We start from the raw sequence: 115343 nt of genomic DNA, 5'->3' as shown, positions 1-115343 counted from the left end.
TCACCGTGAGCTGTCGCGTGACGACGGCCTGCGGGACGGCCAGGCGGCCCAGGAAGATCTCGTGGGCGGTGTCCGGGGTCAACTCGAAGCGCAGCACGGGCCGGCCGGTGGCGCGTTCGTGCGCGCCGTGCGCGTCCAGGAATACCTCGTATTCCGTTCCGGGAGTGATGATCTGCAACGACAGCTGCTGCTCCCGCAGGGTCTGCGCGAGTTCGGGCTCGGCGACCGCGGCCGCGAACGCCCTGCGCAGTGTCGCGGCGGCCTCGGTGCGGGTCTCGTAGTGCGTCTGCTGGTTTTGCTGGAGATCGGCCGCCTGGCTGTTCGTCACGGCGACACCGCCTTTCGTTCCATCCGATATGTTTTTCCCGAGCCCGGCACGATCCGCGCGGATCATCTCCGCGGCGCGCTCGGCGAGCATGACGGTGGGCGCGTGCGTGTGCACACGCGGAATCGCGGGCAGCACCGAGGCATCCACGACCCGCAGGCCGTCGATGCCGTCCACCCGGAAGCGCGGATCCACGACCGCGTCGTCACCGACGCCCATCCGGCAGGTGCCGACCGGGTGGTACAGCGTCTCGGCGTGCAGCCGAATCATCTTCTCCACCACCGCATCCGACTCGTCCAGCGCGCCCGGGGTGAGCGGATCGCCGAGCACCTGCGCGAGCGCGGGCTGCCGCAGCACCCGCTGCGCCAAGCGCACACCGCGCATCAGCACCGCCAGGTCCGCGGCCCCGGCGTCGGACAGGTAGGCCGGGTCGATCCGCGGATGCGCGGCGGGGTCGGCCGAGATCAGCCGGATCCGTCCGGTGCTGTGCGGCTGCAACAGCACCACACCGAGCGTGATCCCGTGTCCCGGAGCCACCTCCCGGCCCGCCACGAACGGCAGCAGCATCCACACCAGTTCGAGATCCGGGGCGGGCAGATCGTCGGTGCTGCGCACGAAGGCCAGCGCCTCGGCGATATTCGAGGTCAACCTGCCGCGGCGTTCGCGCAGATACTGATCCAGCTCCGCGCGCCCGGACTCCACACCGGGTGAGACGGGTTCGCGAGCGGCGAAGGCCAGCGGCACGTACAGGTGATCGGCCAGCGCCTCGCCCACCGCGGGCAGGTGGTGTCGCAGCGCGATATCGTTCTGCCGCAGGTGATCTCGATCACCGATGCCGGAGAGCATGAGCAACTGCGGGCTGCCGATCGCGCCCGCGGCCAGGATCACCTCGCCGGTGACCCGCACCCGACCCGGCCCGCGGTCGGTGTCGTATTCGACGCCGACCGCCCGCCCGCCCTCGATCACCACCCGACGCACCGAGGCGTCGGTGATCACCCGCAGATTCGGCCGCTTCGCCGCGCGGGAGAGGTATCCGTCGGCGGCGCTGTAGCGCCGCCCGTTGCGCTGGGTGGTCCGCACCTGCGCGACGCCCTCGGGCTCGAGTACCCGATCCGGGTCGGCCGGGGCGATACCGGCCTCGGCGCAGGCTGCCAGGAAGCGCGCGGTCGCCGGGCTCGGATCGCGCAGCTCCTCGATCCGCAGCGGCCCGCCCGAGCCGAAATCGCCTGTACCGCAATCACAATCCTCGGCGCGACGCAGATAGGGCAGCACCTCCCGCGCGCCCCAGCCGGACAGACCACCGGCCGCCCAACCGTCGTAGTCGGCGCGGTGCCCACGGGTCCAGATCTGCGCGTTGAGCGAGGAGGAGCCGCCCAGCACCTTGCCGCGCGGCCAGCGCAGCACCCGCCCGCCCAGACCGGGCTGCGGCGTGGTGCCGTAATCCCAGTCCAGCGCGGTGCCGAACAACCGGGGATAGGCCGCCGGAATACTCACCTCGGCGCGCTGGGCCGGGCCGCCCGCCTCCAGCAGCACGACCCGGGCGTCACCGTCGGCGCTGAGCCGGTCGGCCAGCACACAGCCCGCCGAACCGGCCCCGACGATCACATAGTCCGCGGACTCGCTCACTTGGTCTCCAGCGCATCCCGGGCGCCGGCCGCGAGCGCCTTGACGACCTCGGCGGCGAGCGCGGCCTGACCCTCCATCGAGAAATGCACGCCGTCGTCGCTCATCACGGTGGGGCGCAGGCGAACCGGGTGCTCCCACATCTCCACCAGCAGCGCGTGGTGCCGGGCCGCGACGGTCCGGATCCGCTCGTTGAACGCCGCGATCCGATCCCGGAACGGCGCGAGTTCGGGCTGCCGGTCGAACACGTTCGCCACGGTGAACGCGAAGATGTCCGCCCCCTGCTCGCGCAGCGCGGCGTACAGGGTGTCGAGTTCGGCCTCGATGGCGTCGTAATCGGGTTCGGCGACCCACAGATCGTTACCGCCACAGGCGATATTGACCAGATCGGGCCCGAACTCGAGCACCCGCGGCAGCTGCTCGCGCCGCACCTGCTCGCTCTTCACCCCGAGTACACCGGTGTTCAGGTACTCCAGATCCGGTGTGCCCGAACGCAATGCGTCGGCCACCCGCTCGGGCCACGGGGTGTCGGCGTATCCGGCGCTGGGTCCGCCGACGCCCTTGGCGAAGCTGTCCCCGATCACCGCGAACCGCCGCCACGGCGAGTCGCGCAGCAATTCGGCCGCAGCCTTGGGAGCCAGGCACAGCGGGTCCGCGGCCTCGGTCGCCGTGCCCGCACCGTTCACGCTATCGGTCATGACCGCCTCCTCAGATCGCGTCCGAGGCCACCGCGACGCGCGCGATGACGAATTCCTCGATGTCCCCGATGGTTTTGATATCCGCCGCCTGCTCGGTGTCGCGCACCAGTTGCAGGTCGAACTCCTTCTCGAGCCGCAGCGACAGCTCGATCACCGCGAGCGAGTCGTAGCCGAGATCCTCGACCAGCCGCGCGTCGGCCGTCACCTCGTCCGGCGCGCCGAACGGGCTCATCTGCCCGACGATTCGGCGCACCGAGGTGCGAATCGTGGTGCTATCCATGGTGTTTCCCCTTTCGAGTGGTTGTCCTCGACGACCGGTCAGGCCACCGCGCGAATCGGATGCGGGCTGTCCCAGCGCTGTTCGTAGGCGTCCAGGGCCGCCTCGATCGCCGCGTCCCACGCCCGCGCGGCCCGTTCGGTCAGATCCGGCAGCCCGATCAGGCGCAACTGCTTGAGCAACCGGCTGCGGGCGATCGCGACGCCGCCGCTCAGGTGCGCGGCGCGAATGCGTGCCGCCAGCCCGATGGCCGGAACCGGGTTGAACCGGCTGGGCCCGATCAGGACGGTGGCGGCAGCGCCGAGCGATTCGAAATGCGCGTCCGCGATGATGTCGCGGTGGCCGTTCGCGACGCCGTTCGCCGCGGCCCACAGCCCGTACGACACGTGCCGGGACTCGTCACGGGTGACGTTGGTCAGGCCCTCGTCCAGGGCGGGCAGCGCCAGCCGCTTGGCCAGCAGGCGGGTGGTGCGCAGCGCCGTGGCCGCGAGCACGCCCTCGGTGATCAGGTGGTAGTAGATCAGCGCGCGGAACCAGGAGTCGGTGTCCGCGTTGTCCTTTCGCACCGCGCCGGTCGCCGCGGTCAGCACCGGGGTGAACACCTGCGCGTAGTCGGCGGACGCGTCGGCGTCCAGGGTGTCGAAATCGCTGCCGCCGACTCCGCAGGCGCTTTCCAGATAGGTTTGGAAGAACCGGACGTGCCGGGCCTCGTCGGCGAGCTGGGTGCACAGGAAGATACGGTCGTCCTCGCTCGGCGGGGCATCGATCAACGCGCCCAGGGTGTGCGTCACGGTGACCTCGCCCACCTCGAGTTCGGACAGCGCGCCGAGCATCTGCTCGCGCGAGAAGTCCGAGAGCTCTTGCCATTTCGTGGCATCGCGGGCAGGGTCCACCGCGGCGACCGCCCACTGCTGGCGCTCCCAGCGCCGGTACAGGCTCGCGGAGTCCGCGATCCGGACGGGAGTCTCCGGCTCGATATCGGTGACGTCGAGCACCTGGTCATTCGATGCGAGAGTCGTCGTCATGGTCAGCTGGCCCGTTCTGTCGTCGGTGTCGTGGTCTGCTTGCCCGCGACGACCTCACCCGGGAACTCGCCGTCGCCGATCTGCTGCCAGAGCACGCGGCGGCGGGGTTTACCGCTGGAGGTTCGCGGCACCGCGCCGCGCTCGGCGCGCAGGATGATGGTCTCGACCGAGGCGTCCAGGCGGGTGCGCAGCAGTGTGGAAACCGCTGGGAGCCAAGCACTGTCGTCGGATTCGACGACGACCACCGCGCGGTCGCGGCCGTCGCGGCTGCCCAGGGCGACCGCGCAGCGTCCGGCGCGCACCCCCTCGATCTGCACCAGCGCGGCCTCGAGGTCCTCGGCGTGCACCTTGCGGCCACGCACCTTGAGGCTGTCGCCGAGACGCCCGATGACGTACAGCTCACCGTCGAGCAGGAAGCCCGCGTCCCCGGTGCGCAGCCCCTCGGGGGTGAAGGTCGAGGATCCGGTGGTGGCACCCCGATAGCCCTGTGCCACAGAGGTTCCCGTGACGCGGATCTCGCCGTACCGGCCGTCCGCGACCGGATTCCCGTCGTCGTCGATGATCTCGACGTGCATCCCGGTCACCGGCTTCCCGCAGGAGGACAGCCAGTCGGCCGGACTGTCCGGCCGGTCGACACCGAGTCGCCCGTAGTCCAGGACGGTGACCGGTTCGCCGGTGCGCGGCCCGTTCTCGATGCACACGATCGAGGCGGTGGCACCGGGCGCGACACCGCTGACGGCCAGCGTCGACTCCGCCATGCCGTAGCACGGACTGAAGGTCGAGGCGCGAAATCCGTAGGGCGCGAGTCGTTCCGAGAATTTCGCGACGATGGCCGCGTCCACCCGCTCGGCGCCGCTCATCGCCACCCGCCAGGTGGAGAAGTCCGTCCCGGCCAGCTCCTCCTCGCGCACCCGCCCCGCGGCATAGGCGTAGCCGAAGTTCGGTGCGGCGGTGATCGTGACACCCTCTCGCCCATGGCATTCCAGCCAGCGCACGGGTGCGGCGATGAAGTCGTAAGGGGTCATCAGCCACAGATCCGCCTGGGCGACAACCGAACTCAGGAAGGTGCCGATCAGGCCCATGTCGTGGTACAGCGGCAGCCACGAGGAGCAGGAGTCCTCCGGGGTGACGCCCAGCCAGTCCAGATTCGCCCGGACGTTCGCGATCAGATTGTCCGCGCTCACGCAGACGCCCTTGGGTGTGCCGCTCGATCCGGAGGTGAACTGCAACAGAGCCAGTTCCGCTGTCCTGCGGTCATTTTCGGGATCGGGTAGTTCGGCGCGTGCGGGCAGTACCAGCGGTGCGGGCGCCTGTGCCTTGACCGCCGCCGCCTCCGCGACGCCCGCGAGCCGGGTGTCGGCCAGGACCGCGGCGGGCTCGGCCGCGCGCAGGATCGCCGCGGCGTGGTCGGTGAACGAATCGTGGCTGGCGAAGGTCAGCGGCGAGGCGATCGGCGCCGGGGTCAGGCCCGCGTGCAGGGTGCCCAGGAACGCGCCGGTGAACGCCTGCGAATCCTCGACCAGCAGCGATACCACGCCCTCGTGAACACCCTGTCCGCGAAGATGATTCGCGATCCGGCGGGCATGATCGCCGATCTCCCGGTAGGTGGTGAATTCCCACGATCCGTTGCGGTGGAAGTGGATCCCGCGTGTCTCGCTGGGATCGTCCATCCAGTCCATTACGTTCGCCATCGCGCTCCCTCGTCGGCGGGCCGTCACAGGTATTACGCGCGAACCCCGCCACCCCCTCGCGGCGATCGAAAATATTTCCGGCGCGACGCGAACGCCCGCTCGACAGGGCGCCCGACGCCGCGAAGAGCAGCACGGCGGCAGACCCCGGTGCGAGGTCTGCCGCCGTATTCCCGTGCGGAACAACCGATTACCCGATGTCAGCGGCCCGCGGTCGGGGCGGTGCTGTTCACCTGAACGGGTGCGTCGCCCGTCATCGGCGTGGCCTGCGCCTGCGCGGCGGCCTGAGCGGCCTGCGCGGCGAGGAACTGCTCGATCTGCTGCTGCCGCTCCGCGATCGCGGCCATGTCCGGCTTACGGAACAGCAGCAGCGCGGGCACCACCGCCGCCAGCACGAACAACCCGGCCAGCAGGAACACGTCCAGATACGCCTGCGGCTCCCACAGCTTGTGCGCCGCGAAGACCGCCGCCATCGCGGCCACGCCGATCGCGCCGCCGAACTGCCGGGCCATCGTGTTCAACCCGGTGCCGCTGCCGAACTTCAACGGGTGCACCGAGATCGAGGCCGCCGTGGTCACGCTGGTCAGCGCCGCGCCGATGGCCAGACCGCCCAGCGTGCCGTACGGCAGCCAGATCGACCAGAAGGTGGCCTTGGCGGACAACGCCAGATACGCCCACACGCTCAGCCCGAAGTACAGCAGCAGGCTGATCACGATGACCGGCCGCTGCCGCTCCGGCGGAATGCTGCGCCCGATCACGATCGCCGCGATGGCCGAGGCGACCGCACCCGGCGTCACCGCCAGACCGGCGCTGAGGATCGAGTAGTGCCAGATCGTGGTCAGGAACAGCGGCCCGGACAGGAACCACACGAACAGTCCCGCGCCGAGCAGGAACGACACCGCGTTGGCGGAGGCGAACATCCGCGACCGCCACAGTTCGACCTCGATCGCGGGTGCGGAGTGCACCGTGGAACGCCACAGCGACAGTGCCATCAGCACCACGCCCGCGGCGATGCAACCCCAGGTCGACAGGCTGCGCCAGCCCCAGTCGCCACCCTCGGTCATGCCCAGGACGGTGAGCGCGATGCCGAGGGTGATCCCCACGGTGCCGACCAGATCCGGGCGACGACGGTCCTCCGAGGGCCGGTTCGGCAGCGCGCGCAGGCCACCGATCAGCACCGCCAGGCCGATCGGAATGTTCAGGATGAACACCGCGCGCCAGTTGATCTCGCTGACCAGCACGCCGCCCAGCGACGGACCGGCCGCGGCCGCGATGGATCCCGCCGCGCCCCAGATGCCGATCGCCTCGGCACGTTTCGCGGCGGGAGTCTCGGCCAGGACCAGGCCCAGCGCCGCCGGGATCATGCCCGCGGCGCCGATCCCCTGCACGGCGCGCGCCGCGATCAGATAGTCGATGCTCGAGGTCGGGGCCAGCGCACATGCCAGCGAGGCGATGGTGAACAGCAGCACCGCGCCGAGGAAGATCGCCTTGCGCCCGACGACGTCGGCGAATCGGCCCGCCGAGGTCAGCAGCGCGGCGAACAGCACCGCATAGCTGGTGACCACCCAGGTGAGCAGCTCTACCGACGCCTTGGGGAAGTCGGTGTGCAACGCGGGGAATGCCACGTTGACGACGGTGGTGTCCAGGAACGCCATGAACGTCGCGGCGGAGGTCAGCAGCAGCGTGATCCCCGCCGTCGCCTTCGAGGCGGTGGGCGGACTCGAGGATGTGGGTGCGGTCACGGGATATTCCTCCGGGTCGGGATGAATCGAAGCACCTGTGTTGTGAGGTCGACACGGACATACCATCAGTATGTCCATGCCCAAGCAAGTACATACCAACAGTCGGTAGCTGTCAACGGCAGCCGCCGAGCCGCACTACCGGTGCAGCAGATCCCCGATGATCGCGCCCTCCGGCAGCCCGAGCCGCTCGGCCAACCCCAGCGCCCGACGCAACGGCCGCGACGGACGCCCCAGCCCGGACACCGTCGCCGCGGCCCGGCCCCACGACAGCAGCGCCCGCACCTCCCCGACCGGATCGGCCGCCTCCCGATACCGCAGCGCCGCCGTGCGATAGCCGGCCACGGCCGCATCCCAGCGCCCGGCCGCGAGCAGCACATCCCCCTCGGTGATCAACACCTGCGCGTGCACCAGCCGCAGATCCCCACCCCGCAATGCCCGATACGCGCGCCGAATCGACTGTGCCGCATCGTCATACCGGCCGCCGCGGGAGTGCTGCGCCGCGCATTCGGCCTCCGCGCGCGCGATCCCCTGCCGGTAGCCGGTCCGCGCGGACACCTGCAACGCCTTGTCGAAACTCGACACCGCCGGACCGAAACGCCCGGCCCCGGCCTCGACCCGCCCCAGCAGCGTCAGGCAATCGGCCTCCAGCCGGGGATCGGACAGATGCGGTATGGCCAGCCGGGCTTCACGCGCCCGCGCGATCGCCTGCATCTGATCGCCCAACGCACTGGCGATCATCGCCCGGCAGGCCAGGCTCATCGCGACGCCCTCGGCGAAATCCAGTTCCCGGCTCAACCCCAGCGCCAGCGCCGACCACTCCCCCGCCTCCGGATAACGCCCCAGGTCACAGCATGCCAGCGCGACATACGCGGCGGCTCGGGCCTGCCCGAATTTGGATTTGCCGGCCTCGGTCAACTCGGCCGCGACCACATATCCGCGCAACGCCTCATCCAGCCGCCCGCGATCGTGCTCGATCCGTGCCAGCCGCCCGATCGCATTGGCCTGACCGGCCGGATCACCGAGCTCCCGATGGACGTCCAGGGACCAGCGCAGATAGCGGCTCGCGAGGCCGATCTCCCCCACCGACCACCACGACCGCCCGAGCGCGGCCAACGCCAGCCCCTCCCCACCCCGCCAGCCCACCGCGACGCTGACATCCCTTGCGCGCCCGGCGGATTCGAGTTCGGCGGCGCGATTGCCCTCGCGATACTCCGCATCGGCGGTGCCCAGCAGCATCGCGGCGTGCGCGCGCCGGTTACCGCTGCGTTCCGCGGCACTCGTGGCCGCGCGGATGGCCGCGGTCCAGTCCGCGCCGCCGGGATGCAACCGGATGTAGCCGCTCATCGCGTCGGCCAATTGCCATGCGCCGCGCTCGGATCCGGCCGCCGAACCGGCCTTGATCGCGGCGCAGATATTCGATCGTTCCTCGTCCAGCCAGGTCAGTCCCGCCCGGGACGCGCCCGGCAGCCCCGGTTCGGCGCCATCGGCCGGGCCCGCCCCGCGATGGATCTCCTCGCGCGCGATCAGATCCGCGTGACTGGCCCGTTCGACCGCTCTGCGATAGCACCACAGCAGCCGGGTCATCGCCGCGGCGCGCTCGGCGTGGGATTCGTGCGCGATCACCACCGTCGAGGCGTACCACTTGACCATATCGTGCAATTGGTAACGCCCCGAACCGGATTCGTAGAGCAGATTGGCCCGCACCAGCCCGACCAGACACCGCGCGGTGCCCGCGGCCGGATAGTCGGCCAGCGCGGCCACGGCCCAGTCGGCGAACTGGGTCGCGGGCATCAGACCCAACCAGCGGAAGATCCGGCGTTCCTCGGAAGTCAGTCTGCGATAGGACATTTCGAGAGCGAGGCTGATCATCGGATCGCCCGGCGCGGTGTCCACCATATCGGTGGCCAGCAGCGCCAGCGGATCGTCCGGTCGGCTGCGGGCGTATCCGGCCCCGACCCGGACGGTCAGCGGCAGCCCGCCGAGCCAGCGCACGAATCGCGCCGCCGCCTCCGGTTCGCGCCGGACCCGCTCGGCGCCCACGAAGATCGACAGCAGTTCCAGCGCGGCGGCCTCGTCCAGCGAACTGACGGTCACACTGCCCACCCGATATCGGGCCAGCAGTTCCGGCAGCCGCCCGCGCGAGGTGATCAGCATGGCCGAACCGCCGTCCTCCGGGGGCAGCAGGTCGTGCACCTGATCGGTATCGGCGATATCGTCCAGCACGATCAGCACGCGCCGGTTGACCAGCATGGTGCGATACATCGCGATCCGATTGCCCGGCAGCGGCGGCAGATCCGCGGCCACCACCCCCAGCGCCAGCAGCAGGCGGGCCACGATCTCGGACGGGTCGAGCGGATCCAGGGTCGGATGGTGACCACGCATGGTGACGAACAGCCGACCGTCCGGGAATCGATCCTGCCGCCGCCGCGCCCATTCGATTGCCAGCGCGGTCTTGCCCGATCCGGCGATTCCGCTGATCACGAAGACGTTCGAGGGTGAATCCCCGGCCGGGGGCGGCGCGCCGAGCACATCGAGTCGGTCGAGTTCGGTCGCGCGCCCGGCGAACGGGTCCGGGGCGGGCGGGAGCGGCAGTCGCACGCGGGTGCGGGCGGGCGGGGCCACGACGACCGCATCCGGCTCGGGTCCGAGATCGGTCTGTCGCAGTAGCAGTTCGCCCGCCTCGCGCAGGGCGGGGCCGGGGGTGGTCCGCAGGTCCCGGACCAGGCGGTGCGCCATCGCGGTGTAGAGCCGCACCGCGGCGGCCTGGTCGCCGACGGCACTGTAGGCGGTCATCATCCGCAGCGCCACCGCCTCGTCGTAGGGCAGGTCGACGGCCAGTTCCTCCAGGTCCCGGATGGCCGCGTCGTATCTGCCGAGTTCGGCGCTGACGTCGGCGAGGTCGAGTACCACGGTGCGGCGTTCGTTCGCCAGGCCGACCCGCATCGTCTCGATACCGAAACCGCGCATCCCGCTCAGTGCCGGGCCCTGCCATTCGGTCAGCGCGGCGCGCAGATGCTCGGCCCGGTCCGATGCGGCGCCGCCGCGCGCCCGCGCCGCGTTTCCCCGGAAGCGGTGCAGGTCAACGCATTCCGGCGGCAGCTCGAGCAGGTAGCCGCCCTCACGTGCGGTCAAACCGACTGCGCCGGAATCCATTTCGATCGTCGTCAATACCTTCCGGATGCCAACGGCGTACCCGGACAACAGATTACGCGCGCGGCGTGGTGGATTCCCGTCCCACAGCAGCTCGATCAGCCGATCACTGGAGACGACGGTATTCGCGCCGGCCGCCAGCACCGCGAGCATGCACCGGTGCCGGGGATGACCTATCGCGAGATCCCCGCCGCCGGAAGTGGCGCGAACCGGCCCCAGAATACGCACGTCGAGCATGTCCGAACCCACCGCCGATAGAACGAATCCCCTTGTGTCACAAATCATTCACCGATCGGACACCGAATCGACCGGTTCCCGACGGCAATGGCGGACCGGCCGATTTCCGATGATAGCCGCGCGCGACCCGGGTGCCAACGTGAAATAACACCGGACAAACGAAACATGCGATACACCAACATTATTGCGAATCCGCCGGGCCTGTGGCCGGACGGCGGCCCCGAATACCCGCAAGGGCCGAAGGTAACGAGAAAGCCGCACGAAATGTTTGCCCGGAACGTACCGGGCTGCCTATCGTGTTCACACAGCGATCGATCGTCCACATACCGAACAGGGGTTGTGATTCTCGGGCGGTAGGTTCCGGCCCGGGTGAGGAGAGCCATGAGTGAGCACACCGCGTCGCAGGAGATCGCGCCGTCGTCGGATTACGTGCAGTCGCTGGCGCGGGGGCTGGCGGTGATCCGGGCGTTCGACGGCGAACATCCGCGCCGCACACTCAGTGAGGTCGCCAAGCACACCGCGCTCACCCGCGCGACCGCGCGCCGGTTCCTGTTGACGCTGGCCGAACTCGGCTACGTCCGCACCGATGGCTCGCTGTTCTGGCTGACCCCGCGCGTCCTCGAACTCGGCTACAGCTACCTGTCCGGTCTGTCGCTGCCCGAACTGGCCGGACCGCATCTGGAAGCCCTGGCCGAACAGGTCCGCGAATCGTCCTCGGTGTCGATCCTGGACGACGGTGACGTGGTCTACATCGCACGAGTTCCGGTGCGGCGCATCATGACCGTTTCGATCAACGTCGGCACCCGCTTCCCCGCCTACGCGACGTCGATGGGCCGGGTGCTGCTGGCCGGACTGCCGCAATCCGCACTCGATTCCTACCTCGAACGCCTGCACCTGTCGACACTCACCGAGCGCACGGTGCCCACCGTGCGGCAGCTGCGCGACGAACTCGCCCGGGTGCGCCGGGCCGGATACAGTATCGTCGATCAGGAACTCGAACTCGGATTGCGTTCGCTGGCCGCCCCGATCCGCGACGAATCGGGCACAGTCGTTGCGGCGGTGAACATCTCCACCCAATCCGCGCGCTACACCGCCGCGCAGCTCGAGGCGGATCTCGTCCCGGCCGTGCGGGCCACCGCCGACGCGATCACCGCCGACCTGACCCGGACCCGATCCCCCGCGCCTTCCCGCACCTGACCCGTCGATACCGGGATCGGCCGCCGATCATCAAGCGCCCGAACGCAAATGCGCGGCCACCCGCACCGCGGAATTCACCTCGCCCTGTCCCCGATACTCCCCGACCCGCTGCACGATCTCGAAGAACAGATCCTCCCCGACGGTCTCGGTGAACAGCTGGAAATACTCCCCGCCGCCGTCGGCATCGTAGAGAATGCCGAATTCCCGTAACTGCCGCAGCATTTCGGCATCCAGGTCGAAACGGGTGGCCAGATCGTCGTAGTAGTTCGCGGAGATCGCCGGACGCCGGTGTCCGAGCCCGGCGAGTTCGGCCGCGGTGGCGAAGATATCGCCACAGGTGAACGCGACATGGCTGACGCCGCCGCGCCGGATCGTGCTCGAATGATCCGTCCCGGCCGGGCACCCGGGCACCATGTTCAACGAAATACGCAGTGGCGAAACGGATTTACCGCTGGTCATGGTCAACGACTGACTGCGCAACTGCCCGACCGAATCCGGAATGTCCACGCCCTCCCCCGGACGCATACCGAACACCGAACGCAGCCGCAGCATGATGCCGTCCCAGTCGTCGGGCCGCACCGCCAGGGCCACGTGATCGACGCCGGTCAGCAGCGGCGGGAGCGCGAGCGGGCGCGGCTCGGGCTCGAACGCCTCGCGCCAGGCGGCCCGGCTCGCCGGTCCACGCAGATCGATCGAGGTGGCCGCGGTCACCCGCAATCGCACCACGTCGGCGGCACGCTCCCCGAATCTGTTTGCCGCACCGGGCAATTCGACCTCGTGCGCGGGCACCTCCAGGGCCACCGCGCGGGCCTCCCAGGCGTCCGGGTCCGGGCATCGGATACCGATCTGGGACAGCACCGGCATTGGCGCGTCCAGGGCCGGTGCGGTCCACGCCGTGTCGGGGCTGGCGTCCACGGCGACGGTCAGCTCGCCGTGTCGCCACAGTTCCAGCTGATGTTCGCGATGTCGTCCGGCGTAACCGAATCCGATGCTGCCCAACATCGTTCGCAGTTCCCCGGCACGCTCGGGTCCGGCCGCCACCCGCAGCGAGACCACCCCGTCGATCGCGGGCCGGGGCGGCGGCACGAAAAGCCCTGTGCTGCCCGGTATCCGGGCCGCGACCTGTTCCTGGAGATGCCGCAGCGAGCGGTGCGCGTCGGCGGCGGTGCGGCCGGTCGCGGACGCGCGGAACACGTCGTTGAAGATCTCCAGCGACCAGGGTCCGGCATAGCCGGCGGCGTGCACGTGCGCACCGAACGCCGCCAGATCGAAGGTGCCCTGACCGGGGAACTTCCGATAGTGCCGACTCCACTGCAACACATCCATCGCCATGGCCGGGGCGTCGGCCAGTTGCAGGAAGAAGATCTTCTCCCCCGGGATGTCGCGGATCCCCGACGGATCGTCACCGCGCGAGAGGATGTGGAAGCTGTCCAGGCAGGTACCCAGCGCCGGATGACCCACCGCCGCAACGATATTCCACGCGTGCCGGTAGGTGTTCACATGCGTGCCCCAGGCCAGCGCCTCGTAGGCGACGCGGATGCCCCGGCGGTGTGCGCGTTCGGCGAGGCCGTGCAGTTGTGCGGCCAGCAGGTCGTCGTCCCGCACCGCACCCGGCAACGGCGACGAACAGACCAGGATGGTGTCGCACCCGAGCTGTTCCATCAGATCGAATTTGCGTTCCGCGCGAACGAGATTGCGCGCGTACTGATCCGCATCGGCCGAATCGAGATCCCGGAACGGCTGGTACAGATCGATGCTCAGACCCAGTTCGGCGGCGCGGGCGGCCAGCGCGGCCGGGGTGAACGCGGAGCCGATGAAATCGGGTTCGAAGATCTCGAAGCCGTCGAATCCGGCCGCGGCGATCGCGGTCAGCTTCTCCTCCAGCGTGCCGCTCAACGACACGGTGGCGATGCTCGTGCGTACGCTCATGCGCTCGACCCTTTCCGGAATCACTTCGCGGCCAACGCTTCCCGCGCCAGCAGCGTGTCCATGTAGGCCGCCATCCGCTCGACGTCCGGCGCGATTCCGGTGAAGATCTCGAACGCGGCGACGGCCTGATACAGCGTCATTCCCGTCCCGGTCAGCACGCGGGCCCCGGCCGCGCGGGCCGTGCGCACCAGTTCGGTCTCGACCGGGCGGTACACCACCTCGGCCACCCACAGATCCGGGCGCAACAGCTCGGCGGGCAAGGCCATGCCCGGATGTTCGGCCATCCCCATCGGCGTCGCGTGCACCAGGCCGTCGGCGTCGGCGAGTAGCCGCGCGAGGCGATCGGGCGAGCCGACCGATACCCGGCGGTCCGTGAAGTGTGTGCCCAGCGTTTCGACCAGCTGACCGGCCCGGACCGGGTCCGCGTCCACGATGGTGAGGTCCCGCGCGCCGCGATCCAGCGTGGCGTAGCCGACCGCGGCCCCCGCGCCGCCCGCCCCCAACTGCACCACCCGCTCGACCCGGACGTCGGGCAGGCCGCGGTCGAGCGAGCGCCGGAATCCGGACCAGTCGGTGTTGTGCCCGATCGCCCGATCACCGTCGAACAGCACGGTATTCACCGCACCCAGCCGCGACGCCTCCGGCGACAGCTCGTCGAGCAGCCCGATGATGCGCTGCTTGCACGGGTGCGTGATGTTCAACCCCCGATAGCCCTCGCCGCGCACCCGCTCGAACAGCGCGGGCAGATCCTCGACGCCCAGCCCGAGTTCGACCAGGTCCAGAATCCGATACCGGTAATCCAGCCCGTGGTGACGCCCCTCGGCCATGTGCAGCGACGGCGACAGCGATGCGCCGATCCCGGTTCCGATCAGCCCGCAGAGCAGCGACGACATCCACAACCCCTTATGTACGAAACGGTTAGTTAATTGGAGCGTACTACGTCGCACCGATTCGCGACAGTGCCCGACGGATCTCGGATCGACGCCGGATACAGTGACCGAATGTCGCCCGACCGCACGGATACCGAGCCCACCCCGAAGCGGCGGCGCAACAAGGACCTCACCCGCGAGGACATCCTCGACGTCGCCACCGCCGAATTCGCCGACAAGGGCTATTCCGGTGCGCGCGTGGACGATATCGCGCAGCGCACGCACACCACCAAACGGATGATCTACTACTACTTCACCGACAAGGAGACGCTCTACCAGGCCGTTCTCGAACGCTCGTACCGGTTGATCCGCGAGTTGGAGCAGACGCTCGACATCTCCGGACTCGAACCGATCGCCGCGATCCGCGCGGTCGCGGAGCTCACCTTCGACCATCACGAGCAGCATCCCGAGTTCATCCGGATGGTGGCGAACGAGAACATTCTGCGCGGCGAGCACATCCGGCGTTCACCGGCATTGACCGGACTCGGCGCGCCGGCGGTCGACCTGCTGACCCACATCCTGCGCCAGGGACAGGACGCGGGCCTGTTCCGCACCGATGTCGACGCCCTGGACATCCACATGCTGATCAGCAGTTACTGCGTCTTCCGCATCGCCAACCAGTACACCTTCCACGCCCTGTTCGATCGCGATCTGACCGCGCCCGACCTGCGCGAACACCTGCGCACGATGCTGGGCGACGTGGTCGTGAGCTTCCTGCTGACGCGGGCCGACTGACCCCTCCCCCGCAGCGACGCACCCGCTCCGAAGCGAACACAGAGGGCCCGCCTCTCGCCTTTATGAACTATTTGGTTAATACTATTGCGACACCGGCGTGACCCGGGTTACAGTTCTTACGCTCGCATGACGAACACATGTTTGCATCGCGAACACGGTCTGCCACCTCGCAGCAGGCCCGAGCCGGTCAGGCGCACCCAGCCGCGGCCACCCGGAGACGAGTCCGCACCGCGGCCGAACCGCACGAGCGCGTTGCACCGCAGCGCAATGACACTGCGGCACAACGTAAATGGATCAGGAGTTGGATATGCACGCCACCGTCGACGCGCAGCACCGGCCGCCCGCGCCGCGGGCCACCCGGGCCGCGATCGCCAGTTTCCTCGGCAGCACCCTCGAGTACTACGACTTCTACATCTATGCCTCGGCGGCGGCGCTGGTGTTCGGCAAGGTCTTCTTCCCGTCGACGAACCCGGCCACCGGAACGCTGCTGTCCCTGGCCAGTTTCGGCGTCGCGTACATCGCGCGCCCGATCGGCGCGGTGATCCTCGGCCACTTCGGCGACCGGGTCGGGCGCAAACGCATCATGCTGCTGACCGTGCTGTGCATGGGTTCCGCGACCACCCTCATCGGCTGCCTGCCCTCCTATCACACCGCCGGTGTGCTCGCGCCCGTCCTGCTGGTGATATTGCGTGTGCTGCAAGGCATTTCGGCGGCCGGAGAGCAGAGCGGCGCGGGCTCGCTGACCATGGAACACGCCCCCGCGGGCCGGCGCGCCTTCTTCGCCAGCTGGACGCTCACCGGCACCCAGGCCGGATTCATCCTCGCGACGGTGGTGTTCCTGGCCGTGGCGGATCTGCCCGACAGCCAGTTGCTGAGCTGGGGTTGGCGAATTCCGTTCTGGTGCAGCCTGGTCGTGGTGGTACTCGCCTACGTCGTGCGGCGGCGGCTCGAGGAGCCCGAGGTGTTCCAGGCCGAGCAGCGCAACGACGATATCGCGAAATACCCTGTGGCACTGCTGCTCCGGACCCAGTCCGCGGATCTGCTGCGGGTCGTGCTGTGTGCGTTCATCGCGGTGGTCAGCACCGTGTTCGCGGTCTTCGGCCTGGCCTTCGCCACCGGACACGCGGTCGGGGTCTCCAAGACCACCATGCTGCTGGTCGCGGTGTCGGCCAATATCCTCGCGCTGATCACGCAGCCGCTCTGGGCGATCCTCGCCGACCGGATCGGGCGGCGGCCGGTCTTCATCGGCGGCGTGCTCGGCAGCGGCGTGATGATCTTCGTCTACTTCACCGCGATCATGTCCGGCAGTACCGCGCTGATCTATCTGACGGCGCTGCTGCTGATCGGCGTCTGCTACAGCGCGCCGAATGCCGTGTGGCCCACCTTCTACGCCGAGATGTTCGCGACCCGGGTTCGGTTGTCCGGCATGGCGATCGGCACCCAGATCGGTTTCGCCCTGGCGGGTTTCGCGCCGACGATCGCGTGGACGCTCGTCGGGAACAGCCGCACGCACTGGCTTCCGGTCGCGATTCTGGTCGCCGTCGCCTGCGCCCTGTCCGCCGGTGCGGCGTTCACCGCCCGCGAAACCTACCGGACCCCGCTCACCGAACTCGGGGTGCCCACCGCCCGGGTCTGATCGGCGATGTCACCGCGGCAGCGGGCGGCGCCCGGTGACGGTGAGCAGAATATCCTTGGCGGACAAGGTGATCGGCGTCCCCGAGCCGAGTACGACCTCGGCATCGGAGGCGCGCAGTTGCCGTCCGGTCAGATCGGTGCCGAAGTAGGCGAAGGACTTCGGAGTCGAACCGTTCAGGACCATGGCGATGCGTTCCGGTGGTGCGGACGGCAGGCCCAGGGGTTCGGTGATGTCGAGGCCGTGGATGACGTCGTGGCTCAGCGCGCCCACCGCACCACCGCCCGGCGGACGCCACGGGTGCCGCACGTTGTCCCGCAGGGCGGCGAGCAGTTCGGGGTCCGAGAGCCGGGTGGTGTCACGGTGCGCGGCCCGGTCCGCATAGCGGTTGAAGGAGAACCGCGCGGCGATCAATCCGGTGAGGAACGACAGCGGTTTGGTCCGGTAGGGCATGGTCATATGCGCGACGACCTCGCGAATTCGCCACCCCTCGCACAGTGAGGGCACTGCCCATTGCGCCGGGGACAGTCCGGCGAGCAGCTCGGCGAGACGTTCGCGTTCGGCGATCGTGTGCTCGCGTTCGGGGGTGAGATCGTCGGTCATGTGCCGATTCCTTCCGGTCGGATAACGAGTGGTCATCACTGTTACGACCGGGACGACCGGAAATAATCGGTGCGCGATCAGATTCTCTCGGGCAGCCCGAATTCGGCGAACCGCGCGCCGCTGCCCAGGAAGGTGACCAGCTGCGCGACCCGGCCCTCGCGCGCGTGCACCGAAACCAGCGCGAAGGGCCGCGGCACGCCCTCGGCGTCGGGACGGTACTGGCCCACGCCGGTGCTGCCGTTCATCCGGACCGGCACCATCCGGTCCCCGGCGCACGCGTCGCTCGAGGCGAAGATCCGCACCACATCGTCGCGGCCGCTGATCCGCCAGGCGAACGGCGGCATCCCCGATTCGGCATCCGCGCGCAGTACGGCGGTCAGCGCCGCGACGTCGTGATTCTCGAAGGCCGCGATGTAGCGGCCGAGTAGATCGGCGTCGGCGGGGTCGAGATTGGGCCGGGATGCCGACGTGCGCGCGGTGGCCAGGGTGCCGCGGGCGCGTTGCAGCGCGCTGTTCGCCGCGGCGGTGCTGACGCCCAGCATGTCGGCGGTTTCGGCGGCGGTGAAGGCCAGCACGTCGCGCAGGACCAGTACCGCGCGTTGGCGCGGGGGTAGATGTTGCAGGGCGGCGATGAAGGCCAGGCGCACCGATTCGCGTTGTACGGCCAGTTCTGCGGGGTCCTCGGTATCGATGAGGCGACTGTCGGGCATCGGATCCAGCCACCGGTCCGGTAGTACGGCGTCCGGGTCGAAATCGCGCGCCGACGGGCCTTCCCAGATCAGCATGCGCCGCCGCGCCGAGCGCAACATGTCCAGGCAGACGTTGGTGGCGATGGCGTGCACCCAGGTCGACAGGCGGGCCCGGCTCGGATCGTAGGTGGCCGCGCGGGTGAAGGCGCGAATCAGCGTTTCCTGCACCGCGTCATCGGTGTCGGCGGCCGTACCGAGCAGCCGATAGCAGTAGCCGGTGAGCGGAATCCGCAATGCCTCGAGTGCCTCGGAATCCACCCCCACCTGCCCCGGTGATGCGCTCACCCGGCCATGCTACCCAGCCGTCGCGATTCCGCTGCGCGCGGAATCAGAGCGGATCTGTCGGTGTTCGTTCGTAGAGTGACAGGGACCGAATCGCCGAGCATACGCAGAGGGGGACCCATGGCCGAACAACTCACGATCATGGCCGTACACGCCCATCCCGACGACGAGGTGATCAGCACCGGCGGGGTCTTCGCGCGGTACACCGCCGAGGGTATCCGGACCGTCCTGGTGACCTGCACCAACGGCGAGCAGGGCGACGCCCCGGGCGGCATCAAACCCGGCGAGCCCGGTCACGACCCGAATGCCGTACGCGCACAACGCCTTTCCGAACTCCAGGAGTCCGCGGCGCTGCTGGGTATCGAACACGTCGAACTGCTCGGCTACCGCGATTCGGGTATGGACGGCTGGGACGGCAACAACGATCCCGAAGCCTTCACCAACATTCCGGTGGACCAGGCAGCCGCCCGCCTGGCCGACCTGATCCGCCACTACCGCCCCCAGGTCGTGCTCACCTACGACGAGAACGGCAACTACGGCCACCCCGACCACATCCAGGCCAACCGCATCGCCGTCGCCGCCACCACCGAAACCGGCATCCCCGCCAAGCTCTACTACACCGCCATCCCCCGCGAAGCCTCCTTCGAGGTCTTCGCCGAACTACGCGCCCGCGGCCTCACCGACCTCGAGCCACCGGCGGATTTCGGCACCCCTATGGACCGGATCACCGCCGTAATCGACGTCTCCGAACACGCCCAACGCAAGGTCAAGGCCCTGGAAGCCCACGCCAGCCAAAGCGACAGCGTCCCCTTCCTGCAAATGCCCACCGACCTGCAACAGCTGTTCTTCGGCACCGAAAGCTTCACCCGCCAACTCAACCGCACCCCCGACGCCCCCGACCACGAAACCGACCTCTTCGCCGGTCTGCGCTGAGCGTTACCCGACGCGAATGAAGCCCGGCCCGTGAGAGGCCGGGCTCTTTCCTGCTGCGTCAGTGGCATCGACGCTGAGATCTGTACGCCATCGAGCGGCCGCCTCCATGGGCCCGATCCTGGCCGAAGACGACCTCGAACGCCGGAACCTGTTGCGCGGAAAGAGCATTCCCGCCATTCCGGAACCCGGGCACACAGCTGCCCGGAATATCGCCCGAGGCATTCCGACGACGAGTGGACCTGTCTCCGAATTCGGTCCACCAAAGGTCATATGTGACTCGGGATTCCACGACAACCGGTCCGGCTTTCGTAGGGATCGGCATATCCCGCGACGCGCACAGCCATGCCGCAACGCCACGGAAACAACGTCGGCGGCAACCGTTTTCACGCCCGTCCGATTCGACCGAATCGCGCACCCTAGCTCGAATCGTGCACTGGCACAAGGAATGTCCCCGCACGGATGGAGGGGCCTACAGTAACCGCGGAGTGGGGGTTGGGATTCGGCACAAGGTGGGTGGGGTGGATGCCGAATCGGTCACAGAGATGTGGTGCGGATTCGTGGAAAACGGTGTCGGGGGCCGATACTCGGGGAGGTTCGCCCGAACCGAGTATTTCGATGCGAGGATTCGTTGTGAAAGCGTTACTGGCAGCGGCGGTTACCGCGACGCTGGTCGGTTGTACTTCCGTAGCGGCACAGTCGGCGCATGCCGATCCCGGACCGCAGATCAATCCCACCGCGCCGATGCCCGGCACCGCTGGGCCCACGCCGCTGCAACAGTGGATCGACAACACCGTGCCGGCGTTACCGCACAGCGGTGCGGATCAGCTCACGACGCTGTGGCGGGGTGTGCTGTCGCCGCCGACCGGGGATCCGATGTTCGACGCCTGGCCGGCCGATCTGACCGCCGCCAAGCCCGGTCAGATCCTGGCCGTCCGCGATGTCACCGCCACCACGGCCCCGCTCGTGGTGGTGCCCATCCAGCGCGCGGTGCTGCTGAAGTTCCGGACCACCTCGGCGACCGGGACGCCCTCGTTCGGCACCGCGACGCTGATCATCCCGGCGGCCAAGTGGAACGGACCGGGCACCCGGGGCGTGCAGGTGAACGCGCTGCCGATCAACTCGCTCGGCGCGCACTGCACCACGAGTTACACGATGGCGCACGGGGTATTCGACAAGCCGAACACCGATCTGGCGGTATTCCTGCCCACCGTGTGGTCCGCGCTCAACCAGGGTTACGCGGTCGTGCTGCCCGATCACGAGGGGCCGCGGATGGCGTACGCGGAGCCGAACATCGCCGGACATGTGATGCTCGATTCCATTCGCGCCGTACGTAATAACGCACCGGATGAATTCGGCTCGAGCCGTTTCACCGTCAACGGATATTCCGGTGGCGCGATCGCCGCCTACGCCGCCGCGATGCTGATGAACGAATACGCGCCCGACCTGAAGGATATTCTCGTCGGCGCGGCGGCGGGCGGTCTGGTCGCCGATTACCGCGACGTCGCGCACCGCTTCAACGGCAATATCGAATCCGGCATTCTGCTGTCGGTGGTGATGGCGATGACGCGCGAACACCCGGACATGTTGCAGTACATGAATCATCTCGCCCAGTGGGTGTCGACCTCACCGATCAAGGACATCTGCGGCGACGCGGACGGACCGCTCGGCGTGGTCGGCTTCCCGATCGATATCGCCGCGAACGTCGGCGACCCGCTGAACAGCCCGTACGCCGAGAAGATGTACGCGCAACTGGATCTGACCAACCGCAAATCCGCTGTGCCGCTGTACATCTACCACGGCGGACTGGACTGGTGGCTGCCGATCGAGGACGCCGCGAAGATGTATCAGCAGCAGTGCGCCAAGGGGGTGCCCGCGGTATTCCGCGACGTCCCCGGCGAACATCTGATCGGCTTCCTCACCGGATATCCCGGCCTGAACGACTGGCTCGCCGCCCGCCTGCACGGCGAGCCCGCACCCAACGAATGTCCGGCGCACTGACGCGTCCGTCGTTCCGTCACGCACAGCGAAATACTCCTGCCCACACGAACTTTCGGTGCGCGGGTGTACCGACGAATACCGATGTACAAGGGCGTACAACTATGCGGCACTCGGAAACAAGGATGCTGGTTTGAAAACCCTGATACTGACTGTGATCACTCTGCTCGCGGGTTGTACCGTCCTGACGGCACAACCCGCGTACGCGGACGACGGATCCGGTAAACCGCCGTTCTCGGCCGAGCCGGACAATGCGGCCTCGTCCCCGTTGCAGAAATGGATCGATCGCAACGTTCCGCAACCGCAACTTCCCGCCGCGCCGCAACAGGATCCGGGCACCGCGGAATCGGCGCTGTGGCAGTCGATCCTGCCCACGCCGACCGGGGATCCGACCTTCGACGCCTGGCCCACCGGCCTGGCCGGGCTGCGTCCGGGCCAGTCGATCCAGACCTGGGACATCACCGCGAACGCGGCCCCGCTGTTCACCGCCCCGCTCTCGCGCGCGGTCCTGCTGAAGTTCCGCACCACCTCCGCGAGCGGCGCGCCGTCGTTCGGCACCGCGACGCTGCTGGCGCCGACCGCGAAGTGGACCGGCCCCGGACCCCGCCCGGTGGACGTGAACACCATGCCGATCAACGCCCTCGGCGTGAAGTGCACGCCCGGCTACACGATCGCGCACGGCGTACGCACCAACAACGGCATCAACGTCTTCCTGCCGTGGGTTTCCGACGCGCTGAACAAGGGCCAGGCCGTGCTCATCCCCGATCACGAGGGCCCGTACATGGCGTACGCGGAGCCGACCGTCGCCGGACATGTGACTCTCGATTCCATTCGGGCCGTGCGCTCGCAGTACCCCGCGGAGTTCCGCGACAGCCGCTACGCGGTGACCGGCTACTCCGGCGGTGCGATCGCCTCCTACGCCACGGCCATGCTCGAACACGAGTACGCCCCGGACCTCAGCGGCTCTCTGGCGGGTGCGGCGATCGGCGGTCTGGTCACCGATTACGGCGCGGTGGCGCACGTGTTCAACGGGCACAGCGCCTCGGGCATCCTGCTGTCGGTGACGTTGGCGATGTCGCGGGAACATCCGGAGATGTTGCGGTACATGAACAATCTCGCCCAGTGGGCGGCGATCTCCCCGCTCAAGGACATCTGCGGGGAGGCCGACGGTCCGCTCGGCGCGGTCGGCATCCCGATCGACGTGGCGGCGAACATCGCGCATCCGCTGGAGAGCGGCATCGCCACCCGCATCGAACGCCTCACCGATCTGACCGACCGCAAATCCCTTGTCCCGCTGTACATCTACCACGGCGACAACGATTTCTGGATCCCGATCGCGGGCCCGCGCGAGATGTACCGCCGCCAGTGCGGACTGGGTGTGAGCGCCGAATTCCGTACGGTCCCGGGCGATCACGTCTCCGCGATGCTCAACGGGGTCGGCGGTGCCACCGGCTGGATCGACGCCCGGCTGCACGGTGACACCGCGCCGAACGAATGCCCCGCCGTGCGTTAGCCCGGCGCACCGCACGAGGGACCGACCACCGCGGTCGGTCCCTCGTGCGTATTCTGTTGTATGACAACATGATTCATCGACGCAGCGCTTGATCCAGCGCCATCAGCGTCTCCCGGAACGTCACGGTCTGCTCGAGCAACTCCTCGGGCACCGCCGCCCGCAGCCGCCGCACCCACAGCGCCCGCACGCTCTGCGTACTCTCGATCGCGAATTCGGTGGCCGTCAGCCGCACGTATCGCGCGTCCTCCGCGCTCTGTTCCTTGGTGATGAAGTCCCGGGATTCCAGCACCCGCACCGCGGCGCTGACATTGCTGCGCCGCAGCCCGGTGGCCGCGGCGATCTGGGTGGGCGTGGCGCCGGGGCTGCGCAGCACCTCCCGGAGCACCTCCACCTCGGTACCCGTGAGCGGAACGGCCTCGCGGATCTCGCGGATGTCCTGTCCACGCAGAGCCAGTTTGCGGGCGACATTGTTGATCGCGTCCATGACGTCCGCCAGCTGATCGTCGAAGACGAGTCGCTCCTCGAGCTCTTCTGCTTTTTCACTCACGCTTGACATGCTATCCAGCATAGTGCGTATGATTTCGTACACATATCCACTATGGGAGTGGCAGGGAGCACAGCGTGGTCAACCCGAGTACCGCAACGACAGTTACATCGACGCCGACCCGGGGCGGGCTCACTCTCGCCCTGGCGTGCCTGGGCGCGTTCGTTTCCTATCTGCCGCTCGTCGGCGTGTCGGCGGCGCTACCGATCCTGGGGGCCGGGCTGCACGCCTCGACCAGCCAACTTCAATGGATCACCGATACCTACATTCTGCCGACGGCGGTGCTGGTGCTGAGTTTCGGCACGCTCGGTGAGCGGTTCGGGCGCAAGAAGATCTACCTGGGCGCGATGGCACTGTCGTGTGTCGGCTGGGTCGTATGCCTCACCGCGAACAGCGTCCCGCAGATCTACGTGGGATCGGTGCTGTCCGGAATCGGTACGGCCGCAATGATTCCCACGACGCTGGCACTGGTCGGCCACACCCGCCCGGATCATCGCAGCCGCGCGACCGGCATCGCGCTGTGGACGGGTTCGCTCGGGCTGGGCCTGACGCTCGGACCGGTGTTCAGCGGACTCATCGCCGAACACGCCGCGTGGCGCTGGATCTTCCTGCCCGAACTCGTGCTCTGCGCCGCGACCCTGATCGTCGCGATCGTCGGATTGACCGAATCGCAGGTCGAGCGCACCCGTCACCTCGACATTCCCGGACAGCTGCTGGCGATCCTCGGGCTCACGGGTCTGGTGTTCGGCGTCATCCAGGGCGGCGCGTCCGGCTGGGGTACGCCGGCCGCGATCATCGCCTTCGTGGTGGCGGTGCTGGCGCTGCCCGCCTTCGTGGTGGTCGAATTGCGTTCCGCCAACCCGATGTTCGAGGTTCGGCTGTTCCGGTCGGCCGCGTTCTCCGGTGCGGCGCTGGTCATGACGATCACGTTGTTCGCGCAGGTCGGACTCGTCTTCACGCTGAGTGAGTATTTCGGCCTGGTGCGGCACGATTCGACGCTCTATATCGGGGTGCTGCTGATCGCGCTGAACGGTTTCGCGGTCGTGCTCGGCCCCGCCCTCGGCCGGATGATGTATCGGCTCACTCCCGGGCTGGTTCTGCTCGCGGGTCTGGTGATCGGTGGGGTCGCGGCACTGTGCATGACCTCCTTCCGCCCCGACACCAGCACCGGCGTCGCAGTACTGGTCATCGGGCTGCTCGGTCTGGGGATCGCGCTGGCGCTGGCCCCGATCACCACGATCGCCGTCAACAGCGTCCCGCCGCAGCGGGCCGGTACCGCGGGCGCGGCGAACAGCGCGCTGCGCCAGATCGGTAGCGCACTGGGCCCGGCGGTCTTCGGCGTCGTCCTGACCGATCGACTCCTGCACACCCTGCCCGGCCACCTCGCCGCCTCCGGCCTGGCCGCCCGCGATCAGGGCATGGTCACGGGCATCGTCTCCAAGGCCGGCATCCAAGCCGGCGCGTTCCTGCACCTGAAGGACGGCCACAGCACCGGCCTCGCCCACGCCGCCTACGGCCTGAGCTTCAGCGACGCCCTGCACACCTGCGCATTGATCGCCGGCATCGGCATGCTCCTGGCCGCGATCATCGCCCTGACCCTGATCGGCATCCGCAGAACCCGCATGTAGTTCCCGAGTGTGCAGCCCGGGTCCGGTCGTCCGGACCCGGGCTTCGCGCTGTCCCTGACCGGCCCGAATCGCGACTACCGGCGGATATCCGGATCACCGATGCCGACCGCCGGGTTCGATCAACACGATCCCATTGGAGGCCACCACAACGGTCTAATCGACTGTCGGCCAACGGAATTCACTATGGCGGCACTCCTCCGACTCGGATTCGTCGCAGGAGTGCCGCCCGCTGGGTGAATCCACGCCGTAGGTACTCACCGAGCCGATCGCCATCAGTTATCGGATCTCGGCATCGATCAGGCCGGACAGTTCGTCACGTTGCACGAGAACGGATTTCGTCTCAGATCCGGAGTCTCTCGACGCGGCAGCTACTCGAGCCTGCTCACGCTGCGGTATGCCGACCGACGTCGCGAAGTGCTGGTGCTGCACGCCGACCCCGAAACACCACGAGGTGGCACCGCTGTTGCGGTGCCACCTCGCTCACTATGCGGCCGAAGCCGGAAAGGTCAGCTGTGCGGGCCTGCGGCGCGCTGGGCCTGCATCCGGTTGTACTTGTCCACGGTGACGGCCACGCCGACCGGGATGCCGACGGCACCCGCGCCGAGCATGCCGCCGACTGCCGCGCCCATGGCGCCGCCGGCCATGCAGCCGCCGATCACGCCGGGGACGGTCAGCGCTGCGGCCGACATGACGGTGACCATGCTGCCCAGGGTCACCGCACCGACGGGGCAGCCGACGGCCGCACCGGCGAAACTGCCTGCCATACCGCCGATTCCGGCCGCGAGGCCGGTGTAGGCGCCGGCCTGCTGCCAGGCGGTGTGCACGTCGGCGAGCACGTTGCCGGTGGCGGCGGGCGGTGTGGGTGCGGCCGCCGGAACCGAGGCGGGCGCGGCCGGATCGCTCGCCGCGGTGTGCTGCGGCGTGCCGAGCAGCTGCTGCTGCGCGGTGTTCTGGACCGAGACCTGTGCGCCGTGCATCGCGACCGTCCCGACGGGGGTGGTCAGCATCGACGAGTTGTCCGTGGTCGAACCGGTGAACTGGACGCCCGGCGCGACCGCGACACCCACGGTGCCGGGATCCGCGGCGGTGGAGGTGTCGGCGTGTGCCGAGCCCGCGGCGAACGCGACGGCCACGGCTGTGAGTGCGGTGACCGTTGTCCCCGCGGTGGTGTATTTCATGGTGATCGAATCCTCACTTCATCGTGATGGAGGTGCGGCCGAAGCCGGGTTTCTACTGCGCGGCGGGCAGCGGGGCGGAGACGAATCCCTTGGCGTGCAACTGGTTGTACTGATCGGTGGCGGTGCCGACCAGCGGCGGAATGCCGGTGATCGCGCCGCCGACCAGGGTGCCCAGACCGCCGCCGGTGACGCCGCCGAGCAGGCAGCCGCCGACGACGCCGATCGGGGTGAGCGTCCCGGCCGTGGTCAGCACGGTCAGGGTGCCGCCGGTGATCGCGCCGACCGGACAGCCGACCGCGGCGCCGAGCGCACCGCCGAACAACTTGCCGTCGTTGGCACCGTTGTTGAAGGCGTTGCTGACCGCGCCGACCGCAGCGTCGATCGCCGCGCTACGGTCCTGTTCGGTTGGGGTGGAAGGGGTTTCGGCGGCGTTGACCACCGCCGACGGAGCCGCGGGTGCGGCGGCGGCGATGCCACCAGCGGCCGCGGTCGCGACCACCGCGAGGGCAGCCAACGTCCCGGCTCGGGTGAGAGTGTTCATGAGTTTCCTCGATCTCGTGTTTTCCTGTTGTTCCCGACCCGGTCCGGCCGGGAAATCTGCGCCGCTCGACCCGCGACCCGCCCGATCGGGTCACGTTCGAATGCGCCTGTTCGGCAACGGATCTCGGCGATGCAGCCGACGCCTGCCCGCTGCGCTCGGCGTCACGCCGAGTCTGTTGCCCACGATTCGGTGATGAATCGGGCCGCCAATGCCTCCGAACCGCGTGCCAGCAGTGCCACATCGGCCCCGACGAGAACGAAGGCCGCGCCTTCGGCCAGGTACGCATCGGCAACGGCGGGGTCGAATGCGTTGACCCCCACGGGAATTCCCTGAGCAATCACCGCTTCGAACGCACGCAGCACAGCCGCGACGACATCCGGATGGGCCTGCTGTCCGAGCAGCCCCATCGAGGCGGCCAGATCCGACGGCCCGACGAATACACCGTCGATGCCGTCGACCGCGGCGATATCCCCCGCGACCGCGACCGCGTCGATCGTCTCGACCTGAACGTACAGCGACACATGGGATTCCGCGTCGGTCAGATACCCCTCGACCCGGTTCCAGCGCGCCGAACGCGCCAGCGCCGACCCGACGCCGCGGCGGCCGCATGGTGGATACCGGGTCGCCTCGACGATCCGGCGAGCCTGTTCGGCGGAGGACACCATGGGTACCAACAGATTCTGCGCACCGAGATCGAGTACCTGTTCGATGTGCACCGGATCATCCGACGCGACCCGCACGACCGGCGTGATCGGATACACGGCGATCGACTGTAGTTGCGCCAGAACCGATTCCAGGCCGTTGGGCCCGTGTTCCATATCGATCAGCAGCCAGTCCAGACCGCTGCCCGCGCAGATCTCGGCGATCAGCGGGCTGCCCGAGCACACCCACATCCCCGCCAGGGGACGCGTGCGCGCGGCGAGAACGTCACGGAGAGTGGGGTTCAGCGGAAGCGGCACGAGATGGTTCCCATCGGTCCGTAGTCACACAGCACGGTGTCGTCGCGCCGAATCCACACCGGCCGGGTGAACGATCCGGCGAGGATGATCTCCCCCGCACCGATCTGCGCGTCGTGCTGATGCAGTTTGTCGGCCAGCCACGCGACGCCGGTCGCCGGATGGTTCAGCACCCCGGCCGCGACGCCGGTCTCCTCGATGGTCTCGTTGCGATACAGCAGCGCCGACACCCAGCGCAGGTCGACATCGCGCGGCGCGACCGGATTGCCGCCGAGCACGAGTCCGCCGTAGGCGGCGTTGTCGGCTATGGTGTCGACGATCGTGCGATCCTCGAGTTCGATGTGCGAATTGAGGATTTCCAGTGCGGGAGTGACGAATTCGGTTGCGCGCAGCACATCGAACACCGTGCAGTCCGGCCCGCGCAACGGCTCAGCCAGCACGAAGGCGAGTTCGACCTCGATGCGGACATTCGAGAAGTCGTCGAAGGGGACGACCGCGCCGTTCTCCCATACCGTGTCGTCGAAGATCACGCCGTAGTCGGGTTCGGTGATGCCGGTGGCGGCCTGCATCGCCCGCGAGGTCAGGCCGATCTTGCGGCCGACCAGGCGACGCCCGTCGGCGATATTGCGATCGCGCCAAACCCCTTGGATCGCATAGGAATCCTCGATGGTGGCGTCCGGATAGCGGGCGGTGATGCGCGGGACGGTGCCGCGGGCGCGTCCGGCCTCGGCCAGTTCGTCGGCGAGGGTGGTGATCGTCTCGGCAAGCAGCATCAGCGGTTCGGCTCCTCGGCGCGTGACTGCTCATACTTGTTGCGCCACTGCGCATTCAGCGGGAACAGTCCTTCGACGCGATGTCCGGCGGCGACCTGCGTGGCGATCCAGGCGTCCTCGTCCTCCTGGGCGAGCGCCTCGTCCACCACATCCTCGGCCATGGCCGGTGGCACCACGATCACACCGTCGTCATCGCCTACCACGATGTCCCCGGGTCGGATCGTGGTGCCGCCGCAAGCGATCGTCAGATCGCTGTCCCAGGGGACGTGCTTACGTCCCAGCACCGCCGGATGCGCACCGGCGGCATGCACCGGAATACCCACGGCCGCAACAGCTTCGATATCGCGCACACCACCGTCGGTGACGATTCCGGCCGCACCCGCGACGTGTGCGCGCAGCGCGAGCACATCACCGAGCGTGCCCGCCCCGGTCTCCCCGCGCGCCTCGATGACGATGATCTCGCCCGGACCGACCGCGTCGAACAGCCGCTTCTGCGCGTTGTACCCGCCGCCGTGGCTGGCGAACAGATCCTCCCGGTTGGGTACGAACCGCAGCGTTCTCGCCGTACCCACCATCTTCACGCCCGGTAGCAGGGGACGTACGCCCTCGATCGTCACATTGTTCAGCCCGCGCTTGCGCAGTTGCGCCGAAAGACCCGCGACGGGTGCGCGCATCAGCTTGTCCCGCAACGCTTTCGGCAGTGCGTTCGATGCCGGGCGCACCACGTCCGCGGCCTCGGTCGTCATCGGATCACCCCGTGGTTCACGGCGGGGAGGTGACAGTGAGCGTGTTGCCCGTCGTACATGACAACTTCCTTCGATAGTTCGGTCGAATTGATCGGATGGCGCGTCTCGAGCTCGAATCCCCTTCCCCCGCAGGCGAAGAGCCGTCAATGGATGCCGAGGTAATCCTCGAGAGTGTCCGGGTTCGCCGTCAGCAGCGGTTCGCGCACCGGTTCGTCCGGGAACTCGCTGGCCTCGAAGAACCAGCGCCGCGAGGCGGGCATCCCCCACAGTTGCGCACGTCGGGGATCGGTGACGTCCCAGCGGATCGGCGGGGTCTCCAGATCGATGAACTGGTAGTGCGTATTGAACAGCTCGACCCGGTGTTGGTCCGGATCACGCAGGTACAGGAACAGGGCGTTGCTGATTCCGTGCCGCCCCGGACCCCGGTCGATCTCATTGCCGAACCCCAGTGCCCCAACGACATCCGCCGCATGGATCAGCGAGGTGGCGTCGGGCACGGCGAAGGCGAAGTGGTGCAGTCGCGGACCCCGGCCGTTGGTGAACACCAGATCGTGAGTATTGCCCTTGATCTCCATCCACGAGCCCCACAGCTCGTCGGTGCCGTCCTCGGCGGTGTACTCCGACATCCGCATCCCCAGCCCGGTCCAGAAGTCGGTGGCCTTCCGCACGTCATAGGTGACCACCTGGAAGTGGTCGATACGTTGCGGCGCACCGGATTTGAACTCGTCGTAGCGCTGCATCCGGCGCGGCGCCACCGCCATCTCGGAGGTGAGTTCCATGAGCGTGCCGACCGGATCGCGGAATTGCAGGGTCGCTCCCTGGTACGCGCGTTCGACCCGCTGATGCTCGATATTGTTGTCCGAGAAGAACTTCTCGGCGAGCCGGATGTCGTCGTCCGACCGCACCCGCAGCCCCACGCGACGCGCCTGAGCGGTATCGGACTGCTCCAGGACCAGACTGTGATGCGCGGCTTCTTCCAGACCACGCATGTAGACGGTGTCGTCGGTCTCCTCGGTGACGACCAGCCCGACGGCATCGCGATAGAAATCCCGGCTCTTCGCCAGATCCGTGACGGCCATGGTGACATGGCTCGCCCGAGTGATCCGAAACGCCGGATCATGATTGGTGACAGGTAGCATGATACTCCAAAACTGTTGCAGGACAGTCGATATTCGCCCGGTTCAATCGGACTTCGACGCCCACTCGGCGAGATAGGCGCGCCCGTAGTCGTTGCCGTTGGGCAGCCGGAAGGTGCTGTGCACGTGGAACCGGGCCGGCAGCCGATTGGTCAGCCACACCCCCGCGTGGTGATCGAGTTCGGCCAGGAAGACCGGACTCTGGATGCGCAGGTAGGTCGGCTGGGTGCCGTCGGTCGCGCCGTACCAGCTGAACCAGGTCTCGTCCAGGTGCGCGTCGAACTCGGCCATGGTGAGCGCGCGTTGCGCGTCCTGGAGCAGCAGGAAGTCCTCGGCCATGGCGCGCAACAACTTTCGCTGCCCGTCGTCGAGTTCACCGGCCGGGATGCCCTCGTACGGCACCACGCGATTGTCCCGGAACGCCCCCGCGACGTGTCGTTCGTCCGCCGGATGCAGCCGCCCCTCGGGCATCGCCGGATCCAGGACCGACTGATAGACAACGGCTTTCGCGCGCTGCTCGGGTGTCAACGAGGACGCGAGCTCGATCGCGAGCCGCTCGCGTGCCTCGAAGATCGGCGGACGCACCCCGTCCGAGACCGCGGGTTCGGCCCCGATGAACACCGGCGCGGCCACGTGCCGCCCGCCCACCGAGACGAAATTGACCGCGACGTGATGTCCGAACAGCTGCCACCCCCACGCCCCGCCGACCTCGGGCGTGCCGTACAGCGCCGCCCAGTAACTCCGGTCGTTCATGATCTTCGGCAGATCCACGAGTTCACCGAGAAACCCGTTGAGCGCCATGGCTTCCCGGACGCGCTCGTACCCCTGCACACTCAGCGAAGCCCGGACCAGCGCCAGGAAAGACTCCGAGACCGCCGCGTCCAGATCCTCGAGCCGCAGACCGACCCGATGGAAGACGAACTCCGGATTGCTCCAGGCCCGGAATTCGTTGTCCCCCACCGCATAGGTGAACTTCTCGCGTTCCTCAGGGCCGAGCAGTGCGAGCATTTTCTCCGCCGCCGCGACCGCTTCGGCATCGTCGGTAGCGGGCGCGGGCGGGAGGGAGTAGAGCCCCTCCCGGACCACCCCGTCGGAGGTGACGCCGACGAACGGCTCGGCGAGCAGTTCGTCCCAGCCACTGAGCAGATCCCGCAGGAAATCCGCGGACAGATATCGGTCCGTCGCGAATTCCTCGTAGGTCATCCCACGGAACCGGGCGATGTGCGGATCGTCGTGGTCGAACAGATACTCCCTGTATCCCCCGGCCGGAAGTTCCACTGCCGCTTCACGTCCCGCCGTGCGCGCGGTCGAGAAGAAACCATCGATGTCCGCGTCGTCCCGCGGTATGTCCTGACTCATCGCCCTCTGCCTCATTGCTGGGTCCGTACGTGATGGCTGCCTAGATCGGCAGGTTGAACATCTGCTTGGCGTTGCCGTACATGATCTGATCGCGCTGCTCGGCGGAGATCTCGACCTCGTTCTGCATGAAGTTGACGCCCTGGCTCATCCAGCCGTAGAACACCGGGAACGAGGAGCCGAACATGTAGTGGTCCGCGCCGTGCACCTTGATCGCGCACTCGATCTGATCCTTGCCCCAGGAGTGCGGGTGGGTCAGGTCGAAGAAGATGTTGCGCTCCATGAAGTTCTGAATCTCCTTGCCGCCGGTGGAATCCAGCCGCTCCAGCGACTCCTTCTTGTTCGACACGTGCGGGGTCAGCAGCGCCTGGTTGGCGAACCAGTTGCCGCCGAGCATGGTGTGCACGAACCGCAGGCCGGGCATCCGGTCGAACATGCCGCTGAACAGTTCGCGACCGACAGCGGTGGCCTGGTCGACGATGCGGCCGAATTCGCGGCGCAGGTTGGTGTACTCGATCACCGAGCGCCACTCCACCGGCAGCGGCGTGTGGTGCACGATGACCGGGATGTTCAGCTTCTCGATGACCTTCAGGTAGGGCTCGAATACCGGATCGTCCAGGTAGAGCTGGCCGTAGTGACAGGCCAGCTGCACCCCGACCGCGCCCAGATCCCCGACGCAGCGCTCGAGTTCGTAGACGTTCTCCTTACCGCCCCACGGCGGCACGCACGCGGTCATGAACAACCGCCCCTCCGAGCGCTTGGTGATCTCGAAGGCGTTGTCGTTCACGGCTTTACACGTCTCGAGGCCCAGCCACTCCTGCCACACCGGCACGCGCATGATGCCGTAGTCGACGCCCGCGTCGTTCATCACGGCCAGTTTGGCCTCGGCCGAATAGTCGCCCTCGACGTAGTTGAGGTTCTGATGCCCGGCGGGCTTCTCGAGGATCATGTGCTTCTTGCCCGTGTCCATGGTCTCCACGCGGGCGATCTCGCCGAAGCCGCGCGGAACGCTGTTCAGGAAGCCGTTCAGCATCGCCTCGTTGGTGAACAGGTCCTCGGGCAGGTGGTGGATGTTGATGTCGACGACGGTCATGCAGGTCTCTCCCGGTCTGCTATAAAGATACTGTTTTCGAAATCATACACACTTTTCGAAGCGTGACAACGCTCACCCGATCAACACCCAGCAGAACGAGGACACGATGACCGAGATCGCCATCATCGGAGCCGGCCCGGCCGGTCTAGCAGCGGCACTTCGCTTGCACCAGAAGGGTTTCCAGCCGCGCATCTACGAGACGGTGCCCGAGTTGAAGCCGCTGGGCGTCGGCATCGACGTCAAGGTCTACGGCACCGCGGAGTTCGAGGAACTCGATCTGCTCGAGGAGTTCCGCGCCATCTCGGTCGACGCGAAGGAGTCGATCTTCTACAACAAGTACGGCCAGGAGATCTACGCCGAACTGTGCGGCGTGCACATGGGCTACCTGCACGAACAGCGTTTCGTGCACCGTGGCGTGTTGCAGATGCTGATGTACCGGACCGTGCTGGAGCGGCTCGGCGCGGACTCGGTGGTCCTGGGCGCGCGCACGCTGGGGTATCGGCAGCAGGACGACAAGGTCACCCTGGATATCGAGTACGGCGACGGCTCGACCGGGCAGATCGTCGCCGATGTGGTCATCGCCGCGGACGGCATCAAATCGGTGGTGCGCCGTCAGATGCATCCCGAGAGCGCGGAGCCGGTGTACTCGGGCATCACCATGTGGCGCGGCACCACGCTGATGGACCCGTTCGCCACGGGCGGCACCATCCTGCACATCGGCGCACCGCAGATCTCCAGCATGATCGTCTACCCGATCGCCGACAACTGGCAGGACTCCGGAAAGACGCTGGTCAACTGGGTGGTCGAGGCCACCCGCGACGAATCGATCGAGGACTGGAACCAGCTCGGCACGATCGAGGAGATCCTGCCGTACTACGACAACACCGAGATCCCGTTCCTGGACGTGCAGGAAATGCTGCGCAATGCGGGCGAGGTCTACCTGTTCCCGCTGATCCGGCACGAACCGCTGGAGAGCTGGGTCGACGGGCGGGTCGTGCTGATCGGCGACGCCGCGCACGCGATGTATCCGCGCGGCGGGAACGGCGCGTGCCAGTCGATCGTCGACGGGTCCGCGCTGGCGGAGAAGCTCGCCACGATCGAGGATCCGCACGAGGCGCTGGTCGCGTTCGAGGCGCAGCGGCTGGCGATGGTGAACGGGATCGTGCTGTCGCATCGCGGTGAGGGGTACGAGGTCATCCGGCGGATGGTCGAGGAGCGCACGAACGGTGAGCGGTTCACCGATATCGAGGAGGTGCTGCCGCTGGCCGAGGCCGACGAGATCTTCAGCAAGTACCACGCTCTGGTGGGTCAGCCGCGTCCGGGTCACGACGCCGGGGACGCCACGGGATTCCGCACCCAGTACGCGCAGCAGGCCGCGCGATGAGCGAATCGGACGGCACGCCAGTGACTTTCGCCGATGAGCGGACCCGGCAGGAGATCTTCGCCGTCGAAAAGCGGCGGCACGAGACGTTGATGGCCGCGGACACCGCGGGGCTCGGCGAGCTGATGGACGACTCGCTGGTGCACATCCACGCGCCCGGTCTCACGCACAGCAAGGCGCAACTGCTCGAGCACGTCGAGAAGCGCCAGGCGTACATCGAGATGCGCCGAGAGCAGTTGCGGCTCAGGCTGATCGGCACGGACGTGGCGATCCTGACCGGGCGGCTGATCAATCACCTGCGCACGCCCGAGGGCGGTGACCGCATCGTCGCCGGGGCGTGCACCCAGGTGCTGCGACGGCGCGCGGACGGGGCGTGGGTCTTCCTCAACTTCCAGCTGACCCCCGACGGCGAACACCTGTGGCCCGCACTGGAATCGGAACTGGTCGAGGACACCGCGGGCGACACCATCGACACCCGCGCGGAGAACGGAGCCGAGAACGCATGAGAATCGCACGATATCGCCTCGGCGACAACACATCCCGGCTCGGGCGCGTGGACGGCGACAAGCTCACCGACATCTCCGACGTGCCCGGTGTCGGGACCTCGCTGCGAGCGATCCTGCCCCGGCTGGACGAGTTGAAGGACGCGATCCTGGCCGCCGAGGGGCCGAGCCACGCACTGTCCGACGTGGTGCTCGAGGCCCCGATCGACAACCCGCAGAAATATCTCGGTATCGGCATGAACTACAAGGCCCATGCCGAGGAGGCCCGCCAGGCCGGGATTCCGATTCCGACCAGCCAGATGTGGTTCAACAAGCAGACCTCCTGCATCGTCGGTCCCTACGACGAGATCGTGAAACCCGGGATCTCCGATGAGCTGGACTACGAGATCGAACTGGCCGTGGTGATCGGGCGGCGGTGTCGGCACGTTGCCGTCGAGGACGCCCGGTCGGTGATCGCGGGATACCTCGTGGCGAACGACGTTTCGGTGCGCGATTGGCTGCACAAGCGTTCTCCCACATTCACTCTCGGCAAATCCTTCGATACGCACGGGCCGCTGGGACCGTGGCTGACCACCGACGACGAGATCGCCGATCCGCTGAATCTGCACATGACCCTGACCGTCAACGGCCGGATCCGCCAGGACTGGGCGACCGACGACATGATCTACGACATCTACGAGCAGATCGCGTATCTCACCCAGGTCATGACGCTCATGCCCGGTGATGTCCTGGCCACCGGCACACCGTCCGGAATCGGCGCTCCCACAGGCGATTTCCTGGTGCCGGGCGATGTGGTGCGGGCCGAGATCGACGGCCTGGGCGTCATCGAGAACCGGGTGATCGCGGAATGAGTCGGCGGGTCAGCGTGAATCCGCCCGGGTTCGCACACACCAACCCGATTCCGGTCGGCAGCCGCATCGGCCCGTTCCTCGCGTCGGGCGTGCTCACCGGACGCGACCCGGTCACCGGTGAGCTGCCGGACAGCCTGGATCGCCAGTGCGCCAACGTTTTCGAGCACGTGCGCGCACTGCTGGGCGCGGCCGGGGGTACCACGGACGACATCCTGAAGATGACGTTCCGGCTGGTGGATTACCGCGATCGGGAGGCGCTGAACCGGGAATGGCTGGCCATGTTCCCGGACCCCGCGACCCGGCCCGCGCGTCAAGCCGTCGCCGCGCAACTCGACGGCGGCAGCCTGATCCACTGCGATCTACTGGCCGTTCTCGACGAGTCCGCCGCAGGGTGAGACCGGAACACGTGGGCGCCCACCGCCCGGCAGTCGCGGTGCGCGCCCATTCCCCCACTACGCCAATAGAATTCGAGGAGTATCCATGAGCTCGAGTGAAGCCGAGCTGCTCGCCGAGGTTCCCGAGGGATTGTTGATCGCGGGCGCCTGGCGTCCGGCGAACTCCGGCGCTCGGTTCGCGGTGCACGATCCCGCGACCGGGGCACGGATCAAACAGGTCGTCGACGCGGATGTCGCGGACGGGCGTGCCGCGCTCGACGCCGCGTGCGACGCGTTCCCGGGATGGGCGGCCACCGCACCGCGTGCCCGTGCCGAAATCCTGCGCCGCGCTTTCGAACTCGTGCGAGAACGTGCCGAAGATCTCGCATTGCTGATGACCCTCGAGATGGGCAAACCGCTCGCCGAGGCCCGGGGTGAGGTCACCTACGGCGGTGAATTCCTGCGCTGGTTCGGCGAGGAGGCGGCCCGGATCACCGGACGTTACGGCAGCACGCCGGAGAACTCCGGGCGGATGATCATCACTCGGCATCCGGTCGGGCCGTGCTACCTGATCACCCCGTGGAACTTCCCGCTCGCCATGGCGACCCGAAAGATCGCCCCCGCCTTGGCCGCCGGATGCACGGTGGTGCTCAAACCCTCCGAACTCACTCCCCTGACCACCCTGTTGCTGGCCCAGATCCTCAGGGACGCAGGACTTCCCGACGGCGTGCTGAACGTCGTCACCACGACCTCCGCCGGACCGGTCTCCACCGCCATCCTCACCGATCCGCGACTGCGCAAGCTCTCCTTCACCGGCTCCACGCCGGTCGGCAAGCTGCTGCTGGCGCAGGCGGCCGGCAATGTCCTGCGCACATCGATGGAACTCGGCGGCAACGCCCCGTTCCTGGTCTTCGCGGACGCCGACCTGGACCGCGCGGTCGACGGCGCGATCGCCGCCAAGTTCCGCAATATCGGCCAGGCGTGCACGGCGGCCAACAGATTCCTCGTACACCGCGACGTGGTGGAGGAATTCACCCGCCGCGTCACCGACCGCGTGCGCACCTTCACCATGGGTCGCGGCACCGAGGACGGCGTCACCATCGGCCCCCTGATCGACGACCGCGCGGTCCGCAAGGCCGACGACCTGGTCGGCGACGCGGTGACCCGCGGAGCGACGGTCCTGATCGGCGGCAATGCCGTCGAAGGCCCCGGATCCTTCTTCCCCGCAACGGTTCTCGGCAATGTCCCCGCCGACAGCCGAATCCTCCGGGAGGAGATCTTCGGCCCCGTCCTGGCCATCGTCCCCTTCGACACCGAGGACCAGGCCGTCCACCTCGCCAACGCCACCGAATACGGCCTGGTCTCCTACGTCTACACCGAAAACCTCACCCGCGCACAACGTCTCATCGAACGCCTCGAAACGGGCATGACCGGCCTCAACGTCGGCGTGGTCTCCAACGCCGCGGCCCCCTTCGGCGGCTGGAAACAATCCGGCCTGGGTCGCGAAGGCGGCCCGGAAGGTATCGAGGAGTACCTCCACACCAAATACACCATGACCCCCGACCCCTTCGCGTAGTCGAGGACTCGGATCAGCCCCACGCGCCAGCAGATCAGCGCATATTCCTGTGTGAATTCACAGGGCGCATACGCCGGACACCATGAGAACAACGCTCTACCTTTCGAAGAGTATTGTTACCAACCCGCGTGGGAGGGCCGATGGCCACCTTGCCCAACACTCCGGAATCGGACGATATCGAGCAGCCCGATACCGGCCGCCTCGCCGACGACGCCTCACGCTGGCGGATCCTCGCCATCGTGGTCGCCATGGTGCTGCTGTCCGAAGTCACCACCTTCCAGCTGACGATGGTCGGCTCGGCCCTACAGAAGATCACCAAGACGTTCTCCGACGTCGGGGCCGACATCAACTGGGCGGTGATCCTGCCGGGCATTGTCGGCGCGGCGACCACGCCGATCCTGGGCAAGCTCAGCGATATGTGGGGCAAGAAGCGGATCTTCCTGCTGTGCGGGGTGTTCTTCCTGGTCGGCAGCCTGCTCGACGCGATCACCAGCAACTGGTGGGTGTTCCTGATCGGCCGCGGATTGCAGGCGTTCACCGTCGCGATGACCGTGATCACCTACGGCCTGGTCCGGGATCTGTTGCCGCGCAAGCACATTCCGATCAGCCTGGGCGTGGTGGCCAGCGGCGTCGGATTCTCCGCGGTGCTGGGTCCGGTCGTGGCCGGACTGCTGGTCGACAACTTCGACTGGCGCGCGATGTTCTGGTTCCTGGCGATCTACGTGGTGGCCGCGATGGCGGTGATGGCCGTGGTGGTTCCGGAGAGCAAACTCCGTGTGCGCCAACGCATCCAGCCCTTCGGCATTCTCGCGCTCTCGGCCGGCACCATGCTGATCCTGATCTACGTCGACAAGGGTCAGGAGTGGAAGTGGGGGCATCCGGCCACACTGGCCTGGCTGATCGGCGGCCTGCTGCTCGTGGCCGCCTTCGTGCTGATCGAATTCCGTTCCAGCGCACCGATCATGGATGTTCGCCTGCTGCTGAGCCCGAAGGTCGCGCTCACCCTGCTGCTGATGCTGTTCGGCGTCGGCGTGCTCGCGGTGATGCCGACCGCCACCGGCTACATGACCCAGACGCCGAGTCCGGACGGCCTGAAGGAGTCCGTGGTGCAAGGCGTTGTGGCACAGGCACATCAGATGACCGGGGTCACGCTGCCCGCGTCGCTGGTGCACGTGGGTCTCGATCCCGGATACCACTACGGCAGCGGTTTCAGCCTGCTGGCCTACGCCCTGCACATCGGCATCACGACCGGCATCGTGGCCATGATCGTCGGCCCGATCAGCGGACTGCTGGCGCGGCGGATCGGGGTCCGGTTCCACGCGATCGTCGCCTGCGTGATCACCGCGGTGTGCGCGGCCGGTTTCGCCCTGGCCATCCCGCACTACTCGTGGCAGATCTTCGCGATCCTGGCCGGGGTCTTCGGCATCGGATTCGCGCTGTTCTACACCGCGGGCTCGGTCCTGATCGTCGACGCCCTGCCCGAGGAACAGCAGGGCATCGGCTCGGGCATGCTGGGCGTCACGATGGGTCTGGGCTCGGCCATCGGCACCGCGATCCTGGCCGCGTTCCAGGCCGCGCATCCGCTGCAAGCGCACATCGACGTGATGGGGCATTCGGTCACCCAGCCCATCCCCCAGGTGTTCGCCGACCGCGCCTACGTGCTGACCTTCTGGTTCATGGCCGCACTGGTCCTGGTCGCCCTGGTCATCGCGCTGGTGATGCGGCACGGACGTAAGCCGAGTACGGCGGGAATCATCACCGCGTAGTCACCGCCGAAGGTGCGGGCCGGGTACCGATCGGTACCCGGCCCGCACCTTCGAATTTCGTTTCACACCAGCGTGTTTCGCGCCGCGAGCATCAGATGATCGAACCCACATCGTGCCGGACCAGATTGTCCAGGGCCCGTTCGGCGACCGCCGCGATGGTCATGGACGGATTACACGCCGCGCAGTTGCCCGGAATCAACGCACCGTCCAGCACGTAGAGACCGCGCTGCCCGTGCACCCGCCCGTCCAGATCGCAGACCGTGCCCATCGGCGCGCCGCCCAGCGGATGCCAGGTGGAGGGCATGATCGCATTGGTGTCGGTGAGCACGCTCGCCGGGCCCGCGACCTTGCGGACCAGCGGCCCGATGTAGCCGTTCTGCGCGTCGGCGTCACCCTCCTTCGCCCACTCGAGCACCGCCTCGCCCCGGCCGGAGTCGTAGACGAAACGGCCGCGGGCATTGCTGACGCCGTAGCCGACCAGCATCGTGGTGCGCGCGTCCAGGCCCATCGGGGGAATCGACGCCTGGATCACCGTCGCGGCGGTAGCGGGATTCTCCCAGTTCAGGCTGCCGTAGACGACCGGGCCGCCCTGCGGATAGCCGATATCGGCGTCCAGGCAGGTCCAGGTGTAGATGCGGTCGCCGTTGGTGCCCCAGCCGCCGCCGAGCCCGTCGGGCAGGTCCGGGATGCGGCCGGTGGCGGCGGCGCGTACGAGCAGCCGGGTGGTGTTCAGGCTGCCCGCGGCCATGACCAGTGTCGGGGTGGTGAGGATCTTGTTCTCCAGCACCTTGCCCGAGTCGTCGGTCCGGTCCACGTGCACGATCCAGCGGCCGTCCTTGGCACGCTCGATCTCGGTGACGTGATGCAGTGAGGCGACCGTGGCCCTGCCCGTCGCCATCGCCGCGGCCAGATAGGTGACATCGACCGAATGCTTGCCGCCGTTGTTCACTCCCAGCGCGCCGTCGCCGTTGGTGTACGACGGTTTCATCCGGCCGCGGATCTCGTCCAGGGCGTAGTTCCAGTCGATCGGCATCGGGATCTTCGACACCGGCAGCCCGGCCCGGCGTGCATGTTCGGCGAACACGCGCACGGCCGTGTAGTTGCGGGTCTTGATCAATTCGTCAGGGGCGACGGCGATCTGGAGCATCTTCGCCACTCGCGGGTAGTGGACCCGATGCATGGTGTCCCAGTCCAATTGCGCCGGAAGCTGGCTCTCGAACGCCGCTTTCGCCGGTTCGAGGGTCATGCCCTGATACACCAGCGATCCGCCGCCGACCCCGGCCGCGCACAACGCGGTCATATTCGGGCTGGTCACCGTCTCGAGCAGACCCGCGTACGGATCGAAACCGACCGTCTTGCCGAACAATCGGGGCGCGGACCCGTACCAGAGCATGCGTTTGTCGGGCGAGGTCGCGTGCGGGAAGGTCTCCGAGTTCGGCCCGGTCGGCCACCAGCGTCCGCGTTCGAGCACCAGCACCGGCACACCGGCCTGCGCCAGCCGCAACGCGGTGACACCGCCGCCGAAGCCGGACCCGATCACGATCACCCGATGGTCCTCGCGCACGATCCGCGCCCGGCCCACCGCCGCACCGATCCCGCCCACGGCGTTCGCCGATCCCGTTCCCGCACCGGCTATCCCCGCCGCCACCGCACCACCGAGTAGCGCGCGACGGGTGATGACAGACATCGATCGACCTCCAAATACGCAGGAAATGCACTCGGCATCGAATTCACCGCGCGGAACAACGACCTGCGAAACGTCACGACTCGGCGAAGTCGACCTGCATCGACGTGGTTGTATGAGGAATACGAATTCCCTCGGACTGCGGAATGCACGTTAACGTCGGGACCGGCCGGGCTCAATCCGCGCACCGGATATCCGGGGAACCAACAGGCCCGGCGTCGGAAAACCTGACTCCGCCCACAACAATCGCGGCACCGCGCATCGGCGGTCCGCGACTCGGTTACCGCCCCCGCGCGCCTTCCTCTATTCTCGTTCCGTGAGTTCCTTCGACGCTGTGCTGGCCGATTCGGCGGATCGCGGTGCATACAGCGCGGCGCAGGCTCGAACCATCGCCGCGGCGGTCGAATTGTTCAGCCAGCACGGCGTCAGCGGCACCTCGCTGCAGATGATCGCCGACGCGGTCGGGGTGACCAAGGCCGCCATCTATTTCCAGTTCCGCACGAAGTTCGACATCGTGCTCGGGGTGGCCACCACAGAACTGGCCTGGCTCGCGGCCGCGGTGGACGAGGCCGAGGCCGAACAGTGCGATGTCACCGCCCGTGAGATGCTGCTGAGCCGGATGATCGACCTCACGATCGAGCGTCGCGGCATGGTCGGGATGTTGCAGACCGATCCGGTCATCGTCGAGTTCCTGGCGGACTACGAGCCGTTCCACCGGGTCATGGAGCGACTGTTCGCGGTGCTCGAGACGGGCGATTCGGCCGGGACGATGGAGGTGCCGGCCGCGATGCTGATGGCGGCCATCAGCGGCGCCGCCGCGCATCCGCTGGTCGCGAATTTCGACAACGCAACTCTGCGTTCTCATTTGATGCATCTGGCACAACGGTTGTTCAGATTGCCCGGATGATTCCGGGCGAGAAATAAAATTCCGCGACCTCCCGGAATACGGGCACACATTCCGCAAACAACACTAGTTGATCGGCTAGGTGCGGTTACCGAGAGCGGCCATACAGCACCGGCCGGACGAGACAGTGACCGGCACTCGAACGGGCCTTGTCCCCGGCTTGCCGTTAGGCTAGCCTCTGACTAGCTGATCGGCTAGGTCACGGTTTCGACGTACGACGCTTCTCGATATTCCGACCTCCCATCGCTCACAACTCGACGACGAGACGCGGAGGCAGAAATGAACTCAGGTGGTTCGATGTCCCTCGCTCTCACACCACTTCCCGCTGATTCCGACCACCTGGGCACACGCACCCGCCGGGCGCTGATCGATGCCATCTCGCGCGGCACGATCACCGCTCGCACCGTCCCCGAGGCCGAGGCAGCCGCCATCGAATGGGCGCAGGCGGGAATCCCACTGGAGATCGTGCACAAACAGCTGACCGACGGCGTCGTGCACGCATGCCGCCTGAATTCCTGCGCCACAACCGATTCCGGACTCCCCGACACGGTCGTGGAAACCCTGACCACGGTGCTGGCGACGATATCGACCGCGTATCTGACCGAACTCGGCGACCGACAGTCCCCGCGACAGCGCCTGATCTCCGCACTGCTCGACGGCCGGGACACCACCGGACTGTCCCGCGAGTGCGGTATCGCGGTCGCACGGTCCTACGCGGCGGTGGCGGTGGCGTTTCCGCTGCGTCGCGGGCGTGGCCCGCTGCGTCCCGACGCAAGGACCAAGGTCACCCTCGAACTCGAACGCCGGACCGGGCGCACCGCACTGGCCCGGCTGTCGGATCAGGGCGGCACCCTGTTGATCCCCGCGCCCGTCGAGGATGCGGTACTGGACCGCCTGCTCACCCGGCTGTCCGCGGCGGCCGGAGTCGGCCTCACCGCGGCCACCACCGCCGCGACCCCCGACACGATCGCCGGCGCGGTCCGCCACGCGCACGAATTACTCGATCTGGCACTGGTTTTCGGCCGCATCGGCAAGTTGTACCGGCTCGCGGATCTGGCCGTGGAATACCAGCTGACCCGTCCGGGCCCGGCCCGCGACCAGCTCGCCGCGGTGCTCGCCCCGATCGAGCACGCCCCGCACCTGATGCAGACCCTGCGCCTGCACCTGCCCGGTGTCCTGAGCCGCCAGGCGATCGCGCACCGGCTCAACATCCACGTCAACACCGTCGACTATCGGCTCAAGCGCGTCGCGGCGCTCACCGGATTCGATCCGCTGATCCCGTCGGGTCAGTGGACACTGTGGTCCGCGGTGATCGCCCGCAGCCGCGCCGGCTTGCTCAGCGCCACCGGGTGAACGACCTCGCCGATGCGCTCAGCCGGGGATCTCGAGCAGCCGGTGGGTGATCTCGAGCAGATGGGTGTACAGCACCTCGTCGTCCAGATCCGCCACGAGCGGATGGGTGACCGCGCCGCCGACCGCGGCGGAGATCATCGCGACCTTCACCCGCACGCCGCTGTCCCCCACATCGCCGATGTGCGCCGCGATCAGTCCCCCGATCATCCGCTGGAACGCCTCGTTCTCCGCGAGCGACCGGACCAGCACCGGATCGGTCTGCAACATGCCGACCAGCTGCCGCCGCCGCACCACGAGCGCGACGACCTGCTCGACCGTCACCCGCCGCGCCCGCTCGTCGTCCGCCAGCTGATCGCCGACCGACACCGCCGCCGTCAATCCGGCCAGCTCGGATTCCACGACCGCGACCACGATCTCGTCCTTGGTCCGGAACTGGTGGTAGACAGCCGCTTTCGTAATCCCGAGGGCGTCGGCGATCATCTGCAACGAGGTGCCGCTGACTCCGTGCTCGGCGAACAGTCGCAGTGCCGTGTCGATGGTCCGCCGCTTGGCCGCGCTGTATCCGGACCGAGTCACGACACCATTCGTCGAACCGGAGCCAGCTTCCACGTCATCGAGACTATCCGACCGCCGTTCGGGACCGCCTTGCGCGCTGCCGACCGCTAGCCCACCGCGCGAACGATCAGTGCGTCGCCTTGACCGCCGCCACCGCACAGCGCGGCCGCGCCGATGCCGCCGCCACGACGCTTCAACTCCAACGCCAGATGCAGCACGATGCGAGCGCCGGACATGCCGAGGGGGTGGCCGATGGCGATCGCGCCGCCGTTGACATTGACCTTCTCCGGATCGATGCCGAGCTTGCGCGCGGAGGCGATCCCGACGACGGCGAACGCTTCGTTGATCTCCACCAGATCCAGATCGGTCGGGGAGATACCTTCTCGCGCACAGGCTTTGGCGATGGCGTTGGCGGGCTGTTCCTGCAATGTGGAGTCGGGTCCGGCGACCACGCCTGCCGCGCCGATCTCCGCGATCCAGCTCAGGCCCAGCTCCTGCGCCTTGGCCTTGCTCATCACGACCACCGCGGCCGCGCCGTCGGAGATCTGGGAGGCCGAACCCGCGGTGATGGTGCCGTCGGGGGCGAAGGCGGGACGCAACTTGGCCAGCGACTCGACGGTGGTGTCGGCCCGGATGCCCTCGTCCTCGCCGATCACGATCGGGTCGCCCTTGCGCTGCGGCACCGACACCGGCGTCACCTCATCGGTGAATACACCGTTCTTCCAGGCCGCGGCCGCATTGCGATGTGACGCGGCGGCGAAGGCGTCCTGATCATCGCGGCTGATGGCGTCCACGGCATTGCGGGCATCGGTGAGCGTCCCCATGGCCTCGCCGGTGAAGATGTCCTGCAAACCATCCGCGATCATGTGATCGTCGAGGGTGGTGTCGCCGTATTTGAAACCTTCACGGCTCTTGGTCAGCAGATGCGGCGCGCGGCTCATGGACTCCTGCCCACCGGCCACCACGATCTCGTACTCCCCCGCGCGAATCAGCTGATCCGCCAAGGCAATCGCGTTGATGCCCGACAGGCACACCTTGTTGATCGTCAACGCCGGAACGTTCATCGAGATGCCCGCGGCCACCGCGGCCTGACGCGCCGGAATCTGCCCGGCCCCGGCGGTCAACACCTGCCCCATGATGACGTAATCGACCAGTTCCGGTGCCACACCGCCCTTTTCGAGCGCCGCCCTGATCGCGAACCCGCCCAGCTCCGAACCGCTGAACCCGGACAATCCGCCGAGCAGCCGACCGACCGGGGTCCGGGCTCCCGAGACGATGACGGAAGTATGTGCGTCAGACATGGGCTTGCTCCTCCAGGGCGACGGTCAACTCGTAACCTGTTGCGGCAGTGATCTGTTCGACGGTCACCTCGGGTGCCAGCTCGCGCAGCAGCAACGCCCCGTCCTGCACGTCGATCACCCCGAGATCGGTGATGATGCGCTGCACCACGGCTTTTCCGGTCAACGGCAGCGTGCACCGCTCGACGATCTTCGGGCCGCCGTCCCGATCGGTGTGTTCCATGAGCACGATGACCCGCCGGGCGCCGTGCACCAGGTCCATCGCGCCGCCCATGCCCTTGACCATCTTGCCCGGCACCATCCAGTTCGCCAGGTCGCCGTCGTGCGAGACCTGCATACCGCCCAGCACCGCGGTATCGATGTGCCCGCCGCGAATCATCCCGAACGACAACGCCGAATCGAAGAACGCCGCACCCGGATTCACCGTCACGGTTTCCTTGCCCGCGTTGATGAGGTTCGGATCCACCGCGTCCTCGGTCGGGTACGGGCCGGTGCCCAGGATCCCGTTCTCCGAATGCAGCACCACGTTCACGCCCGCGGGCAGGTGGTTCGGAATCAGCGTCGGCAGCCCGATCCCCAGATTCACGTACTCACCGTCGACCATCTCGGCCGCCGCCCGCGCGGCCATCTGCTCCCGGGTCCAGCTCACGCTGCATCCTTTCCGTCATGAGCGGGGCGCTGCGTGGTTACGCTCCGCTGCCTCCTCCGCGCCTGACCGCTCATGCCGATACCGTCCTCTTCTCGATTCGCTTCTCCTGCACGCCCGTATGCACCAGCCGCTGCACGAACACACCCGGCAGATGCACCTGCGAGGGATCGAGTTCCCCTGGCCGCACCAGCTTTTCGACCTGCACGACGGTGGTCCGCCCGGCCATCGCGGCCAGCGGGTTGAAGTTCATCGCGGTCTTGTCGAACACGAGATTGCCCAGGGTGTCGGCGATTTCGGCGTGCACGAGCGCGTAGTCCGCGACGATCGACTCCTCGAGCACGTAGTCGCGGCCGCCGAATTCGCGAATCTCCTTGGGCGGCGAGGCGATCGCCACCGAACCGTCGGAGTTGTAGCGCCACGGCAGCCCGCCCTCGGACACCGGCGTGCCGACCCCGGCCGGGGTGTAGAACGCCGGAATCCCGGCGCCACCGGCGCGCAGTCGCTCGGCGAGGGTGCCCTGCGGGGTGAGTTCGACCTCCAGCTCACCGGCCAGGTACTGCCGCGCGAACTCCTTGTTCTCACCCACGTACGACGCGGTCACGCGCCGAATCCGCCCGGCCGACAACAGGATTCCCAGACCCCAGTCGTCGACGCCACAGTTGTTGGAGAACACCTCGAGCCCGGACACCCCGCGCTCGGCCAGCGCGCCGATCAACGCGTTCGGAATGCCGCACAGGCCGAATCCGCCGACCGCGAGCGAGGCTTCGTCGGGAATGTCCGCGACGGCCTCGGCCGCCGAGTCGTATATCTTCACCGCCACCGGGTACCGCACCTTTCGTCCACTGAACGGACGTCGTCCTTCGTTCCCGGTAGTGAACAATATCCAGGCTCTATCTGGAAAGCGGTTCGCGGGAAGTGCTCGATATCCGGCCGCGCCCACACTCACGCGTTCACTCAGTGAACGCGCGTCTATACTTCGTGAGATGACCCGAGCAACGCAGGAGAGTTCGCACGTGGTCGAGCGCGCGGCACGCCTGCTGCGGGCCATCAGCGCGTACCGATCCGATGGCGCGTCGACCACCGAACTGGCCAATACGACGGGCCTGGCCCGCCCCACGGCGCATCGGCTCCTGGTCTCGCTGGCCGAACAGGGTCTCGCCGATCGGGACGCGAAGACCGGACGGTGGTTGCTCGGCCCCGAGTTGTATCTGCTCGGCGCGGTGGCCACGAACCGCTACGACATCACCGATCAGGCCCGCGACATAGTCGATCAGATCTCCCGGCTGACCGGGGAGAGCGCGTTCCTGTCCGCCCATCGGGGCGATGAGACGGTCTGCATCCTGTGCCGCGAGGGCAGCTTTCCGCTGCGCTCGCACGTGCTGCACGAAGGTAAACGTTTCCCGCTGGGCGTGGCCTCGGCGGGCCTGGCGATTCTGAGTCACCTGCCGGGCCGGGAGATCGACGACTATCTGAGTCACACGGATCTCGCCGCCGAGTGGGGTGAGGTGCATTCGGAAGATCAAGTGCGCCAACGGATCGCGACAACCTTGGCCGATGGTTACGCCGTCAATCCGGGACTCATAGTCGAAGGCAGCTGGGGTATGGGCGCGGCGGTATTCGATCGGGCCGGACGTCCGGCGTGGGCATTGAGCCTCACCGGCGTCGAAACCCGTTTCCGGGAGCCCAGGAGAACCGAGTTGGGCACACTCCTGCTGGAGCATGCCCATCGGCTCTCGGTCCGGCTCAAATCACAGTGATCAGTGCGCGGCCTGCCGGTCCCCCGCCCGACGCACGATCTGCTCGGCGTGCCGGAACACCGGGGCGTCCACCATCTTCCCCTCGAAACTGAACACCCCGCGCTCGTTCCCGGCGGCGGCCAGAACCCTGCTGGCCCAATCGAATTCCGCGTCGGTCGGCGCGTACGCGTCGCGGATCACCGCCACCTGACTCGGGTGGATCGCCACCTTCACATCGAATCCGACCGCGACGGCGTCATCGGATTCCGCGCGCAATCCGTCGAGATCCCTGATGTCCAGGAACACCCCGTCCAGCGCCAGCTTGCCGTACGCCTTGGCCGCCAGCAGGCAGCTCGACCGCAGCTGCACCGCGACGTCGCGGTACGAACCGTCCGCGCGCCGGCTGGCCGTGCCACCGAGACCCGCGACCAGATCCTCCGCACCCCACATCACGGCCACCGTATTGGCCGCCCGCGCCGATTCCGCGACCGTCAGCACACCCAGCGGCGATTCGATCAACGCGATCACCTCGCGCGGCGCGAGCGCCGAAACCTGTTCCGCCGACTCACATTTGGGCAACATCAGGCGCGTGTACCGCGTCTGGGCCAACGCCTCGAGATCCAACCGCTGATCCTCGGTCCCGGATGCGTTGACGCGCACCACGGTTCGCGCGGGATCCAGCGGCGTATCGATGATCGCCCGCCGCGCCGCCGCCCGATCCGCCGCCGCCACACCGTCTTCGAGGTCGAGGATCACCACATCCGCGACCGCCGCGGCCTTGGCGAACCGTTCGGGCCGATCGGCCGGGCAGAACAACCACGCCGGACCCGCCGGGGTCCACTCCGTCGCACTCATCTCACTGTCCTTCCGGCCGCTTGCGGACCATCGTCTTGCGGACGGCGGTCGCGACGACATCGCCGTGCTGATTGCGCCCGGTGTGGGCGAAGGTGACGATGCCCTCCCCCGGACGGCTCCTGGATTCGCGCTTCTCCACGATCTCGGTCTCCGCGTAGAGCGTGTCGCCGTGGAAAACCGGTTTGGGGAAGGCGATTTCGGAGAATCCGAGGTTGCCGACGATGGTGCCCTGGGTCAGCTGCGCCACGGACAGGCCGACCAGCGTGGACAGGGTGAACATCGAATTCACCAGTCGCGCGTTGAACGGCGGCAGCTCGTCCGCGAACGCGGCGTCCAGGTGCAGCGCCTGGGTGTTCATCGTCAACGTGGTGAACAGGACGTTGTCGGCCTCGGTCACCGTGCGTCCGGGCCGGTGCTCGTACACCGCACCGGTCTCGAACTCCTCGAACCACAAGCCGCGCTGCACGATTCGACGCGGCTTCGCGTCCACCGACTCGCTCACAGTCCCGCCTCCCGCGCGATCAACATCAGCTGCACCTCGGTGGTGCCCTCGCCGATCTCCAGGATCTTCGAGTCCCGGTAGTGCCGGGCCACCGCGTATTCGTTCATGAAGCCGTAGCCGCCGAAGATCTGCGTCGCGTCGCGGGCGTTGTCCATCGCCGCCTCGCTCGCGGCCAGCTTCGCGATCGACGCCTGCTTCTTGAAAGGCTTGCCCGACAACATCAATGCCGCCGCGTCGTAGTAGGCGGTGCGGGCGGTGTGCGCGCGGGCCTCCATGCGCGCGATCTTGAACGCGATCGCCTGATTCGCGCCGATCGGCCGCCCGAATGCCTCGCGCTCCTTGGCATATCGGACCGATTCGTCCACGCAGCCCTGCGCCGCGCCCACGGACAACGCCGCGATCGCGATGCGGCCCTCGTCCAGGATGCGCAGGAAGTTCGCGTAACCGCGCCCGCGCTCGCCGAGCAGGTTCTCCTGCGGCACCCGGACATCGTCAAAGCTGAGCGGGTGCGTGTCCGAGGCGTGCCAACCGACCTTGTCGTACGCGGGTTCGGCGGTGAATCCCGGCGTCGAAGTCGGGACCAGGATGGTCGAGATCTCTTTCTTCCCACCGTCTTTCACGCCCGTCACGGCAGTCACGGTGACCAGCTTGGTGATATCGGTGCCGGAGTTGGTGATGAACTGCTTGCTGCCGTTGATCACCCAGTCCGTGCCGTCCGCGAGGGCGGTGGTGCGCGTGCCCCCGGCGTCGCTGCCCGCGCCCGGTTCGGTCAAACCGAAGGCGGCCAACGACTTTCCGCTCGTCAACTGCGGCAGCCACTCCTGCTTCTGCGCCTCGTTGCCGAACCGGTAGATCGGCATCGCACCCAGCGAGACGCCCGCCTCGAGCGTGATCGCGACGGACTGATCGGCCTTGGCGAGTTCCTCGAGCGCCAGGCACAGCGCGAAGTAGTCGCCGCCCTGCCCGCCGTACTCCTCGGGAAACGGCAGCCCGAACAGCCCGAGTTCGGCCATCCCCGAAACCACTTCGTACGGGAAGGTGTGGTTGCGGTCGTGTTCGGCGGCGACCGGCGCGACCACCGAGCGGGTGAAGTCGCGGACCGTCTTCGCCAGCTGGGCGTACTCCTCCGGTAGCGCCCCGGTGGATAGATAGTCGGTCATTTCTGGTCGCCTTCCTCGTGCTGTTCGATGGGGATGACCCGGGCCAGCAACTGGTCGACCTTGACCTGATCGCCGGTGGAGACATGGATTTCGACGGTGCCGTCGACGGGTGCGGTGAGCGCGTGCTCCATCTTCATCGCCTCCACGACCACGATCGTCGTGCCCGCGGTCACGGTGGTTCCGGATTCGACGCCGACGGCGATGACCGAGCCGGGCATCGGGCTGGTCAGCTCGGCCTCACCGGCGTGCGCGTCACCGGCGCGGGTGTGCTCGCGCGCGACCTCGCGGATCGTCACGACTCCGGAAGATGTTGCCAGCCAGAGGTTTTCGTCCTGCTCGGCGACGCGGTAGGTCTCGCTCAGGCCGTCGATCGTCACGCGCAGCTCGGACCCGGTCAGCGACGCGGTCAGGGTTCGCGGTTCACCGTCTTCGACGGTGACGGACGCCACGTCGGGACTTCCGGCGATGCGGACGTGCACCACACCGCCGCCCACCGCGAGCCGCAGTGTGGTCGGCTCGCGATCGCCGACCCGCCACCCGCTCGGCACCTCCCACGGATCGGCCGCGCCGCTGGGCCACAGACTCAGCCACCGGAACGCCCCGGCCGCGATGACCTGCGCGTCCGACGGCTCGGCCGCGACGAAATCCGCCACCCGCCGATCCAGCAGCCCGGTGTCGAGCCGACCCGCCACCACGTCCGGATCCGCGAGCAGGAACCGCGCGAACTCGACATTGGTGACGACGCCGAGTACCGCCGTCCCCGCCAACGCCCGATCCAGGCCGCGCAGCGCGGTCGCGCGATCCGCGCCGTGCACGATCACCTTCGCCAGCATCGGGTCGTAATCGCTGCCGACGACCGTCCCGGTGCGCAGCCCGGAATCCACCCGAACACCTGCGCCGGACGGTTCGACCAGGTCCACGACCGTGCCGCCGGTGGGCAGGAAGCCGCGCGCGGGATCCTCCGCGTAGACGCGGGCCTCGATCGCGTGCCCTGTCAGCGTGATCTCGTCCTGCGCGATGGTCAGCTTCTCACCGGCCGCGACCCGCACCTGCCATTCGACCAGGTCCAGGCCGGTAACCATTTCGGTGACCGGATGCTCGACCTGCAATCGGGTGTTCATCTCCATGAAGAAGAACTCGTCCGGACGATCCGCCGAAACGATGAACTCGACCGTCCCCGCACCCGCGTAGTCGACACTGCGAGCCGTGGCGCAGGCCGCCGCGCCGATCCTTGCCCGCGTGGCCTCGTCCAGCAGCGGCGAGGGCGCTTCCTCGATCACCTTCTGGTGCCGCCGCTGCAAACTGCACTCGCGTTCACCGAGATGAATCACGTTGCCGTGGTTGTCGGCGAGGATCTGCACCTCGATATGCCTGGGCCGCAACACGAATCGCTCCAGGAACAAGGTGTCGTCCCCGAACGCCGAGGCCGCCTCCCGCCGGGCACTGATCAACGCGGCGGGCAGCTCGGCCGGATCCTCGACCATCCGCATCCCCTTGCCGCCACCGCCCGCCGACGGTTTGACCAGCACCGGATAGCCGATCTCGGTGGCCGCGGCGATCAGCTCGGCGTCGGTGAGCCCCGGCTTCGCGATACCGGGCACCACCGGCACGTCGAAGGCCGCGACCGCGTTCTTCGCGGTGATCTTGTCGCCCATCACCTCGATCGCGCGCGCGGACGGCCCGAGGAAGACGATGCCCGCCGCCTCCAGCGCGGCGGCGAAACCCGCGTTCTCGGAAAGGAATCCGTATCCGGGATGCACCGCCTGCGCCCCCGTGCGACGCGCGGCATCCACCACCTTGCCGATATCGAGGTAACTCTCGCGGGCCGCGGCGGGCCCGAGCAGCACCGCCACATCGGCCTCGCGCACGTGCCGCGCGTCCGCGTCGGCCTCGCTGTACACCGCGACCGAGCGAATACCCATGGCGCGCAGGGTGCGGATGACCCGCACCGCGATCTCACCGCGATTGGCCACCAGTACGGTGTCGAACAGGCCCGCCCGATCCCCGTCGCGTCCGGCTGCTGTCGTCATCATCATCCTTCTCTGCCGTCACATCCGGAACACGCCGTAGGACACCGGCTCGATCGGGGCGTTCGCGCAGACCGAAAGCGCCAGTCCGAGAACGGTTCTGGTATCGGCGGGGTCGATGATCCCGTCGTCCCACAGGCGCGCGGTCGAGTAGTACGGGTTGCCCTGGGCCTCGTACTGTTCGCGGATCGGGGCCTTGAACGCCTCCTCGTCCTGCGGCGACCACGGCTTGCCGGAGGAGTCGAGCTGGTCGCTGCGGACGGTCGCCAGCACCGAGGCGGCCTGTTCACCGCCCATGACCGAGATGCGGGCGTTGGGCCACATCCACAGGAAGCGTGGCGAATACGCGCGCCCGCACATCGAATAGTTGCCCGCGCCGTAGGAGCCGCCGATCACCACGGTCAGCTTCGGCACCCGCGCGCACGCGACGGCGGTGACCATCTTCGCGCCGTGTTTGGCGATGCCGGCGGCCTCGTACTCGCGGCCGACCATGAAGCCGGTGATGTTCTGCAGGAACAACAGTGGGATGCTGCGCTTGTCGCACAGCTCGATGAAGTGCGCGCCCTTCATCGCCGATTCACCGAACAGCACGCCGTTGTTCGCGACGATGCCGACCGGATGTCCCTGAATGCGGGCGAATCCGGTGACCAGGGTCTTGCCGTATTCGGCCTTGAACTCCTGGAAGCCCGAATCACCTTGTCCCGCACCATGATCGACGATTCTGCCGATCACCTCGTGCACGTCGTAGGGCGTGCGCGAATCGGTGGGCACCACGTCGTACAGCTCGGCCGGATCCGCGACCGGATCGAGCGCGGGAGTCACCTCCCACGGCCGCGGCGCGCGCGGTCCCAGCGTGGCAACGATGTTCCGGACGATCCGCAGCGCGTCGTGATCGTCGGCGGCCAGATGATCGGTCACCCCCGAAACCTTCGAGTGCAGATCCCCGCCCCCGAGTTCCTCGGCCGTGACGACCTCACCGGTCGCCGCCTTCACCAGCGGCGGGCCACCCAGGAAGATCGTGCCCTGATTGCGCACGATCACCGCCTCGTCGCTCATCGCCGGAACATACGCGCCGCCCGCCGTGCAGGACCCCATCACCGCCGCGATCTGCGCGATACCCTGGGCGCTCATCGTGGCCTGGTTGTAGAAGATGCGGCCGAAGTGTTCGCGATCCGGGAAGACCTCGTCCTGCCGGGGCAGGAACGCGCCACCCGAATCGACCAGGTAGATGCAGGGCAGCCGGTTCTGGAGCGCCACCTCCTGCGCGCGCAGGTGCTTCTTCACCGTGACCGGGTAGTAGGTGCCGCCCTTGACCGTGGCGTCGTTGGCGACGATCACGCATTCGCGGCCCGAGATCCGGCCGATGCCCGAGATCATGCCCGCGCCCGGACACTGGTCGTCGTAGAGGCCGTTCGCCGCCAGGGGCGAGAGTTCGAGGAACGGGCTGCCGGGATCGAGCAGAGTGTTCACCCGGTCGCGCGGCAGCAGTTTGCCGCGGTCGAGGTGCCGCTGCCGGGCCTTCTCGCCGCCGCCCAGCGCGGCCACCCGGAGCTGCTCGCGCAGTTCCGCCACCAGACGCTCGTGCTCGGCCCTGTCGCCGCCTCGGTCCAGACCCATCTCGCCGCCCGTCGTAATCCGGTCATCCGTGACCGTCGAGTCGATTCGGTTAATCCTCGATCACCGAATTCAAGATAACTGTGATTAACTGAGTTGTCCACACCCCGTGCGCGGAGAGGAGATTCGACGGTGCTGCCCGATCACGACCCGAGCGACGAACCGCGACTCACCCGCCGCAGCCTGGCCAAGGCCGACCGGCGGCGGCAGCTGCTCGAGGCCGCCGCCCGCCTGATCGCCGAACGCGGATACACCGGGGTCCGGCTCGAGGATCTGGGTTCGGCCGCGGGCATCAGCGGGCCCGCGGTCTACCGGCACTTCCCGAACAAGGAAGCGGTGCTGGCCGAACTGCTCGTCGGCATCAGCGCCCGCCTGTTCGAGGGCGGCACCGACGTCGTCACCGCCACCGCCGACCCCGCGACCGCGCTGGCGGGTCTGATCGAATTCCATCTCGACTTCGCGCTCGGCGAGTCCGATCTGATCCGCATCCAGGACCGCAACCTGGCCGCCCTGCCCGACCCGGCCCGCCGCCAGGTGCGCCGGTACCAGCGGCGCTACGTCGAACTGTGGGTGCAGGTGCTGCGCGAGACCGATCCGGACCTGTCGGAGACCGAGGCTCGCACCAAGGCGCACGCCACGTTCGGCCTGATCAACTCGACCCCGCACAGCATGGGACGGACCTCGCCGGTTGTCACTCGAGATGTGTTGCGGCGCATGACCATCGCCGCATTGGCACCCGGCGTGTGAACACCCCACGGACCCGACAGAGCTGAATCAGCCGTCTTCCAGTCGACATGCTCGTCTGCGCGATGCCTGTGACACCTACACCGGCCAACTCAATGTGCCCGACATGTTCACTCGGCTCATGCTCACGCTGGTCGCCACCGGCCTGGCACCGAAGTCCTTCTACACCCTGCAGCAGGACGGCACCCGCCCCCGCGCCCACTACGACGGTCTCCCAGTCGATTTCAGCGCCGAGGCCGTGAACACCCTGGGCACCCGCCCCGCCCCCGACCACCGCACCTACCACCTGTTCAACCCCCACGACGACGGCATCTCCCTGGACACCTACGTCGACTGGCTCATAGACGCGGGCCACCCCATCACCCGAGTCGACAACTACCCGGACTGGCTGACCCGCTTCGAAACCGCGATCAAGGCACTACCGGACAAACAACGCCGCCACTCCCTCCTCCTCTACTGCACAACTACGCCGAACCGGACACCCCGATCAACGGCGTAATCGCCCCCACGGACGAATTCCGCCGCGCGGTCGCCGACGCCGAAGTCGGTGGACGCCAAGACATCCCACAGGTAACCCCCGGCCTCATCGTCAAGTACATAGACGACCTGGAACAGCTCGGACTCCTGTAACTCGTTCCGGGGCAGGGGATGCCTGCCCCGGAACCTCGAAAAGTGTTGCGCGACTTCAGACATCCCTCAGTGAATTCACAGTCCACCCGACGCACAGTGGCGGTATCCGGTCCCGGACGTCGGGCGCGGTACCCGATTGCTGAATTCCCCATGCGCACACCATGGCCGGGCAGCCCGACGCGCGAGCGACGGGCTGCCCGGCCAACATGGCACGCTGATCTACGACGGAGTCGAACTCACTCCGCCTGCACCAACTCGCGCGTATTCGGTTGTGCGGCACGGCGTATGGCGACGTACGTATAGACGACCCCCGCGATCAGTACTACGGCCAGGATCGCCGAGACCGTGTAGGTGCCCAGTTCCAGGCCGCCCTTCTCGCGCTCTTTGGACAGGTAGTTGCCCACGGTGGCGCCCAGGGGGCGGGTCAGGATGAACGCGGCCCAGAACAGCACGACGCCGGAGATCCGGGTGAAGTAGTGGGCGGCAAGGATCAGCGCCATCACCACCGAAATCACCACTGCCGCACGCCAATACCCGAGTCCGGTCTCGTCGGCGAGGTAGTCGCCGGTGGTGGTGCCGAGCGTGTTCGACAGCAGGATCGCGGCCCAGTAGAGCAGCTCGCCGCGGAAGGTGGTGACCTTCGTGACGTCGTAGCTCAGCCCGGTGCCCTTCCACACCGCGAACACCAGCGCGAGCCCGGCAATCAACACCAGCGCGCCACCGGCGTACCCCAGCCCGCCCGCGGTCGAGGTCCCCGAACCCGGTCCGCGGGTCAGCAGATCGGCCATCGTGGTGCCCGCGGTACTGGTCGCCGCGATCACCAGCCAGTACAACCCCGGTTCGAATCTGCGCACCCGCAGCTGAATCACCAGGGCCACAAGGAAAATCGAGAACAACAACACCGACGCGGCGACGTATCCGAGGTTCAGGGTCTGCGACAGCATGTCGCCCCCGGTCTCCCCCAACGTCGTCGCGGCGATCTTCAACACCCAGAACAACACGGTGATCTGCGGCAGCTTGTACACACTCGACGAGGCGCGCGTGGGGTCCCGCTGCTTCCCCACACCGACCTGTCCCGACCGACCCGATGCGTAATCCATGCCGCGAACCCTGCCGGGCAACCGCTGTGGAAACGCTGAGAGGCCGGTGTACGCCGGGTGTACCCAATCGCTCATGAACGGATTGTTCAGACGATGATCGACCGCGGGTCGGGATACCGCCTTCGCGGTAGGTGAGGATACAGCGGTTCGCCGATGCCGCCCACGGAGCCGCCGCATGCTCCGAAATCCGCACCGAATAGGTTGCCGCACAAGGGGATGCGCCGTCGTAATGCCTTCCACCTGGTCGATACGGGAGCGGTGGGATTTGCCGCGATGTCGGTGTCGTTGCACGGCGCGGCAGTTTCGGATCTGCCCGACAGCGTTGTGTGTCTTGTGGATTACGAAGGGGCAGGCTGTCAGCCTCCAAACCGGAACGCTGCTCGAACTTCGTCTGCGACGCGTTGTGGATGGTCGAGCGGGAAGAAGGTGCGGCCGTCGGCGACCTCGACGAGGTGTGCGTTGGCGAAGGCTCCCGCCAGTCTGCGCCCCAGAGACAGCGGAAAGAACTGATCCGCGTCACCCCAAAGCACCAGGACCGGCTTGGTGAAGTCGTGCAGCCGGTTCGATATGCGAAGTAACTCTGCGGGGTCGACCGTACGGAGGAATTTGGCGGTGTCCCGCCGGACACCTCGGTCGGTGCCCGCAGGGGTGATCCAGCGCAGAGTCAATGCCGGATCCAGTGGTTCGGACACGTTCAGCCCATAGGCGCGTTGCCGCAAGGCGGTGAGGCGTTGGACAGCAGTGAGGACTCGCAGGCCGACCGGGCGGCGCCCGAGTTTGAAGACCAGCCCCAACGAGGGTGGCGGGAACTGGTCGAAGCAGTCACCGTCGGTCAGAACCAGGCGGCCGATTCGGCTGTGATCAGTGTCGGTCACATACAGGCACAATGCGGTACCAGTGTCGTTGCCGACGAGGGTGACATCGCTGAGCTGCAATGCCTCCAGAAAGTCGAGTATCAGACGCCCGACACCGTATGGCGTCAAATCTGCGTCGGCAGCCAAGGCGATGGGATGCGATCCCAGCGGCAGGTCCATGGCATACGAACAGACACCGCATTCGGCCAGCGCCGCGGCCGTACTGGTCCACACTTCACTATTGCAGAGCAGGCCGTGCACGAACACCACAGGTGGTTCGACACTGCTGTCCGGCCCAGTCACGCGGTAGTGGATTCGGCCTTGATCAAGGTCAATAGTCGGCATCGAGGCTCCCGTAGCAGTAGGTGCAATGGTCGTCGTTACGTACACGATGTACGCACTAATATACATACCGAATGTATATTAGTCGAGGCTGCCCACCGCAGCTGAGTGAATCCATTTGCATTCGCCCAGGTGAGAGTTCTGGCGTCGACCGAATTGGCAAGCTGGATGTCGCCGGGTAACATGCATACGGACTGTATGGTGGTGCATACAATGTGGATGTCGAGTAGGCGCGAAGGGCGAGATTGATGGCCGACAGTCGCCGCACACAAGCCGAGCGCACTGCTGATACCCGTGAACGGTTGATCGCGGCGGCCCGGCCGTTATTCGCATCGGACGGCTTCGCTGAAGTGGCTCTGGAGACCATAGTGCGTTCGGCCGGGGTGACCCGCGGTGCGCTTTACCATCACTTCGCCGACAAGACCGAGTTGTTCGCGGCGGTGTACGAACGGGTGGATGGAGACATGGCCGCGCGCATGGCCGAGGTGATCGCAGCGGCCGGTCAATCGGATCCATTGGAGGTAATGCGGCTCGGCGTCACCTTTTGGCTCGACGCCTGCTCCGATCCGGAAGTGCATCGAATCGTATTGATGGATGGCCCAGCGGCATTGGGCTGGGCGCGATGGAGCGAGATCGGCAACCGCCACAACGCGGGAATGACCCAGGACCTGGTGGCTAACGCCATCCGAACTGGACAGATACCACAGCAGCCGGTTCAAGCTACCGTTTCGACTCTGTTGGGTGCGATGAGGGAAGCAACTCTCTTCGTGGCGGGAGCAAACGATCACGAACAAGCGCGACGTGATGCCGGCATCGTTATGGACCGGCTGATCCGCTCTCTTGCGTCGGATGTCCCCGATGCCGGAGGAGACCGGTCGGCTGGGGCGAAGACCATAGTGCTGAAGCCTGACGGAACATGGAGATTCTCGGCGGAGAGTTCAGCCGGGCCTACGGGGAGTCCGCCCGCTGAGTGTGCTGCGCCCCAGTTCAGGGCCGCGCCGGGTCCCCAGCAGTGAGCTGGAGCAGGTAGCCGTCGATATCGGTGATGAATGCGGTGTCTGCGTTTGTCGACTCACGGAACCGGCGGTGCACCTTGTCACCTGCGGCTTCGAGGTTGATCAGGATCCGATCCAGCGTCGGACTATCGGCCACCGAGAACCCGATGTGGTCCACCCCGCCGACCTCGCCGGCCACACTCGCTTTCGATCGACTGCGGTCGACCGGGGCGCGGTCAAGTTCCCAGAGCGATGTCGATCGCCGCTTCGACATGCAGCCGGGTTGTCGGGAACAGCGGGACCGGACTGTGGGCCGAGTCCAGGAGTAGTTCGATCTCCGTGCAGCCGAGGACGATTCCTTCTGCTCCTCGGGCGACCAGGTCCTCGATCACACGCTGGTAGGCCGCGCGGGAGTCCGCACGGATGACACCCTGACACAATTCGCCGTAGATCACGCGATGCACCAGCTCACGACCTGTGTCATCAGGAATCAGAACGTCCAGTCCGTGACCAGCGAGGCGATCGCGATAGAACTCCTGCTCCATAGTGAATGCCGTACCGAGCAGACCCACCTTCGACACACCTTCCGCCAGTACGGCATTCGCGGTGGCATCCACGAGATGCAGTAAGGGTACCGAAGTCGCAGCACTGACCCGATCAGCAACCTTGTGCATGGTGTTCGTGCACAACAACAGCACCTCTGCCCCCGCCGCCGTCAGCGCTCGTGCCGCACCCGCCAGCATCTCCCCGGCCTCTACCCAGGCACCGGCAACCTGCAATCTCTCGATCTCGGCGAAATCCACCGAGTACACAACACACTCCGCGGAATGCAACCCACCCAAACGCTCCCGAACGAGAACGTTCAACAAGCGGTAGTACTCCGCCGTCGACTCCCAGCTCATACCACCGATCAAACCAACAACCCTCATACCCCCACCTTCGCACAACAGCACCCGCCGCACACCCATCACACTCGTATTCCGGACCATCGTGGTTCGGACTCGAATCGTCCCGGGACGCCCCGGATACAGGAGATCCATCGGCGCGCAACAGGATTCAGGCGCTGATGCCCGCCGTGAGCAGGGCGGCTAGTTCGCGGTAGGCGTCGGCGTCGTCGAGGCCGGTGCGGGTGCGGACGCCGCCCTGTTGGATGCGGACCATCATGGTGGCGGTGAGGTCGGCGGCGAATGTCGCGTGGACGCTGCGGAATTCGCCCGCGGTGACGCCCTCGTCGATCAGGTCGCGGACGCGGTCGGCGGCGATGCGGGTGTTGCGTTCGTAGATCTCGCGGGCGGGCGGGAAGGCGTCCAGGTCGGTCATGAATTGATCGGAGGCCGTGGACAATTCGGCGCCGACCGCGGAGAGGTAGGCCACGATTCGTTGCCGGGCGCCGGTGATCGGGCGGACCCGGGCCTCGACCTGTTCGGTGGAGCGGCGGAAGAAGTGCACGGTGGCGGCGCGGACGAGTTGTTCCTTACTTCCGGCCAGGGTGTAGAGGGTGGACTTCGAGCAGCGCAGGCGCGCGGCGATATCACCGAGGGTCAGGTGCGCGAAACCCTCGGCGAGGAACAGATCCACCAGGGCGTCGAACAATTCGGTGCGCCGCCGCGTGGCGAACTCGGTCGGAGCCATATCCGCGATGATGCCATATCACAATCAGTACCGAAGTACTCCTTGCAGTACTGTCCGGGCGGGCAGTACTCTGGCTCGTAATTCGGTACTACTGCACGTACCGATCTCGTCCGAGTCGCAAGGGAGTTGTCCGTGGCCGTCGATCGTCTGCTGCCCACCGCCGAGGCGCACGACCTGATCCAGCTGACCCGCGATATCGCCGACAAGGTGCTCGCACCGATCGCCGACGCCCACGAGAAGGCCGAGACCTATCCCGACGGAGTGTTCGCCACGCTCGGCGAGGCCGGTCTGCTGAGCCTGCCGTATCCGTCCGAGTGGGGCGGCGGCGATCAGCCGTACGAGGTGTACCTTCAGGTGCTCGAGGAGATCGCGGCCCGCTGGGCGGCCGTGGCGGTGGCGGTCAGCGTGCACAGCCTCTCGTGTCATCCGCTGATGATGTTCGGCACCACCGAGCAGCAGCAGCGCTGGCTGCCGGATATGTTGGGCGGCAACACCATCGGGGCCTACAGCTTGTCCGAACCACAGGCCGGCTCCGATGCGGCGGCACTGTCCTGCAAGGCCACCGCCACCCCGGACGGCTACCGCATCTCCGGCACCAAGGCGTGGATCACCCACGGCGGTGTCGCCGATTTCTACAACCTCTTCGCCCGCACCGGCGAAGGCTCCCGCGGCATTTCGTGCTTCCTGGTCGACAAGAACACCCCCGGCCTGAGCTTCGGCAAACCCGAGGAGAAGATGGGGCTGACCGCGATCCCCACCACGTCCGCCCACTACGACGACGCCCTGGTCGACTCCGGCCGTCGCATCGGTGAGGAGGGCCAGGGCCTCCAGATCGCTTTCAGCGCACTGGATTCCGGACGTCTGGGCATCGCGGCGGTGGCCGTCGGCCTGGCCCAGGCCGCACTCGACGAGGCCGTGGCCTACGCCAAGGAACGAACCGCCTTCGGCCGCAAGATCATCGACCACCAGGGCCTGGGCTTCCTACTCGCCGACATGGCCGCCGCCGTCGACTCCGCCCGCGCCACCTACCTCGACGCCGCCCGCCGCCGCGACGCCGGACTCCCCTACTCCCGCAACGCATCCGTAGCCAAACTCGTCGCCACCGACGCCGCCATGAAGGTCACCACCGACGCGGTCCAGGTCCTCGGCGGCTACGGCTACACCCGCGACTTCCGCGTCGAACGCTACATGCGCGAAGCCAAGATCACCCAGATCTTCGAGGGCACCAACCAGATCCAACGCCTCGTCATCGCCCGCACCCTCGCCGGCTCCTGACCGCCCCCGTTTTGCACCGATTTCATGGGGCCGTATCTGCCGAACCCCAGCGTTTCGGCCAAGGCCGGTAATGTCGCCGAAGACGTTATGCGCCAAACACTTTCCTTGTTCCCCAGGTAGGCCGCGCTCGGCGACGGATCGGCGCGTCTCAGCCGGCCGCCGGGCGACGCACTCCGTCCAGGCCGCGTTCGAGTAGGGCGAAGATCGCGTCCAGGGCGGCGCGGGGGTCGGGTTCGTCGCCGAGGAATTGGGGGATCTCGAGGACGTAGCGGGCGATGGCGCGGGCGGTGACGTCGTCGGGCTCACGACCGAGGTCGGCGGCGACGGCCGAGGCCAAGGGGGCTTCGCAGCGAATCCACAGGCGGCGGGAGTACTCGCGCAGCGCGGGGGTGCCCATGATCAGCTCGGTGCGTCGTCGCATCTGCGGGCCGGGATCAACCAGGAACGGCCCCCGACCCGCCATGAACTCGCGCAACGCGGCCAACAGCGACTGCCCCGCCGGGCGATCACGCACCGCAGTGAGCAGGCTCTCTCGACGCTCCACACCGTCGTCGAACATCACCGCTTCCTTGCCGTCGGGGACGTGGCGGAACAGCGTCGGCACCGAGATCTCGGCCGCGTCGGCGATCTCCTTGATGCCGACCTGGTCGTAACCCTTCTCCAGAAACAGCCGTTCCGCCGCCTCGGCGAGGGTGCGGCGAGTCCGGGCGTTCTTGCGTTCCCGCAGTCCGGGCGGCTCGGTGGTCATACCCGAACCCTATCAAATGACGTAACTCACTCAGATTCGTTATTGAGTTAAATTTGTTAGTGAGTTACATTTTCTGTGAGAGTTCACCAGCACCACGGAAAGGGATGATCACGATGCACGTCAACATCGAAAACACCGACACCACACCGGTTCTCATCGTCGGCGGCAGTCTCGTCGGCCTGTCCGCGGCGGTTTTCCTGTCCTGGCAGGGCGTGCCGGTCGTCGTGGTCGACAAGCATCACGGCAGTTCACCGCATCCGCGCGCGATCGGGTTCACCACCCGCACGATCGAACACTTCCGCCAGGTCGGCATCGCGGTGCCCACCTCCACGCAGGGCATGAAGCCGCCACGACGCGCCCGCGTGGAGAGCCTGGCCGGGAACTGGCTCGAGGAGTATCCGTGGACGCCGGGCGGTGGCGGCGCGTACGGGGCCGAGCAGTCGCCGGTGCACGCGGCCGCCATCACCCAGGATCGGCTCGAGCCGCTGCTGCGCGACCGGGCGATCGAACTGGGTGCCGAATTGCGTTTGGGCACCGAACTTCTCGGCCTCACCCCGGACGAGCACGGCGTCACCGCCGTCCTGCGCCGCCGCGACGACGACCACGAATACACACTGCGCGCACAGTACGTGGTGGCCGCCGACGGTGGCGACAGTGGCGTGCGCACCGCCCTGGGCATCGAACGGCACGGCGTCGGCCCGCTCTCGGTGCAGCGCAGCATCCTGTTCCGGGCCCCGCTCGAGGAGTACCTCCGGCACGGGGTGGTCCAATTCGAGATCGAACAGCCCGACCTGCGGGCATTTCTGACCACCTACGGTGACGGCCGCTGGGTGCTGATGCTGTCCGACGACGTCGAACGCGACGCCGATCAGCAGATCGAGGTCGTCCGGCGCGCGATCGGCCGCACCGACATGCCGGTCGAACTCGTCACCACCGGCCGCTGGGATCTGAAGGCTCTGATCGCCGACAGCTTCTCGGCCGGGCGCATCTTCCTCGCGGGCGACGCGGCACACCAATTGCCGCCCAACCGTGGCGGTTTCGGCGCCAACACCGGCATCGACGATGCCCACAACCTGGCGTGGAAGCTGGCCGCGGTGTTGTCCGGGAAGTCCGACGCGCGCCTGCTGGACACCTACGACGCCGAGCGCCGGCCGGTCGCGGATCTGCGGCACGATCAACTCTTCGCCCGTGCCGACTACAAGGCGTACCTGCCCGGCGCGCAGTCCGACACCCCCGCGCTCGAGGACTCGGCCATCGAATTGGGTCAGCTGTACCGCTCCACCGCGATCCTCGGCGCGGACCCGTCCCTCCCGGCAGCCGCTCGGCCCGACGAGTGGAACGGTCAGCCCGGCACCCGCGCACCGCACGTGTGGATCACCGTCGACGGGCACGAACGCTCGACGCTGGATCTGATCCGGCACGACTGGGTGCTGCTGTCCCGCGACGCCCAATGGCGTTCCGCGGCAAATGAAGTCGCGAATGAACTGGGCATCGAAGTCGTCTTCGAACAGATCGGCACCGAGGTCGGTATCGCGGACCCCGCAACGCTCGAACAGTCCTATGGCATCGGTCCCACCGGGGCGACGCTGATCCGACCCGACGGCTATGTCGCGTGGCGAATCCCCAGCGCCCCAGGCGATCCGGCGCACGAACTGGCGAACGCCCTGTCCACCGTGGCCGCCGCACCCCGGGCACGAACCAGCTGAAGCCGAATTCATGGTGACTCCGGCTCTCCGGAACGCCGTATGCCATTGCACCGCAGTCGATCACGTGCCGGACGAGTCCTCCATCATCGTGCGGACGCGTCCGAGAACATCCGGGTAACGCCGCAGGTGCGCCCCACCGTTGAGATCGATTGTCGAGCCGGTCATCCATCGGGTGCGGTCGGAGGTCAGGAATACCGCCGCGTCCGCGATCTCCTCGGGGCGACCGCTGCGGCCCAGCGGGGTGTTCTCCAGGTATTCCTCGCGCAGCCCCGGAACCAGTGCGACACCGGCGACCAGCGGGGTGTCGACCAGGCCCGGAGAGATGGCGTTGACGCGGATGCCGCGTTCGGCGAGTTCGAGGGCGGCGACCTCGACCAGCATCAGCACACCGGCCTTCGCGGCGCAGTAGGCCGCCATGCCGGTGCCGGGTTGGCGGCCGTTGAGGGAGGCGATGCAGACTATGCTGCCGCCGTCGGCGAGATGGCGTCCGGCGTGTTTGACCACCAGGAAGGTGCCGGTCAGGCAGACGTCGACGGTCGTGCGCCAGCCGGACAGTTCGAGTTCGGTGATCGGGCCGGGGACCGAGACGCCCGCGCAGTGCACGACCGCGTGCGCACCGGCCGCCGCGGCGAAGACCTCGGCGACCGAATCCTCATCGGTCACATCCATGCGCGCGGAGGTGACCGCGTCACCCAGCTCGTCTGCCAGACGGGCGGCGGCATCCGCGTCGATATCGGCGATCACCACCCGGTATCCGTCGGCGGCCAGCGCGCGCACCGTGGCCGCACCGATTCCCGACGCCCCACCCGTCACGACTGCCGTGCGAATTTCCGGTGCGCTCATGCGGTCCGCTCCTTTTGTGCCACATCCGCGAGATGTCTACTCAGGAAACGGATCTGGTGTGTCACCGCGGCATCGAACCACGCCTGCCCCGGGAAGATGTCGAAGTGATCGCACGGATAGTGCCGCACCTCCGCACGCGCGGTGAAGGCAACCTTCGCGGCGGCGTGCGGTGGGGCGACCCGGTCGAAGTCGGCGATCTGCACCAGTACCGGCGCGTCGATCCGGGTCACCTGTCGGCCGACCCGATAGTTGCCGATCTCGAGCCCGACCGCGGCGTCCACCTCGTTGCGCCAGGTCGGACCAGCGAGGGCGAGATAGTTCTCGTAATATCCCTCGGCGGTCAGCGCGGCACGCTCACCCGGGCGTCCGACCAGCGGCATCATCACCGGCTCGCGGCCCACCCGCGCGGCGACCGCACTGCGCACCGCCGTCACGGTCGATCCGGCGATCGCCCCCGCACCCAGCTGCTCGTACGCGAGCTTGCCCGCGGCCGCGCCCGAAACCAGCGGAACCATCGCGATCACCGCGCACACATCGGAACGATCCGCAGCGACGGTCAGCGCGTGCCCGCCCGACATCGACACACCCCACACCACCACCCGCGCGGGATCCACCCCGGGCTGCCGCCCGGCAGCCGCGATGGCGGCCCGATAGTCCTGCGCCTGTTCGACCATCGAAACCCGTTGCCGCCGAGCACCTCCCGAGGAACCGAACCCTCGGTAGTCGAATGCGAACACGGCCAGGCCGCTGTCACGCAGACCACGCGCGAACGGTGCGAGACCGGAATCCTTCGTCCCGCCGAAACCGTGCGCCATCACCACCACCGGTGAGCCCGCACCCCGATCGAACGGCGTCTGCACGGTAGGTTCGAAAAACCATGCATCGCAATCGGTTCCGTGCGAATTGAAGGTGACCTCACGAAAATCCTCGCTCACCGTTCCACCTCCTGCGTCAACGTCGGCGCACCGGCCCGTGACCACGTCGGCGGACCTTCCGCCGCCGCCCGCCGAGCCCCGGCGGGCAACTCCCGCGTCCGCATATCGTGTTCGTAGAGAAAGTAATCGACCTGCTGGGTGTGCCGGGGCCGGTCCAGCATATGGCCGGTGTAGCGCTGCTGATCGGCGACGATCACGCGGTGCATTTCGGCCTCGGAAGGCAGGCGGTAGCGGCCGAACGCATACGCACCGATCAACCGCGCCTGGCACTCGACGAACGGGAACAGCGTCGGCGTCGACTGCGCGAACCCCGCGAACACCAGATCGTCCATGCCGGGCAGGAACATTCGCTTGTAGAGATCTATCCGGTTGTCCGGAGCGCTGATGAAATCCGGGTCGAAGAACGGGAAGGTGATGTTGTAACCCGTTGCGTAGATGATGATGTCGAACTCATCGCTGCTGTCGTCCTCGAAATATACTGTGCGCCCGTCGAATCGGGTGATATTCGGTTTCGGCAGCACGTCGCCGGAGCCCAGGCGCAGCGGCAACTCCACCGACTGCGTCGGATGCGCCTCGAAGAAGTTGTGGTTCGGCGTGGGCAGCCCGTAGTTCTCCGGCCGTCCCGCGGTCAGCGGCTGCCCCCACTGCGCGATCTTGCGCTGCCAGGACAGCGGCACGTAAGGGCTTGTGCGGTAATACTTGTCGGCCGGACGACCGGCGATGTACTTGGGCACGATCCACGCGCTCGACCGGGTGGAGAGCGTGAGCTTGTTGCCCAGCGCCTTCGAGGACAGCTCAACCGCGATATCGGCCGCGCTGTTTCCCAAGCCCACCACCAGGATTCGCCGATCCCGGAAATCCAGCGGCGTGCGCGGATCGATGTAGTGGTGCGCGTGCATGGTCTCGCCGGTGAACTCGCCCGGGAAGTTCGGATAGCGCGGATCCCAGTGATGCCCGTTGGCCACCACCAGCAGATCGAATCGCCGGGTCTCGCCATGCTGGGTGTCGAGCTCCCAGCCGCCACCGGACAGCCGCCGCGCGTGCGTCACACCGTTGCCGAATTCGATGGCCGACGTGAGATCGAAAGCGGCGCAATAGTCGTCGAGATACTGCTTGATCTCGGTGTGGTGCGGGAAGTCCGGGTAGCGCTCGGGCATCGGGAAGTCGCGGAAGGACAGCTGGTGTTTCGACGTGTCGATGTGCAGTGAGCGATACGCACTGGAGTGACCGTTCGGATTGCCGAACGCCCAGTTGCCGCCGACCCGATCCGAGGATTCGAAGCACACGTACGGCACGCCGTAGTCGTTGAGCATCTTGCTCGCGGTCAGTCCGCTGATACCGGCCCCGATCACGGCCGTCCGCGGTAGATACATCCTCGATCCCTTCCGAGCCCAGTAGACACATGGAGAATTCTGTCTACGGTAGACAGAATCTCAGATCTGTCTACGGCTTGCTATGGTTTTCACGAAACCAGATCCGGCCGATGCGGATCTTCGACCGGAAGCGGGGCGTGTGACCGAGGCACCGACGACGCAGGTGGTGGACCGACTGCTCGATGCCGCCCAGATACTGCTGGCGCGCAAGGGAATCCGGGCCACCACCGTCAGCGAGGTGGCCGAGGAGGCCGGTGTGTCCCGGGCCTGGTTGTACCGGCACTTTCCGGACAAGTCGACGCTGCTGGGCGCGGCGATCGTGCGCCTGAGCGACTCCTATTGGAACGATGCCAGAGCCGAACTGGACACTCTGGACACCTTCACCGACCAACTCGTCGCGGGCGTGCGAATCGGCCGCCGCACCTACGACGATCCCGGTGCGCTCCCGCTGCGTCTGCGCATGACCGAGCCCGAGGAGTTCGCCGCCTGCGCTGGGGCGGGTGTGTCGGGATTGGTGCCGGACCTGGCCTCGTTCTGGCTGCCCTATGTCCGGGCCGCGAGCGAGCGCGGTGAAATCCATGCCGGGCACGACCTGACCGAAGTCGCCGAATGGGTCGCGCGAGTGCTGATCACGCTCGGAACGATTCCCGGTGAAACCCTCGACGCCGACGATCCTGCCGCAATCCTGCGGCATATGCGCCGCTTCGTCCTGCCGGGTCTACGGAACGATCCGCTCGGCGAATCCTGAACAGCCACAGGGGAACCGGCCTGTCAGTGGTGCCGACGGCCTACCAGTGCCATGTCGGCACAATGGATTACGGCACGTTTCTTGCACTGGTTGGACGAACTGTGCGGTACTCCAGGATCAGGCCAGCGCATCCGGGAGCAAGTCGTGTACGGCGGCGGCGCTGCGGGCGAGCATCGTCAGGAACATGCGGTCACCGCGTTCGGTGGGTTGTGCTGCGCCGCAACCGAAGACGATGATCAGCGGGGCCTGGATCAGGGAGGTCGCGTAGTCGCGACGGCAGTCTTCCAGTGCGTAGCCGGTGACACCGTGTTCGAGCAGGGCCGCGTGATAGTCGGCCAGCAGGCCCTGTTCGGCGGCGCGGCGATCCTCGATGGTCAGGCTGGTGGAGAGCAGAAACGCAATGTCGCGCAACGGTTGTCCGGGCGTGATGGTCTGCCAGTCGATGACGGTGGCGGTATCGTCGGGGCCGAACATGACGTTGTCCACCCGCAGATCACCGTGCAGCAGGGCGAAATGCTCGATCGGAGCGACCAGCCACTCCCCCGCGGTCGCCTCCAGCCAGTCCAGCAGGGCGGATTCGGGTGCGGTGAGACGGTCGGCGAATCGGTCCCGGAAGCTCGAAGTCATCGGGGCGAGAACCGATTCCATCAGTTCGCGATCCGCGTCCGTCGGCAGGGCGAGTCCCGGTTCGTGCAGCAACGTCTCGTCGGACCAGCGGGGCCCGTGCAGTCCGGCCGCCGCCACCGCGACCGCGCGGGCCTGCGCCACCGTGCATCCGGCGATCTGATCACCCTGTTCGGCGGGCGCGAGATCGTCCAGTAGCAAAAGGAATTCGCTGCCGGACTCGGAAACCGCCGAGGCATGACAGCGCGGCACCGGCACCCGGACCGTCGAGGCGAGATTGCGATAGAACCGCACCTCGTTGCGGAATGCGCCGGATCCGAACTCGCGCTGCGCTTTCGGGCCGGTGGCGAGTTTGGCGACCATGCGCGGCGGTAGTTCCGTCGCGCCTCGGTAGGTCAGGTCCAGGCGGAAGGACCCGGCCATCTGACCCGAGCCTATCGGGGTGGCGGCCACCGACTCCACGACCACGTCCCGGCCCGCATCGCGCAGCACAGCGGTGAGGCATTCGGGAGTGAGTTCGGTTGCGTCCGTGGGGATATCGGCCGGGTCGGTCATCGCTTCTCCTCTGTACCGCTGCGGTACGCCGCAACGATCGGCTGCAATTCCCCCGGTGTGAACACCACCGCACCAGCCTCCACAAACGCGGCATCCGGAATCAACGCCCCCGCCCCGCACCGGCCTCCACCGCAACCTCGACACCCCGCCCCACCAAACCCGCAACAATCTTCGGCACCAACGCAACCCGACGCTCACCGGGAATCACCTCACGCACGACACCAACACGTGTACGCTCCCCGCTCCCCGGCGGCGCGACACCGACTCCGACCTGCACTGTCTCCACTGTCGGAATTCCTTTCCCGAGAATCGAAAGCTGGTTCCCCGGCGAACGCCGGGCATCACGGCCGCGAACCGACCGCCTGAAAGCTGTTACCGCACAACCGAATCACTGCGACCCGCCGCCGATCGCAACGCCCCGTGCTCCCCTCCACCACGGCGACCCTCGACCCGCAGCCCAGCGAGAACGGTCAGCGCCATAACCGTGATCGCACCACACCGACCACCGAATCGCCGCCGACCACAACCGACGCCACCGCATGGCCCACACGGTCACCACCGATACCTCCGGCACCGCCGCCAACCTGAGCGACTCCACCGTCCAGCCGTTTCATGCGGGTGACCGTAACACAATCCTGAACACTTATATAGACACTAGTCCAGACACAAGCCCATCACAGACGCACGCGCACATCCACAACCAACAAACCGACACCAGAACCGCAGTCGCACACCACGACCCCACAGCCGTACTCCCAACGAATTTCCGGCGCGACACAACGCCGGGTCGCCACCCCGTCGACGCACAGCCGCCACTCGCCCGCACCACACCGAATGCCACCGACCCGGCACAACCCGACGCCGCCGACCCCGAAATCCCGGAACTGGATCAGGCGACCGAACCGCGCGAGCACACCGAACTGGACGAATTCGTCGCGCCGCAGGTCACTCGGGCGGTCACCGATGGGCGCAGCCTCGACCTGACCCGCAACCATCCTTCGGCAATCTGTCTCTGTTCGAAGTCACCGAGGCCCGGATCGAATTCGCCGTAGACCGCATATAGCTATGGCGCGCAAGCAAATTCGACCCGATGACACCCACCGCCGACGCAACCGAACTATTCAGCCAGGAACTGCGCGAGGCCATGCCCCACACGATCCGGGTCACCGGTGGATGCGACAGCTGGTACATCGGCCCGGACGGGACGCCCACGATCTGGCCTTGGACCGATGCGCGGCACAAGGAATTGCTCGGCCACCTCGAACCGCGAGATTGGGAGATCAGAGAGCCGTACACGCAGTCGACGGCATCGACCGGATGGGAGAAACCGATCACCATCTGCCCCGCAGACAACTTCCCGATCGCCGCACCCGAAGGCGAGGCAACCTCGGCCACCACCGACCACCCGCGAGGCCGATGTCGAACTCAACATCGACGTGCTCCACGGATCCCCGCCCCGCCACGAACGCCACATTCGGGATAGTCAGCTCAAAACGTAACCGGCACAACCTTGTTCGGCACGATCGACCGAGTCCACGCCGCCATCGCACGCTCACTACGAGCTTGCAGCACGAGCCGCCCAGGCCCGACGAACTCGGTGAACGCCTTACTCGGCAGCGACGGTCCGTCGTCCAACTCCCCGCCCCGACTACCCGGCCCACCCGACGCGTGCATGGTGCACCGAGTGACCAGGTCGTAGCCGACGACGTAACTGCTCTCCACCACGACCCCCTCCCCCGGCGCGAGGTCGACGATCTCGCCGCCACCCAGCGCCCACAGCACGACTCGCCCGCTCCCCTCCACCAGCATCCCTGGGATCACGCCGAGGTCGTACCCGGGATCGGGCGACGCGGTGGCACCCGAACGCAGTTGCGGCTCCAGCGACACCTGCTCCGAACTCCCCAACCAATTCCGCCGGTTCACGAAATACGAACGGTCCGAATCGATCTCGAGTTCGACCACCTCGCCGGGCAACGGTGCCGCCAGTTCCAGCCAACCGCCGCCGCTCCCGAACGCCTCGGCGACCATGCGGAATTCCGGTCGAGTCGGCACCGGAGGCCGCCCCCGCGACGACGCCTGTTCCACGCCCGACGTATCGCGCGCCCGCATCCGAACGCCCGCCGAATACATCCGCACCGCCTCGGGATGCACCCGCATCTGCTCCCCGCCCGCGAGAACGCACCGCCCCACGGCCGAGAAGGAATGCCGCCGTACCTCGACCTCCATGCCGCGACCCTAATGAGCCGCGCCCCGGATGTCGCGGGATTTTGCGCTACCGCACCCGTACACCTATCCGAGAGTTACTCTCACTCGAAGAGTTGATACCACATAAAGGAGAACTCATGCTCAGAGTCGTGCAGTGGGCGACCGGCGGCGTCGGCAAGGCCGCGATCGAGGCCGTGCTGCGGCATCCGGAACTCGAGCTCGCCGGGTGCTACGTCCATTCCGAGGACAAGAACGGCCGGGATGTCGGCGAGATCCTGGGCGTCGACCCGATCGGGGTCACCGCCTCGAACGACATCGACACCATCCTGGCGCTCGACGCCGACGCGGTGGTCTACTCCCCGCTGGTGCCGAATCCCGAAGAGGTGACCCGGATTCTGTGTTCGGGCAAGAATGTCGTCACCCCGGTGGGCTGGTTCTATCCGGGCGAGCGCGATGCCGCGCTCGCGCAGGCGGCCGTGGACGCCGGAGTCACCCTGCACGGCACCGGTATCAATCCGGGCGGCGCGACCGAACTGCATCCCCTGGTGCTCTCGGCGATGTCCTCGGCGGTGACTTACGTTCGCGCGGAAGAGTTCTCCGATATGCGCACCTACAACGCACCCGATGTGCTGCGCTGGGTCATGGGCTTCGGCGGCACGCCCGAGGAGGCGTACAAGAGCCCGATGCTCGGCCTGCTGTCCGGCGGGTTCACCCAGTCGGTGCGCATGTGCCTGGACACGCTCGGTTTCGCCGAGGCCACCATCGGCACCGAACACGAGGTCGCGGTCGCCACCGCGCCGATCGATTCGCCGATGGGTGTCATCGAGCCGGGAAATGTTGCCGCGCAACGCTTCCAATGGATCGCGAAGATCGGCGAACAGGTCGTGGTGCGGATCGCGGTCAACTGGCTGATGGGCGAGGAACATCTCGAACCGGCGTGGGAGTTCGGCCCGCAGGGCGAACGCTACGAGATCGAGATCAACGGCGACCCGGACACTTTCGTGGTCATCCACGGCTGGCAGCCCGCGACCGTCGCCGAGGGCCTGCGCCGCAATCCCGGCATCGTGGCCACCGCCAACCACTGCGTCAATTCGATCCCCTATGTCTGCGCCGCCGCACCCGGTGTCAGAACCTGCCTGGAACTGCCCGTGGTCGCCGGACGCGCCCACCCGGACCTGGCAGCCCATGGCTGAACCACCCGAGCCACAACAGATTTCGCTCCGCGACCGACAGAAGGCACGCATCCGCGCGGACATCCACCGCGCGGCCCTGCACCTGTTCGCCGAACGCGGATTCGACGCGGTGACCACCGAGGAGATCGCCGCGGCCGCCGGAATCGGCCACAGCACCTATTTCCGCTACGTGGCGAACAAGAGCGATCTGCTGCTGGGTGCCCTGCACAGCGGCGGCGCGGCCATCGTGGCGAATCTGGAACGCAGACCGCCCGACGAAGCCGCGGAATCCGCACTGGCCCAATCGATTCTGGAACGTAGCCGAACCTTCACCACCGACGAGGACTCGATTCGGCACTGGCGCACCGCGATCCGCGGCGCACCCCATCTGCTGGACCGGGTCGCGCTCATCGAACCACCCGATCGCGCCCGACTCGTCGAACTCGTCACCGCCCGCATCGGAACCTCCACCCCGGACGATCTGCGCGCCGCCCTGCTCGTGCACACCCTGCTCGCCGCCGCCGAATTCGCCTACCAGCGCTGGCTTTCCAGCGACGACCCGGCCGGACCGACCCTGCACCACCTCACCGAACGCGCACTCGACGGCGTGCGTAACCAATGCTGGAGGTAACACCACTGTGAAGAATCCCAAACTCCCCGGACCGGAAATGCCGCTCACCCAAGATCGGATGAATGTCGGCCGAGCACACCATATCCGGGCTATCTTCGCCCGATGGAGCGCAGTGTGAGACTCTCCCGCCGCGCCGCCCTGCTGTCGGGCGGCGCACTGGCCGGTGCGTTGGCGATCGGCCCGCGGGCGACCGCGCGAGCCGATCAGCCGGTGTGCCCGCCCCGATACCCGGGATACTCCGCACAGGACTGGGCAAAACCGTTCTCGCGCTTCATGACCGGCCATACCCTCCCGGCCCCGGATCCGGTCCGCGCCGCCTTCGACGGACCGCCCGTCGCGGCCACCCGTATCCCCGATTTCACCGAGCTGACCCGCGATCTGGCACCCACGGGCTACTTCCCGATCGAAACCGGCTACGGGCAGACCACCACCGGAATATCCTGGGTCGCCTGCCGCACCGAGATGCCCCGGGTGACCGCGCGGATGTGGGACTGGTGGTTCGGCTGGCATTCGAACGATTCGGCCCGCTACAAACTCTGGCATCCCGACGCGCACATGTACGCCGCCATCGCAGTCGACAAGACCGCGGCTCCCGTGCCCGATCGGAACCGCTACGTCGGCAACACCTCCTACGTCGACGAGTACATCGGCCCGAAACTCCAGCAGCTCGCGATCCGTTTCGAGGACCCGGTCCGGCACGGATTCACCGTGCCCGACGGGCACACCGTCGTCTTCGGCCGGGTGGGCAGTTCGGTCGCGCCGGTCGATCTGGGCTGGCTCGCGCATCAGGTCCGTCCGGTGCCCGGCGGGGTGGAGATGCGCAGCCGCTTCTACCTGAACATGTACGGACTGCACGTCCCCGACGCGCGACAAGCGTTGTGCGCCACCGGACGTGGCGCCGCGGTCGACCCTCGCGATGTCGTCCTGGGTATGGATGTCGCGCGGAATCTACTGATGCACTGCGGGCAGGAGATGCACCACCTGTCCCGCTTCCTGCCCGAGCTGTACGCGGCGTTCGGGCACTGAACTACGTCAATCCCCCACGCCCGCAGCGAGATACGCCTTCAACGCCGACAGGGTCGCGGCCAGCAACGCGTCCAACGACGAGTCCGCATCCTCCAGCCACTGCTCGTAGGCACTGAGCGCCAATGCCAATGTCACCTGTCCGGCGGTGCGCGGCAACAGCTCTCGGGGATCCGCCCCGAACCGCCGCGCCACGAAATTCGTGATCACCGCCCGCCACTGCTGATAGCGCAACACCGAATGCGCTTGCAGCGCAGGGGTTGCCAGGATCAGGCGCATACGTTGCCGATGTGAGGCGACCGCGCCGGGATCGAGCCGGTTGAATTCGATGACCGCGCGCTGCACCGCCTCGTGCACCGGAACATCCTCGGGCATATCGTCCAGATGCCGCGCCAGATGGACCAGGCTGGCGTCGAACTGTCCCCACGGGATGTCGTTCTTGGATTTGTAGTAGCGGAACAGCGTCCGGCGGCCCACCCCGACCGCGACGGCGATGTCGTCCAGGGATGTCGCGTCGAAGCCGTGTTCGGCGAACAGCCGGAAGGCGACCGCCTCGATCGCTCCGTGATCGGTGGCCGGGGGCCTGCCCGGTGATTTGCGCACTCGGTCGCTCACCCAGCGAAGTTAGCAGAATCCGTCCGACCCCTTCCTTTATGGCCTCCGGTGCCATTATTATCCAGATCACATATTCAGCACTCCGAAGGAGCGTCATGAGCGAGCACAACCGCACCACCACCCAGCAGACCCAGGCCGAGGTCCAGCTCGACCCCACCGACAGCCTCGTCGAGGACGTCTCGATCGACGGCATGTGCGGTGTCTACTGACGTGAACGAGACCGCCTGTGCCGAAGGATCTTTCGACGCCCGGTCGGCATGGCAGCTGGCCCCGACGGTCTCGCTTCGCAGCGAGCCCTTCGGGGCACTGGCCTACGACTTCCACACGCGCAAGCTCTCGTTCCTGAAATCGGTGCAGCTGGTCGGCGTCGTCGAACAGCTCGCCGAATGCCCCTCGGCACTGTCCGCGATCGACCGCGCCGGAGTCCCGGCGAACGAGCAGCAACGGTATGTGTCCGCGCTCGCCGCCCTGGCGCGCAGCAAGATGATCACCCCTCGAAAGCCGGAGGCCCGCACTCCATGACGACTCTGCTTCCCGACCCCGCACCCGCTCCTGCCCCCGTTCCCAAGCTGATCGAGCAGTTCGAACGCGGTCTCAACGCCCCGATCTGCCTGACCTGGGAACTCACCTACGCCTGCAACCTGGCGTGCGTGCACTGCCTGTCCTCGTCCGGCCGCCGCGACCCGCGCGAGCTGAGCACCGAACAGTGCAAGGCCGTCATCGACGAGTTGCAGCGCATGAAGGTCTTCTACGTCAACATCGGCGGCGGCGAGCCCACCGTGCGCAGCGACTTCTGGGAGTTGCTCGACTACGCGGTCGCACACGACGTCGGCGTCAAATTCTCCACCAACGGCGTGCGCCTGACCCCCGAGCGCGCGGCGAAACTCGCCGCCACCGACTACGTGGACGTGCAGATCTCCCTCGACGGCGCGACCGCCGAGGTCAACGACGCGGTCCGCGGCCCCGGATCGTTCGACATGGCCACCCGCGCCCTGCAGAACCTCGCCGACGCCGGATTCCGCGACGCGAAGATCTCGGTCGTGGTGACCAGGCACAACGTCAACCAGCTGGACGAGTTCCAGGCGCTGGCCGACCGCTACGGCGCGACGCTGCGGCTGACCCGGCTGCGCCCGTCCGGCCGCGGCGCGGACACCTGGGACGAGCTGCACCCCACCGCCGCGGATCAGCGCGTGCTCTACGACTGGCTCATGGCCAACGGCGAATCGGTGCTCACCGGCGACTCGTTCTTCCACCTGGCCGCGTTCGGCGAATCGCTGCCGGGCCTGAACCTGTGCGGTGCGGGCCGGGTGGTGTGCCTGATCGATCCGATCGGGGACGTCTATGCCTGCCCGTTCGCCATTCACGACACCTTCAAGGCCGGAAATCTGCTCACCGACGGCGGATTCAACCGCGTCTGGCAGGAATCCGCGCTGTTCGAGGAGTTGCGGCGGCCCACCGGCGGCGGCGCGTGCGCGTCCTGCAACTTCTACGACGCCTGCCGCGGCGGCTGTATGGCGGCGAAGTTCTTCACCGGACTGCCACTGGACGGCCCGGATCCCGAATGCGTGCAGGGATACGGCGAATCGCTGCTGGCCGACCGGACGCCCGGCGAGACGCCCAAACCCTCGCAGGATCACTCCCGCACCGGTAAGAAGCGGGCCGTCACGCTCGGCATGCCCGTCCGCATGCCCAGCCGCGCCTGCTCCGAAAGCCCTGTCTAGACAAGGAATCCCGAATGCCCAACGCCTGGTTCGAGACGGTCGCCGAAGCTCAGCGCCGCGCTCGTAAACGTCTGCCGAAGTCGGTGTACAGCGCACTGCTGGCCGGTTCCGAGGCAGGCGTGTCCTATGACGACAACACCGCCGCCTTCCGCGAGCTCGGCTTCGCGCCGCACGTGGCCGGACTGTCGGACACCCGCGATCTGTCCACCTCCGTTCTCGGACAGGACATCTCGATGCCGGTGCTGATCTCGCCGACCGGGGTGCAGGCCGTGCACCCCGACGGTGAGGTCGCGGTCGCCCGCGCCGCCGCCGCCCGGGGCACCGCCATGGGGCTGAGTTCGTTTGCGAGCAAACCACTTTCGGACGTGCTCGAGGCGAATCCGCAGACGTTCTTCCAGTCCTACTGGATGGGCGATCGCGACACCATGTCCCGGCGTTTGCAGGAGGCCCGCGAGGCCGGGGCGAAAGGGCTGATCGCGACGCTGGACTGGTCGTTCTCCAACGGCCGCGACTGGGGTTCGCCCACCATCCCGGAGAAGCTCGACTTCAAGGCGATGCGCCAGAATGCGTTGAGCGTCATGGCCCGTCCGCGCTGGGCGTACCAATTCGCCAGGGCGCGTACGATTCCCGACCTGACCACGCCGAATCTCACGCCGCCCGGCGGTAAAGCGCCGACCTTCTTCGGCGCGTACTACGAGTGGATGCAGACGCCGCTGGCCACCTGGGACGATATCGCCTGGATGCGCAAGGAGTGGGACGGCCCGTTCATGCTCAAGGGCATCTGCCGCATCGATGACGCCCGCCGCGCCGTCGACGCCGGTGTCACCGCGATCTCGGTGTCCAATCACGGCGGCAACAACCTGGACAGCACCCCGGCCCCGATCCGGTGCCTGCCCGCCATCTCCGGCGCGGTCGGCGATCAGGTCGAGATCCTGCTGGACGGCGGAATCCGGCGCGGCAGCGATGTGGTCAAGGCCGTCGCGCTGGGTGCGCGGGCGGTGATGATCGGGCGCGCGTACCTGTGGGGTCTGGCCGCCAACGGGCAGGCCGGCGTGGAGAACGTGCTCGACATCCTCAGGGGCGGAATCGATTCCGCGCTGCTGGGGCTGGGCAAATCGTCCATTCGGGAGCTCACCCCCGAGGATGTCATCGTGCAACCCGGATTCGCCCGGACGCTCGGCGGCTGAGAAATGCCTGCGCTCGCCGCCGCCCGCTACCCGGACCTGCCCGAGCGCCCGCGGGTGCTCGTGCCGGTCGGTGCGACCGAGCAGCACGGGCCGCATCTGCCGCTGTGCACCGATACCGTCATCGCGACCGAGGTCGCGCGGCGGGTCGGTGCGCGGACCGGCAGTTGGGTGGCGCCGGCGATCGCGTTCGGGGCCAGCGGCGAGCATCAGGGGTTTCCCGGGGTGTTCTCGGTCGGCACCACGGTATTGACCGAGATGATCATCGAACTCACCCGCTCGCTGGCATTGTGGGCGGGTGAGGTGGTGTTCGTGAACGGGCACGGCGGCAATGTCGCCGCCTTGCGCGCGGCGGTGGAAACCCTTCGCACGCAAGGGCATACCGTGCGATGGCTGCCGTGCGCGGTGCCCGGTGACGCGCATGCCGGATATACCGAGACCTCGATCATGCTGTATCTCTCGCCCGCGGATGTCGCGCTGGATCTCGCCGTCGCGGGCAATGTCGAGCCGCTGCCGGAGTTGATGGATCGCTTGCGGCACAACGGGGTTCGGGCGGTGTCACCCAACGGTGTGCTCGGGGATCCGGCCGGGGCCGATGCGCGAGCGGGAGAGGAACTGGTCGATCGGATGGTGCGGAGGATTGTCGATGAGCTCGGGTGAACGGGCCGCCCTGGTGACCGGGGCCGCGCGTGGGGTCGGCGCGGCCACTGTGCGCGAGTTGGTGCGCCGGGGATATCGGGTGAGCGCCATCGATGGCTGCGGGACCGGGGCGGTGCCGTCCGGGGTGCGGTATCCGCTTGCCTCCCAAGCGGAATTGGATGCGGTGGCGGCGACGGATCCGGATCGGATTCTGCCGGTGGTGTGCGATGTGCGTGCGCCCGAACAGCTTCGGGATGCCGTCGAGCGGACGCTGAGCCGGTTCGGTCGGCTCGATGCGGTGGTGGCGGCGGCCGGAATCATCGCCGGTGGTCGACCACAGTGGGAGACACCGGAATCCGATGTGCGTTCGTTGCTCGAGGTGAATGCGCTGGGCGTGTGGAATACCGCCGCCGCGACGGTTCCGGTCATGCTGGCCGGGCCCGATCCGGCCGGGTGCCGGTTCGTCGCGGTCGCCTCGGCGGCCGGCGAACGGGGCCTGTTCCATCTGGCCGGGTACGCGGCGAGTAAACATGCGGTCATCGGGATCGTGCGAGGATTGTCGGCGGATCTGGTCGGCACCGGGATGTCGGCGGTCGCGGTATCGCCCGGTGCGACCCGCACCGAGATGCTCACCGCCACCGCCGCGCTCTACGACGATATCGATGATCCGGCCGAACTCGCTGCGCACCAAGGGCTTCGGCGCGTGCTCGAACCCGAGGAAATCGCCGCCACCATCGCCTTCTGTTGTTCGGCGGAGGGTGCGGTGTTGAACGGGTCGGTGGTGCGGGCCGAGGGCGGGTTCGGAACGTGAGCGGCTCGGCTGGGCTCGCGGTCGGCACCGGTATCAGACTCGGCGCGAGCGTTCGCCGGTTCGCCGAGGGGCGGTTGTTGTTCGGTGGCAGCCCTACCCGGCTGTTGCGGATCCGCCCGGCCGCTGCTGAGATACTGGGTGCGACAGGCGAATTCACCATCTCCGACAAGGTGACCGCAGCTCTCGCCGACTCACTGCTCGGACTCGGGCTCGCCGAGATCACCTCGGTCCCCGAGCCCGTGTCGCTCGATCAGCTCACTGTCGTTGTGCCGGTACATGATTCGCCAGAAGCACTGCGGCGACTACTGACGGGCCTGGTCGACGTGCGAGTCGTGGTCGTCGACGACGCCTCACCGGACGCACTCGCACACGCCCGTGTCGCGAAGGAATTCGACGCCACCCTCATCCGACTCGACACCAACTCCGGTCCCGCCGCCGCACGCAACACCGGATTACGTGCCGTGACAACACCTTTCGTAGCCTTCTGCGACGCCGACACCGTGCCGCACGGCGACGACCTGCAACGCCTGCTGACCCACTTCGCCGACACCCGCGTCGCCGCGGTCGCCCCACGCATCCTCGGCCTGGAAGGTCCCCGCGCGAACTGGATCACCCGCTACGAAAACGCCCACTCCTCCCTGGACCTCGGACCCACATCGGCTGTCGTACAACCACTTTCCCGCGTCGGCTGGGTCCCCGCGGCCTGCCTCCTGGCCCGCGTCGACGCCCTCGGCCCCGGCTTCGACGAATCCATGCGAGTCGGCGAAGACGTCGACCTCATCTGGCGCCTGACCAACACCGGCGCACTGGTCCGCTACATCGCCGACGTCACCATCCGCCACGAACACCGCCGCACCCCCCTCCCCTGGCTCACCCGCAAATACCTCTACGGCACCAGCGCCGCCCCCCTGGCCACCCGCCACGGCGAACAAGTGGCCCCCGCCGCCCTCCCCCCCGCCCTGGCCCTCTCCGCAGCCGCCCTACTACTCCAAACCCGCTGGGCCACACTGCTATCCGCCACAGCTTTCCTGACCCACGCCAAACACATCCACACCCGCCTCCGAAAAGTACAAGCCCCACCCCACCTCGAAGCCGAACTGATCACCCGAGCCGCCACCGACACCCTCCGCCAAACCGCGACCCTCCTCCTCCGCCACTGGCTCCCCCTCCCCCTTCTCCTCCTCCCCCTCTCCCGCCGAGCCCGCCGCGCCACCGCCGCCGCCCTCCTCATCGACACCATCACCGAATACCGCACCCACCACCCACCAGGCCACATCGCCCCCCACCTCCTGGCCCACCGCCTCGACGACACCGCCTACGCCCTCGGCGTCTGGCACAGCGCCCTCCACCACCGCACCCCCAAACCCCTTCTCCCCCACATGATCCGCACCAAACCCAAGCCGAGACAGCCCTGATCCACCTGTCACGAGCCTCCTCGTCCGGTGCTGAATCCGCAGCAGCTTCCCGACAGATCGCCTCCGGCAGCCACGGTCCAGCGGTGGTCGTCACATCCTCGGCGACACATCGGCCGGGTGGAAATCGTTGCCGCCCAACTACATCGAGCGCATCATGTCCGTCAGGAGACGCCGGGAGCGACCGGTGGCCAGGAATCGCCCCATTGCACATCCCTTGCGTGGCGGTAGGTTTCGCCTTGGCGTTTGGAGATCAGGGTAGGGGTGATGGCGTTGGTGGGAGTGCAGACCTGGAGGGTTACCAGGCCCTTGCGTTTGAGGGGGTGGCGCAGGATGCGGCCGGGGGCTCGGGGTGTGGGGGTGCGGGTGGCGATGACGTAGGAGAATTTTTCGTCTTCGTGGCCCAGTTCCGCGCCTTTGAGTCTGCGGTGCAGGGAGGTTCGGGTGATGCGGGCGCTGAAGTGGCACCAGTCGGTGGTGTCGGCGAGGGGGCAGGTGTCCTGGTGGGGGCAGGGGGCGGCGAGTGACATGCCCGCGGTGATGAGGGTTTCGCGGGCGGCGAGGATGCGGCGGTGGCCGTCGGGGGTGCCGGGTTCGATGACGATCACCGCATCCGCGACCACGCATGCCTGCTCGACCACCGACGCTTGGTCCGGTGGCGAAAGTTCGCTCAGGACATAGGAAATCGCGGCCAGGTCCGCTCGATCGGCGGTTCGCAGATCCGTGACGACGCCTCGACGCCAGACCGCGGCACGAACCACGTCGGGCTCGGCGCCGACGGCGATCCGTCGGCCGAGTTGCAGCGCCTCGTCCACCTGATCCAGCACCACGGCCCCGGTCAGCGACGGAAACGCCTCCGCCGCCGCCCACAGCGCCGCACCCGTACCACCGCCGATATCCAGGAACGACCGCGGCCGGAAATCAGGCGCCAGCTCCTGGAACTGCCCGAGCGCGTGGCGAACCGCGGCCCAGGTCGCGGGCATGCGGTAGGCCGCGTAGGCGGTCACGTCGGCGGCCGAACCGAGAATCGGGGACGCGGCCGGACGCGGATCGCGGTATCGCGAGATCAACCGCTCCACCGAGGCGGCCAACTGCCGCTCGGGAACCCCCGCACACGCCCGTTCGAGCCCCTCGACGAGTTCGACAGGCAGGTCCACCCGAATCCCCTTCGATACATATATGCGCTGGCCGGACCGTCATTCTGTCATGCGGAATCCGCGCGCCCCACCCCGGACGTCGTCAGCGATACAACCCGCGCAACGCCCGGCACGCCGCCTCGACGATCTCCTCGGGCGTCGCCTCGATCGCCCCGTCCAGCCACGCGGTGACCAACTCGGCCATCCCGCCGATGAACAGCAGACCGGAGGTCTCGTCGGCGATCCGGCTGCGCCCCGAACCACCGATCCAGGACCGCACGTCGATCGCCGACTCATGAGCCAGGTGACGCAGCAATTCGGTTCTCCTGCGGCGCAATTCGGGCACCGCCACCGATTCCACGATCGCGACCCGTCCCTTGCGCGGATCCTCGACAAGCAACCGCACGAACGCGCTGATCGACGCCCGCATCCGCACTTCCGGATCGTTCCCGGCGGCATCGGCGGCGGCGCGGCTGATCTCCTCGATCTCGGCCGCGATCCGATTCAGCACGGCCTCGAGCAATGCGTCGAGTCCGCTGAAACTCTCGTAGAAATACCGCTCGCTCAGCCCGGCCTCGGCGCACACGGCGGTCATCGTGGTGCGGATCGCCGGATCGGCCCACACCGTCAACCCCGCCTCGAGCAGGCGCGATCGACGTTCGGTGGCACGCTCGGCAGCGGTCGCCCCGCGATAGACCCCTGATTGCACGGCCATCGCCCCAGCATGCCACAGCCGGAAATATCCCGAAGGTTGACAGGACGCCCTTCCTGAATCAGGCTGGGCGTGAGCGCCATCACAGAAGCGGAGGTACGCGATGACGGCCGACACCTTGGAAACCAAGCCGATCCCGGCGCTGCTGCGGGAGGACCGCGGCCTGCCTCTGCTCGGACAGTTACTGGAGTTCGCCAAAGATCCGGTGGCCCTGTTCCAGCGCGAATGGGATCACTACGGCCCGGTCGCGCCCATGTACACGCTCGGCCGCACCGCGGCCCTGCTGCTCGGCCCGGACTCGTGCGGTCAGGCGCTGCTGAACAAGGACGGCGCCCTGGCCAACGAACCGGCCTGGTCGCAACTGGTCGGCCCGTTCTTCCAGGGCGGGCTCATGCTCATCGACTTCGACGAGCACAAACGGCATCGGCGCATCCTGCAGCAGGCGTTCACCCGCCCGCGCCTCCAGGCGTACACCGAGCGCCTGCATCCGGCCATCGAAAAGGGTGTGGCGCACTGGGATACGAGCGAATCCTTCCCCTCCTACTGGAAGCTCAAGCAGCTCACCCTCGACATCGCCGCGGACCTGTTCATGGGTGGCGCCGAGGACACCGGCCCCGCCGAGATGGACCGGGTCAACAAGGCGTTCATCGCGTGTGTGCAGGCCGCGGCCGGGATCGTGCGCGGCAACATCCCGTTCACCCGCTGGGGCCGGGCCTATCACGGCCGCCGGGTGCTGGAGGATTTCCTGCGGCACTATCTCCCGGCCCGGCGCGCCGAGCAGACCGACGACATCTTCTCGGTGCTGTGCCACATCGAGGACGAGGACGGCGCCCGCTTCAGCGACGACGACGTCGTCAACCACATGATCTTCCTGATGATGGCCGCGCACGACACCTCCACCATCACCACCTCCACCATCCTGCAACACCTCGGCCAGCATCCGCAGTGGCAGGAACGCTGCCGGGCCGAGGCGCTGGCGTTGGGCCCCGCGCCGACGACGGCCGAACTCGAGGGTCTGCAATCCATCGATCTGGTCATGCGCGAGGCGTTGCGGCTGCGCGCCCCGGTCCCGGTGGTGGTCCGCTACGCGGTGAAAGACACTGTGATCCAAGGGGTTCGGATCCCCGCGGGCACCGATGTGATCGTCGGCATCCAGTTCAGCCACCTGATGCCGGAGTACTGGACCGACCCGTTCACCTTCGATCCCGATCGCTTCGCCCCCGACCGCCGCGAGGATAAATCCCACCGCTTCGCCTGGGAACCGTTCGGCGGCGGCGCGCACAAATGCCTCGGCATGCATTTCGGCGGCCTGGAGGTGAAGGCGATCATGCACCGCCTGCTGCGCGACTACCACTGGAGTGTGGACCCCACGTACGTCCCGCCCCTGGATTACCACTCCCTGCCGTTCCCCAAGGACGGACTCCCGATCACGTTCATCCGCAACTGATCTCGTCCCGGAAACCGTACAGACCCGTCGGCCGCACGAACTCTCGACTCATCGTGACCAGTCGACGGGGTAATCCCGCACGGCCACACCTGATTCCACGTCGCAGCACCGCAGTCACAACACCGCGACCGGTCTCGAATTCGAGCGACACCGGGGCACCGCAAGGGAAGAATGCCCGCAGTTCACCCCGCGGGCATTCCTACCGAATTCACTTGCGCGGCAGCCCCATCACGAAGGTAGCGATCGTGTTGAGCTGGATCTCCAGGGTTCCGCCACCGATCACCCAGGTCGGGATGTCCAATTCGTGCTGGACGACCTCCGAGTCCTGCTCGTTCAACGCGGCTGCCGGACCGATGAGTTCGAGGGCGGCGGCCGCGGCGTCGGTGTGCAGCATCGATGCGGCGGCCTTGGAAATGCTTGTGGCAGGCCCGATTCCGTGACCGTCCAGGCGGCGGATGGTCTCGCGCAGGTTCATCGCCGAGATGGCCGCACCGCGCGCGCTGATCCGCCCCAGGGCACGCAGGGCGTTCTCGCGGCTGCCCGCGTATTCCTCCCGCTCGACGATGCCGACGAGACGGGCATTGTGTCCGGGATCGCGCACGCCGCCGATGAAAAGCCGTTCCTGGGCAAGGGTTTCCAGTGTCAGCGCCCACCCCTGGCCGACCTCGCCGAGCACCATGTCGTCGGGGACGTAGGCGTCGTCGAAGAAGACCTCGTTGAATTCGGCGTTACCGCTGGACTGGGTGATCGGCCGGACCGTGACTCCCTCGCCGTGCATGTCGACCAGGAACATGGTCAGCCCACGATGACGTTCGGCCTCGGAATCGGTGCGCGCCAACAGGAGTCCCCAGTCCGAGCGATGTGCCAGGGTGGTCCAGATCTTCTGGCCGTTGAGCCGCCAGCCACCACCGTCCCGGGTCGCGCGCAGGCTCAGCGAGGCCACATCCGACCCGGCCTCGGGCTCACTCATCAGCTGGCACCAGATCTCCTCGCCGCGCAGGGCGGGCGCGGCCAGTCGCGCGAGCTGTTCGGGAGTGCCGCGTTGCAGCACGATCGGCACCACCCACTGCCCGATTCCCATGCCGGGCTGGGCAATTCCGTGCCTGTCGTACTCGTCCTGGAGGATCAACTGCTCGAGCGGCCCGGCCTCGATACCCCACGGCTTGGGCATGGGCGGGGACACCAGCCCCGCGTCGGCGAGCAGCGTGCGGCGCGGGCCGGTGTTGGCGCTGTCGTGGTCGCCGATCTTGCTGGGGTTCGGATTATCCAGTGCCGCAGCGCGATCCAGGATCTCCGAAACCCAGTCGCGGAAGGTGGAATCGGTCTCCGGCAGCGGCACCGCGAAATTGCGCGGGCCGTCGAGCGCGACCTCGCCGAGGCGGCGTTCCCAGTACTCCGCCGACCCGCCGAGCCCGGCCAGCGAGATGGCCCGCCGCCAGTACAGGTGCAGATCGTGTTCCCAGGTGAACCCGATCGCCCCGTGCAGCCCGAGGCATTCCACGGCCGCGTGCACGGCCCTGCCGAGGGTGATGATCGCGGCGCCCGCCACCGCGTGCGTGCGCTGTGCGGCATCGTCGGCCAGCCCGCGCACCGCGTCCCACGCCGCCGAGGTGGCGAGTTCACTGGTGATCAGCAATTGCGCGGTGCGGTGCTGAACGGCCTGGAACGCACCCACCGGACGGCCGAATTGCTTGCGCGCCTTCACATATTCGGTGGCCGTATCCGAACACCAGCGGATCACCCCCGCGGCTTCGGCGGCCATGAACGCGGTGGCGACGGCCTCGGCATACTCGGCGTCGATGCCGTCGAGTTCGGTCGCGGCCACGTCCTGCAACCGGACAACTCCCAGGTCACGACCAAGATCCGAACCGGCGCGCGCCTCGACCCGGACTCCCTCGGTGGCCCGTTCCACCAGGAACCAGCGCGTCCCGGCGGCCACCAGGAACACTTCGGCCGAGGCCGCACCGAGCACCGGTCCGGTCGCACCGGTCAACCCGGTATCAGCGGCCCGCACACCGTGGTCCGGTGCGATGGTCGCACCGGTCCCGCCCGCGGCGAACCGACGCAGCGCATCCTCAACCGGCGCACCGGATTTCGATGACGCGACGATCGTGCTGGTGAGCACCGAGGGCAGCAGCGGACCGGGCAGCAGCGCCCGCCCGGCCTCGGCCAGCACCACCGCGATCTCGTCCAGCGTGCCGCCCTGCCCGCCGACCTCCTCGGGCAGATGCACGCCGGGCAGTCCCAGCGCGACCAGATCCGCCCAGCAGGACGGCAGCTCACCGGCCGCGAGCCGATCGGTGTTCGCGCGGGTGTATTCCCGCGTGCTGTGGCGGTCGGCGAATCCGCTGACGGCCTCCGCCAGCGCCGTCTGGTCCGCGGTCAGGGCTACAGGCACGGTCTCTCACTTCGGTCGGCGTTCGGTTGCGTTCCGGCTCTACACCGGACCCACCGATTAGAACAGGTTCCACTACGTTACGTGAGCGAACAGGGCCTCCGTCGAACCCCGTGACGACGAAGGCCCTGCCGGTGACCGCTACACCGCCCCGCTCACCACCTCGTCGAGGCCGGCCAGCGCACGCGGCAGCGGACCGCGATGCAGCACACCGAGTCGTTGGGTAGCGCGGGTGAGAGCCACGTACAACTCGGCCGCCCCGCGCGACCCGTCGGCGAGAATCCGCTCCGGCTCCACGACCAGAACCGCGTCGAATTCGAGCCCCTTGGTCTCCGACGCCGCCACCGCACCGGGCACGTCCGCCGGACCGATGACGACACTGGTCCCCTCCCGAGCAGCCTCCTCACGCACGAATTCCTCGATGGCCGAAGACAATTCGTCCTCCTCGACCCGCCGCGACCACGGCCGCACCCCCGACGCGCGCACCGACTCCGGCGGCCGCACACCGGGCGCGAACTCCGCCAGCAGCGCCGCGGCGACACCCATGATCTCGGCCGGAGTCCGATAGTTCACCGACAGCGACCGATAGGCCCAGCGCCCGGGAACATACGGTGCGAGCATCGTGTCCCACGAGCGCGCCCCCGCGGCCGAACGACGTTGCGCCAGATCGCCTACCACCGTGCAGGACTTGCCCGGACAGCGCCGCATGAGCACCCGCCAATCCATCTCCGACAACTCCTGCGCCTCGTCGACCACGACGTGCCGATACGTCCAATCCCGGTCCGCCGCAGCGCGTTCGGCGAGTTCGCGGGTGTCGCGCTCGATGAAGCGATCGGCCAGATCCTCCCCGTAGAGCAGATCGGTTGCGTAGAGGTGGTCCTCGTCGTCCATCGAATCCTCGCGGCCGGTCATGAGATCCATGACGCCCGCGGCGTATTCGGCGTGCGCGCGACGTTCCCGCTCGGCCGAATCGTCCTTCGTTTCGTGCGCGCCCAGCAGATCGACCAGCTCGTCCAGCAGCGGCACGTCCGAGACGGTCCAGGCGTCACCTTCGGCACGCCACAGCGTCTCGTCCGCCCCTGCGGCACAAAGCCTTTCGGTCGAACTGTAGAGCGACGAGAGCAGCTCGCGCGGGGTCAGGATCGGCCAGAGTTCGTCCAGCGCGGCGACATAGTCGCGATTGTCCGCGAGTTCGGCGACCACATCGCCGCGCAACTGCTCCCAGGCTTCGCGATCCTCGCGGGTCAGCCAGCCCTTGCCGATCCGGGCGATCGCGCGTTCGGTGAGCACCCATTCGATGATCTCCCGGAACACCCGCCGCGCCTCGTTGTGCGGCAGCCCGCTCTCACGCGCCTCCTGAATCGCCCACTGCGCGGTCTCGGCGTCGATCCGCACCGTGACGTCGGCCAGTTCGATCGTCAGCGGCTCCCGCTGCAGCCGCTGCCGGTCGGCGACGGCGGCGGCGAGCACGTCCAGGATCTTCAGCGAGCCCTTGAGCCGCGCCGCCTCCGGCGCATCCTCGGCGGTGACGTGCAGTCCGGGCACGAGATCGCCGGTCGTGGTGAACACCACGTCCGATTCGCCCAGTGACGGCAGCACCCGCCCGATGTGGTTCAGGAACGCCGAATTGGGCCCGACCACCAGCACCCCGTGCCGCTGGATCTGCTCACGCTGGGTGTAGAGCAGATACGCGACCCGGTGCAGCGCGACGACGGTCTTACCCGTGCCCGGACCGCCCTCGATCACCAGCACACCCGCGTGATCGAGCCGGATGATCTCGTCCTGTTCGGCCTGGATCGTGGCCACGATGTCGCGCATGCCCTCGCCGCGCGGCGCGTTCACCGCCGCGAGCAACGCCGCGTCACCGCGCTCCCCCGCACCCGGCCGACCGAACACCTCATCGGTGAATTCGACCAATTGCCTTCCGCGCGTGAAGAATTGCCGACGCCGGCGCATATTCTCCGGCGTCGCCGCGGTGGCCACGTAGAACGCCCGGGACGCGGGCGCACGCCAATCCAGCAGCACCGGTTCGTAGTCGTCGTCCGCGTCGAGCAGGCCGATCCGCCCGATGTAGGCGTGCTCGCCCGTGACCGTGTCCAAGCGGCCGAAACACAGTTTGTTGTCCGCCACGTCCAGGCGTTTCACCTCGGTGGCCAGCGTGCGCACCTCCACATCGCGATCCATGGGCGAGAGCCCGTTTCCGCGCAGCGCCGCACTGTAGCGCCGCTTGGCCTGTGCGCGTTCGGCATCCAGACGCGCGTACAGACCGTCCACATATTCCCGTTCCGACAGCAATTCCTCGTCGTACCCCTGCACCGCCACGCACCCCTCACTTTCTGACCCGACTACCTGCGGATAGTCGCCTCGGCCAGCGATTGTGCAGCATGTACCGGGCCTTGCCGCAAGACCCGGTATGCGCTATACAATTGAAGGGGAAGAAAAGCGGGGGCTATTTTGATTCGTCATCGTCCGGCAGTTGTGGCGCTTTCTCGCCGATGACCAGCGCGGGATCGTCCGGTAGCCAATTGCCGTGGAATCCGGCGGGCACCCGCTGCGTGAGATGGATCTGCGCGACCGGGCCCGCCGCGAGATCCTCCGCGTCCAGGATCACCAGATCACTGCGATCGGTCGCCGGGTCGTAGACGTAGGACAGCAGCCAGCCCGGGCCGCCGGGGCGGGCGTCGGCCGGGGCGAACGAAGCCTCGGAGGGACTCCGCCCGTCGGGGAACACGTAGCTGGTCGCATCGCCGGACCGCAGATCGTAGCGGTGCAGCGCGCCGAGCCCCTCGTCCTCGCCGGTCCAGGCGGCGGAAACCGAACTGGTGACGTGCCCGAATCGCGCGGGCAGCCCGGCCAACCGGTCATCGATCCGCGGGAATTCGACATCACGATCATCGAGCCGGCGTTCGGTCACCGTGCCGCGGGCCAGATCGATCGTCCAACTCCACAGACTCCCCCGACTCTCGACATCGACGCCGTCCCCCAGCCGGTCGTACCGAACGACCTGCACGGTCAGCACCTGCCCGCTCGGATCCTCGTACGCGTTCAGCCCGTGGAAGACGAAGCAGGGCTCGATCTCGAACCACCGCACCGCGGCCTCGGGATTCGCGCGATCCAGAACACCCAGGCGCGCACCGTATTCCGGCTGCCAGCGATACGGCATGCCGGGCGCACCCGTGCGGATCCGCACCGGATCGAAGACCACCGGGAGATCCATGAACACGACGTGTCCGGCGGTCAGGTGGAAGTCGTGCATCATGGTCGGCGCGGCGACCTCGATCGGCCGGGTGTGGACCAGATTCCCGTTCGGATCCGCCCGATGGTAGGTCAGATACGGACGTTCGGACACGCCGTAGCCGAAGAAGTGTAGTTCACCGGTGAGCGGGCAGATCTTCGGATGCGCCGTCATCGCGGTGCGCAACCGGCCGCCGAAGTCGTACGCGCCCATGGTTTCCAGTTCGTGCCCGCCGCGCATGTCGAGTTCGTAGGGGAGTGAGGATTCCACCAGCGCGAAGGTGCGTCCGGCATGCCGCACGACATGTGTATTGGCCTGGCCGAAACGCAGATCGCGAGGGCCGTTTCCATTGTCCCCGTGCGGTTCTCCGTTGAACGTGGCGGTGCGCACCCAGCGGTTGCGATACGCGACCGCCCGGCCACCCTCGAGCCGCACGCCGTGCACCATGCCGTCGCCGAGGAACCAGTGCGGCGAGGCGCCCGTGCGCGGATTCGGACCGTTGCGCAGGTACCACCCGGCGAGCTCGGGCGGAACGGCACCGGACACCGGCAGCTCGGTGACGCTGATTTCGGTATCGACCGGCGCGAATCCGCCGAGTAGATGAGGAGCGGTGGCAGTCATCGAAAAACCTTCCTTCACAAGGGAATCGGAATCAGGCGGCCGACGGGTTCGCGGCCCGGGCGGCGGCGCGGGCCCGCGCGGTGTAGCGGACGGTGAACACGGCCGGGACCGCGAACGCGGCGACCTGCACCACGGTGCGCGGGGTGTCGGTGTGCGCGAGGATCGCCAGCAGCACGCAGCCGAGGGTGAAACTCGCGGCCCACACGCCGGTGATGACGTAGTTGACCCGGATGAACGCCGGATTCGACCACAGCTCCGGCGGCGTGGACTGCTTGGCGATCGGAAGCGTGAACGGGATGCGGATCAGCAGCGAGATACCCGCGACGAGCATCAGCACACCGCTCGAGATCGCCGGGGAGTACGGGTGCAGCGGGGTGTTCGGATCGGCGAACGCCAGGATCGTCAGCGCGATGAAGAAGGCCGCCGAGCCGAGATCGATCACCATTCCACCCACCCCGCGACCGGACCTGACCAGGCGGAATATCTCGATCAGCGAGAGGCAGGCGGCGATCAGCGCGGCCCACTGCCAGTAGTGCGACGGCACGACCGCGTACACGATCCAGGGGGCGAAGGTGCGCAGGAAGGACATGAGAGCTCTCCGAATATTTCGTAGCGAACATGTTGGTACCGGATATTCCGGTACCGGAATATGAACTCAATCCTGATACTCCGGTCCCGACATGTCAAGTCCGCAATGTAGGCTGTGGACATGAGCCTCCGACACGCCCTGCTCGGTCTGCTGGCGGACCATCCCGCCAGCGGTTACGACCTGCTGCAACGGTTCGCCGGATCGCTCGCGAACGTCTGGTCCGCCTCGCAGACCCAGGTCTATACCGAGCTGACCAAGCTCGCCGGTGAAGGCTTGATCGCCGCCTCCGAGGAGGGTCCGCGCCGCCGCAAGGAGTACGCACTCACCCCCGACGGCCGCACGGAACTGAAGGAGTGGCTGCGCGCCGACCCCGCGCGTCCGCCCGCGCGCAACGACATGCTGCTGCGGGTGTTCTTCCTCGGCGGTCTCCCCCGGCAGGAGGCCCTGGATCATCTGGCCGCCATCGAGGAACGCGCCCGCACCCAGTACGAGGAATTGGTGAACCTCGAGAACACGACCGAGTGGACCGGTAGCGACTTCTCCGAATACGGCCGCCTGGCCCTCGAGTGGGGGCAGCGCTACTGGACGATGAACCGGCAGTGGGCACAGTGGGCTCGCGAGCAGATCACCGACCGGGCCACCTCGACCGAATAGCTCCGAAATCCTCACCGCCGGAACGAGTTCGACGCGGCGACGGCTTCGCTATCGAGCACCGGCGATCCCGAACTCATCCCCGTAGTGTTCACCGCAGCGATGAACTCGGAACGCCCGTAACAGCGGGATCCCGTGTGCCGTAGGCGATTCGGCGGAAACTTCCACCTGGACCCAAGTGGCATCGTCGACCGTAGAATGATCGACGGTGCCACGCTGAACCATCCACGACCTGTCGGGATGCCCTCCCGCAGCAATCCTCGTCGACGCGACAGTGCCCGCACCTGCTGATCGCGCGAATCATTCACGTAAACGATCTCGACGCCGCACAGCGCCGCAAACTCGACTACCTGATCGGCCGGGCCCACATCACCGGCGACGAACGCGTGCTGGATATCGGTTGCGGCTGGGGCAGTCTCACGCGCGCGATCGCCGATCGGCACCCGCGCGCCCGGATCACCGGAAACGAGATATTCCCGGAGTCAGAGCCGCCGCGTCTGGCCGAAATCGCCCATGCCGCAGAGAAACTCTTCGAATTCCGCTCACTGGTCAACGATCGTGCCGACTACGCGCGGACCTGTGCGGAATGGTTGCGGCGGCTGCGGGTGCGGCGCGCCGAGGCCGAGCAGATCGCCGGAGCGGCCGTCACCGAGGCGTACGAACGGTATCTGGAGGCGTCCATCCGGCAGTTCGAGTTCACGGGCTGCTCCTCGCGCATTGGCAACGAACCGATCGGCCACCCACAATTCTGAATTCCCTTGGGCCCGTTGCGCAAGACGCCCCGCTACCGGACCGCACCCGCCTGGTAGCCGACCAGCAACGCCGTCAGAATGCGGGTGAGCCGCGGCTCCACATCGATCACCGCGTGCGCCAATTCGGGCCGCGACTCGTACAGCTCACGCAGCGAGGTACCCGGGGCCGCCATCTGCCACAGCGCCCCGGCCATACCGGTCGCCGTCGCGATCACATCCACCGCTTCCGCTTCGGCAAGCCCGAGCCGCTCCCGCAAAACCGTTGCCACCGAGGCGACTTCGGCGAATACGGCCATCTTGAACCGATACGCGACATCCAGCGACACATTGCGTTCCAGGTTCATCGGGGCCTGGGCGAGCAGGTCGCAGAAGAACGGTCGCGCCACCAGCGTGCGCGCCAGCATCGCCGCGACAGCCTCGGGTGTCGCGACGGTCCGGTCCGCGGACCACTCGCCCACCGCCGTCGCCCAGTCGCGCCAGCCCTCGGCCGTCAGCGCCAGGAAGATCTGCTCCCGCGTCTCGAAGTATCGGAGCATGGCGGACTTGTGCATGCCGACCGCGGCCGCGATATCGGTCAGCGTCACCTCTCGCACGCTGCGCTCACCGCCGAGGGTGCGGGCGGCGGCGAGAATCGCGCGCTCGCGCTCCTGCTTGGCCTCCGCACTGCGCGCCCGCCGAGGTGCTGCCGAATCCATGACGCACATCATAACGCAACCCTGTTGCACTATTAACGCAACAGAGTTTTACTAACTACATGACAACGAAGACATGGTTCATCACAGGCTCCTCGCGCGGCTTCGGACGGGCGCTCGCGATCGCGGCGCTGGACGCCGGTGACCAGGTGGTCGCCACCGCGCGCACACCGCGCGACCTGGCCGATCTCACCGAGAAGTACGGCGACAGCGTGCTTCCGGTGGCATTGGACGTCACCGACCGGGACGCCGCGACGGCAGCGCTACAGGCGGCGGTCGAGCGGTTCGGCCGGGTCGACGTGGTGGTCAACAACGCCGGATACGCGAACATCGCGCCGGTGGAGACGATGCCCGAGGACGATTTCCGGCGGCAGTTCGACACCAACTTCTGGGGCGTCTACAACGTCTCGACCGCCGCGCTGCCGGTGCTGAAGGCGCAGGGATCCGGCACGATCGTGCAGTTCTCCTCGATCGGCGGCCGGGTCGGCGGGACCCCCGGTCTCGGCTCGTACCAGGCCGCGAAGTTCGCCGTGGACGGTTTCACCCGGGTCCTGGCCGCCGAGACCGCGCCCCTCGGAATCCGCTACCTGGTGGTGGAGCCGAGTGGATTCGCCACCGACTGGGGTGGGTCTTCGATGCGGATCGCCGAGGTGCCGCCCGAGTACGACGCGACCGTCGGTGAGCGGGTGCGCGGATTCGCCACACCCGGCCCCACCGCCGGAGATCCGGCCCGCGCCGCGCAGATCCTGGTCGAGGTGATCGGCCGACCCGATATGCCCACGCATCTGCTGCTGGGCGTCAACGCGGCGCGAATGGCGCAGGACTACTCGCGCGCGCAACTCGCCGAGGCGGCGACCTGGGAACGCGTCAGCCGGTCGGCCGATTCCGACCAGCAGTATCCGGTCGAAATGCCGCTGGCCGCAACGGTATCCGCGTAACCCGGCCGCCCGAGCGCCTCAGCGGTAGATGAGGCTCTTGGCTCCCACCATGCGGATCAGACTGAGGATCGGCAGGCCGATGACCAGGTGCTCTATCCCGGTCGAGATGCCGATCCACACGTCGCTGGACAGCACCAGCGGAATGACCACCGCTGCGGCAGTGAGGATCCCGACGATCCAGGTGAAGAACAGGCCCGGCGTCGGGGTGCCCATGCGCAGCAGATACCAGAGTGCCCCGGCCAGGACCGCGCACAGGAAGGCGACCACCGCGAACCAGTAGGCGTCCTCGGCCATCGGGTTCCACACCCCGAATTTGCCGCTCTGCGTGACGCGATCGGCGATGACCTGAATGATCCACGCGCACAACCACGCGGCGAGCGCGGTCACCACCGCGGCGGCCAGCACACCCCCGATGAACTTGCCCGGATCGAGTTCGGGGCCCTGCCGCTGCCGGGGCCGTCGGTCCGGGTACTCCTGCCGATCCCCGTACTCGGCGTATTCCGGCTGCCGCTCCCGGTATTCGGGGTGGCGATCGCGATATTCCGGCTGGCGATCACGATATTCCGGCTGCCGGTTCGGATATTCGGGCTGCTGATATCCGTACTCGGGCTGCTGCGGGGCGTCGTATCCACAATCCCGTCCGTAGCCGGGCTCCCGATAATTCCCCGGCTGATAGCCCGGCTCGTACCGTGCCGTGTGCTGGTCGCGCGGATCCCTGGGATTCAACCGCCGATCACCTCCGTAGAAAGCATCCGTGTGCGTCGAGTGTAGGTCCTGACCCGTTCCGGATCCCCGCCTCATGGAAAATGACTTGGCAAACCGCACATCTCTTGTCACATTGTCGATCGATACGATGCCGAGCAGAGGGGTTGACATGCGCCGATTCTTCGAAACACCACAGATCCTTCATCGGACGGTGACCTTCGAGGACCTCGGCATCCATGCATACTCATCACACCATCGCCATCGGCGTACTCGCACACGTCGACGCCGGTAAAACCAGCCTGACCGAACGCCTGCTGTTCGACACCGGCACGATCCATACGCTCGGCCGTGTCGACGACGGCACCACAGCCACCGACACCGGCGACATCGAGCGTCGGCGCGGCATCACCGTGCGTTCGGCCGTAGTGTCGTTCGCGCACAACAACACCCGGGTGGACGTCATCGATACCCCCGGCCACACGGACTTCGTCGCCGAGGTCGAGCGCGCGCTCGAAGTGCTCGACGCGGCGATTCTGGTGATCTCCGCCGTCGAGGGAGTGCAACCACACACCCGAATGCTGATGCGGATCCTGCGGGCGGCAGGTGTCCCAACGCTGTTGTTCGTCAACAAGATCGATCGCGCGGGCGCGCGCACCCACGAGTTGCTCGAAGAGATCCGCCTGCGGCTCACCCCGCATCCCATCCCCATGAACACCGTCCGCGAACCCGGTGACAGTACTGCCAGCGCCACACCGAATCTGCTCTCGGACAATGCTTTTCGAAGTCGAGTCATCGAAACGCTGGCCGACGTAGACGATCTCGTGCTGGCCCGCGCCGTGGACGGCCCCGCATTGCGGCCGAACGAAATCCGCGACCTGCTGGCCGCTCGAACCGCCGACGCGACCGTTCATCCGCTCTACTTCGGCTCCGCCCGCACCGGGCAGGGCATCGGGGCACTGCTCGACGGAATCACCGAATTACTACCCGCATTCGACACCGATCACGCCGGAGGTGTCCCGCGCGGGATCGTCTTCGCGCTCGAACGCTCGGCGTCCGGGATGAGGATCGCCTACCTCCGGTTGCTCGCGGGCGCACTCGCTGTCCGGCGGCAGATCGGCTTCGAACACTCCGGCACCGGACATTCACACAGCGGCACGATCACCTCTCTGCGACTCGTCGGAGGCGGTGAGCGTACCCGGTTGCACGCCGGGGAGATCGGTACGATCACCGGCTTTCCCTTGATCCGTGTGGGCGACCGGATCGAGGGCACCGACCACCCGAAAGCTCAGCGCCACAAGGGTTTCGCCGAGCCGATTCTGCGAACCTCGGTCCGCGCGCGCAACACCTCACCCAGCCGCCTGTACGCCGCACTGCTGGTCATGGGCGAGCACGACCCGCTCCTGCGCATCCACAGGGAACCCGATGGCACCACATCGATCCTGCTCTACGGCGAGGTCCAGAAGCAGATCATCGCCGAAACGCTGAGTACCGAGTTCGGAATCGAAGCCGAATTCCTGATCAGCGAACCGATCTGCATCGAACGCGTCACCGGAGTCGGCGAGTCGATCGAGCAGATGGGTTACCGCACAACAAATCCCGCAGGCTTCTGGGCCACCCTCGGCCTGCGCGTAGCCCCCGCCGACATCGACTCCGGCGTCGCCATCGAACGCGAAACCCGCTACGGCTCACTCCCTCACGCCTTCCACCACGCCATAGACGATTCCATCCGCACCCGACTCCGGAACGGCCCTGCGGGACGGTCGATCACGGATTGCGTTGTCACCGTGACCCACACCGGTTTCGCCGCCCCGCTGACCACCGCGGCCGACTTCCGCGAACTCACCCCGATCGTCCTCGACCGCGCCCTACAGGCCGCCGGAACCCGAATCCTGGAACCCACCCACCTCTTCGAAATGACCGTCCCCACAGACACACTCAGCCCGGTAAGCACCTACCTGTCCACGTTGGCCGCCGAAATCCGGGAAACGACTGAGGATCCCGGTGGCTGGCTGATCCGGGGCGTACTTCCCGCGAGGTATGTGCACACCGTGCAGCTCGAACTGCCGAGGCTTACGCGCGGCGAGGGTTCGTGGTGGTCGGAGCATACGGGCTATCGGCCGAGAGACCTCGAACACCACCGCCGGAATCGGACCCACACGCGGCGGACCGAGCGCGGAATCGAGGGTGGCCCGGTGTCCGACAATCAGTAGACGGTTGCGCGGCGGAATTCGAGGAGGCAGCGTTGAGGTGTCAGGTCTCGGACGGTGTCCAGCTCGATATCGTCCTGTCCCATGTAATCCACTGTGCCCTGGAGGTCGGTGCGGGCTATCGGTGCAGGTTGATTCCGAGCAGGGCGAGCCACAGGATGATCGCCCACGCGTCGGTGCCGATTCGCAGCCAGCGCGGGGCGGAACGTACCTCCATGAAATGCCGGATGATCAAGCGGGACTTGATCATTCCCAGTACGACGATGACGCTGACGAGAATGCCGTCCAGTGCCGATCCGTCTCCCGGGTTCTCCGGAGTCAGGCCCCACGCGAGTACGGTGATCGCCACCAGCGCGATCCAGACCAGCAGGATGGTGCGCAGTTCCGGCCGCAATCGGCGGACCAGCGGAATGCTCTGGGAATACACGTCTCACCTCATGAGATAGAGAATGGCGAAGATGACGACCCACAGCAGATCCACCATGTGCCAGTAGGTCGCGCCCTGCTCGACCATGCCGGGGCGCCGCAACGCCGGATTCCGCAACTCGCGCACCACGATTCCGAGGATCAGCAGCCCCAGGACGAGATGGGCGAGGTGGATTCCGGTCAGGACGAAATAGAAGCTGAAGAACTCGTCCGAGACGGTGTAGCCGTGCGCGATCTCCTGCTGCCATTCGAACACCTTGAGCGCCACGAACAGCATGCCGCACGCACCGGCGGCCCAGATCAGCCGTTCCGCGGTCCGGGCAACACCGCGCCGGATCTCCTGCACCGCCATCGCGACGAACATCGAACTCGTCAGCAACACCACCGTATTGGCAACGCCCACAGCAAGATTCAAATGCCGCTGCGCATCGGCGAACGCCCCCGGCGCGCGATCCCGGAACACCATGTAGACGGTGAAGTAGCACCCGAAGAAGAACAGATCCCCCAGCACCAGCACCCACATGTCCAGGTCGCCGGGCAGCCTGCCGGTGGTCCCGGTCTCCTCGAGCGCCTCGGACGTATCGCGATCGGATACCGTCATCGCGCCTCCTCACGAGCGTAAAGCGCAGGGGCGCTGTCGGTTTCGGCCCGCCCGGCATTCCACATGAGCGGCAGCAGCGCACCGATCCAGATCCCGAAGATCACCACCGCGATGTAGAACGTGATCATCCCGTTCCAGGCGAACGCCCCGGCATGGAACACCCACATCTGCGTGGCCAGCACCTCGGTGACCACCTGCCAGATCGAGATGTACGCGAACCATTTGGGAAATATGCGATTCCGGTCGTACAGAATGGCGATGGCGATCATCACGTAGGCGGCGGTGAAACATCCCAGCGAACCGTTGTAGGACAGCATGCCCAGGTCGTAGAGCAGATGCAGGATCCGCGGCTCACGATCGGGCCGGAACGTCGCGGTGAGCCAACACACCAGCAGCACATGGAATCCCGGAATCGCGCCCACGCCCATACTGGCGATATACGCGTAGGACAGCACCGACCCGGATGACATCCGCTTCATGAAATAACCGATGATGCCGTTGGAGATCGCCGCCCCGCCCGCGATCACCAGCAGGATCGCGAAACCGATCCGAATGGTCGCGTGATGCTGCGAAAACCAGTGCGCCACTTGCAGATCGGTCACATCCGGCCGCGGCGGCGGGGTGGCGCGACCCAGGAAGATCACCCCGGCCGAGAGCGCCCCGTAGAAGACGGCGAAGATCCAGTAGCTGATGTAGACGTCCGGGCGCATCCGCCGCGCGGGCGTCGCGTCTGCCGGGGCGGCCGAGGTCACGGTACTCACGCCGACTCCCGGGCCTCGCGACGATAGGACGCGCGCAGCACGAAGAACATCACCACGACGAACACCGCGAACGCGATATTGCGCAACCAGAACGACACCACGCCGTTCCACGCCAGCGGCCCGTTCCGGAACACCGCAGCCCCGGCCGAGGGTGCCATCAGCACCGCCGTCACCAGCGAATAGTGCGCCACCCACCGGGGAAACACCGGATCGCGCACGTCGTCGAAGTAGATCGCCAACGCCAGCAGCACGAACTGCGCGACCAGCATGCCGATCGGCGCGATGAAGAAGATCCAGGCCAGATCGTTGAGCAGCTGGATCAGATCGGCGGACCGGTCCGGGCGGAACGCCGCCACGCCGAAGAAGATGTCCGACAGCGCGAACAGCGTCGCCCCGGCCACCACCGCGGCCAGATAGGAGAACGCGAAGATGTGGCTCTGCCCCCGCATCCGCTGCATCCGCGCCAGGATCAGTACGAAGAACGGGACGATCAGAATCCCGCACAGGTTGAACCCGACCATGCTGAACCGGATCATCGCGGTGTGGTCGCGATAGAACTCGGCCACCTGCGTCGCGGTCAGATTCGGCGACATCGGCGGGAAGAAGCCCGGGAACGCGGCCAACAGCACCAGTAGCACGGCCGCGACGACCGGCGTGGACCACAGGATCACCTGCTGGGCTCGCAGATTCGTTGCCGCCGAACGGTTCTCGTCTTCGAGGAGGACTTGCATACCCGCATTCCTTTCCGCCGCGCACGCCACCGGGTCCACATGTGGCTGCTACGCGCGTCCGTGCCGGAAGCCTCCCACCATTCCTGACTGTAGTCAATATTTGCCTCGGCAGTATGCTGCTGCTATGCCCACAGTTTCGCGCGATCCGAAGCCTGACCATGGTCAGCAGCGAGCCGTTCCGACCCAGGCCCGCTCCCAGGCCAGCCGGAACGCGATCATGCAGGCGGCGCTGGCGCTGTGGCGCACGAAAGGTTTCGCCGACACCACCGTCACCGACATCTGCAAGGCCGCCGGAGTCTCGAAAGCCCTTTTCTACGTGTACTTCTCGCGCCGCGAAGACGTCCTGCTCGCCATCGAGGTGTTCACCGTCCACGACGCCCAGTCCGCGGCCGACGCAGTTCTCACCCGCCCCTACGAACTGGTCGACCTGATCGCCGCCATCATCGGCACGTTGGAAGCCCAAATGCGCGACTACCCACCGGAATTGGTCTTCGAGACCATTCTGGAGACCTACCGCCTCGAACGCCGCATCCTGAACGAAGATCCCACGGAGGATCAGCTCACCGTCCTGTTCCTCGACCCGTTCCGACAGGCGGAACGCGATGGGAAACTACCGGCCGGAACGGATGTCACCCGAGCCGCGCGCATCGCCCAGACACTACTGACCGACAGCGTGAGACGTTGGGCCGCAAGCGAATTCCGCAACGGACCACTCGCCCGCGCCCTCGCCGAAGAGATCACCGACCTACTCGACACAGCACGTTGACACCGCGCACCGAACTCCCACCATGCGACCAGCAGCGAACGTCCGGCCGAGCGTACCGAACCCGCACTCGGTGACACACTCCTCAGGCGACGCCGACCCCCGGACCCCGCCATGAGCAGCGCCGAGACTCGGCGAATTACTGTGCCGCACAGTAAGATTGCATACGCACGCGGGCGAGACCGCCCGACCCCTCACACCCGAGCCGGCATACTGTCCCACCCCCGCACCGCCGACGACGACGAGAACACCGCCCGATCCAGGTCGACCTCCCAATCCGGGAACCGATTCATGATCTCCTCCAACGCGATTCGCGCCTCGAGCCGAGCGAGTGCGTTGCCGAGGCAGAAGTGCGCGCCGACACCGAAGGACAGGTGCTGGCGTGGTTCGCGGGTGATATCGAAAGTATCCGCGTCGGGGCCGAATTGGCGTTCGTCGCGGTTGGCGGCGCCGATCAGGGTCAGCAGCGCGCTGCCCGCGGGCACGGTCCGGCCGTGGAATTCCACGTCCCGGGTGACGTAGCGCCCGGCTTGCAGGGCCGGCGGTTCGAATCGCAGGACCTCCTCGATCGCCCCGGGCAGCAGCGCGCGATCGGCGACCAGCCGACGACGCTGGTCGGGATGCTCGGACAGTAGTTTGCCCGACCAGCCGATCAACCTGGTCGTGGTCTCCGCACCGGCCACCGCGACGACGTTCATGAACATCAGCAGCTCATCGCGCCGCAGTCTGCGCTCGATCCCGGTCTCGTCCTCGAACTCGACGGTGAGCAGTTCGGTGGTGAGATCATCGGCCGGATGGGTGATCCGCCAGTCCAGGAAATCGGCGAACACCTGACCGTCGGTGATCGGGCCATCCGGATTGTCGGTCATCCGGCCGCCGCGTTCGGTGCGCACGAAACGCTCACCGTCCTGCTGCACCCGACGCTGATAATCCTCGGGAATCCCGAACAGCATGCCGACCACCCGCAGCGGCATCACCGCCCCCAGATCCTTGACGAAATCGAAGGCATCGCCCCCCGCCAGCGGATCCAGACAGCGCACGGTGAACTCGCGGATCTGCAATTCGAGCGCGCGGATCTTGCGCGGCGTGAACGCCCGCGACAGCAGTTTGCGGTGGATGTCGTGGATCGGCGGATCCTCGAAGATCAGCACGCCCGGCGGAATCTCGATATCGGATTTGAGGATCTCCAACACGACGCCCCGCGCCGAGCTGAACCCGGCGTGGTCGATCAGGGTGCGGTTCACGTCCTCGAACCGGCTCAGCGCGTAGAAGTCGTGAATCTCGTTGTAGTACAGGGGCGATTCGTCACGGATCCGCTTGAACATCGGGTACGGATCGGCGTTGAGTGCCACGTTCCAGGGGTCGTAGTACAGCTCGTCGGCGGTGCTCGTGGTCATCGGACGTCCTTGCGTGCGGGACCCGCGATCAGATCGTCAGGCCGTGCTTGTCGAAATGGCGGCTCAGCGCCTGCATGTACTCCTCGCCGTGAAACGGGCCGCGCGCGCCGATGGCCGCCTCCAGGAACGGTTTGGCGATACGGTCCTCGGGTTTCATCGCGGACTCCTCTCGATCTTCTTGTGGTGGTGGATGTTTCTGATCGGCGACCTGGGAGGATGGGTTCGTGGCAGAACGATGGACACGACAACGACGCGTCGAGCACACCCGGACGGTGCTGCTGGACGCCGCCGAGGAGGTCTTCGCCAAACAGGGGTTCGGCGGTACGGCCCTGGACGACATCGCCGAGGTCGCGGGCTACACCCGCGGCGCCATCTACTCGCATTTCGGCACCAAGGAGGAGCTCTTCCTGGTCGTCATCGAGCGGCACCTGCAGAACTTTCTGGACGGCTTCGCGGATGTGATCACCTCCTTCGACAATCTGCACGATCTGGACGTGGGCAAGATCGCCCAGCGCTGGCGAGATCTGACCATCGCCGCACCGGACGCCGCCGCCCTGGGCCTGGAATTCTCGCTGTTCCTGCTGCGCAATCCCGACGCCCGGCACCGGCTGGCGGCCCAGCGCGAGGAGACCGCGCGCTCACTCGCCGGGTACATCACCGATCACGTGCAGCGTCTGGGCGGCACGTTGCGGATGCCCGCCGACACGCTCGCGCATCTGCTGATCGCGATCAACAACGGCATCACCATCAACGGACATATCGACGGCGCCGACCTGTTCGAACCCTTCCTGCAGATGGTGATGGCCAATATCGTTCCCGGACAGGCCGATCCGGATCAGCCCGAGGACGGCAGCTCCATCTGCAAGTAGACCTCGACGCGCCGGATCCGGGCGTCGGCGGTGAACTCGTAGATGCTCACGGAGTTCACCACACTGCGGAACTCGCCGATCCGGCTGCGTTCCTCCAGCTCCAGGAAGACGATCCCCGCGGCCTCGGTGATGCGTTTGAACGAGCAGTCCCACTCCGCGGAGGATGCCCATCCGGTCAGGAATTCGGTGTACTCCGACCAGTTCTGCACCTCCTTGAAGGTGCCGACGCGCACGAAATTCGGCACGTCCACCAGATCATGATGACGCGTAGCAACTGCGGATGGATACCCGAGATGTGATACCCCTCCTCGAAGGCGTCCATCACGACTTTCCAGTTGCAGTCCAATGCTTCTCGCACATCCAGAACGGTGACCATCTTGTCCAGATGGTAGGGCGCGAGCAGTTCGGCGACCTCCTGGCCGAGGTATTCGAGCACCCGCTGCCAGATCCCTTCGCGCTCCCGCTCCGCGAACTCCGCGGAGGTGTAGCGATCGGTGGGGATGCTCATCCGGAAACGCCCGAAATCGATATCGGCCAGCCCCGCTCCGACATCGACCCACTCCCCCGGCTTCGTCGACTGCATCTCCGTCCTCCTCTGCGGTTGCGGCACGCGATCGCGATCGCCACCACAACTGTACAGAGATGTATCTGAGATACAAGTCTGTATATGAGACGAAAAATGTTGTCGGTGAGGGCAGCTAGAGTGGTCGCAGCATCGGTGGCCGACGAGGAGGGGCGGTATGACCAAGATCGATTTCCGCAGGACCCTGGACTCCTATCGAGCAGGATCCGGAGAGTTCCGGGTGCTCGATGTCCCGCCGATGCGGTACGTCATGGTCGACGGCCGGGGCGATCCGAACACCGCGCCGGAGTTCACCGCGGCGCTCGAGGCCCTGTACCCGGTGGCCTACAAACTGAAGTTCGCCAGTAAACAGGACCTCGGCCGCGACTACGTGGTGCCGCCGCTGGAGGGATTGTGGTGGTCCGAGCGGATGGAGACGTTCACCTCCGCCAGGGACAAATCACGATGGAACTGGACGATCATGTCCATGATTCCCGAGTGGATCACCCGTGAGATGTTCGAGGCGGCCGTCATCAAGGCCGCCGCGAAGAATCCGTCCGTACCGGACCGCGTACGACTCGAAACCCTCACCGAAGGCCGATGCGTCCAGACCCTGCACATCGGTTCGTTCGACGACGAGGGCGAAACCCTGGCCAGGATGCATCACGACTTCATCCCGGCGTCGGGCCTCACCATGACCGGTCGACATCACGAGATCTACCTGAGCGACTTCCGCAGAACCGCGCCCGCCGAACTGCGCACCATCCTGCGTCAGCCGGTCACATCACGCGCCCCCACATGATCGTTCGAAGCCCTCAGGCCGCCTCGGCGATGTGCTGCGCCGATTCACCGATGACCGCCGACTCCACACCGGTCAGCGTACGAATGAACTGCAACTGCGCCGCCCGGCCCCGCACCGCGGCGCGTTCGTACTGCCCCGGCACCGCCCGCGTCCACACGGTCCGGACAAGGTTGAACGGTATGCGCAGCAACGGATACCACGGCACGGTGACCGGCGGCAGGCCCAACTTCCGCATCGCACCCGAACCCAGGAACATGGTGGCGATCGACAGATGCTGCGAGCGCGCGATGCGGCGGCGCGGTCCGGCCAGGAAGCGGTAGTTCCAGCCCAGTGGATCGTCGAGCATCGGCTTCGCCAGCTGCGACGAGGTCTCGTCCGGGTTGGTGATCGCGGTCATGGTGTGGAACAGGACGCGCACGCTGTCCCGGAAATCCTTGGGCAGGAAGCGTTCCTGCACACCCATCACCCAGCCGACGTATCGGGTGAAGTGCGCCATGGCGTCGGCCTCGCGCGGCGTCACCAGCATGCCCAAACCGATCGCACCCACCGTCGGGGCGATCAGCGCGCCGACCATGGTGGCGGCCATATCGGTCTGATTGATCGGCAGGCCCCACTCGTCGCCGCGCCAGTCCGGCATGGCCGCGACATGCCGGCGAACCATCGAGTGGATCATCCGCACCCGGACCGTGGAGCGATACCCCAGCCCCAGCGGCAACATGCCACCCGCGGAAGAGACGTCCAGCGCCCACTGCGTCGTCTCGGCGAAACGTTTGGCCGGGCCCTTCTCCAAAGCGCCTGTGCGCAAGAGGGTTTTGTTGAATCCCGAGGCCAGGTAGCCACCCAGGAACGACATGTCCCGCGCGACGTACAGCGCGTCACGCCCGCTGAGACTCATCACCCGCTCCGCGAGCCGGATCTTGTCCCAGTCCACCCAGTCCGGCACGGCCTCGACGTGGTCGAAGAACTCCCGCACCGGATCAGGCGCGTCCGGCACGGCCGCGATCCCCTCGGCCAGCACCCGCTCGAACAGCGGCCGCGCGGTCGCCATCCCCTCGCGATACATCCACTCGACCAGCTCGTCCATCGGCTCGTCCCCGATGGTCAGCGCCTCCCCCAGCTCCCGGAATTCGGCGGCGGTCGGCTCGCGCAGCCCGAGCACTCGCGCGAACGGGCCGAGCCCGGCCCCGGGAACCGAGCGCGGCGCGGCGGGATGCCGAGTCGGAATGGTCGAATCCATGGTCTCTCCTTCACAGCGGCTGCCAGCTCGAACGGGGCTGCGCGCTCACCCGTCGCATTTCTGGCAAGATCCTCTACCAGAATACCGAATTTGGCAATGACGCTTTCCAGATAACGTGCGCCGCAACAGCACGGATCACGCGAGCGCGGTGACAGACACCACAAACGAGCCGATCAGACCATGAATCTCGACGTTCACTCCGCCGGAGCCGCGGCCCGCCGCCGACGCAACACGATGAATCCGGCGATCGCGATCGCCAGTACGGCCACTCCCGCCACCACATACGTGGGCCCGCGCAGGGATTGTTCGAGGCTGTGCCAGTTCGCGCCCACGGCGTACCCCGCGACGGCCAGGGCCGCGGTCCACGGCAGGCACCCGGCGACGGTGTAGAGGCCGAAACGCAGCGGCGGCATGGCGGCGATCCCGGCGGGCAGCGAGATGAAGGTGCGGATACCGGGCAGCAGCCGGGCCCAGAACACCGACATCGCACCCCGGCGGACGAACCAGTCCTGCGCGCGATCGATCTCCTCGGGACGCAGCAGGATGTACCGACCCCAGCGATGCAGCGCGGGCCGCCCACCGTACCGCCCGACCAGCCAGGCCACATAGCTGCCCGCGACGTTACCGAGGGTGCCCGCGACGACGACCGCGACCAGATTCGGATGCGGACCGGCGACCGCACCGGCCGCCAGCGCCCCGCCGAGCATCATGGTCACCTCGGACGGGATCGGAATACACGCCGACTCCGCGGCCATCAGCACGAAGATCGCGATCAGCCCGTAGGACAGAATCAGTTGCTGCACAACATCTCCCGTCCATCGGTGGCGGCGGGGGCCGGGGTGGGCAGCGGCGCACGGCAACTGGGTACAGGTCTGGTCGGAAGCACGATGCCACAGTGGCCGAACCCCGCTGAGAACACGCTGAGACCGCGCTGGCCGCCGATCGGAGATCTCACCGGCTTTCTCAGCGGAGCCACAGGAGCGGATCGCTACCGTCGCGCACCGTGACGGAAACCAAGAATCCTGGCGTCGGCACGGCCCGCCGGATGCTGAGCAAGGTACCCGAGGTCACGGTGTGGTTCTGGATCATCAAGATCCTGTGCACCACCGTCGGCGAGAGTTTCGCGGACTGGATCAACATGACGCTCGGCGTCGGATTGGACCTCACCGCACTGCTGTTCACCGTCATCCTGGCGGCGGTGCTGATCTGGCAGCTGCGGCTGACCAGATACGTCCCGTTCGTGTACTGGCTCACGGTGGTCGTGGTCAGCGTGACCGGCACGCTCTACACCGACATCCTCACCGACAGCCTCTCGGTGCCACTCGCGTTGAGCACCAGTGTCTTCGCCGCGATCCTGGCCGTGGTGTTCGGCATCTGGTTCGTGCGCGAACGTACGTTGTCGATCCACTCCATCCGCACCACGCCGCGCGAACTGTTCTACTGGCTGGCCGTCCTGGTCACCTTCGCGCTCGGCACCGCCGCGGGCGACTGGACCCTGGAACTCACCGGCTGGAGCCCCGGCGTCTCGGTCCTGCTGCCCGCCGGGCTGATCGCCGCGATCGTACTGGGATGGCGGCTCGGCGCGAACGCCGTGCTGTCCTTCTGGCTCGCCTACATCCTGACCCGCCCCCTCGGCGCGAACCTCGGCGACTGGCTGGCCACCCCCACCGCCGACCACGGCCTCGGCCTGGGCACCGCAGGCACCAGCGTGCTGTTCCTCGCCGCCATCCTCGCCACGGTGCTCTACCTGACCCGCACCCGAAGTGACGTCATCGGCGACGAAAACCCCACGCCCACAACCTCTTCCACCAACAAGCCGCGCGAACGACTGCTGTTCGGCTACTACGCGGTGGTCGCGGTACTCGCGGGCGCACTACTGATCTGGGCCTCCGCCCAACCGCACAGCACCGCGGGCAGTAACGAGGAAGGCTCCCCCGCCACGCTCCCGGCGGCCCCCGCGCCGGCCCATCCGCACTTCCCGTCCGCCGAGATCACCACGTACCGGACCATCACCAACGACACCCTCACGCTGATCCGGAGCGGCAATCACGATGCGGCGAAGGCACGCATCAAAGACCTCGAAACCGCCTGGGACCGCGACCAGAACACCTTGCAGCCCATGGACGATTCGGCGTGGACGATCATCGACGACCGGATCGATGACGCACTGCACGCGGTCCGCGCCGACAAACCCGATCAACCGACCGAAACCCGCACGCTCACCGATCTGCTCACCACGCTCGGCTGATCTCCGGCGGATCCAGCGCGCCCATATCGAGCGCACCGTCACCGATCCAGCTACCGGCAGAACCTCATCCGGCGTTCTTGTACGCCTCGACGACCTCGGCCTGAATGCGGCCGCGACTGGAGACCGTGTACCCGTTCTTGCGGGCCCAGTCGCGGATCGCGGCGGTCTGCTCGCGGTCCGCCGAGGAGCGGGACACCTTGTGTGTCTTGCTCTTCGAGGCTCTGCCCGCCTTGCGCGCATGCGGCGTCCACTGGTCGAAGATGCCGCGCAGTGCAGCAGCGTTGAGCACCGACAGATCGATCTCGTACTCCACACCGTCCAGCGAGAACAGTACGGATTCTTCTGCGGGTGACTTTCCGTCGTAGTCGTCCACGAGCTCGACTATGACCTTGCGGGCCATCGAAAAAATTCCCTTCCGTCGTGGTGAATCAACCAGAGCGGCAACCTTATCCCAGCGCCGATGACGCCGGACAACGGCATACGGCCCGAACGGGCAACGACCGAGCACGCCCGCCGATCACCGCCCGGGACGGAGCCTCGGACCGGACGCGATCGCCGCGCGTCGAACCTGGTGGATCGACGCGCGGCGATGGTCGGTACAGACGGAATGGATCGGTTCAGCGGGTGCCGAACAGGTCCGGCAGACCGTCCGAGACCCGGTCCGGGAATTCCGGAACACGTTTGGCCAGAAAGGATTCCACGCCTTCGCGGGCGTCACCGGACGCGCCGCGCAGGTAGATGGCGAGGGATTCGGCGCGGTGGGCGATCCGCGGGTCGTCCGCGCCGAGCATGCGCCAGATCAGTTGGCGGGTCAGCGCCACCGAGACCGGGGCGGTGCCGGTGGTCATCTCCCGGGCCAGTTCCAGGGCACGGTCCAGCACCCGATCGGCGGGCACGAGTTCGCGGACCAGGCCGCGCTCGAGCGCCTCGGAGGCGGGGACCATGCGACCGCTCAACGTCCACTCCAGGGCGGTGGAGACGCCGACGACGCGCGGCAGGAACCAGGTCGAGCATGCCTCGGGCACGATGCCGCGGCGGGTGAAGACGAAGCCGAATTTCGCTGTGTCCGAAGCGATTCTGATATCCGCGGGCAGCGTCATCGTCACGCCGACACCGGCCGCGGGGCCGTTGATCGCGACGATCACCGGCTTGTGCGACCGGTAGATCCGCAACGCGACCCGGCCGCCGGTGTCCGCAGGCGCGCCGCCGGTGTCGGGATCGTCGTCGAGGACGAACGTCTCGCCGCCACCGCCGAGATCGGCTCCGGCGCAGAACGCGCGACCGGTTCCGGTGAGCACCACCGCGCGCACCGAATCGTCCGCATCGGTCTCGTCGAACACCGCGATGAGACGTTCACACATCGCGGTGGTGAAGGCGTTGAGTCGATCCGGGCGATGCAGCCGCACGATCGCGACCGCCCCGTCCCGTTCCAACAGCACCTGATCGTCGGCATTCGCCTCGGTGTCCGAGCTCATCGCACCCTCTCGCATCTCGTCCGCCGCACCACGGCCCCGCCGCGACGCGAATTTCCGGTCAGCGTACGCCGGATCGAGAAGTATTGGCACTACGCCAATTGCATCAACCGATCAGCGCGAGATCCTCCTCGGTGAGTTCGATCCGGCCCGCGGCGATGTTCTGCTCGAGGTGCGCCGGGTCCGTGGTGCCGGGGATGAGCAGGATCGACGGGGAACGGGCCAGCAGCCAGGCCAGGGCGATCTGCTGAACCGATGCGCCGTGCCGGGCGGCGACGGTGTCCAGATGTTCGGCCAGCAGCGGCTGGAACCCGCCCACCGGGAAGAACGGCACGAAGGCGATCCCGGCCTCCTCGCAGGCGTCGAGCAGCGGATCCGCGTCCCGCATCGCGACGTTGTAGGCGTTCTGCACGCACACGAACGGCGCGATGCCGCGGGCCTGATCGAATTGCGCCTGTGTGATATTCGACAGACCGATATGCGTGAGCAGGCCCTCGTCCTGGAGTTTCGCCAGATCGGTCAGCGGCTGTTCGAGCGAACCCTCCGCCGGTCCGTGCCCCTCACCCAGGCGCAGGTTCACCACGTCCAACCGGTCCACGCCCAGGGTCCGCAGGTTCGCCTCGATGTTCTCCCGCAGACCCGCGAGGCTCAGACCCGGCGGGAACAGCCCGGAGAACTTGGTGACCAGCACCAGATCCTCCGGATACGGGTGCAGCGCCTCGCGCAGCAGGTCGTTGGCGTTCATCCCGTCGCGGTCGTAGAACTGCGAGGTGTCGAAGTGATTCACGCCCAGCTCCACCGCGCGTCGCAGCAGCGCGATCGCGGTCTCGCGGGACGGCTGCTTACCCTGCGGCCAGCCCGTCAGTTTCATGGTGCCGTAGCCCATCCGGTTCACCCGGAACGATCCCAAACGTCCCTCGCCTGCCGTGTGGGCCGATATCGTCTGTGCCTCTGTCATATTCACCAATCTGGCCGATCGACACGTCCGGTTCGCGGGTTCGGCAACAAGCTGCCAGCGGTTCGGCAACAAGCTGCCATTCGTTGACGACCGGGGCGAACACCACAACACTCGAAGGATGGCCCAGACCCAATCGGTCACCGTCGTGCGCGGTCACCAGGAACTCACCGAGCGCACCGCGCACCTGTACGCCGCCGCCACGACCAGTTTCGACTGCGCCGCCAAGGACCACGTGACCTGGCACAACGGCCGCCACAGCCGACTCGCGCCGACCGTCGCCCTGCGCAAGCTCTACCGGCCCTCGGCGCTGCTGGACCCGTCGCTGTCCCAGCATCTGCACACCATGGTCGAGCGCGGCGCGGGGGTGCGGATCAGCGACGAGGAGATCACCGAAACCATCATCCTGGACCGGCGGGTGGCCATCCTCGCGGGCGATACCTCGCACGGACTGCGCAGCTACAGCATCGTCACGGTGCCGGAGGTGGTGCACGGCGTGGTGTCGCTGTTCGACGCGATCTGGCGTGCGGCAACGGAATTCGCCGTCTACGACCGTGATCTGGACGAGCTGCGGCGGCTCGCGCCACGCATCCTGGATCAGCTCAACACCGGCGCGACCGACGAATCCGCCGCGCGTGTGCTGGGGCTGTCGGTGCGCACCTACCGTCGTCGCGTGGCCGAACTCATGACCGCGCTCGGTGCGAGTTCACGTTTCCAGGCGGGTGCGCGCGCCCAGGAACTCGGGCTCATCTGAGTCTCAGGCAGCGTCGGATCACATGCGGAGCCGCCCGCAGAGGCCGGACTCCATTGCCCGGGCCTCGTACTCCGACGGGGTCAGTTCGGATGCCAGCCGAGGAACGGCTGGGAGGGTTCGAAAGTAACCGGCAGATTGGACAACGCCCGGTGGAAGGGCCCCGGACGCCAGATCAGATCGTTGGGATCACCCGCCAGCTCGATCTCGGGCAGGGCGTCCAAGAGCTGATCCACGCCGTCCTGGGCGATCAGGTAGGCCGACTGACGCGCCGGGCAGGCGTGCGGACCCGCACCCCACGCCAGGTGCGAACGGTTGCCGGTGTAGTCGCCGCCGCTGATCGCCGGGTCGTTGTTGCAAGCCGCGATGCTGATGATGACGGGCTGATGCGCGGGCAACCACACGTCGTCCAGCAGGACCGGCTGACGCGGGTAGGTCATGCAGAAATTCGCGATCGGCGGGTCCAGGAACAGCACCTCGTCCAGGGCGTCGCGAGTAGACAGACTGCCACCCAGCAGGCTGCCCGCGAAACGCTCGTTGGTCAGGATCAGCAGCAGCGTGTTGGCGATGAGGTTGAGCACCGGTTCCACACCCGCGCCGTACAGCGGCACCAGCTGTTCGATGACCTCCTGATCGTCGAATCCGGCCGGATGCTGGACCAATCGGGTGGTCACATCGTTGCCGGGGTCGGCGCGTTTGCCCGCGACGAGTTCGCTCAGCGCCCCGATCAGCATCGTGTTCCCGGCCGCGGCGTCCTCACCGTTGAAGATCGTGAGCACACCCGTGCTGACCCGGTGCCCGATATCGGGCGAGCAACCGAGCATCTCGTTGACCACCTGGAAGGCCAGCGGCCGGGCGTAGTCCGCGACCAGGTCCGCGCTGCCGATCTCGCAGAACCGCGAGATCAGCGGAACCGCGACGCGCTCCACGACCGCATGCAGACCGTGCAGATCGACCCCGCCGAGGGCCGCGACATTCGCGTCGCGATAGCGCCGATGTTCCTCGCCCGAACTGTGTATCGCGTTGGGCCGGTAGGCCAGCATCGGCTTCACCGGGCATTCGTCCGGGACGTCCTTCTCCCACGTCCGCGGATCGACCGGAAAGTGCGCGGGATCGTGCAGAATCTGCACCGCGGTCCGATAACCGATCACCAGGGTCGCCGGGACTCCCGGCGACAACTCGGCCGGCACCAGCGACCCGTACCGCTTGCGCATGTCCCGATAACAGTGGTGCGGCATGGCGGCGAATTCCGGGCTGTACAGGGCGATCCGATCGCTCTCGGTGTACATCGACGGATTGATCATTCAGGTTTCACCTCGACCTCGGTGTGGTCGTGCGGATCGACGGCGCGACCTGTGGAGCCCGCCGCCGGAACTGGGATGTCGTCGAAATTGGTTGAGCACGAAGGAAATACGGAGCAGCAACGCCTACCGTGAACTCCAATACCCGTGCTCCTCACCCCAATTTCCCGAGCCCGCAGCATAGCAGTGATGATCAACGCCGCATCGATGCGCACGTGTCCGGCGATTGTGCTTCCCGCTGAACCGGATTCGGTGTGCGACGAGTGTCACATCGGCCGATTCCCTGGTCGGACGGGCGAATTCGGCGACTGCGTCACCATGATGTGTGCACTCTCCGGCCGATCCGTCCGTACCGCACCGCGCGGTCGGCGGCCGGGGCCGATATCGTCGCACGGATTCCTGCTCTACCAGCAGGTAAAGTACGAGGGCAGGTCAGCGGTCGGGATGAGTGAGGGCGTGTGATTGCGATGGTGGACGCGCGCGTTGCCATCGCCGACCGCTTCGTGCGGCTCGCCGGTCGCCTCGTCGCGGTGGGCTATCTGATCGCATTGCTGCTGGTGATACCCGATCTGGCGGATCAGGCCGGGGCGGTCGCCGCGTGGTGGACGCCGTGCACGATCGTCGTGGTGTTCGGTCCCGGACTTGCCATGGGCGCGTTGAGCTTTCACCCCGACTCGGGGTGGATGCGCCGGGCCGCGACACTCGCCGCGATCGGTTATCCGGTGGCGACCGGGGCCTGGCTGATCGCCTGGCATCACGTTCCGCTGCACGCCGATCAATGGCTCGCGGATGTTCCGGCACTGGCCGGACTCGCGGCGGCGGTCGCGTGGCCCGCGTGGGTCGGTCTGCTCACGCTCGTCGTCGCCACCTGCGTCGCCACGGTGGTGAACCACACCGGACGGGCGCCGGAGGTCAACGTGCCGTTCGTGCCGGATCTGCTCTACGCCACCGGTTACAGCGCCCTGTTCGTGGCCGGTCTGCTGATGTTCGTGCGCACCGGGCGGTTGTTGCAGACGATCCAGCTCGACGCGTTCCGGGGTGCGGCCTCGGCGGCGGCCCTGCGCGGCCGCGCCGACGAACGCGCGCGCTTCGCCGCCCTGACCCACGACTGGGTGATGTCCACCCTGCTCACCGCGGCGCGCGGCGGCGACCGCGACACCGTGCGCCGCCAGGCCCTGCGCACGCTGAACTATCTCGACGATCTCGAGCATCCGTTCGGGCGGGTGGTCGACGCGCCGAATACCGCGGTCCGGTTGCGCGCCGCGATCACGCACATCGATCCGAATCTGCCGATCACCGTCGAGATCGCACCCGGTATCGACCGGTGGGCGTATCCCGCCGCGGCGGTGAGCGTGACGGCCGCGGCGGCTGGTGAGGCGGTGCGAAACAGCCTGCGGCACGCGGGATCCGGCGCGTACCGGCATGTCGGCGTCCGGCTCGACGGCACCGGATTCGAGGTGACGGTATCCGATGACGGCGTCGGTTTCGACACCTCCGTCGAACGGCCGGACCGGCTCGGCATCACCCTGAGCATCCGCGCCAGAATGCGGCAGCTGGGTGGTGGCAGCGCGGTGATCACGTCCGGTCTCGGGGTGGGTACCACGGTTCGGCTGAGCTGGTCGGGCCCGCTGATCGATCAGCGCACCGTGTTCGGCGAATACGGCCGTTCGGTCGCGAAATCCCCTGCGCCACTGGGCATGCGGACTCTGCTCGGGATGCGCACCCCGGCGGCCCGGCTACTCGTCGGCGGATATCTGATCGCCTACGCGGCGTCGATCGCGACCACTCCGGCGTTGTCGTCCGATCCGTGGCCGACGCTGGCGTGTCTGGTCCTGACCGTGGTGGCCACGGCCGCGGTGCTGGCGGTGCCGGGTGATCCGCCCGCGCTCGGCGTCTCGCTGGCCATCCTCGCGGTGGGCGGGCCGGGTCAGTTCGCGATCGCGTCCGCGGTGAGTTCGATGTGGCAGGACACCACGGCGCAGGAATGGTCGCTGGGCACGGCCGGGGCGGTGTGCACGTTCCTGTGCCTGCGGGGCCGCGTCGCGCTGGGCTGGGTCGCGCTGCTGCTGGTGTTCGTCGAATTCGCGATCCGGGCCGGGCTGCCCGCGGACGGGGCGCGCGGATTCACCGTGCCGTTCCTGTATCTCGCGCCGCTGGTCGCCGCGACGTTCTTCGCCCGCATCATCCGCCCGGTCGCCAGCACGGTGCTGGATCTGCGCGCCGACACCCTGCACCGGGTCTCCGCCGAAGCAGCCGAGGCGGCCGCGATCGCCGAACGCGACCGGCAGCTGCGGCGACTCGGGCGGCTCACCCGTCCCCTGCTGGAACAATTGGCCGGCGCCGCGCCCATCGACGACGTCCGGGACGAGTGCGCCCTGCAGGAAGCCGAACTGCGCGATGCGCTGCGGGCTCCGCAACTCGCGCAGTCACCCGTCGTCGCGGCCGCCCGCGCGGCCCGCAGTCGCGGCGTCGAGGTGCTGCTGTACGACGAGCACGGACTCGACGACGTCACCGAGCAGGTCCGGCATCGGATGCGCACGGTGGCGGTCGGCGAACTCGACCGTGCCCGGGACGGCTCGGTCGTGGTGCGGATCCAACGTCCCGACCGGCGGCCGCTGGTCACCATCGTCGCCAACGGTTCGGACGGGACGCGGCGCACCGAGCTCGATCGGGATGCGCATCCGTCGGTGCGGGCGGTCGGTGCCTGAGTTCACCCGACCCGTTCGCCCTGGACGCTCGTGCATCCGACCTCGCACCCGAGATCCGACGAGGATCGCAGCGCGAGCATGCAGGCGATGTCGGCGAGGGTGAATCCGAGCCGGTCGGCGTAGAGATGCGCGATCTCGGGCAGCAGCTCGTCGGTCTCGTCGAGTTGGCCGGTGAGCACGATCTCGGCCAGCGTCATCCCGACGACGGCCTGTTCGCGGGTCAGCCGCAACCGCGTCGGCAGGTACGACAGCAGCCACATGCCGCGATGCGATTCGGGCAGGTCGACCCGAAAGGCCACCTCCAGAATCCGGTCACTGGTGATCAGCCATTCGCTTTCGTTGACGGTCATATCCGACTCGATTCCTCGCGTCCGCCCGGTATCTCCCGGTGGTCACCGCAAGAATCGGCCGCGCCGGATATTCGGACAAGGAACCCGCCGCCGATTCGCGGACCGCGATGCGCTTCTGCACGGTATGCGTGCAGAACGGCTCCGGTCGTCGGCGCTGATGTTCACGAGCCATCGTGCGTAGGACCCCTCACGTACCAACGGCCCCCGAACCACGCGGCACCCCAACGGCATTCGTAACGAGATGCAACCGCCGCTGCCGCGGATCGGTCAACGGCGGAACCAGCAACGTAGGCATCCCCACCTCGACCGCAACCCCATCCCGCCCCGCCCGATCACCAACCATCAACGTCTCCCCGGCCCGCGTACCCAACATCTCCAACGCCACCCGAAAAATAGCCGGATCCGGCTTCTGCACCCCCAACTCCCCCGACAACACGACCGCATCGATCGCCCCGAGCAACCCCACCTCCGCGAACACAGGCCGAATATCGAAATGAATATTACTCAAAACCCCAATTTTACAACCGAACTCCCGCAACCCATGAATAGTCTCAACAGCATCATCCGCAAAAACGTTGTACCCCGGATCGGAATCCACCGCAAACAAAGCATCCGCAACCCCGATATCCAACCCAGCATCCGCAAACACCGAATAATAAGTCTCCCGATGCCGCTCAGCACTCTGCGCGATGCGGTCCAGATCGTCGGTGAGCACGCCGGGGGCGACGGCCTTGCCCGCCTCCTGCAACGCCTGCGCGGCGATCTTGCTGGCGAGACGCATCTTCTCGATCGTCTCGGGCGTCTGCACCC

At 67.3% G+C, this 115343-nt stretch carries 106 protein-coding genes and 5 pseudogenes (1 of these 111 running past the window's edge); 43 read left to right on the top strand and 68 right to left on the bottom strand.

What is annotated here, in order from left to right; genetic code table 11:
- From NRB20_RS39380 to NRB20_RS28190, 7 genes are all read right to left on the bottom strand, one after another.
- On the bottom strand, window positions 1–1951 hold the 5' portion of the coding sequence (locus tag NRB20_RS39380; RefSeq protein WP_319945501.1) for a GMC family oxidoreductase. It extends 98 nt beyond the left edge of the window; 1951 of the gene's 2049 nt are visible here — the first part of the coding sequence; it begins with the start codon at window positions 1949–1951; its stop codon lies off the left edge, out of view.
- Window positions 1948–2646, bottom strand: coding sequence for an SGNH/GDSL hydrolase family protein (locus NRB20_RS28215; RefSeq protein ID WP_153414345.1), 699 nt, complete (start codon window positions 2644–2646; stop codon window positions 1948–1950). Before NRB20_RS28215 ends, NRB20_RS39380 begins: the two co-directional genes overlap by 4 nt.
- Window positions 2647–2656: 10 nt before the next feature.
- Entirely contained in the window at window positions 2657–2926 is a 270-nt protein-coding gene (locus NRB20_RS28210; RefSeq protein ID WP_153414343.1) for an acyl carrier protein, read from the bottom strand.
- 38 nt (window positions 2927–2964) lie between these two features.
- Window positions 2965–3948 (bottom strand): ribonucleotide-diphosphate reductase subunit beta, encoded by a 984-nt coding sequence (locus NRB20_RS28205; RefSeq protein ID WP_153414341.1) that lies wholly within the window; start codon window positions 3946–3948, stop codon window positions 2965–2967.
- Window positions 3949–3950: 2 nt separating this feature from the next.
- Window positions 3951–5639 (bottom strand): AMP-binding protein, encoded by a 1689-nt coding sequence (locus tag NRB20_RS28200; RefSeq protein WP_153414339.1) that lies wholly within the window; start codon window positions 5637–5639, stop codon window positions 3951–3953.
- Between the two features lie 197 nt (window positions 5640–5836).
- Window positions 5837–7378: a DHA2 family efflux MFS transporter permease subunit gene (locus tag NRB20_RS28195; protein WP_194290038.1), complete on the bottom strand. Its 1542-nt coding sequence runs from the start codon at window positions 7376–7378 to the stop codon at window positions 5837–5839.
- 135 nt (window positions 7379–7513) lie between these two features.
- Window positions 7514–10765 (bottom strand): AfsR/SARP family transcriptional regulator, encoded by a 3252-nt coding sequence (locus NRB20_RS28190; RefSeq protein ID WP_194290037.1) that lies wholly within the window; start codon window positions 10763–10765, stop codon window positions 7514–7516.
- Between the two features lie 381 nt (window positions 10766–11146).
- Here NRB20_RS28190 and NRB20_RS28185 point away from each other — a divergent pair, with 381 nt between their 5' ends.
- On the top strand, window positions 11147–11962 hold the full coding sequence (locus NRB20_RS28185) for an IclR family transcriptional regulator domain-containing protein (protein WP_153414333.1): 816 nt from the start codon (window positions 11147–11149) through the stop codon (window positions 11960–11962).
- A gap of 30 nt (window positions 11963–11992) precedes the next feature.
- Here NRB20_RS28185 and NRB20_RS28180 read toward each other — a convergent pair whose 3' ends face one another.
- Both NRB20_RS28180 and NRB20_RS28175 read right to left on the bottom strand, forming a co-directional pair.
- The gene (locus NRB20_RS28180) at window positions 11993–13891 is read right to left on the bottom strand and encodes a sugar phosphate isomerase/epimerase and 4-hydroxyphenylpyruvate domain-containing protein (protein WP_153414331.1); all 1899 of its coding nucleotides are present in this window, start codon (window positions 13889–13891) and stop codon (window positions 11993–11995) included.
- A gap of 20 nt (window positions 13892–13911) precedes the next feature.
- Entirely contained in the window at window positions 13912–14784 is an 873-nt protein-coding gene (locus NRB20_RS28175; RefSeq protein WP_153414329.1) for a shikimate dehydrogenase, read from the bottom strand.
- 108 nt (window positions 14785–14892) lie between these two features.
- On the opposite strand from NRB20_RS28175, the gene NRB20_RS28170 reads away from it, so the two are divergent.
- On the top strand, window positions 14893–15555 hold the full coding sequence (locus NRB20_RS28170) for a TetR/AcrR family transcriptional regulator (RefSeq protein ID WP_153414327.1): 663 nt from the start codon (window positions 14893–14895) through the stop codon (window positions 15553–15555).
- Between the two features lie 307 nt (window positions 15556–15862).
- On the top strand, window positions 15863–17191 hold the full coding sequence (locus NRB20_RS28165) for an MFS transporter (protein WP_227833949.1): 1329 nt from the start codon (window positions 15863–15865) through the stop codon (window positions 17189–17191).
- A gap of 9 nt (window positions 17192–17200) precedes the next feature.
- Here NRB20_RS28165 and NRB20_RS28160 read toward each other — a convergent pair whose 3' ends face one another.
- The gene (locus NRB20_RS28160; RefSeq protein WP_153414323.1) at window positions 17201–17791 is read right to left on the bottom strand and encodes a maleylpyruvate isomerase family mycothiol-dependent enzyme; all 591 of its coding nucleotides are present in this window, start codon (window positions 17789–17791) and stop codon (window positions 17201–17203) included.
- Window positions 17792–17868: 77 nt separating this feature from the next.
- Window positions 17869–18825 (bottom strand): RNA polymerase subunit sigma-70, encoded by a 957-nt coding sequence (locus tag NRB20_RS28155; protein ID WP_319945500.1) that lies wholly within the window; start codon window positions 18823–18825, stop codon window positions 17869–17871.
- 117 nt (window positions 18826–18942) lie between these two features.
- Between NRB20_RS28155 and NRB20_RS28150 the strand changes: the two genes are divergently transcribed.
- The 3 genes from NRB20_RS28150 (at window position 18943) to NRB20_RS28140 (ending at window position 23263) form a co-directional block, all read left to right on the top strand.
- Complete coding sequence (locus NRB20_RS28150; RefSeq protein WP_153414321.1) at window positions 18943–19755, top strand: PIG-L family deacetylase; 813 nt, start codon at window positions 18943–18945, stop codon at window positions 19753–19755.
- Between the two features lie 630 nt (window positions 19756–20385).
- Entirely contained in the window at window positions 20386–21753 is a 1368-nt protein-coding gene (locus tag NRB20_RS28145; protein WP_319945499.1) for a lipase family protein, read from the top strand.
- A gap of 130 nt (window positions 21754–21883) precedes the next feature.
- Window positions 21884–23263, top strand: a complete 1380-nt coding sequence (locus NRB20_RS28140; protein ID WP_227833948.1) for a lipase family protein — start codon at window positions 21884–21886, stop codon at window positions 23261–23263.
- A gap of 73 nt (window positions 23264–23336) precedes the next feature.
- On the opposite strand, the gene NRB20_RS28135 is transcribed toward NRB20_RS28140, so the two are convergent.
- Window positions 23337–23810, bottom strand: a complete 474-nt coding sequence (locus NRB20_RS28135) for a MarR family winged helix-turn-helix transcriptional regulator (protein ID WP_194290036.1) — start codon at window positions 23808–23810, stop codon at window positions 23337–23339.
- A 74-nt stretch (window positions 23811–23884) separates the two neighbouring features.
- Here NRB20_RS28135 and NRB20_RS28130 point away from each other — a divergent pair, with 74 nt between their 5' ends.
- Window positions 23885–25435, top strand: coding sequence for an MFS transporter (locus tag NRB20_RS28130; RefSeq protein WP_319945498.1), 1551 nt, complete (start codon window positions 23885–23887; stop codon window positions 25433–25435).
- Window positions 25436–25941: 506 nt separating this feature from the next.
- Here NRB20_RS28130 and NRB20_RS28125 read toward each other — a convergent pair.
- The 8 genes and pseudogenes from NRB20_RS28125 to NRB20_RS28090 form a co-directional block, all read right to left on the bottom strand.
- Complete coding sequence (locus NRB20_RS28125) at window positions 25942–26613, bottom strand: hypothetical protein (protein ID WP_153414315.1); 672 nt, start codon at window positions 26611–26613, stop codon at window positions 25942–25944.
- 52 nt (window positions 26614–26665) lie between these two features.
- The gene (locus NRB20_RS28120; protein ID WP_153414313.1) at window positions 26666–27154 is read right to left on the bottom strand and encodes a hypothetical protein; all 489 of its coding nucleotides are present in this window, start codon (window positions 27152–27154) and stop codon (window positions 26666–26668) included.
- 161 nt (window positions 27155–27315) lie between these two features.
- Window positions 27316–28113 carry an HpcH/HpaI aldolase family protein gene (locus NRB20_RS28115; protein ID WP_319945497.1) on the bottom strand — a complete coding sequence of 266 codons (798 nt, stop codon included), beginning with the start codon at window positions 28111–28113 and terminating at the stop codon, window positions 27316–27318.
- Window positions 28098–28883 (bottom strand): 2-oxo-hept-4-ene-1,7-dioate hydratase, encoded by a 786-nt coding sequence (hpaH, locus tag NRB20_RS28110; RefSeq protein ID WP_153414311.1) that lies wholly within the window; start codon window positions 28881–28883, stop codon window positions 28098–28100. Before hpaH ends, NRB20_RS28115 begins: the two co-directional genes overlap by 16 nt.
- Window positions 28883–29578 (bottom strand): annotated as a pseudogene (locus NRB20_RS28105) (RraA family protein); the annotation flags it as partial. The pseudogene NRB20_RS28105 and the gene hpaH, both read right to left, overlap by 1 nt.
- A gap of 194 nt (window positions 29579–29772) precedes the next feature.
- Entirely contained in the window at window positions 29773–30768 is a 996-nt protein-coding gene (gene hpaD / locus NRB20_RS28100; protein WP_153414307.1) for a 3,4-dihydroxyphenylacetate 2,3-dioxygenase, read from the bottom strand.
- Between the two features lie 42 nt (window positions 30769–30810).
- A complete protein-coding gene (locus NRB20_RS28095) occupies window positions 30811–32124 on the bottom strand; it encodes a DUF3500 domain-containing protein (protein WP_153414305.1) in 1314 nt (437 codons plus the stop codon).
- Between the two features lie 40 nt (window positions 32125–32164).
- The gene (locus tag NRB20_RS28090; RefSeq protein ID WP_153414304.1) at window positions 32165–33214 is read right to left on the bottom strand and encodes an amidohydrolase family protein; all 1050 of its coding nucleotides are present in this window, start codon (window positions 33212–33214) and stop codon (window positions 32165–32167) included.
- A 106-nt stretch (window positions 33215–33320) separates the two neighbouring features.
- On the opposite strand from NRB20_RS28090, the gene NRB20_RS28085 reads away from it, so the two are divergent.
- The 6 genes from NRB20_RS28085 (at window position 33321) to NRB20_RS28060 (ending at window position 39665) form a co-directional block, all read left to right on the top strand.
- Complete coding sequence (locus tag NRB20_RS28085) at window positions 33321–34598, top strand: FAD-dependent monooxygenase (protein WP_153414302.1); 1278 nt, start codon at window positions 33321–33323, stop codon at window positions 34596–34598.
- Window positions 34595–35101, top strand: coding sequence for a nuclear transport factor 2 family protein (locus NRB20_RS28080; protein ID WP_153414300.1), 507 nt, complete (start codon window positions 34595–34597; stop codon window positions 35099–35101). The genes NRB20_RS28085 and NRB20_RS28080 overlap by 4 nt, the downstream gene beginning before the upstream one ends.
- Window positions 35098–35949, top strand: a complete 852-nt coding sequence (locus NRB20_RS28075; protein WP_153414298.1) for a fumarylacetoacetate hydrolase family protein — start codon at window positions 35098–35100, stop codon at window positions 35947–35949. Before NRB20_RS28080 ends, NRB20_RS28075 begins: the two co-directional genes overlap by 4 nt.
- A complete protein-coding gene (locus tag NRB20_RS28070) occupies window positions 35946–36344 on the top strand; it encodes a RidA family protein (RefSeq protein ID WP_153414296.1) in 399 nt (132 codons plus the stop codon). The genes NRB20_RS28075 and NRB20_RS28070 overlap by 4 nt, the downstream gene beginning before the upstream one ends.
- Before the next feature lie 85 nt (window positions 36345–36429).
- Complete coding sequence (locus NRB20_RS28065; RefSeq protein WP_153414295.1) at window positions 36430–37899, top strand: NAD-dependent succinate-semialdehyde dehydrogenase; 1470 nt, start codon at window positions 36430–36432, stop codon at window positions 37897–37899.
- Between the two features lie 140 nt (window positions 37900–38039).
- Complete coding sequence (locus NRB20_RS28060; protein WP_153414293.1) at window positions 38040–39665, top strand: MFS transporter; 1626 nt, start codon at window positions 38040–38042, stop codon at window positions 39663–39665.
- 91 nt (window positions 39666–39756) lie between these two features.
- On the opposite strand, the gene NRB20_RS28055 is transcribed toward NRB20_RS28060, so the two are convergent.
- Entirely contained in the window at window positions 39757–41352 is a 1596-nt protein-coding gene (locus NRB20_RS28055) for a GMC oxidoreductase (RefSeq protein WP_153414291.1), read from the bottom strand.
- A 313-nt stretch (window positions 41353–41665) separates the two neighbouring features.
- Between NRB20_RS28055 and NRB20_RS28050 the strand changes: the two genes are divergently transcribed.
- Window positions 41666–42256 (top strand): TetR/AcrR family transcriptional regulator, encoded by a 591-nt coding sequence (locus NRB20_RS28050; RefSeq protein ID WP_319945496.1) that lies wholly within the window; start codon window positions 41666–41668, stop codon window positions 42254–42256.
- A gap of 294 nt (window positions 42257–42550) precedes the next feature.
- Window positions 42551–43606, top strand: coding sequence for a PucR family transcriptional regulator (locus NRB20_RS28045; RefSeq protein ID WP_194290035.1), 1056 nt, complete (start codon window positions 42551–42553; stop codon window positions 43604–43606).
- Between the two features lie 18 nt (window positions 43607–43624).
- Here the strand turns inward: NRB20_RS28045 and NRB20_RS28040 are convergent, their stop codons facing one another.
- The 4 genes from NRB20_RS28040 to NRB20_RS28025 all read right to left on the bottom strand — a co-directional run bounded on the left by NRB20_RS28040 (window position 43625) and on the right by NRB20_RS28025 (window position 46928).
- Window positions 43625–44182 carry a TetR/AcrR family transcriptional regulator gene (locus tag NRB20_RS28040; RefSeq protein ID WP_319945495.1) on the bottom strand — a complete coding sequence of 186 codons (558 nt, stop codon included), beginning with the start codon at window positions 44180–44182 and terminating at the stop codon, window positions 43625–43627.
- 86 nt (window positions 44183–44268) lie between these two features.
- On the bottom strand, window positions 44269–45462 hold the full coding sequence (locus NRB20_RS28035) for an acetyl-CoA C-acetyltransferase (RefSeq protein WP_153414287.1): 1194 nt from the start codon (window positions 45460–45462) through the stop codon (window positions 44269–44271).
- Window positions 45455–46108 (bottom strand): CoA transferase subunit B, encoded by a 654-nt coding sequence (locus NRB20_RS28030; RefSeq protein WP_319945494.1) that lies wholly within the window; start codon window positions 46106–46108, stop codon window positions 45455–45457. Before NRB20_RS28030 ends, NRB20_RS28035 begins: the two co-directional genes overlap by 8 nt.
- Window positions 46109–46178: 70 nt before the next feature.
- A complete protein-coding gene (locus NRB20_RS28025) occupies window positions 46179–46928 on the bottom strand; it encodes a CoA transferase subunit A (RefSeq protein WP_319945493.1) in 750 nt (249 codons plus the stop codon).
- 163 nt (window positions 46929–47091) lie between these two features.
- Here NRB20_RS28025 and NRB20_RS28020 point away from each other — a divergent pair, with 163 nt between their 5' ends.
- A complete protein-coding gene (locus NRB20_RS28020; RefSeq protein ID WP_153414283.1) occupies window positions 47092–47865 on the top strand; it encodes an IclR family transcriptional regulator in 774 nt (257 codons plus the stop codon).
- Here NRB20_RS28020 and NRB20_RS28015 read toward each other — a convergent pair whose 3' ends face one another.
- From NRB20_RS28015 to NRB20_RS27995, 5 genes are read right to left on the bottom strand one after another with little or no spacing between them, the layout of a single operon-like run.
- Window positions 47866–48699, bottom strand: coding sequence for an HpcH/HpaI aldolase/citrate lyase family protein (locus NRB20_RS28015; RefSeq protein WP_153414281.1), 834 nt, complete (start codon window positions 48697–48699; stop codon window positions 47866–47868). It abuts the gene before it with no gap.
- Window position 48700: 1 nt separating this feature from the next.
- On the bottom strand, window positions 48701–49201 hold the full coding sequence (locus tag NRB20_RS28010) for a MaoC family dehydratase (RefSeq protein ID WP_319945492.1): 501 nt from the start codon (window positions 49199–49201) through the stop codon (window positions 48701–48703).
- Window positions 49198–50361, bottom strand: a complete 1164-nt coding sequence (locus NRB20_RS28005; protein WP_153414279.1) for an acyl-CoA dehydrogenase family protein — start codon at window positions 50359–50361, stop codon at window positions 49198–49200. The genes NRB20_RS28010 and NRB20_RS28005 overlap by 4 nt, the downstream gene beginning before the upstream one ends.
- Window positions 50358–52391, bottom strand: a complete 2034-nt coding sequence (locus NRB20_RS28000; RefSeq protein WP_153414277.1) for an acetyl-CoA carboxylase biotin carboxylase subunit — start codon at window positions 52389–52391, stop codon at window positions 50358–50360. The genes NRB20_RS28005 and NRB20_RS28000 overlap by 4 nt, the downstream gene beginning before the upstream one ends.
- Before the next feature lie 18 nt (window positions 52392–52409).
- Window positions 52410–54005, bottom strand: a complete 1596-nt coding sequence (locus tag NRB20_RS27995; RefSeq protein WP_153414275.1) for a carboxyl transferase domain-containing protein — start codon at window positions 54003–54005, stop codon at window positions 52410–52412.
- Window positions 54006–54137: 132 nt separating this feature from the next.
- Here NRB20_RS27995 and NRB20_RS27990 point away from each other — a divergent pair, with 132 nt between their 5' ends.
- Window positions 54138–54749: an SACE_7040 family transcriptional regulator gene (locus tag NRB20_RS27990; RefSeq protein WP_153414529.1), complete on the top strand. Its 612-nt coding sequence runs from the start codon at window positions 54138–54140 to the stop codon at window positions 54747–54749.
- Window positions 54750–54822: 73 nt separating this feature from the next.
- A pseudogene (locus NRB20_RS27985) lies at window positions 54823–55376 on the top strand (carboxylic acid reductase); the annotation flags it as partial.
- A gap of 236 nt (window positions 55377–55612) precedes the next feature.
- Here NRB20_RS27985 and NRB20_RS27980 read toward each other — a convergent pair.
- Entirely contained in the window at window positions 55613–56476 is an 864-nt protein-coding gene (locus NRB20_RS27980) for a COG4705 family protein (protein ID WP_153414271.1), read from the bottom strand.
- A gap of 356 nt (window positions 56477–56832) precedes the next feature.
- Window positions 56833–57675 (bottom strand): alpha/beta fold hydrolase, encoded by an 843-nt coding sequence (locus NRB20_RS27975; protein WP_153414269.1) that lies wholly within the window; start codon window positions 57673–57675, stop codon window positions 56833–56835.
- A gap of 245 nt (window positions 57676–57920) precedes the next feature.
- Here NRB20_RS27975 and NRB20_RS27970 point away from each other — a divergent pair, with 245 nt between their 5' ends.
- Window positions 57921–58688, top strand: coding sequence for a TetR/AcrR family transcriptional regulator (locus NRB20_RS27970; protein WP_153414267.1), 768 nt, complete (start codon window positions 57921–57923; stop codon window positions 58686–58688).
- On the opposite strand, the gene NRB20_RS27965 is transcribed toward NRB20_RS27970, so the two are convergent.
- The 3 genes from NRB20_RS27965 to NRB20_RS27955 form a co-directional block, all read right to left on the bottom strand.
- Window positions 58660–58866, bottom strand: coding sequence for a VOC family protein (locus NRB20_RS27965; protein ID WP_153414265.1), 207 nt, complete (start codon window positions 58864–58866; stop codon window positions 58660–58662). The genes NRB20_RS27970 and NRB20_RS27965 overlap by 29 nt on opposite strands.
- A gap of 37 nt (window positions 58867–58903) precedes the next feature.
- Entirely contained in the window at window positions 58904–59596 is a 693-nt protein-coding gene (locus tag NRB20_RS27960; RefSeq protein ID WP_153414527.1) for an aspartate/glutamate racemase family protein, read from the bottom strand.
- 127 nt (window positions 59597–59723) lie between these two features.
- The gene (locus NRB20_RS27955) at window positions 59724–60299 is read right to left on the bottom strand and encodes a TetR/AcrR family transcriptional regulator (RefSeq protein ID WP_153414263.1); all 576 of its coding nucleotides are present in this window, start codon (window positions 60297–60299) and stop codon (window positions 59724–59726) included.
- A 132-nt stretch (window positions 60300–60431) separates the two neighbouring features.
- On the opposite strand from NRB20_RS27955, the gene NRB20_RS27950 reads away from it, so the two are divergent.
- Window positions 60432–61574 (top strand): acyl-CoA dehydrogenase family protein, encoded by a 1143-nt coding sequence (locus NRB20_RS27950; RefSeq protein ID WP_319945491.1) that lies wholly within the window; start codon window positions 60432–60434, stop codon window positions 61572–61574.
- Window positions 61575–61722: 148 nt separating this feature from the next.
- Here NRB20_RS27950 and NRB20_RS27945 read toward each other — a convergent pair whose 3' ends face one another.
- The gene (locus tag NRB20_RS27945; RefSeq protein WP_153414259.1) at window positions 61723–62322 is read right to left on the bottom strand and encodes a TetR/AcrR family transcriptional regulator; all 600 of its coding nucleotides are present in this window, start codon (window positions 62320–62322) and stop codon (window positions 61723–61725) included.
- A gap of 113 nt (window positions 62323–62435) precedes the next feature.
- On the opposite strand from NRB20_RS27945, the gene NRB20_RS27940 reads away from it, so the two are divergent.
- A complete protein-coding gene (locus NRB20_RS27940; protein WP_153414257.1) occupies window positions 62436–64028 on the top strand; it encodes an FAD-dependent monooxygenase in 1593 nt (530 codons plus the stop codon).
- Between the two features lie 60 nt (window positions 64029–64088).
- Here the strand turns inward: NRB20_RS27940 and NRB20_RS27935 are convergent, their stop codons facing one another.
- Genes NRB20_RS27935 through NRB20_RS27925 form a run of 3 tightly spaced genes read right to left on the bottom strand, consistent with a single transcriptional unit; the run spans window position 64089 to window position 67179 of the window.
- Entirely contained in the window at window positions 64089–64871 is a 783-nt protein-coding gene (locus NRB20_RS27935; RefSeq protein WP_153414255.1) for an SDR family NAD(P)-dependent oxidoreductase, read from the bottom strand.
- The gene (locus tag NRB20_RS27930; protein ID WP_319945490.1) at window positions 64868–65806 is read right to left on the bottom strand and encodes an alpha/beta hydrolase; all 939 of its coding nucleotides are present in this window, start codon (window positions 65804–65806) and stop codon (window positions 64868–64870) included. Before NRB20_RS27930 ends, NRB20_RS27935 begins: the two co-directional genes overlap by 4 nt.
- Window positions 65803–67179, bottom strand: coding sequence for a flavin-containing monooxygenase (locus NRB20_RS27925; protein WP_153414253.1), 1377 nt, complete (start codon window positions 67177–67179; stop codon window positions 65803–65805). Before NRB20_RS27925 ends, NRB20_RS27930 begins: the two co-directional genes overlap by 4 nt.
- Window positions 67180–67318: 139 nt before the next feature.
- On the opposite strand from NRB20_RS27925, the gene NRB20_RS27920 reads away from it, so the two are divergent.
- On the top strand, window positions 67319–67927 hold the full coding sequence (locus tag NRB20_RS27920) for a TetR/AcrR family transcriptional regulator (RefSeq protein WP_319945489.1): 609 nt from the start codon (window positions 67319–67321) through the stop codon (window positions 67925–67927).
- Window positions 67928–68044: 117 nt separating this feature from the next.
- On the opposite strand, the gene NRB20_RS27915 is transcribed toward NRB20_RS27920, so the two are convergent.
- From NRB20_RS27915 to NRB20_RS27900, 4 genes and pseudogenes are all read right to left on the bottom strand, one after another.
- Complete coding sequence (locus tag NRB20_RS27915; protein ID WP_153414249.1) at window positions 68045–69106, bottom strand: phosphotransferase family protein; 1062 nt, start codon at window positions 69104–69106, stop codon at window positions 68045–68047.
- A gap of 53 nt (window positions 69107–69159) precedes the next feature.
- A pseudogene (locus NRB20_RS38515) lies at window positions 69160–69392 on the bottom strand (NAD(P)(+) transhydrogenase (Re/Si-specific) subunit alpha); the annotation flags it as partial.
- A 388-nt stretch (window positions 69393–69780) separates the two neighbouring features.
- Window positions 69781–70101: a hypothetical protein gene (locus NRB20_RS27905; protein WP_153414247.1), complete on the bottom strand. Its 321-nt coding sequence runs from the start codon at window positions 70099–70101 to the stop codon at window positions 69781–69783.
- A gap of 493 nt (window positions 70102–70594) precedes the next feature.
- Complete coding sequence (locus NRB20_RS27900) at window positions 70595–71332, bottom strand: AIM24 family protein (RefSeq protein WP_153414245.1); 738 nt, start codon at window positions 71330–71332, stop codon at window positions 70595–70597.
- A 116-nt stretch (window positions 71333–71448) separates the two neighbouring features.
- Between NRB20_RS27900 and NRB20_RS27895 the strand changes: the two genes are divergently transcribed.
- From NRB20_RS27895 to NRB20_RS27885, 3 genes are all read left to right on the top strand, one after another.
- The gene (locus tag NRB20_RS27895) at window positions 71449–72504 is read left to right on the top strand and encodes an NAD(P)H-dependent amine dehydrogenase family protein (RefSeq protein WP_153414243.1); all 1056 of its coding nucleotides are present in this window, start codon (window positions 71449–71451) and stop codon (window positions 72502–72504) included.
- Window positions 72497–73114: a TetR family transcriptional regulator gene (locus tag NRB20_RS27890; protein WP_153414241.1), complete on the top strand. Its 618-nt coding sequence runs from the start codon at window positions 72497–72499 to the stop codon at window positions 73112–73114. The genes NRB20_RS27895 and NRB20_RS27890 overlap by 8 nt, the downstream gene beginning before the upstream one ends.
- Before the next feature lie 102 nt (window positions 73115–73216).
- Window positions 73217–74140 carry a DAPG hydrolase family protein gene (locus tag NRB20_RS27885; RefSeq protein ID WP_153414239.1) on the top strand — a complete coding sequence of 308 codons (924 nt, stop codon included), beginning with the start codon at window positions 73217–73219 and terminating at the stop codon, window positions 74138–74140.
- Window positions 74141–74146: 6 nt separating this feature from the next.
- Here the strand turns inward: NRB20_RS27885 and mftR are convergent, their stop codons facing one another.
- Window positions 74147–74752 carry a mycofactocin system transcriptional regulator gene (gene mftR, locus NRB20_RS27880; RefSeq protein ID WP_319945488.1) on the bottom strand — a complete coding sequence of 202 codons (606 nt, stop codon included), beginning with the start codon at window positions 74750–74752 and terminating at the stop codon, window positions 74147–74149.
- A 95-nt stretch (window positions 74753–74847) separates the two neighbouring features.
- On the opposite strand from mftR, the gene mftA reads away from it, so the two are divergent.
- The 7 genes from mftA to mftF are packed head-to-tail and all read left to right on the top strand — an operon-like array spanning window position 74848 to window position 80522.
- Complete coding sequence (mftA, locus tag NRB20_RS27875; RefSeq protein ID WP_153414237.1) at window positions 74848–74961, top strand: mycofactocin precursor MftA; 114 nt, start codon at window positions 74848–74850, stop codon at window positions 74959–74961.
- 1 nt (window position 74962) lies between these two features.
- Window positions 74963–75274, top strand: coding sequence for a mycofactocin biosynthesis chaperone MftB (mftB, locus tag NRB20_RS27870; protein ID WP_319945487.1), 312 nt, complete (start codon window positions 74963–74965; stop codon window positions 75272–75274).
- Window positions 75271–76473 (top strand): mycofactocin radical SAM maturase, encoded by a 1203-nt coding sequence (gene mftC, locus NRB20_RS27865; RefSeq protein WP_153414235.1) that lies wholly within the window; start codon window positions 75271–75273, stop codon window positions 76471–76473. The genes mftB and mftC overlap by 4 nt, the downstream gene beginning before the upstream one ends.
- 14 nt (window positions 76474–76487) lie before the next feature.
- Window positions 76488–77660 (top strand): pre-mycofactocin synthase MftD, encoded by a 1173-nt coding sequence (gene mftD / locus NRB20_RS27860; protein WP_153414233.1) that lies wholly within the window; start codon window positions 76488–76490, stop codon window positions 77658–77660.
- A gap of 3 nt (window positions 77661–77663) precedes the next feature.
- On the top strand, window positions 77664–78317 hold the full coding sequence (gene mftE, locus NRB20_RS27855) for a mycofactocin biosynthesis peptidyl-dipeptidase MftE (protein ID WP_153414231.1): 654 nt from the start codon (window positions 77664–77666) through the stop codon (window positions 78315–78317).
- Window positions 78304–79107 (top strand): mycofactocin-coupled SDR family oxidoreductase, encoded by an 804-nt coding sequence (locus tag NRB20_RS27850; protein WP_153414229.1) that lies wholly within the window; start codon window positions 78304–78306, stop codon window positions 79105–79107. Before mftE ends, NRB20_RS27850 begins: the two co-directional genes overlap by 14 nt.
- The gene (gene mftF, locus NRB20_RS27845; protein WP_194290034.1) at window positions 79104–80522 is read left to right on the top strand and encodes a mycofactocin biosynthesis glycosyltransferase MftF; all 1419 of its coding nucleotides are present in this window, start codon (window positions 79104–79106) and stop codon (window positions 80520–80522) included. Before NRB20_RS27850 ends, mftF begins: the two co-directional genes overlap by 4 nt.
- 161 nt (window positions 80523–80683) lie before the next feature.
- Here the strand turns inward: mftF and NRB20_RS27840 are convergent, their stop codons facing one another.
- Together NRB20_RS27840 and NRB20_RS27835 are read right to left on the bottom strand one after the other, a co-directional pair.
- Window positions 80684–81676, bottom strand: a complete 993-nt coding sequence (locus NRB20_RS27840; RefSeq protein ID WP_319945486.1) for a small ribosomal subunit Rsm22 family protein — start codon at window positions 81674–81676, stop codon at window positions 80684–80686.
- Window positions 81677–81758: 82 nt separating this feature from the next.
- Window positions 81759–82370 (bottom strand): TetR/AcrR family transcriptional regulator, encoded by a 612-nt coding sequence (locus NRB20_RS27835; protein ID WP_153414226.1) that lies wholly within the window; start codon window positions 82368–82370, stop codon window positions 81759–81761.
- 100 nt (window positions 82371–82470) lie between these two features.
- Between NRB20_RS27835 and NRB20_RS27830 the strand changes: the two genes are divergently transcribed.
- Window positions 82471–83814, top strand: coding sequence for a cytochrome P450 (locus NRB20_RS27830; RefSeq protein ID WP_153414224.1), 1344 nt, complete (start codon window positions 82471–82473; stop codon window positions 83812–83814).
- A gap of 208 nt (window positions 83815–84022) precedes the next feature.
- Here NRB20_RS27830 and NRB20_RS27825 read toward each other — a convergent pair whose 3' ends face one another.
- The 4 genes from NRB20_RS27825 to NRB20_RS27810 form a co-directional block, all read right to left on the bottom strand.
- Complete coding sequence (locus NRB20_RS27825; RefSeq protein ID WP_319945485.1) at window positions 84023–86212, bottom strand: acyl-CoA dehydrogenase; 2190 nt, start codon at window positions 86210–86212, stop codon at window positions 84023–84025.
- A 138-nt stretch (window positions 86213–86350) separates the two neighbouring features.
- Window positions 86351–88531, bottom strand: a complete 2181-nt coding sequence (gene helR / locus NRB20_RS27820) for an RNA polymerase recycling motor ATPase HelR (protein ID WP_319945484.1) — start codon at window positions 88529–88531, stop codon at window positions 86351–86353.
- A gap of 127 nt (window positions 88532–88658) precedes the next feature.
- The gene (locus tag NRB20_RS27815) at window positions 88659–90065 is read right to left on the bottom strand and encodes a carotenoid oxygenase family protein (protein ID WP_153414222.1); all 1407 of its coding nucleotides are present in this window, start codon (window positions 90063–90065) and stop codon (window positions 88659–88661) included.
- A 31-nt stretch (window positions 90066–90096) separates the two neighbouring features.
- Window positions 90097–90654, bottom strand: coding sequence for a hypothetical protein (locus NRB20_RS27810; protein WP_153414220.1), 558 nt, complete (start codon window positions 90652–90654; stop codon window positions 90097–90099).
- 120 nt (window positions 90655–90774) lie between these two features.
- Here NRB20_RS27810 and NRB20_RS27805 point away from each other — a divergent pair, with 120 nt between their 5' ends.
- The gene (locus NRB20_RS27805; protein WP_153414218.1) at window positions 90775–91308 is read left to right on the top strand and encodes a PadR family transcriptional regulator; all 534 of its coding nucleotides are present in this window, start codon (window positions 90775–90777) and stop codon (window positions 91306–91308) included.
- Window positions 91309–91589: 281 nt separating this feature from the next.
- Window positions 91590–92057, top strand: coding sequence for a class I SAM-dependent methyltransferase (locus NRB20_RS27800; RefSeq protein WP_153414216.1), 468 nt, complete (start codon window positions 91590–91592; stop codon window positions 92055–92057).
- 32 nt (window positions 92058–92089) lie between these two features.
- Here NRB20_RS27800 and NRB20_RS27795 read toward each other — a convergent pair whose 3' ends face one another.
- The gene (locus tag NRB20_RS27795; protein ID WP_153414214.1) at window positions 92090–92752 is read right to left on the bottom strand and encodes a TetR/AcrR family transcriptional regulator; all 663 of its coding nucleotides are present in this window, start codon (window positions 92750–92752) and stop codon (window positions 92090–92092) included.
- Window positions 92753–92811: 59 nt separating this feature from the next.
- Here NRB20_RS27795 and NRB20_RS27790 point away from each other — a divergent pair, with 59 nt between their 5' ends.
- Window positions 92812–93687: an SDR family NAD(P)-dependent oxidoreductase gene (locus NRB20_RS27790; protein ID WP_153414212.1), complete on the top strand. Its 876-nt coding sequence runs from the start codon at window positions 92812–92814 to the stop codon at window positions 93685–93687.
- Between the two features lie 18 nt (window positions 93688–93705).
- Here NRB20_RS27790 and NRB20_RS27785 read toward each other — a convergent pair whose 3' ends face one another.
- Window positions 93706–94413, bottom strand: a complete 708-nt coding sequence (locus NRB20_RS27785; protein ID WP_153414210.1) for a hypothetical protein — start codon at window positions 94411–94413, stop codon at window positions 93706–93708.
- Window positions 94414–94628: 215 nt separating this feature from the next.
- Here NRB20_RS27785 and NRB20_RS27780 point away from each other — a divergent pair, with 215 nt between their 5' ends.
- Window positions 94629–96602, top strand: a complete 1974-nt coding sequence (locus tag NRB20_RS27780; protein ID WP_153414208.1) for an elongation factor G — start codon at window positions 94629–94631, stop codon at window positions 96600–96602.
- A 115-nt stretch (window positions 96603–96717) separates the two neighbouring features.
- Here NRB20_RS27780 and NRB20_RS27775 read toward each other — a convergent pair whose 3' ends face one another.
- Genes NRB20_RS27775 through NRB20_RS27760 form a run of 4 tightly spaced genes read right to left on the bottom strand, consistent with a single transcriptional unit; the run spans window position 96718 to window position 99118 of the window.
- Complete coding sequence (locus NRB20_RS27775) at window positions 96718–97026, bottom strand: cytochrome C oxidase subunit IV family protein (protein WP_319945483.1); 309 nt, start codon at window positions 97024–97026, stop codon at window positions 96718–96720.
- 3 nt (window positions 97027–97029) lie between these two features.
- The gene (locus NRB20_RS27770; RefSeq protein ID WP_153414206.1) at window positions 97030–97626 is read right to left on the bottom strand and encodes a cytochrome c oxidase subunit 3; all 597 of its coding nucleotides are present in this window, start codon (window positions 97624–97626) and stop codon (window positions 97030–97032) included.
- Window positions 97623–98387: a hypothetical protein gene (locus NRB20_RS27765; RefSeq protein ID WP_319945482.1), complete on the bottom strand. Its 765-nt coding sequence runs from the start codon at window positions 98385–98387 to the stop codon at window positions 97623–97625. The genes NRB20_RS27770 and NRB20_RS27765 overlap by 4 nt, the downstream gene beginning before the upstream one ends.
- Window positions 98384–99118 (bottom strand): hypothetical protein, encoded by a 735-nt coding sequence (locus tag NRB20_RS27760; protein WP_153414204.1) that lies wholly within the window; start codon window positions 99116–99118, stop codon window positions 98384–98386. The genes NRB20_RS27765 and NRB20_RS27760 overlap by 4 nt, the downstream gene beginning before the upstream one ends.
- A gap of 124 nt (window positions 99119–99242) precedes the next feature.
- On the opposite strand from NRB20_RS27760, the gene NRB20_RS27755 reads away from it, so the two are divergent.
- Window positions 99243–99884, top strand: a complete 642-nt coding sequence (locus NRB20_RS27755) for a TetR/AcrR family transcriptional regulator (RefSeq protein WP_153414202.1) — start codon at window positions 99243–99245, stop codon at window positions 99882–99884.
- Between the two features lie 191 nt (window positions 99885–100075).
- Here the strand turns inward: NRB20_RS27755 and NRB20_RS27750 are convergent, their stop codons facing one another.
- Complete coding sequence (locus NRB20_RS27750) at window positions 100076–101278, bottom strand: cytochrome P450 (protein WP_153414200.1); 1203 nt, start codon at window positions 101276–101278, stop codon at window positions 100076–100078.
- Window positions 101279–101306: 28 nt separating this feature from the next.
- On the bottom strand, window positions 101307–101435 hold the full coding sequence (locus NRB20_RS39055; RefSeq protein ID WP_264766389.1) for a hypothetical protein: 129 nt from the start codon (window positions 101433–101435) through the stop codon (window positions 101307–101309).
- 67 nt (window positions 101436–101502) lie between these two features.
- Here NRB20_RS39055 and NRB20_RS27745 point away from each other — a divergent pair, with 67 nt between their 5' ends.
- Window positions 101503–102147 carry a TetR/AcrR family transcriptional regulator gene (locus NRB20_RS27745; RefSeq protein ID WP_319945481.1) on the top strand — a complete coding sequence of 215 codons (645 nt, stop codon included), beginning with the start codon at window positions 101503–101505 and terminating at the stop codon, window positions 102145–102147.
- Here NRB20_RS27745 and NRB20_RS38510 read toward each other — a convergent pair.
- Both NRB20_RS38510 and NRB20_RS39670 read right to left on the bottom strand, forming a co-directional pair.
- The gene (locus NRB20_RS38510) at window positions 102114–102494 is read right to left on the bottom strand and encodes a hypothetical protein (protein ID WP_406603886.1); all 381 of its coding nucleotides are present in this window, start codon (window positions 102492–102494) and stop codon (window positions 102114–102116) included. The genes NRB20_RS27745 and NRB20_RS38510 overlap by 34 nt on opposite strands.
- Window positions 102452–102655: pseudogene (locus NRB20_RS39670) on the bottom strand (aromatic ring-hydroxylating dioxygenase subunit alpha); the annotation flags it as partial. The gene NRB20_RS38510 and the pseudogene NRB20_RS39670, both read right to left, overlap by 43 nt.
- 232 nt (window positions 102656–102887) lie before the next feature.
- On the opposite strand from NRB20_RS39670, the gene NRB20_RS27730 reads away from it, so the two are divergent.
- Window positions 102888–103511 (top strand): GyrI-like domain-containing protein, encoded by a 624-nt coding sequence (locus NRB20_RS27730; RefSeq protein WP_153414194.1) that lies wholly within the window; start codon window positions 102888–102890, stop codon window positions 103509–103511.
- Window positions 103512–103524: 13 nt separating this feature from the next.
- Here NRB20_RS27730 and NRB20_RS27725 read toward each other — a convergent pair whose 3' ends face one another.
- Together NRB20_RS27725 and NRB20_RS27720 are read right to left on the bottom strand one after the other, a co-directional pair.
- Window positions 103525–104748: an oxygenase MpaB family protein gene (locus NRB20_RS27725; RefSeq protein ID WP_153414192.1), complete on the bottom strand. Its 1224-nt coding sequence runs from the start codon at window positions 104746–104748 to the stop codon at window positions 103525–103527.
- Between the two features lie 194 nt (window positions 104749–104942).
- Window positions 104943–105551, bottom strand: coding sequence for a DedA family protein (locus NRB20_RS27720; RefSeq protein ID WP_319945480.1), 609 nt, complete (start codon window positions 105549–105551; stop codon window positions 104943–104945).
- 242 nt (window positions 105552–105793) lie between these two features.
- Between NRB20_RS27720 and NRB20_RS27715 the strand changes: the two genes are divergently transcribed.
- Window positions 105794–106996 (top strand): COG4705 family protein, encoded by a 1203-nt coding sequence (locus NRB20_RS27715; protein WP_153414509.1) that lies wholly within the window; start codon window positions 105794–105796, stop codon window positions 106994–106996.
- A gap of 64 nt (window positions 106997–107060) precedes the next feature.
- Here NRB20_RS27715 and NRB20_RS27710 read toward each other — a convergent pair whose 3' ends face one another.
- The 3 genes from NRB20_RS27710 to NRB20_RS27700 form a co-directional block, all read right to left on the bottom strand.
- On the bottom strand, window positions 107061–107396 hold the full coding sequence (locus NRB20_RS27710; protein WP_153414190.1) for a histone-like nucleoid-structuring protein Lsr2: 336 nt from the start codon (window positions 107394–107396) through the stop codon (window positions 107061–107063).
- Window positions 107397–107613: 217 nt separating this feature from the next.
- Window positions 107614–108471 (bottom strand): crotonase/enoyl-CoA hydratase family protein, encoded by an 858-nt coding sequence (locus NRB20_RS27705; RefSeq protein ID WP_153414188.1) that lies wholly within the window; start codon window positions 108469–108471, stop codon window positions 107614–107616.
- 103 nt (window positions 108472–108574) lie between these two features.
- Window positions 108575–109426, bottom strand: coding sequence for an oxidoreductase (locus NRB20_RS27700; protein ID WP_153414186.1), 852 nt, complete (start codon window positions 109424–109426; stop codon window positions 108575–108577).
- A gap of 118 nt (window positions 109427–109544) precedes the next feature.
- Between NRB20_RS27700 and NRB20_RS27695 the strand changes: the two genes are divergently transcribed.
- A complete protein-coding gene (locus tag NRB20_RS27695) occupies window positions 109545–110177 on the top strand; it encodes a helix-turn-helix domain-containing protein (RefSeq protein WP_153414184.1) in 633 nt (210 codons plus the stop codon).
- Between the two features lie 80 nt (window positions 110178–110257).
- On the opposite strand, the gene NRB20_RS27690 is transcribed toward NRB20_RS27695, so the two are convergent.
- A complete protein-coding gene (locus NRB20_RS27690) occupies window positions 110258–111478 on the bottom strand; it encodes a cytochrome P450 (protein WP_227833946.1) in 1221 nt (406 codons plus the stop codon).
- Between the two features lie 467 nt (window positions 111479–111945).
- Between NRB20_RS27690 and NRB20_RS27685 the strand changes: the two genes are divergently transcribed.
- On the top strand, window positions 111946–114183 hold the full coding sequence (locus tag NRB20_RS27685) for a sensor histidine kinase (protein WP_153414182.1): 2238 nt from the start codon (window positions 111946–111948) through the stop codon (window positions 114181–114183).
- A 2-nt stretch (window positions 114184–114185) separates the two neighbouring features.
- Here the strand turns inward: NRB20_RS27685 and NRB20_RS27680 are convergent, their stop codons facing one another.
- Entirely contained in the window at window positions 114186–114533 is a 348-nt protein-coding gene (locus NRB20_RS27680; RefSeq protein ID WP_153414180.1) for a hypothetical protein, read from the bottom strand.
- A gap of 337 nt (window positions 114534–114870) precedes the next feature.
- A pseudogene (locus NRB20_RS27675) lies at window positions 114871–115343 on the bottom strand (HAD family hydrolase); the annotation flags it as partial.

The sequence above is a fragment of the Nocardia macrotermitis genome, assembly GCF_009604405.1.
Classification (GTDB): domain Bacteria; phylum Actinomycetota; class Actinomycetes; order Mycobacteriales; family Mycobacteriaceae; genus Nocardia; species Nocardia macrotermitis.
Note: the sequence above shows the minus strand (reverse complement) of the source record. Positions and strands in the feature narration are given on the sequence as shown.

Coding starts and splice junctions, on each gene's coding strand:
- NRB20_RS28215 (WP_153414345.1), bottom strand. CDS start 2,646: ATGACCGATAGCGTGAACGGTGCGGGCACGGCGACCGAGGCCGCGGAC.
- NRB20_RS28210 (WP_153414343.1), bottom strand. CDS start 2,926: ATGGATAGCACCACGATTCGCACCTCGGTGCGCCGAATCGTCGGGCAG.
- NRB20_RS28205 (WP_153414341.1), bottom strand. CDS start 3,948: ATGACGACGACTCTCGCATCGAATGACCAGGTGCTCGACGTCACCGAT.
- NRB20_RS28200 (WP_153414339.1), bottom strand. CDS start 5,639: ATGGCGAACGTAATGGACTGGATGGACGATCCCAGCGAGACACGCGGG.
- NRB20_RS28190 (WP_194290037.1), bottom strand. CDS start 10,765: ATGCTCGACGTGCGTATTCTGGGGCCGGTTCGCGCCACTTCCGGCGGC.
- NRB20_RS28185 (WP_153414333.1), top strand. CDS start 11,147: ATGAGTGAGCACACCGCGTCGCAGGAGATCGCGCCGTCGTCGGATTAC.
- NRB20_RS28180 (WP_153414331.1), bottom strand. CDS start 13,891: ATGAGCGTACGCACGAGCATCGCCACCGTGTCGTTGAGCGGCACGCTG.
- NRB20_RS28175 (WP_153414329.1), bottom strand. CDS start 14,784: ATGTCGTCGCTGCTCTGCGGGCTGATCGGAACCGGGATCGGCGCATCG.
- NRB20_RS28170 (WP_153414327.1), top strand. CDS start 14,893: ATGTCGCCCGACCGCACGGATACCGAGCCCACCCCGAAGCGGCGGCGC.
- NRB20_RS28165 (WP_227833949.1), top strand. CDS start 15,863: ATGCACGCCACCGTCGACGCGCAGCACCGGCCGCCCGCGCCGCGGGCC.
- NRB20_RS28160 (WP_153414323.1), bottom strand. CDS start 17,791: ATGACCGACGATCTCACCCCCGAACGCGAGCACACGATCGCCGAACGC.
- NRB20_RS28150 (WP_153414321.1), top strand. CDS start 18,943: ATGGCCGAACAACTCACGATCATGGCCGTACACGCCCATCCCGACGAC.
- NRB20_RS28125 (WP_153414315.1), bottom strand. CDS start 26,613: ATGAAATACACCACCGCGGGGACAACGGTCACCGCACTCACAGCCGTG.
- NRB20_RS28120 (WP_153414313.1), bottom strand. CDS start 27,154: ATGAACACTCTCACCCGAGCCGGGACGTTGGCTGCCCTCGCGGTGGTC.
- hpaH (WP_153414311.1), bottom strand. CDS start 28,883: ATGCTGCTTGCCGAGACGATCACCACCCTCGCCGACGAACTGGCCGAG.
- hpaD (WP_153414307.1), bottom strand. CDS start 30,768: ATGCTACCTGTCACCAATCATGATCCGGCGTTTCGGATCACTCGGGCG.
- NRB20_RS28095 (WP_153414305.1), bottom strand. CDS start 32,124: ATGAGTCAGGACATACCGCGGGACGACGCGGACATCGATGGTTTCTTC.
- NRB20_RS28090 (WP_153414304.1), bottom strand. CDS start 33,214: ATGACCGTCGTCGACATCAACATCCACCACCTGCCCGAGGACCTGTTC.
- NRB20_RS28085 (WP_153414302.1), top strand. CDS start 33,321: ATGACCGAGATCGCCATCATCGGAGCCGGCCCGGCCGGTCTAGCAGCG.
- NRB20_RS28080 (WP_153414300.1), top strand. CDS start 34,595: ATGAGCGAATCGGACGGCACGCCAGTGACTTTCGCCGATGAGCGGACC.
- NRB20_RS28075 (WP_153414298.1), top strand. CDS start 35,098: ATGAGAATCGCACGATATCGCCTCGGCGACAACACATCCCGGCTCGGG.
- NRB20_RS28070 (WP_153414296.1), top strand. CDS start 35,946: ATGAGTCGGCGGGTCAGCGTGAATCCGCCCGGGTTCGCACACACCAAC.
- NRB20_RS28065 (WP_153414295.1), top strand. CDS start 36,430: ATGAGCTCGAGTGAAGCCGAGCTGCTCGCCGAGGTTCCCGAGGGATTG.
- NRB20_RS28060 (WP_153414293.1), top strand. CDS start 38,040: ATGGCCACCTTGCCCAACACTCCGGAATCGGACGATATCGAGCAGCCC.
- NRB20_RS28055 (WP_153414291.1), bottom strand. CDS start 41,352: ATGTCTGTCATCACCCGTCGCGCGCTACTCGGTGGTGCGGTGGCGGCG.
- NRB20_RS28045 (WP_194290035.1), top strand. CDS start 42,551: ATGTCCCTCGCTCTCACACCACTTCCCGCTGATTCCGACCACCTGGGC.
- NRB20_RS28035 (WP_153414287.1), bottom strand. CDS start 45,462: ATGTCTGACGCACATACTTCCGTCATCGTCTCGGGAGCCCGGACCCCG.
- NRB20_RS28020 (WP_153414283.1), top strand. CDS start 47,092: ATGACCCGAGCAACGCAGGAGAGTTCGCACGTGGTCGAGCGCGCGGCA.
- NRB20_RS28015 (WP_153414281.1), bottom strand. CDS start 48,699: ATGAGTGCGACGGAGTGGACCCCGGCGGGTCCGGCGTGGTTGTTCTGC.
- NRB20_RS28005 (WP_153414279.1), bottom strand. CDS start 50,361: ATGACCGACTATCTATCCACCGGGGCGCTACCGGAGGAGTACGCCCAG.
- NRB20_RS28000 (WP_153414277.1), bottom strand. CDS start 52,391: ATGACGACAGCAGCCGGACGCGACGGGGATCGGGCGGGCCTGTTCGAC.
- NRB20_RS27995 (WP_153414275.1), bottom strand. CDS start 54,005: ATGGGTCTGGACCGAGGCGGCGACAGGGCCGAGCACGAGCGTCTGGTG.
- NRB20_RS27980 (WP_153414271.1), bottom strand. CDS start 56,476: ATGGATTACGCATCGGGTCGGTCGGGACAGGTCGGTGTGGGGAAGCAG.
- NRB20_RS27975 (WP_153414269.1), bottom strand. CDS start 57,675: ATGCCGACTATTGACCTTGATCAAGGCCGAATCCACTACCGCGTGACT.
- NRB20_RS27970 (WP_153414267.1), top strand. CDS start 57,921: ATGGCCGACAGTCGCCGCACACAAGCCGAGCGCACTGCTGATACCCGT.
- NRB20_RS27960 (WP_153414527.1), bottom strand. CDS start 59,596: ATGAGGGTTGTTGGTTTGATCGGTGGTATGAGCTGGGAGTCGACGGCG.
- NRB20_RS27955 (WP_153414263.1), bottom strand. CDS start 60,299: ATGGCTCCGACCGAGTTCGCCACGCGGCGGCGCACCGAATTGTTCGAC.
- NRB20_RS27945 (WP_153414259.1), bottom strand. CDS start 62,322: ATGACCACCGAGCCGCCCGGACTGCGGGAACGCAAGAACGCCCGGACT.
- NRB20_RS27940 (WP_153414257.1), top strand. CDS start 62,436: ATGCACGTCAACATCGAAAACACCGACACCACACCGGTTCTCATCGTC.
- NRB20_RS27935 (WP_153414255.1), bottom strand. CDS start 64,871: ATGAGCGCACCGGAAATTCGCACGGCAGTCGTGACGGGTGGGGCGTCG.
- NRB20_RS27925 (WP_153414253.1), bottom strand. CDS start 67,179: ATGTATCTACCGCGGACGGCCGTGATCGGGGCCGGTATCAGCGGACTG.
- NRB20_RS27915 (WP_153414249.1), bottom strand. CDS start 69,106: ATGACCGACCCGGCCGATATCCCCACGGACGCAACCGAACTCACTCCC.
- NRB20_RS27905 (WP_153414247.1), bottom strand. CDS start 70,101: ATGGTTGCGGGTCAGGTCGAGGCTGCGCCCATCGGTGACCGCCCGAGT.
- NRB20_RS27900 (WP_153414245.1), bottom strand. CDS start 71,332: ATGGAGGTCGAGGTACGGCGGCATTCCTTCTCGGCCGTGGGGCGGTGC.
- NRB20_RS27895 (WP_153414243.1), top strand. CDS start 71,449: ATGCTCAGAGTCGTGCAGTGGGCGACCGGCGGCGTCGGCAAGGCCGCG.
- NRB20_RS27890 (WP_153414241.1), top strand. CDS start 72,497: ATGGCTGAACCACCCGAGCCACAACAGATTTCGCTCCGCGACCGACAG.
- NRB20_RS27885 (WP_153414239.1), top strand. CDS start 73,217: ATGGAGCGCAGTGTGAGACTCTCCCGCCGCGCCGCCCTGCTGTCGGGC.
- mftA (WP_153414237.1), top strand. CDS start 74,848: ATGAGCGAGCACAACCGCACCACCACCCAGCAGACCCAGGCCGAGGTC.
- mftC (WP_153414235.1), top strand. CDS start 75,271: ATGACGACTCTGCTTCCCGACCCCGCACCCGCTCCTGCCCCCGTTCCC.
- mftD (WP_153414233.1), top strand. CDS start 76,488: ATGCCCAACGCCTGGTTCGAGACGGTCGCCGAAGCTCAGCGCCGCGCT.
- mftE (WP_153414231.1), top strand. CDS start 77,664: ATGCCTGCGCTCGCCGCCGCCCGCTACCCGGACCTGCCCGAGCGCCCG.
- NRB20_RS27850 (WP_153414229.1), top strand. CDS start 78,304: ATGAGCTCGGGTGAACGGGCCGCCCTGGTGACCGGGGCCGCGCGTGGG.
- NRB20_RS27835 (WP_153414226.1), bottom strand. CDS start 82,370: ATGGCCGTGCAATCAGGGGTCTATCGCGGGGCGACCGCTGCCGAGCGT.
- NRB20_RS27830 (WP_153414224.1), top strand. CDS start 82,471: ATGACGGCCGACACCTTGGAAACCAAGCCGATCCCGGCGCTGCTGCGG.
- NRB20_RS27815 (WP_153414222.1), bottom strand. CDS start 90,065: ATGACTGCCACCGCTCCTCATCTACTCGGCGGATTCGCGCCGGTCGAT.
- NRB20_RS27810 (WP_153414220.1), bottom strand. CDS start 90,654: ATGTCCTTCCTGCGCACCTTCGCCCCCTGGATCGTGTACGCGGTCGTG.
- NRB20_RS27805 (WP_153414218.1), top strand. CDS start 90,775: ATGAGCCTCCGACACGCCCTGCTCGGTCTGCTGGCGGACCATCCCGCC.
- NRB20_RS27795 (WP_153414214.1), bottom strand. CDS start 92,752: ATGGATTCGGCAGCACCTCGGCGGGCGCGCAGTGCGGAGGCCAAGCAG.
- NRB20_RS27790 (WP_153414212.1), top strand. CDS start 92,812: ATGACAACGAAGACATGGTTCATCACAGGCTCCTCGCGCGGCTTCGGA.
- NRB20_RS27780 (WP_153414208.1), top strand. CDS start 94,629: ATGCATACTCATCACACCATCGCCATCGGCGTACTCGCACACGTCGAC.
- NRB20_RS27770 (WP_153414206.1), bottom strand. CDS start 97,626: ATGACGGTATCCGATCGCGATACGTCCGAGGCGCTCGAGGAGACCGGG.
- NRB20_RS27760 (WP_153414204.1), bottom strand. CDS start 99,118: ATGCAAGTCCTCCTCGAAGACGAGAACCGTTCGGCGGCAACGAATCTG.
- NRB20_RS27755 (WP_153414202.1), top strand. CDS start 99,243: ATGCCCACAGTTTCGCGCGATCCGAAGCCTGACCATGGTCAGCAGCGA.
- NRB20_RS27750 (WP_153414200.1), bottom strand. CDS start 101,278: ATGACCACGAGCACCGCCGACGAGCTGTACTACGACCCCTGGAACGTG.
- NRB20_RS39055 (WP_264766389.1), bottom strand. CDS start 101,435: ATGAAACCCGAGGACCGTATCGCCAAACCGTTCCTGGAGGCGGCCATC.
- NRB20_RS27730 (WP_153414194.1), top strand. CDS start 102,888: ATGACCAAGATCGATTTCCGCAGGACCCTGGACTCCTATCGAGCAGGA.
- NRB20_RS27725 (WP_153414192.1), bottom strand. CDS start 104,748: ATGGATTCGACCATTCCGACTCGGCATCCCGCCGCGCCGCGCTCGGTT.
- NRB20_RS27715 (WP_153414509.1), top strand. CDS start 105,794: ATGCTGAGCAAGGTACCCGAGGTCACGGTGTGGTTCTGGATCATCAAG.
- NRB20_RS27710 (WP_153414190.1), bottom strand. CDS start 107,396: ATGGCCCGCAAGGTCATAGTCGAGCTCGTGGACGACTACGACGGAAAG.
- NRB20_RS27705 (WP_153414188.1), bottom strand. CDS start 108,471: ATGAGCTCGGACACCGAGGCGAATGCCGACGATCAGGTGCTGTTGGAA.
- NRB20_RS27700 (WP_153414186.1), bottom strand. CDS start 109,426: ATGACAGAGGCACAGACGATATCGGCCCACACGGCAGGCGAGGGACGT.
- NRB20_RS27695 (WP_153414184.1), top strand. CDS start 109,545: ATGGCCCAGACCCAATCGGTCACCGTCGTGCGCGGTCACCAGGAACTC.
- NRB20_RS27690 (WP_227833946.1), bottom strand. CDS start 111,478: ATGATCAATCCGTCGATGTACACCGAGAGCGATCGGATCGCCCTGTAC.
- NRB20_RS27680 (WP_153414180.1), bottom strand. CDS start 114,533: ATGACCGTCAACGAAAGCGAATGGCTGATCACCAGTGACCGGATTCTG.